Below are 109,680 nucleotides of genomic sequence, written 5' to 3'. Positions count from 1 at the left end.
CCCAACAGAGACACCCAGCTGTGCATGTCGCTTTCCGGGCGCCCCGGCAATTTTGGCCTGCGGTTTCACAATCATCTGTATGAGCAACTGGACTTGAATTTTTACTACAAGGCCTTCAGCAGCCAGGATCTGCCAGGCGCCGTTGGCGGCATTCGCGCCTTGGGGATTCGTGGTTGCGGCGTGTCGATGCCGTTCAAGGAGGCGTGCATTGCGCTGGTCGATGAACTGGACCCCTCCGCTGCGGCGATTCAATCGATCAACACCATCGTCAACACTGACGGCCATCTCAAGGCTTACAACACCGACTACATCGCGATCGCCCAGTTGCTTGACACCCACCAGGTGCCGAAGGAATCGACCTTTGCCCTGCGCGGCAGCGGCGGCATGGCCAAGGCTGTGGCCAGTGCCTTGCGCGATGGTGGCTACAAAAATGGCCTGATCGTTGCCCGTAACGAGCGTGCCGGACGTGCGCTGGCCGAATCGCTGGGCTATCAATGGCAAGCGGAGCTGGGCTCGAAGCGCACGCAGATGCTGATCAACGTCACACCGATTGGCATGTCCGGCGGCCCCGAGGTCGATCAGCTGGCGTTCGATGCTGAAACCATTGCTGCTGCCGAGACTGTCTTCGATGTAGTGGCAGTCCCCTCGGAAACGCCGTTGATTGTGCGCAGTCGTGCTGAAGGCAAGCGAGTGATCACCGGGCTGGAAGTGATCGCGATCCAGGCGCTGGAGCAGTTCGTGCTGTACACCGGCGTGCGGCCGACCGATGAGCAGTTTCACAACGCCGTGGAATTTGCCCGCAGTAGCCTTGGCTATCCTGCTGCCCAACAAGCGAAACCGTGACCGAGGTTATTCATGCATCCTGCCATTCTTAATCTGGATCAAGCCGAACTTGAGGCGCTGCCCGAAGCGTTTGCCCCTACGGGAAACACCGCCGACCGCTATCAGCAGCGGCAGGCGCGCATCGGCCAGCAACTCGGCGCGCAGAAATTGGGTTATCGCCTGTACGCGCTGGAACCGGGGATGCGTGGCAGCCCGTTTCACAGTCATAGGGTCAACGAGGAGATGTTTTACATCGTGGCCGGGGAAGGGGAGATTCGCTTGGGCACAGAACGCTTTCCCGTTCGCGCCGGGGATGTCATTGCCTGCCCGCCGGGCGGCCCTGAAACCGCACACCAGATCATCAACACCAGCAACGGTGAGCTGCGCTACCTGGCGGTCAGCACCCAGCAATCACCCGAGATTTGCGAGTACCCGGATTCCGGCAAGTACGTGGTGATGGACGACTTCAAGGTCGACGCCGAAGGCAATGCCTCGGGCTTCGTCGCCGTCGCCAGGCCGGCTGACGGTGTGGATTATTGGGACGGCGAGTAGCGCAGGGTTATTCGAGGCGGGCCAGGCGCTCTTCCAGCGCCGCAATCCGCGCCTCAAGTTCTTCGACCCGCTCAACCGATACGCCGCCCGTGCCACGTTCGACCGGGTTCTGCCGTGCCGCCAGAATCACTTCGATGTCCGCCGGGTCACCCAAGGCGTGCATGTAGCGGTCTTCCCGCTGACCGGCCTGGCGCGCAATCAACAGCGCCAGACCTCGAGCAATCAAGCGTTCCAGCTGGTGCACGACCTGTTCGGCGTCTTCGAAGTCATGCATTCGGCCGCTGCGGGTCAGCAGTTCATTGACCGTTTGCGGACCGCGCAGGAACAGCAGCCCAGCAAGAATGACCTGCGCCGGCACCAGTTCCAGCGCCTTGTCGACCTTATGTTCCCAGCGATCGGCACGACTGCCCATCACCAGTTTGGTAAAACCGCGTCCTTCGAGGGCGCGCAGACTCTGGCCGACCTGACCCTGGGTAAGGTTCATCACCGGCTCGCGGCTGGTTTTCTGGTTGCAGGCAATCACCAGCGCATTGAGGGTCAGTGGATAAGTTTCCGGGCTGGTGGCCTGTTTTTCGATCAACGAACCCAGAATGCGGATTTCCGTGCTGTTGAGTCGCGGCTCGTTGAAGGTCGTTTCTTGCTCAGTGCTCATCGCGCTTTTCCCTATGCAGTCGAAGCATGCAGTCGAAGCCGCCTAGCCTAATCCTTGCAGGATAAAAGACAAGCCGCAGGAGGGGCGGGGATGGCTATAATCGCCTCACGTTTCCCTCCTGTCACAACACGAGACTGCCATGACTATTTCTCTGTACGCCGCTTCCGTTCCGGTTTTCAAACAAATGCTCAACGCCCTGAGCGATGTTTTGAACAAGGCCGAAGCCCACGCCACCGCCAAGAACATCGACCCAAACGCTTTCTTGCAGGCCCGTCTGTACCCGGACATGTTCCCGCTGGTACGTCAGGTGCAGATCGCCGTTGATTTCGCCAAGGGCGTTTCGGCGCGTCTGGCCGAAGTAGAACTGCCGAAATACGACGACACCGAAACCACCTTCGCCGAGCTGCAAGCGTTGATCGCCAAGGTGCTGGCCTTCATCGGCGAGATCAAACCAGAACAGATCGACGGCAAGGAAGGCATCGAGATCATCACCCGTCAGGGCACTCCGAAAGAGAAGCGCTTCACCGGCCAGGCTTACCTGCTGAGCTACGGCCTGCCGCAATTCTTCTTCCACGTCACCACCACCTACGCACTGCTGCGTCACAACGGTGTGGAAGTGGGCAAGCGCGATTACATGGGCGCGTTCTAAACCGCCCAGGTACAAAAAAGCCCGCCAAGGTGTGAACCTTGGCGGGCTTTTTAGTGCGCGAGTTTTACGCCAATCGCTGGGCTTTCTCGTCTTCACCCAGGCACGCCGCCGCCGTGAACAATACGTCGGTGGAGGAGTTCAGCGCGGTTTCCGCCGAGTCCTGCAACACACCGATGATGAAACCGACCGCCACCACTTGCATGGCGATTTCACTGGGAATGCCAAACAGGCTGCACGCCAGTGGAATCAGCAGTAACGAGCCGCCAGCGACACCCGAAGCACCACAGGCACAAATCGCTGCGACGATGCTGAGCAGAATGGCCGTCGGAATGTCCACGGCGATGCCCAAAGTATGTACGGCCGCCAGGGTCAGCACAGTAATGGTGATCGCCGCGCCGGCCATGTTGATGGTCGCGCCCAATGGGATCGACACCGAATAAGTGTCTTCGTGCAGGCCCAGGCGCTTGCTCAATTCCAGATTGACCGGAATGTTCGCCGCCGAACTGCGGGTGAAAAACGCGGTGATGCCACTTTCCCGCAGGCACATCAGCACCAGCGGATAAGGGTTGCGACGCAGTTTCCAGAACACGATCACCGGGTTCATCACCAGCGCCACAAAGAGCATGCAGCCCAGCAGCACCGCCAGCAGATGCACGTAGCCGATCAAGGCGCCGAAACCGGATGTGGCGAGGGTCGAAGCGACGAGGCCAAAGATCCCCAGCGGCGCGAAACAAATCACCAAACGCACGATCAAGGTCACGCCATTGGACAGGTCGCCCAGCACTTCGCGCGTCGTGTCACCCGCATGACGAATGGCAACGCCCATGCCAATCGCCCACGCCAGAATGCCGATGAAGTTGGCATTCATCAGCGCGCTGACCGGGTTGTCGACCACGCTCAGCAACAGGCTTTGCAACACTTCACTGATACCACCCGGCGCGGTGACTGCAACGTCGTGAGTCGCCAATACCAGGCTCGAGGGGAACAACGTACTGGCGACAACGGCCACCACCGCCGCCGCAAAAGTCCCCAGCAGATACAGAAACAGAATCGGCCGGATGTGGGTTTCCTGGCCGTGCTTATGGTTGGCGATCGAGGCCATGACCAGCACGAACACCAGAATCGGCGCGACTGCTTTCAGTGCCGATACGAAGACTTTGCCGATGAACGCAGTGGACTTCGCCACCTCCGGCGCGAACAACGCCAGGGCAATCCCGGCGATCAGGCCGATGATGATTTGGGTGACCAGGCGGGTGCGTTTCAGGCGTAACCATAGCGAAGGGGATGAAGCGGTCATAAAACGGCATCTCTGATTTTTTTAGGTGCGGGGGTATCGCGACATCAATGCCAATCAATGGCCGATGAATAGGGTGTACATATCGCAGGGCGCGGACTTTATCACAGCGTGGCCTTTATCCTTCAAACCTGTGACGATCTGCCGCCCGAGGGGTCAACGAGATCGGCAGCTTCGTGCAACCCTGATTGGAAACACTCTGTTAAGATTCGCCATCCTCATTTTCAAGTCATGCCAGTGGGCCTTCGGGTTATCGCTGGTGTCGTCGTTTTCTGGAGTTCTGCATGTTGTTGCCCATCCTTCTGTTGTCTGCTGCCGGTTTCACGGTGCTGACCACGGAATTCATCATCGTCGGCCTGTTGCCGGCCATCGCTCGAGACCTTGACGTCAGCGTCCCCCAAGCGGGTTTGCTGGTGACCTTGTTCGCCTTCACGGTCGCCGCATTCGGGCCGTTCCTGACCGCGTATTTCGCCCGGTTCGAGCGCCGCAAGTTGTTCATCTCGGTGCTGATCATGTTCGGCCTGGCCAACACTCTCGCGGCGTTTGCGCCGAACATTTGGGTAATGGCCATTGCCCGGTTGATTCCGGCGCTGGGCTTGCCGGTGTTCTGGGCGCTGGCCAGTGAGACGGCGGTGGGCATTGTCGGCCCGGACTATGCCGGCCGCGCCATCGCCAAGATCGGCTTCGGCATTGTCTGCGCCACGGTGTTCGGCATCCCGGTGGGCACACTGATCTCCGATGCATTCGGTTGGCGCAGTGCCTTTGGCATTCTGGCGGTGATCGCGTTTGCCAAGGCGTTGCTGCTGTTTATCTACCTGCCGAAAACCAATCTGCATCAGCATCAAGTGAGTTTCCGCTCGCAGTTAAAGATCTTGCGCAGCCCGCTGATGGTGGGGCATGTGCTGCTGTCGATCCTGGTGTTCAGCGGCATGTTCACCGCTTACACCTATCTGGCGGACATTCTTGAGCGACTGGCCGGTTTTAACGGCACGGTGGTCGGCTGGTGCCTCATGGGCTTCGGCGCGGTCGGGTTGATCGGCAACTCACTGGGCGGCCGCGCGGTGGATCGTCATCCGTTGATCGCCTCGATGATGTTCTGCGCGTTCATGATCGCCGGCATGGTGGCATTGGTGCCAAACATTCATTCGCCGCTGGGCTTGGCAGCGGCGATGGGGATTTGGGGCGTGACTCAGGCGGCGTTGTTCCTGGTCAGCCACGTGCGCCTGATGAAGGTTGCGCCTGAGGCGCCAGCCTTTGCCGCATCGCTGAATATTGCGGGCGCTAACCTCGGGATCGGCTTGGGCGCGATGGTGGGCGGGCGAGTGATCGACAGCGTTGGCCTGGGTGGCCTAGGTTTCGCGGCCGCCGGTTTTATCCTGGTCTCGATCCTTGTGGCGATGGCGCTGATGACCTTCAAGCCCCGCGAAGTCTGCGCCTGACGCTTCAAAGCTCGGTGAACAGTTCGCGTCGGGCACCTTCGGTAATGGCCACAATGCCGGGGTGCTTGACCTTGCGTTCCACCGAAATGGCGTAGAACGATTCGGTGACCGCGTCGGTCTGGCCAATCAACTCCACGCCGTATTGGCGCATCACTTCATCGGCAATCACGCTTGGGCCGATGAAAATCCCGCTGCCGGATTGACCAAAAGCCTGCATCAAGGCGCTGTCATCGAACTCGCCGACGATGCGCGGCTGGATCTGCTGCTCGGCAAACCAGCGCTGCAAGCGACTGCGCACCACGGTCTCTGGGCCGGGAATCAATAGTGGTGCGCCGTGCAGGCTGCGGGGGAAGTCCTGACCGTAGCGCGCCGCCAATTCAGCGGTGGCAAAGAAGCTGATCCCGCATTCCCCGAGTTTCTGGCTGTAGCCCTTGATGTCCAGGTGCGATGGCATCGGGCTGTCGGAGATGACCAGGTCCAGGCGCTGGATCGCCAGGTCGGCGAGCAGGCGTTCGAGTTTGTCTTCGCGACAGGTGATGCGTAGCGGCTCACTCAATTCCATGGTCGGCGCAATCAGTCGATAGACGATGGATTTGGGCACCACATCGGCTACACCTACCCGAAACAGAATCTGTTGTTCGTTGGGCTGAGCTCGCAGCATCAGCTCCAGTTCGCCGCCCAACTGAAACATTTGCTCGGCGTAGGGCAGGGTCTGACGCCCGGCTTCGGTGAGCTCCAGCTGCCGGCCAACCCGGCGAAACAGCTCGATGCCATAGGTTTGTTCGAGCAGGGAAATCTGCCCGCTGATGGTCTGCGGCGTCAGGTTCAGCTGTTCGCAGGCGCGCACTATGCTGCCGGTCTTGGCCACCACCCAAAAGTAATGCAGCTGTCGATAGTTGAGCATGGCGACCTACAGTTCGTTAAAACCGAAGTATAACCGCTAAAAATACGAATTTTCCTGAAGTGTTTGCCTCCTTAGAATGCTCCGCTATCGACGGGTGGCCTTTTCGCCCTGTCTGTTCTATCGAGGAAAGCATCATGAAGCTTAAAACCACGGCACTGCTGATTACGTCTTTACTGGTATTGGCCGGTTGTGACCAGGCCGAGAAAAGCGCTCAGCAATTGATGGGCAAGGCTGCCGAAACCGCCAAGCAGGCGATCGATGACACCCACAAAGCCGCAGAGCAGGCAATCAGTGACGCCACTGGCGGGCTGATCAGCAAGAAAGAACAACCGGGCGAAGAGAAAACGAAAACCGAATCGTCGTCCCAGGAAATCTAAACCGTCTTAAAAGAGTCAGGACTGACCCATGGAATACCTTTTAGAACTTGCTGCAAGCCCCACCGCCTGGGTCGCCCTGGCCACGTTGATCGTCATGGAAATCGTGCTCGGCATCGATAACCTGATCTTCATTTCGATCCTGACCAACAAGCTGCCCGAGCAGCATCGGCAGAAGGCGCGGCGCATCGGCATCGGCATGGCGCTGATTCTGCGACTGGCGCTGTTGAGCACCATCGCGTTCATCGTCCAGTTGACTGAGCCTGTGATCGACATTCTCGGCCATGCGTTCTCCTGGAAAGACATGATCCTGATCGCCGGTGGCCTGTTCCTGTTGTGGAAGGCGACCACCGAGATCCATCACAGCATGGACCCGGCACCGGATGATCCGAAGTCGGCTACTTCGGCCGTGACGCTTGGCTTCGCTGCCGCCATCGGTCAGATCCTGATGCTGGACATGGTGTTCTCCATCGACAGCATCATTACCGCTGTCGGCATGACCGAGCATCTACCGATCATGATCATCGCAGTGGTGGTGTCTGTGCTGGTGATGTTGCTGGCGGCTGATCCTTTGGCCAAGTTCATCAACGACAACCCGACGGTGGTCATGCTGGCGCTGGGCTTCCTGATCATGATCGGCATGACGCTGATTGCCGAAGGCTTCGGCGCCCACGTACCGAAAGGCTACGTCTACGCGGCCATGGCGTTCTCGGCGACGATCGAGGGTTTGAACATGATGTCGCGGCGGTCAAAGCAAAAGCGTGTAGCTACTGAAGCTTAACGGGCGATAAACGAAACGGCCGCCTGCGCTCGAAAGAGGGCAGGCGGCCGTTTTTTTTGCTGTTAAAAAAGTGCCAGTCAGTGCGCGCTGGCGTGGTGTGCAGTGGTTTCATCCGTTTTCACCGCCGGCGTCGATTGAGCAGGGTGGTGATGGTGCCGACGGGTAATTCGCAGGACTCCCCATAACATGGCGGCGGCAACGGCCAGCCAGCCAGAAATCAACATCACAATGGTCATTGCCAGGCTCATCAGTGCCTCCTCTTCGCCCTGCTGCGGGCACACACTCTTTGCAAATGACAGTCTAGTCGCTGCTGTGTTTCAGGCTATTGACCAAAGGTCGGCTGTCACCAATCAGTTCGCTCTATCGAATCCAATCATCTGCCGGTTAAGGCTATACCGCCGCCGCTCGGCGTCCTATGATCGATGGCCAAGCCGGGAGCGCGAATGCCTGGCGTCCAAATCAAGAGAGTGATGATGGTGCGGGTATTTTCTCGAATTCGATCTTTGGTGCTGGTCGTTGGCTGCGTTGCAGGTCTGGCCGGCTGCGCGGGGAGTGTGGCGCCTGAAGTCAAGCGCCTGCCGGAGCGTGTGGAGCTCAGTGGCACGTTCTACCGTGGCGTGGCGAATCAAAGCGGGCCGCAAGTGCTGGCCAGCCTGTTGTCCCAGCAAGGCATTGTGATTACCCCAGGTTTGCTCGAAAAGCCTTTGCATTTGCCGGGGGCCGAAGCCCAGTTGCAGCAGAACATGCAGAACCTTGCCCGCGAGTACGGCATGGTCGTCTATCCCCTCGACAGCAATCTGCCAGCGTTGTTGACCCAGGTCGCGGCTGGATATCCGGTGATGGTGCGCTTTACTGAAGGCTCGGCGTTCTGGGCTGAACCCCGTTACGCCATTCTTGCCGGGTACAACCGCCAAAAGCGCACTGTGCTACTGCGCTCGGGCATGAATCGACGGGAGTCGATGGGCTTCGGTTCGTTTGAATCGGCGCTCAAGGATGCCGGTGGCTGGGCCGTGCTGATTCAGAAGCCGAATCAGCTGCCGGCTAATGTCGATCAGCAGCGATGGCTCAAGGCTGCGAGCGAGCTTGCCCAGGCAGGTCAGGAGCAAGCGGCAGCCAGGGCGAAGAAAGCGCTGAACGCGCAATAAGTCCGTTCGTCATCTGTCGGGCACCCCTGCACGTTGCCGACTTCTAAGGTATAGGGCCCGGATTTCTACGGGCTGTGACCAGGAGGCGCCCATGGCACATTCCAATACCCCCGTAGGCCCGCACTCGTCCGAGCATTCGTCGGGCGATGAGTTGGGGTTCGACCCCGATTCACCGGACCTCGCCGATCCTCAGGTCGACCCCATCGGACCCGCCAAGGCCCCCAGGGATGTGAAGCCGGGCGACAATCCCAAGGCGCCTGCGAAGCCTTACGATCCACTCGCCGATCTGAAACCCTGAGCCTTAGTGAGGTGCGTATGTCTACCGATTCGAGTTTCAACGACAAACGTCCGGACAGCGTTCCAACCACCCCTGAAAACGACATCGATCCCGTGTTGGATCCGGACAGTCCGTTAAGGGATCCTCTGGCCAGACCTGTGGTAGTGCCGACGGAGCATCCACAGGGCTGGAAAGACCCGAGTGCCGGGGACGGCATTCCGGGCGACGATCAGATGCCGCTGCCCAATGATTAACGCAAGACGAAAAAAAGCCCCGAATGATCGGGGCTTTCTTTTTCTGTCGCTTATTTACTTCGAGGCTTCAACTACGCCGCTCTGACGATGCTTGAGGTTCTTGTCGGATTTGTACTGCAAGGCTACAGACGGCACGTTCGTGCCCTTGCCGGTTTCCACCCAGTTGCGAATGCGGCTGGCATCGGCAAAGTGTGTGTACTTGCCAAAAGCATCAAGAATCACCAGCGCAACCTGGCGATTACCCATGCTGGTGACCAGCACCAGGCAGTGACCGGCCTCATTGGTGAATCCGGTTTTCGTCAGTTTGATGTCCCAGTTTGGCTTTCTGACCAGGTGGTCGGTATTACGGAAACCCAGGCTGTAGTTGGGTTTGCGGAACGAGACGGTTTTTTCCTTGGTCGTGCTCAGCTCAGTCAAAAGTGGATACTTGTGCGCGGCGATCAACAGTTTGCTCAGGTCGCGGGCGGTGGACACGTTGCGAGGGGAGAGCCCGGTTGGCTCGACGAAGTGGGTGCTGGTCATGCCCAGTGCCTTGGCTTTGGCATTCATCGCTGCAATGAACGCAACATAGCCGCCACGGTAGTGATGGGCAAGGCTCGCGGCAGCGCGGTTTTCCGAGGACATCAGGGCAATCAGCAGCATTTCCCGGCGCGGTAGTTCGCTTTTGAGTTTGACTCGGGAAAACACGCCTTTCATTTCCGGCGTGTCGCTGATGTTGATGGACAGGTATTCGTCCATGTTCTGATTGGCTTCGACCACGATCAGGCCAGCCATCAGTTTGCTGACGGAAGCGATCGGCACAACCACGTCAGGGTTGCTGGCATAGATGACTTTGTTGGTCTGCATATCCATCAGCAACGCGCTGCCGGAAGCGATCTTGAGTTGTGAGGTGTCGCGGGGCGCCGAGGTGGTTTCGGCGGCGTTGGCTATTGGCGTGATGAACGTCCCTGTAAATGCAAAAAATAGGCTCAGGATGGAAAGACGGATTTTCACGCTGGCAGACTCATTAGGTGTGGATTAGCCGTTCTGTAACGGGTTGTTTCTTCAAACCGACGCATTTTAGGAGTATGGCTGAAGAACTGTCGATGGTTGTTCGAAGATCAGGTGAAAGGCCTTGAAAACCTGCGCTAAACGGGGAATTTCCGGCGAGTGGTAGCGGTTTTTGGTCAGGCAAAAAGAACCCCGCCATTGGCGAGGTTCTTTTGTTTGCCGCGGCTGTAAAAACAGTGAATCAGCTGTGCAGGGTTTCGGCTGCATACAGCGTATTTTCAAGCAGGCAGGCACGAGTCATCGGACCAACGCCACCCGGGACTGGAGTGATCCAGCCGGCGCGGGGCAGGGCGGTTTCGTAGATCACGTCACCGACCAGTTTGCCGTCTTCCTGGCGGTTGATGCCGACGTCGATCACGATCGCGCCTTCCTTGATCCATTCCCCCTTGACCAGCCCCGGCTTGCCGGCGGCGACCACCACCAGGTCGGCACGGCCGACATGGCCCGCCAGATCCTTGGTGAAACGGTGGGTGACAGTCACGGTGCAGCCGGCCAGCAGCAATTCCATCGCCATCGGGCGGCCAACAATGTTGGAGGCCCCGACAACCACGGCGTTCATCCCGTAAAGATCGACACCGGTGCTTTCCAGCAACGTCATGATGCCTTTAGGGGTGCACGGACGCAGCAGCGGAATACGCTGGGCCAGGCGGCCGACGTTATAAGGGTGGAAACCGTCGACGTCTTTGTCTGGACGAATGCGCTCCAGCAATTTGGAGGCGTCCAGGTGTTCAGGTAAAGGAAGCTGAAGCAGAACGCCATCAATCGCCGGGTCATCGTTCAGGCGATCGATCAGATCGGTCAGCGCTTCTTGAGTGGTTTCGGAAGGCAGGTCGTAGGCTTGGGAAATGAAGCCGACCTCTTCACAGTCTTTACGCTTGTGCGAGACATAAACCTGAGAGGCGGGATCGCTGCCGACCAGGATCACCGCGAGGCCGGGCGTGCGCAGACCTTGCTGGCGACGCTCGTTGACGCGTTTGGCGATCTGCTGGCGCAGGCTGGCGGCGATCGATTTGCCGTCGATTAGTTGTGCAGTCATTGCGCGTGATTAACCATCGAGAGGGGAAAAAAAGAGAACGCATTCTCGCATGTCATGAGGTGAGGGCAAAGGCGCTTGGTCTGCAAATTCCCCTAACCCCTTTAATTAAATGAATTTTTTTTAAAAAAGTGTTGACGACCTTCAGGGTCACCTATAACATTCGTCGCACTTGTCGGGCACAGCCTAGCACTGGTTAAGAAGGTCGAGCAGGGTTGATGTTTAATTCGGTGAGACTGAAAGCACTTAGTTTGTAATCGTCCAAGAATACAGATTAACAAGGCGCCCGTAGCTCAGCTGGATAGAGCATCCGCCTTCTAAGCGGATGGTCGCAGGTTCGAGTCCTGCCGGGTGCGCCATTAGGCAGCTTTGGCACAAGTAACGCAACATGGCAATATGGTGGGCGTAGCTCAGTTGGTAGAGCACGGGATTGTGACTCCCGTTGTCGAGGGTTCGATCCCCTTCGTCCACCCCATATTTAGAAAGGCGCCAGATTAACAGTCTGGCGCCTTTGCTTTAAAAGCTTGATGCGGATGTGGTGGAATTGGTAGACACACTGGATTTAGGTTCCAGCGCCGCAAGGTGTGAGAGTTCGAGTCTCTCCGTCCGCACCATTACAAGTAGCTATTTAATAGCAGAAAACGGCGCAGCACCTGAAAAGGGCTGCGCCGTTTTTGTTTTAGAAATCTGAATTTTCAAAACGACCGCAGGTTCTGGGTTGAGAGGGCAGGTCGGGTCGTCGGATTTGTTTCTCGATGATGCTGATTCGTCCGTTGGTCCCCTCGGGGGTCGACTGTCAGGGATGGATTGCCGGTGTCTTCTATATTAAGAAGGATTGGTGCAGGGCCCTGGCATGATTGGTTGTATTTGCTAACAGGGCGAGGCACAACCGTTTGTCCCCGCCTATAAATTGCCTGCTGCTTTTTTACCCGTTTTCAGTAGGGTGACTTCTTGAGTTTGACCCACTAGAATGCATGCCCTTGATTCTGGGGTCGGAAACGGCCGGCTAACGTCTGTGCAACGAGGAATATCCATGCAAGTTTCTGTTGAAAATACTTCTGCTCTTGAGCGCCGCATGAGCATCACCGTGCCGGCTGAGCGCATCGAGACTCAGGTCAACAAGCGTCTGCAGCAGACTGCCCAAAAGGCCAAGATTGCTGGCTTCCGTCCAGGCAAAGTGCCAATGAGTGAAATCAAGCGCCGTTTTGGTGCTGATGCACGTCAGGAAGCGGTTGGCGACGTGATCCAGTCTTCTTTCTACGAAGCTGTTGTTGAACAAAAGCTGAACCCGGCTGGTGCTCCTTCGATCGAACCTAAGTCGATGGAAGCCGGCAAAGATCTGGAATACGTTGCAACCTTCGAAGTGTTCCCTGAGTTCACCGTTGCCGGTTTCGAAGGTATCACTGTCGAGCGCCTGAGCGCTGACGTGGCTGATGCCGATCTGGACAAAATGCTGGAAGTCCTGCGCAAGCAGAACACCCGTTTCGAAGCCGCCGATCGCGCTGCTCAAAACGAAGACCAACTGAACATCGATTTCGTTGGCAAGGTTGACGGCGAAGTGTTCGCTGGCGGTTCCGCCAAAGGTACTCAGTTGGTTCTGGGTTCCGGCCGCATGATCCCTGGTTTTGAAGATGGTCTGGTTGGCGCTAAAGCCGGTGAAGAGCGCGTTCTGAACCTGACCTTCCCAGAGGACTATCAGAACCTCGACCTGGCCGGCAAAACCGCTGAGTTCACCGTTACCGTGAACACTGTTTCCGAGCCAAAACTGCCAGAGCTGACCGAAGAATTCTTCGCTCAATTCGGTATCAAGGAAACGGGTCTGGAAGGCTTCCGCACCGAAGTTCGCAAGAACATGGAGCGTGAACTGCGTCAGGCGATCAAATCCAAGGTAAAGAATCAGGTAATGGACGGTCTGCTGGCCACCAACCCGATCGAAGTGCCTAAGGCTCTGCTGTCGAACGAAGTTGACCGTCTGCGCGTGCAGGCTGTTCAGCAGTTTGGCGGCAACATCAAGCCTGACCAGCTGCCGGCCGAGCTGTTCGAAGAACAAGCCAAGCGCCGCGTTGTCCTGGGTCTGATCGTGGCTGAAGTGGTCAAGCAATTCGACCTCAAGCCTGACGAAGCCCGCGTTCGTGAAATGATTCAGGAAATGGCTTCGGCTTACCAAGAGCCTGAGCAGGTTGTGTCTTGGTACTACAAGAACGACCAGCAACTGAACGAAGTTCGTTCGGTTGTGCTGGAAGAGCAAGTTGTGGATACTGTTCTGCAGAAAGCTAGCGTGACCGACAAATCGGTCTCTTACGAAGAAGCGGTCAAGCCGGTAGAAGCTCCACAAGCCGACTGATCGTTTTTGCGGTAAGAAGTACACACCATAAGCCAGCCTTCGTGCTGGCTTATGCGTATTCAAGACATAACTATTTGGGAGTGACTGCAGAGCATGTTCCGTAATTCGTATATTCAGCAGAACTCTGATATCCAGGCCGCAGGCGGCCTGGTCCCGATGGTTGTCGAGCAGTCCGCTCGTGGCGAGCGCGCCTACGACATTTACTCGCGCCTTCTCAAGGAGCGAGTGATCTTTCTGGTTGGTCCGGTAGAGGACTACATGGCCAACCTGATCTGTGCGCAGCTGCTGTTCCTTGAAGCGGAAAACCCGGACAAGGACATCCATCTCTATATCAACTCCCCGGGCGGTTCGGTGACAGCGGGCATGTCGATCTACGACACCATGCAGTTCATCAAACCCAACGTGTCGACCACCTGTATCGGTCAGGCGTGCAGCATGGGCGCTTTTCTACTGACAGCCGGTGCTCCTGGCAAGCGTTTCTGCTTGCCGAACTCACGCGTGATGATTCACCAGCCACTGGGCGGTTTCCAGGGCCAGGCTTCGGATATCGAAATCCATGCCAAGGAAATCCTCTTCATTCGTGAGCGTCTCAACACGCTGATGGCCAAGCATAGTGGGCACACTCTTGAAGAGATCGAGCGTGATACCAACCGCGATAACTTCATGAGTGCAGAAGCCGCACGCGAGTACGGGTTGATCGATGAAGTGATCACCCAGCGCCCCGCTTAAAATAAGCAGCTCAAAATAGGGGTGGTCGGCTGCTCCGATCACCAGCGGGCTTGAAAAAGCCCGCAATAGCCTTCATCTTGTGTTGCAAGCCTATCGGATTTGGATCGAACGAATGACTGACACCCGCAACGGCGAGGACAACGGCAAGCTGCTCTATTGCTCCTTCTGTGGCAAAAGCCAGCATGAAGTGCGTAAGTTGATTGCCGGCCCCTCGGTCTTTATTTGCGACGAGTGCGTCGACCTGTGCAATGACATCATCCGTGAGGAGGTGCAGGAAGCCCAGGCCGAAAGCAGCGCGCATAAATTGCCTTCGCCTAAAGAAATCAGCGGCATCCTTGATCAGTATGTGATTGGTCAGGAGCGTGCGAAAAAGGTTCTGGCCGTAGCGGTATACAACCACTACAAGCGTCTGAACCAGCGCGACAAGAAAAGTGACGACGTCGAACTCGGCAAGAGCAACATCCTGCTGATCGGCCCGACAGGCTCGGGTAAAACCCTGCTTGCCGAAACACTGGCCCGCTTGCTGAACGTTCCGTTCACCATCGCCGACGCAACCACCCTCACCGAGGCGGGTTACGTGGGTGAAGATGTCGAGAACATCATTCAGAAGCTGCTGCAGAAGTGCGATTACGACGTAGAAAAAGCCCAGATGGGCATTGTCTACATCGATGAGATCGACAAGATCTCGCGCAAGTCTGACAACCCGTCGATCACTCGGGACGTTTCCGGTGAAGGCGTGCAGCAGGCCTTGCTCAAGTTGATCGAAGGCACGGTCGCTTCCGTTCCGCCTCAAGGTGGTCGCAAGCATCCGCAGCAGGAATTCCTTCAGGTTGACACCCGTAACATCCTGTTCATCTGCGGCGGCGCATTCTCCGGTCTGGAAAAGGTTATTCAAAACCGTTCCACCAAGGGCGGCATCGGTTTCAACGCGGAAGTACGCAGCAAGGAAGAAGGCAAGAAGGTGGGTGAGTCCCTGCGTGAAGTCGAGCCTGACGATCTGGTCAAGTTCGGTCTGATCCCGGAGTTCGTCGGTCGTCTGCCGGTACTTGCCACGCTGGACGAGCTTGATGAGGCTGCGTTGATGCAGATTCTCACCGAGCCGAAAAATGCTCTGACCAAACAGTATGCCAAGCTGTTCGAGATGGAAGGTGTGGACCTGGAATTCCGGGCCGACGCTTTGAAATCGGTCGCCAAACGTGCTCTGGAACGCAAAACCGGTGCTCGTGGACTGCGTTCGATTCTCGAAGGTGTATTGCTCGACACTATGTATGAAATCCCCTCGCAGTCCGAGGTGAGTAAAGTAGTGATCGACGAAAGCGTTATAGAAGGCAAGTCCAAGCCACTGTATATCTACGAAAACAGTGAGCCTGCTGCCAAGGCAGCGCCAGACGCTTAAGCGTCAGGCAGCTGGAACAAAGAAGGGGCCTTCGGGCCCCTTTTCTTTTAAAGCGTTTTTAACACCCTCTTTGCGCTTGTTTTTTTTCAAAGCAGCCCCCATCTTGGTTTCAAGCTTACTTCCATCTGTTTACGGCCTTATGGCCGCCGTAGAGGCGAAATCATGAAGACAACCATCGAATTGCCTCTCCTGCCATTGCGTGATGTCGTGGTTTATCCGCACATGGTTATCCCGCTGTTCGTGGGGCGCGAGAAATCCATCGAAGCCCTAGAGGCAGCGATGACGGGCGACAAGCAGATCCTTCTGCTGGCTCAGAGAAACCCTGCTGACGACGATCCCGGTGAAGACGCACTTTATCGCGTAGGTACCATTGCTACCGTTCTGCAGCTGCTCAAGCTGCCTGACGGCACGGTCAAGGTTTTGGTTGAAGGCGAGCAGCGAGGCGCCGTTGAGCGTTTCAGCGAAGTGGACGGCCACTGCCGTGCCGAAGTCTCATTGATCGACGAAGTCGACGCGCCGGAGCGCGAGTCGGAAGTGTTCGTCCGCAGCCTGCTGGCTCAGTTCGAACAATATGTGCAGCTGGGCAAGAAAGTCCCGGCTGAAGTCCTGTCGTCGCTCAACAGCATCGACGAACCAGGTCGCCTGGTCGACACCATGGCCGCGCACATGGCCCTGAAGATCGAGCAGAAGCAGGAAATCCTCGAAATTATCGATTTGTCGGCCCGGGTCGAGCACGTTCTGGCGTTGCTGGATGCTGAGATCGACCTGCTGCAAGTCGAAAAACGCATTCGCGGTCGCGTTAAGAAACAAATGGAGCGCAGTCAGCGCGAGTACTACCTGAATGAGCAGATGAAGGCCATTCAGAAAGAGCTCGGCGACAGCGACGAAGGCCATAACGAAATCGAAGAGCTGAAAAAGCGCATCGATGCCGCCGGACTGCCGAAAGATGCCTTGGCCAAAGCCCAGGGTGAACTGAACAAATTAAAACAAATGTCGCCAATGTCTGCGGAAGCGACCGTGGTCCGCTCGTATATTGACTGGCTGGTTCAGGTGCCGTGGAAAGCGCAGAGCAAAGTGCGCCTGGATCTCGCGCGCGCAGAAGACATTCTCGATGCAGACCACTATGGTCTGGAAGAAGTCAAAGAACGGATTCTCGAATACCTCGCCGTGCAAAAACGCGTGAAGAAAATTCGTGGCCCAGTGTTGTGCCTGGTCGGTCCTCCGGGTGTGGGTAAAACTTCGCTGGCGGAGTCGATCGCTCACGCCACCAACCGAAAATTCGTGCGTATGGCCCTCGGCGGCGTACGCGATGAAGCGGAAATTCGGGGTCATCGCCGTACTTATATCGGTTCGATGCCAGGAAGATTGATTCAAAAGATGACAAAAGTGGGCGTCCGCAACCCGCTGTTCCTGCTCGATGAAATCGACAAAATGGGCAGTGACATGCGTGGCGATCCGGCGTCGGCGTTGCTGGAAGTGCTCGACCCTGAGCAGAACCACAACTTCAACGATCACTATCTGGAAGTCGACTACGACCTGTCCGATGTGATGTTCCTTTGCACCTCGAACTCCATGAACATTCCACCAGCCTTGCTGGACCGGATGGAAGTGATTCGTCTGCCGGGTTACACCGAAGACGAGAAGATCAACATTGCTGTCAAATACCTTTCGCCAAAGCAGATTACGGCTAACGGCTTGAAAAAAGGTGAGCTGGAATTCGACGCCGAAGCGATCCGCGACATCATCCGCTACTACACCCGTGAAGCCGGGGTACGGGGGCTGGAGCGCCAGATTGCCAAGGTTTGCCGCAAGACGGTCAAAGAGCATGCAATGGAAAAACGCTTCTCGGTGAAGGTCACTGCCGAGATGCTGGAACACTTCCTGGGCGTGCGCAAATTCCGCTACGGTCTGGCCGAATCGCAGGATCAGATCGGTCAGGTCACCGGGCTGGCGTGGACTCAGGTGGGTGGTGAGTTGCTGACCATCGAAGCTGCCGTCGTGCCGGGTAAAGGCCAGTTGATCAAAACCGGTTCTTTGGGTGACGTGATGGTCGAATCGATCACTGCGGCCCTGACCGTTGTCCGCAGTCGCGCGAAGAGCCTGGGGATTCCCCTGGACTTCCACGAGAAGCGCGACACGCATATCCATATGCCGGAAGGGGCGACCCCGAAGGACGGCCCTAGCGCCGGTGTAGGCATGTGCACGGCTCTGGTGTCGGCTTTGACCGGGATTCCTGTACGCGCGGACGTCGCCATGACTGGCGAAATTACGCTACGTGGTCAGGTACTGGCGATTGGTGGTCTGAAAGAAAAACTGCTCGCTGCTCACCGTGGCGGAATCAAGACCGTGATCATTCCTGAAGAGAATGTACGCGATCTGAAGGAAATTCCTGACAATATCAAGCAAGATCTACAGATTAAACCGGTTAAATGGATTGACGAGGTCCTGCAAATTGCGCTGCAATACGCGCCGGAGCCGCTGCCCGATGTGGTTCCAGAGATAGTTGCAAAGGATGAGAAACGCGAGTCTGACTCTAAGGAAAGAATTAGCACGCATTAGTACGCATTTGCCTGGGGGGCTTCCTTGACAGCTTTTTAGAGCCCTTGTTATAAAGCGGCTCTTAAGTGTCTGTAGGCCATTCAGCACTCGTTTTTGCTTTCACCAAAAAACTTAGAATCATACTCAAATAGATATAAGGGGACTTAGAGTGAACAAGTCGGAACTGATTGATGCTATCGCTGCATCCGCTGATATCCCGAAAGCTGCTGCTGGCCGTGCGCTGGACGCTGTAATCGAATCCGTCACTGGCGCTCTCAAGGCTGGCGACTCTGTTGTTCTGGTTGGTTTCGGTACTTTCTCCGTCACCGATCGTCCAGCTCGCATTGGTCGTAACCCACAGACCGGTAAGACGCTGGAAATCGCAGCCGCTAAAAAACCAGGTTTCAAAGCCGGTAAAGCACTGAAAGAAGCTGTTAACTAAGTTCGATTCAGGTTTTTGCCTATCCGGGTCGGGGTCATGCCTGACCTGGCAGCGGAGCGGTAGTCCGGTCGGCGAGTCGCCGATCCGAGACGCCGAGGCTCGCAAGTTCGAGTCATCGGTCCGCTCCGCCAGTTACGAGAAGGCGCATCCTCGGATGCGCCTTTCTTCTATCCGGATTCTACCCACGCTCCACGGTTGCCTAATTTTGAAGTTCAACCGTTTCTGGGGGACGCATGCTGCAGAATATCAGGGACAATTCACAAGGCTGGATTGCCAAGACCATTATCGGGATCATCGTTGTATTGATGGCGTTCACCGGTATCGAGGCCATTTTCCAGGCGACGACCAACAGCCAGGACGCGGCCAAGGTCAATGGTGAAGAAATCAGCCAGAACGAGCTGAGCCAGGCGGTCGATATGCAACGCCGTCAGCTCATGCAACAGCTGGGCAAGGATTTCGATGCTTCCTTGCTCGACGAAAAAATGCTGCGCGAATCCGCCCTCAAAGGCTTGATCGATCGCAAGCTGCTGCTGCAAGGTGCAGAAGATTCGAAATTCGCCTTTTCCGAAGCTGCTTTGGACCAAGTGATCCTGCAAACGCCTGAATTCCAGGTCGATGGCAAGTTCAGCGCCGAGCGTTTCGACCAGGTGATTCGTCAACTCGGCTACAGCCGCATGCAATTCCGCCAGATGCTGGCTCAGGAAATGCTGATCGGTCAGCTGCGCGCGGGTCTGGCGGGTAGCGGTTTCGTCACCGATGCACAGGTTCTGGCATTCGCCCGTCTGGAAAAACAGACCCGCGATTTCGCTTCCTTGAACGTCAAGGTTGACCCGGCGGCTGTGAAGCTGACCGACGATGAAGTCAAAGCCTACTACGACGAACACGCCAAGGAATTCATGACGCCGGATCAGGTGGTCATCGATTACCTCGAGTTGAAGAAGGCTTCCTTCTTTGATCAGGTCAGCGTCAAGGACGAAGACCTGCAAGCGGCGTATCAGAAAGAAACCGCGAACCTGTCCGAACAACGCCGGGCCGCGCACATTCTGATCGAAGTGAACGACAAGGTGACCGAAGCGCAAGCCAAGGCCAAGATCGACGAGATCCAGGCACGTCTGGCAAAAGGCGAGAAGTTCGAGGCTTTGGCCAAGGAGTTCTCGCAGGATCCTGGTTCGGCAAACATCGGTGGTGACCTCGGCTATGCAGGTCCTGGTGTCTACGATCCAGCCTTCGAAGCAGCGCTGTATGCGTTGGCCAAGGATCAGGTTTCGGCGCCGGTTCGCACCGACTTCGGCTTTCACCTGATCAAGCTGTTGGGCGTGGAAGCACCTGAAGTGCCGACGTTAGCCAGTTTGAAAGACAAGCTGACCCGTGAGCTGAAAGCCCAGCAGGTCGAGCAGCGTTTCGTCGAGGCGACCAAGCAACTGGAAGACTCGTCGTTTGAAGCCTCCGATCTGGCTCAGCCGGCGCAGGACCTGAAGCTGACCGTTCACACGTCCAAGCCGTTCGGCCGTGAAGGTGGCGAAGGTGTTGCGGCCAACCGTGCCGTGGTCACTGCTGCGTTTAGCCCTGAAGTGCTGGATGAGGGTGCCAACAGCACCGCCATCGAGCTCGATCCGGAAACCGTGATCGTGCTACGCGCCAAGGAGCACCTGAAACCTGCGCAACTGCCGCTCGAAAGCGTTGCTGCCGGCATTCGCGTGCAATTGGCCAAGGAGCACGCCAGTGCTGCCGCCAAGACCAAGGCTGAAGAGCTGATTGTCAGCCTGCGCGATGGCAAGACACCGCTGGACAAGGCGATCGACGGCCAGAACTGGAAAGCAATCCAGGCAGCCACTCGTGGCCAGGAAGGGGTTGACCCAACCGTGTTGCAAGCGCTGTTCCGCATGCCTAAGCCGGCAGCCAAGGACAAGCCGACCTTCAGTAGCGTGACCCTGGCCGATGGTAGCCTGGTGATCGTGCGTCTGAACGGCGTCAACGAAGCCGCTGCACCGACCGAAGAAGAGAAGGCTCAATACCGTCGCTTCCTCGCCTCGCGTATCGGCCAGCAAGATTTTGCTGCTTACCGCAAACTGCTTGAAAGCGAGGCTGAGATCAAGCGCTTCTGATGCCTGACTGAGCTTGTCGCGACACAAAGACCCCAGCCGAAAGGCTGGGGTCTTTTGTTTCAGCGCGCGGAAGGGAAGCCTGCGTCCCGGGCATTCGTGGTCGCCAGCAACGTCAGTACCAACAAGCCGCCGACCACCCACGGGAACGACATTACTCCCAGGCTATCGAGCAACAATCCCCCCGCCAAACCACCGCCGGCAATCCCGATGTTCCACATCGTCACCAGCATCGACTGAGCCGTGTCCGCCGCATCTCCGGCCGTCTTCGCCGAAGCGGTCTGCAACAGCGAAGGCATCGCGCCAAACGCAAGGCCCCAGATAGCCACCGCGCCATACACCATCAGCGCGGACTCGCCCCAAAAGCCCAGCGTCAGTGCGGACACTATGAACAGCGCACTGCTGATCAACACCAACTCGCGCAACCAGCGGTCGATCAGGCTGCCGACGATCCAGATGCTCAGCACTGCCGCAAGTCCAAACACCAGCAGCACGCGATCGATTTCTGCGGCAAGCCCGGACGGTTGCAGGAAAGGCGCGATGTAGGTGTAGAGAATGTTGTGCGCAAGTACATAGGAAACGGTCACGAACAGAACCGAACGCAGTCCCGGCAGGGCGAACACTTTGCGCAGCGGCAGGCGTTGTTCGGCACGTTGTCCGGGAAAGTCCGGAAGCTGCCAGTGCACCCAGACGATCAGCAAAAGGGTCAGCGCCGTCATGATCGCAAAACTCAGGCGCCAGCCCACGACCGTACCGAGCAATGTGCCGGCCGGCACGCCGAGAGACAGGGCTAACGGCGCACCGAGCATCGCCACGGCAATGGCCCGCCCTTGCAGGTGCGGTGCGACCATGCGGCTGGCATAACCGGCCACCAACGCCCAGAGCAGGCCCGCGAAGATGCCGGCGAACAATCTGGCGACGAGAGTCAGCGCATAGTCAGTGGAAAGGGCAGTGATGCTGTTGACGATGGCAAAGCCGCCAATCGCCGTCAGCAACAATGGCCGACGGCGCCATCCGCGAGTGGCGATGGTCAGCGGGATCGCCGCCAGCAGGGAGCCGATGGCATACAGCGTCACCAATTGCCCGACCAGGGCTTGCGACACATTCAAGTCGGCGCTCATCTGTGGCAACAGGCCCGCGGGCATGGCTTCCGTCAGCACGGTTATGAAACCGGCGGTGGCCAGGGCGAGCAAGCCACTGAGGGGTAGACGTTCGCCGGTTTCTGCCTCGGTGCGCAGTGATTGCACGGTCAATTCGGGGTCGTTCATGCGTTCAGGTCCATGTCTGGTGAGGAATCACGGACAGAGAGTAGGGCGCTGCGCGTCCCGGAAAAACAGGTTAAGGTTCCGAACATATCGGACATGGATGTCGTCAATTGCGAGGGTAACGGATTGGACAGTCTGGGCAGTATTTCGGTGTTTGTGCAGGTTGCGGAGGTGCGCAGCTTCACGCAAGCCGCGCGTTTGCTGGGCGTGTCGTCATCGGCGATCGGCAAGAGTATCGCTCGCACCGAGACGCGGTTGGGCGTGCGCCTGTTTCATCGCAGCACCCGCAGCATTACCCTGACATCGGAAGGTGCGCTGTTCCTGGAGCGCTGTCGCAAGATCCTGGCCGAGGTCGAGGCCGCCGAATTCGAAATGTGCAACGCGGCCTCCGCGCCCCACGGCAAACTGCGGATCAGCCTGCCCCAAGTCTGCGGGTTGGTGATGCCGGTGCTCACGGAGTTTATGACGCTGTATCCGCAGATCGAGTTGGACATTGATCTGTCCGACCGAATGGTTGACGTGGTCGAGGAAGGCTTCGACGCGGTGGTGCGAACCGGCAAACCCAAGGATTCCCGGTTGATGGCCCGGCCGCTCGGCGGATTTCGAATGGTGCTGGTCGGCACACCCGCGTATTTCAATGCGCAGGGTGTACCGCAAACCCCGTCCGACCTTGCGCATCACGCCTGCCTGCGACATACCTTCCATGCCACCGGCAAGCTGGAACCATGGCCTCTGCGTCGCGAAAATGGCGATCCAGAGCCGTTGCTGCCGACGCGGATGGTCAGCACCTCGATCGAAGCCGTGAGTTTTGTGGCCCTTCAAGGGCTGGGCATCGCCTGTCTGCCGGACTTCATGGTCCATGAGCACGTGAGACAGGGCAGATTGCAGCGGGTGCTCGACGATCACCTGGAGCACGCCGGCACATTCTGGATCCTTTGGCCCTCCAGTCGGCACGCAGCCGCCAAGCTGCGGGTGTTCATCGATCATTTATTCGCGCGACTTTTTCCTGCAAACGATGGTCAGTAACTCTGTAACTGTTTCAAGACACTAATCGATACTCCGCTAAGCATCGATCTGTTGCACAATACGCCCCGGACCGTTTTCCTCAGGATGTTCAATGTTTAAATCATTTCCCATGCGTGTTGCCGGGCTGGCGTTGTTGCTGGCCGTTGCTGCCGGCTGCTCGTCGAAGAAAGCCCCTATCTATGAGCATGAGAACTTCGATGACTCCGGAACGTTTTCGCGCAGCTACCCGGTGACTGATGCGCAGACGTGTGAAGCCGCCCGTCGGGCGTTGCTCAGTCAGGGCTACATCATCACCAGCGCCGACCCGAAACTGGTCAGCGGACACAAAAGCTTCCAGCAGACCGGCGAGACCCACATGGAGATCAGCTTCAGTGTGGTCTGTGCCGATGATGGCAGTGAGGGGCTTCACGCGACCATGTTCGCCAACGCCCTGCAGGACCGTTATGCACTGAAGAAGACCAACAACTCCGCCAGCGTGGGTGTGGGCGTGCTGGGTTCAGTGTCGATGCCGATTGGCTCGTCTGACGACTCGATGGTCAAGGTTGCCAGCGAAACCGTATCGTCGCCCAAGTTCTACGAGCGTTTCTTCACCCTGGTCGAGTTGTTCCTGCCGCCGGAAGCGAAAAAGGCCGCGCACATCAAGGAGAAGCCGAAACCTGATCTCGGCGTGCCTGAAGCCAAGGCCGCACCGGCTCCATTGGCGCCGCCTGCGGCAGAATCTGCGCCGGCACCTGCCGAAGCTGCTCCAGCAGCCTCTGAGCCGGTTGCACCGCCGCCCGAAACCGCTCCGATCGCTCCGGCCGAGAACTCCGAACCGGCACCGGCCACCGAAACAGTCACTCCGCCGCCCCAATCAAGCCTGCCTCCACCCACCGAGCCTATTTCGGCCATTCCTGTATCTGGCCAGTAATCGTGCTCTGAAGCTGCGGGATCGAGTCCGTCGACACCGATCCCGCAGCGGCTTTTAAATTGATCCGCGTCAACCCAGGCCGTTGTCCTACGGTCTGTATCGAAAAATCCTGTGATAAATTCCTGACGGCCTGCTACGTTTCATCAAGTAGCTGCTGAGCGGCGTGCCTGCGTCATTTTTCTTTCACGTGGGCACTTTATGCTCGGGGGCGCTGGTCATTTATTCAGGCGTTTTTTTCAACGAGTTGTTTTGGGGGATTAAAAATGGACGATTATCAAGAAGAACTGCTCGAGTATCAGGCGTTTGAACTGGATCCGCTGGAACCGGCCGAAGACGCTACCGAGCTGTAAGCGTCAAGCGGATTGGCGATGACTGCGGCGAAACTCGCCGGGTGTCTGGCCGCTCCAGCGTTTGAAGGCCCGTTGAAACGCTTCGGCTGAGGCAAAGCCCAGCAGGTAGGCGATTTCTCCGAACGCCAGTTCGGTATCGCGGATGTAGGTCATGGCCAGGTCGCGACGTGTGTCGTTGAGAATCGCGCGAAATTGCGTGCCTTCCTCGGCAAGTTTGCGGCGCAAGGTCCAGGTTGGCAGCTTCAGGCGTGCCGCCACTTCTTCCAGGTCGGGTTCCCGGCCACCATTGAGTAACGGCCCCAGCAACTGAGTGATACGTTCACGCAGGCTGCGGGTGCGTGTCAGTTGCTCCAGTTCCCGTTCACACAGTTGCAGCAGGTGTCGCCAAGTGCTTGGGCAATGTTCCGGGTTACGCTGTGCGAGGCTGGCAAGGCTCAAGCGCAGTTGATTGTGCTCGCCGCCAAACTGGATCGGGCAGTCACCCAGCACCTCATAAGCCGTGCGGTAATGCGGTTCATCAAACTCGATTTCGATGCGTTCGGCGCGCAACGGTGCAGGGCTTATGCTGGACAATTGCTGCAACCAGCCAGCGAGGATCGAATCCACCACGAAGCGGTTGTAGGCGTTGTAAGGGCTGATGGAATAGAACCGCAGCCAGGCGCCTTGGGCGTCTTCGTGAAAGCTCGATTGACCGCGATAGTTGGAGCCATATAAGGCTTCGAAGCGAATCAGGCAGCGCGCGGCTTCTCGCACTGTTGGCGCCTGAGCGGCGGTGACCCCGGCCAGGCCGGCTTGGCTCAGGCGACTGAGCTGGCCCATGCGCAAACCCAGTGCCGGGTTGTCGGTCAGTTGAATGGCGCTGTGGCCCAGGCGCATGTAGCGCGGAATCGAGAGCCGGGCGCCTGCTTCGCTCAGGCGAGCCGCGTCGAGGCCGTATTGTTCGAGCAGCGTCTGAGGGTCTACACCGTGGCTGCGCACGGCGTCGGCCAGGCTATGAACAAAGCCCACCGACAGATCGCCGAGCCGCATCGGCAACGGTTTCATTGGTTACAACCAGAGGTTCAGCAAACGCGCGCCACGGGCATTGCCGTCGGCGAACTGCTGCCCGTTGCTGCTGAGAAAACTTTGACCGGCGCTGCCCTGATCCCAGAATTGACCGCGCAGGAACACGCTCATGCCGGCGATTGCCTGGCTGCTGGGTGGTTGAGTGGTGAGTGTCAGACGATGCCACGCCTGGCCTTCGCTGAGCTCCCCGGCCTTGAGACTGACGGAGCCAGGCGTCAACAGCCCCTTGTAGCCACGCCACGGTTTGTCCCAGGTGCCGCGCCCGATCACAAACGCCGGGACCGCGACGAACTGCGCACCCTGGCTGTCGAGCTTGCGGTAATTGTCCGGGTACCAGCTGTCGCTGCCGATCAGAACGCCCAAGCGTCCGGCCGGCGTGTCGACGACGTTGAGCGTATGCTCGCCATTGGCCGCGATGACTTCATGCTCATCGAAAATCGGATGCATCTGACGCTGGGGCTGGCCGATCGGCCGGCCATCGGCGCCGAACACCACGGTACTGTTGTACAGCGCGCCGCGGCCGATTTTCAGGGTGCCGTCGATGACGCTTGGCTCGGGCAGCACGATGGAGCCCGCCACCAGGGTCACGTGGAATTCTTTCGCCAGACCGCCAAATAGCGCCTGGTAGTCCTTGGCCATGCCTTTGGCCTTCATGCGCAGGTGTGCGTCGTCCAGACGGCTGTCGCCCTTGGCGCTGATTAGCGCGCGGAGGAACTTCAAGGGATTGCTCACCGCCAGCCAGTTCATGGCTTCCTTGAGCGTGGTGGCTTGGTACAGCTCATCTTTCTCGCCGCTGACCATCAACCAGGTGCCGACATGTTCGGGCAGTACAACGATGGTTTTTTCATTCAGCAGGCCCTGGTCCTGGGCCTTCTGCAAATAGGCCGCCAGCTTGCGGTGCAAGCGCTCGGGGCTTTGGTAGTCGGTGGGAAACAGCTCGGGCTGGATGCCCAGCAAGTTGCCGCGATCAGCAGGTGTGCCTTGGTCGACCGCAAGATTGATCCGCAGATCCGACAGGTAATGACCCACCGGACGGTCCGCGGCCCACATGGCGTAGGTCGTAAGGGCGGCAATGAATGCCATGGAAAAGGTCAGGTACAGAAGTTTGCGCATGGGGAAACAGTCAACGGCCGTGTGCAGGGTTCGCGACTAGGGTAGGGCGCATGCCGGCACTTGCCAAGGGGCGCTGCACATTTGGATCAATAAGTTGTCAGTTTGGGTCATTGAGCGACAGTGCTGCGACTCTTAGTCTGTCCAACATGACTGACGGGGGCCGTAGAGCTCCTGCACTTTTTCCGTGATCGCTCGATGTGGAGTTACCGATGGCCGCCGCTCATTACCCGCACCTGTTGGCCCCGCTGGACCTGGGTTTTACCACGCTGCGCAACCGTACCTTGATGGGTTCGATGCACACCGGTCTTGAGGAAAAGCCCGGCGGTTTCGAGCGCATGGCGGCGTACTTCGCCGAACGTGCCCGTGGCGGCGTTGGCCTGATGGTCACCGGTGGTATTGGCCCGAACGATGAGGGCGGGGTGTATTCCGGCGCGGCCAAACTGACCACTGAGGCGGAAGCGCTCAAGCACCAGATCGTCACCCGCGCGGTGCACGAGGCGGGCGGCAAGATCTGCATGCAGATTCTTCACGCCGGTCGTTATGCCTATAGCCCGAAACAAGTCGCGCCGAGCGCCATTCAGGCGCCGATCAACCCGTTCAAGCCAAAAGAGTTGGACGAAGAAGGCATCGAGAAACAGATCAGCGATTTCGTCACCTGTTCGACCCTGGCGCAACAGGCCGAGTACGACGGCGTCGAGATCATGGGCTCCGAAGGTTATTTCATTAACCAGTTCCTCGCCGCCCACACCAACCACCGTACTGACCGCTGGGGCGGAAGCTATGAAAACCGTATGCGCCTGCCGGTGGAAATCGTCCGTCGGGTGCGTGAAGCGGTAGGCCCGAACTTCATTATTATCTTCCGCCTGTCGATGCTCGATTTGGTAGAAGGCGGCAGCAGTTGGGAAGAAATCGTCCAGTTGGCCAAGGCCGTCGAACAGGCCGGTGCAACGATCATCAATACCGGCATCGGCTGGCACGAAGCACGGATCCCGACCATCGCCACCAAAGTGCCGCGCGGCGCGTTCAGCAAAGTCACGGCCAAGCTGCGTGGCTCGGTGAGCATTCCGCTGATCACCACCAACCGCATCAACACCCCGGAAGTCGCCGAGCAGATTCTGGCCGAAGGCGATGCCGACATGGTCTCCATGGCGCGGCCGTTCCTCGCCGACCCGGACTTCGTCAACAAGGCAGCGGCCGGCCGTGGCGATGAAATCAACACCTGCATCGGTTGCAACCAGGCGTGCCTGGATCACACCTTCGGCGGCAAGTTGACCAGTTGTCTGGTGAACCCACGCGCCTGTCACGAAACCGAACTCAATTACCTGCCGGTGCAGCAGATCAAAAAAATCGCTGTGGTCGGTGCCGGTCCTGCGGGGCTGTCCGCGGCTACCGTGGCCGCCGAGCGCGGGCATCAGGTGACGCTGTTTGATTCGGCCAGCGAAATCGGCGGCCAGTTCAACATCGCCAAGCGGGTGCCGGGCAAGGAAGAGTTCTTTGAAACCCTGCGCTACTTCAGCCGCAAACTGCAGACCACACACGTTGAGGTGTGCCTGAACACCCGCGTCGACGTGGCGAAACTGGTTGAGGGCGGTTACGACGAGATCATTCTCGCCACCGGCATTGCTCCAAGAACCCCAGCGATTCCGGGCGTCGAGAACGCCAAGGTGCTGAGCTACCTGGACGTGATCCTTGAGCGCAAACCGGTGGGCAAGCGCGTCGCGGTGATCGGCGCCGGTGGTATCGGATTTGATGTGTCGGAGTTCCTGGTTCACCAGGGCGTGGCCACCAGCCAGGATCGCGAGGCGTTCTGGAAGGAGTGGGGCATCGATACGCATCTGCAAGCGCGCGGCGGTGTCGCCGGCATCAAGGCTGAACCTCACGCACCTGCTCGTGAAGTGTTCCTGCTGCAACGCAAGAAATCCAAGGTCGGCGATGGTCTGGGTAAAACCACCGGCTGGATTCACCGCACCGGTCTGAAGAACAAGCAGGTGCAGATGCTCAACAGCGTCGAGTACCTGAAGATTGACGACGAAGGTTTGCACATCCGCATCGGCGAAACCGGCGAGCCGCAAGTGCTGCCGGTGGACAACATCGTGATCTGCGCCGGGCAGGATCCGCTGCGTGAATTGCACGAGGGTCTGGTGGCGGCCGGGCAGAACGTGCATTTGATTGGCGGCGCGGATGTGGCGGCAGAGTTGGATGCCAAGCGGGCGATCAACCAGGGTTCGCGTCTGGCGGCTGAACTCTAACGTAGATCGTTCCCACTCTGCGTGGGAATGCCTCAACGGACGCTCCGCGTCCGCTTTAGGGACGCGGAGCGTCCCGGGCTGCATTCCCACGCAGAGCGTGGGAACGATCACTGTGGCTGTTAAGATGCCGGCTCTTCACCCAGAGCCGGCATCAATGCTTCTCCCTCCCAACGATTGGCTACCCAAGGCCCCCCTCGAACCCCTTCATCTTGATTGGCTCAGCCGATCAAGCATCGAAGTCGCGATCCTGCGCCTCGACCAGATCGACCCACTGATCAGCGGCAACAAGTGGTTCAAACTCATCGAGCACCTGAAAACCGCTGACCAGAACGGTGCCAAAGGCATCATCAGTCTCGGCGGTGCCCACTCCAATCATCTGCATGCACTGGCCGCGGCGGGCAAACGATTCAGTTTTCGCACCGTTGGCCTGCTGCGTGGTCATCCGCAAGAAACGCCAACGGTAAAAGACTTGCAGGCGTTCGGCATGCAGTTGCATTGGCTGGGTTATGGCGGTTATCGAGCGCGGCACGAGCCGGGTTTCTGGTTGCCATGGCACGCGCAGTATCCCGATCTGCATCCGGTGCCGGAAGGTGGCGGCGGTTTGCAGGGAGCAAAGGGATGCCTGCAGTTGAGGACAATGGTCAGCGAGCAACTGAACGGTCTTGGCTGGAACGACTACTACGGCTGGTGGCTGGCCTGCGGAACGGGCACCACCCTGGCCGGTCTGGTGCTGGCCGAAGCAGGTGAACACTCGGTGTATGGCGCGCTGGCGGTGCCCGACGATCATGGGGTGGCGCAGCAAGTCGAATCAATTGTGCAAGAGGCGGGTTTACACAATCGCGCTTATGAATTGTTCGACGCCAGCCGCGGTGGCTTCGCCAAAGTCGATCCGCTGTTGCTCGAATTCATCGATCAGACCGAACAGACCAGCGGCATTCCCCTCGAACCGCTGTACACCGGCAAAGCCCTGTTGGCGCTCAAGCAGCACGTCGAAGCGGGAAAGCTTGCTCGTGGGACACGCCTGATCTTCATCCACACCGGCGGTTTGCAGGGCCGCCGGGGTTTCCAGTGAGCGGCCGAATTTAGCCGCGCTTGGGCATCATCCGCAGCAAGGTGTTATCGCGCACCACATAGTGGTGATAAATCCCCGCCAAGGCATGCAGGCCGATCAGCCAATAGCCGATAGTGCCACCGAGTTCGTGCCAACCCTCAATCTGCTTGGCCAACGCCTTGTCCTCCGCGACCAGCAGCGGCAGGTCGAAGCCGTAGAACATCACTTGATGGCCTTTGGCGCTGGTGACCAGCCAGCCCAGAATCGGCATGGCGATCATGAAAATGTACAGCGCCCAGTGCATCAATTTGGCCAACACGGTCTGCCAGTGAGGCGAGGCCGGGAAGATTTGCGGTGCGGGGCCCAAGCTGCGAGCAAACAGCCGCAGCCAGACCAATACAAACACCGTCAAGCCCAGCATAAAGTGCGATTCGGTGATCAGCGTCCGGCCGCCACTGCCTTTTGGAAAGATCCCGCGAAATTCGATACAGGCGTAAACCAGCGCCAGCAGGACCAGCATCAACCAATGCAACGCGATCGATACGGTGCTGTAGCGTGAGTCGGAATTCTTCCAGGGCATGCGGTGTTCCTCATCATTCAGGCTTGAGCTGTCGTTCTTGTGCGACGTCATGTTCTAACTGTAATCCTGTTTTGCCGAGTCCGCCTGAGGCCGTTCCGTTTATTTCGGGGTGATCGTGTTTTTTTTGAAAGTCTGGTTTCTTCAGTAGTTGATAAACGATTAGTTGGTTTGGATGTAGAGGGGCGTGATCATGTCTTGCATTGGTTGTTGTTTTGCAATTTTCGTTGCTCTCTATATTCTGCTGTTACGTCCTTTCGTTGTTTAAGTTGAACAAGGGCGGATTTAATTTGAAGTTATTATTGAAAAGATCTTACTGGAGAAAGTTATGAAAGGATTCAATATTGCCAAGTCGCAACAGCGTGGCCTCGCCAAAAAAATGATGGCCGTTAAACCTCCTGCCCCGAAACCTAAGCCGACCCCTAAGCCGACCCCTAAACCGACACCCAAACCTGCACCGAAGCCGGTGCCAAAACCCGAGGCGCCGAAACCGGCTCCGAGGCCCACCCCGAAACCTACGCCCAAGCCGAACCCGCGGCCGCCAATGCCTTGGCCGACATTTAATGTCACCGTCGATCCGTTAGGTTGGTACAACTTGCTGGCTACGCCCGGTCGAATCCAGAACGCGGACGGCTCCAGCCTGCTGCCGGACGGCAGTCTGGTGAGTGCGGATGAGCAGTCGGTCAAACGCCCTGACGGCGTTGTGCAATATGCTGACGGCAGGGTGGGTCACCCGGATGGAAGTATTGAATGGCCGGACGGTACTGTTGAATACCTGGATGGACGTATTGTCTGGGCAGATGGCACTGAACGATTTGCGGATGGCAGTACCCGATATCCCGACGGCGTGATTATTGATGCCGACGGTAATCAAACTAACTAAGTGTTGTTGTGTTGGCTGAATGAATGGGGTTGTCATTGAACGCCTGAAAGAAGTTCGGTGCTTCCCATACTACCAATCATGCCGCGATGTCCAGGGACATCGCGGCATCTTATGTTCTAGAAGCTTTGTGGCATTTCACCATTGGCCAGGCGCTTATTGATATCGGCGATCACTTCCGGCAAATCGGTGATGGTGTCGATCATGTAGTGCGGCCGCGAGCCTTCGAACATCCCGTGGATGCGCTTGCGTTCGCTGGCCAGTTGGTCGCTGCCGAGGGCGCGGTAACCTTCGTAGTCCAGGCCCAGCGCGTTGCCCGAACAGATCAGCGCCACGGTCCACATGCCGGCACGGCGACCTTCAAGAATGCCCGGCACGGTGTCGTCGATCTTCACGCAGGCCGCGACATCATCGATGCCGAGGGCGATCACGTTGGCCAGCGCCTGGGCCGGCCATGGACGGCCGTTAGGCACTTCGTCGGTGGCGACCACGTGGTCGGCAACGTAACCGTTGGTGGCGGCCAGTTCGACCACCTTGTCCATGACCTGTTTCGGGTAGCCGGAGCAGGAACCGATCTTGATCCCTTGCTGGCGCAGATTGGCGATGGTGTCCAGCGCGCCGGGAATCAGCGCCGAGTGCTCGGCGATTTTATCGATTTGCAGTGGCATGAAGCGTTTGTAGATGGCCGTGACGTCATCGTCGGTCGGCGTGCGGCCGAACACGGCGCGATAACGTTCGGCCACTTGCGGCTGATCGCACAGGGTGCGGATGTGGTCCCACTTGCCCATGCCCATCGGGCCGCGGGCTTCTTCGATGGACACCTGGACGTCGAACTCGGCGAAGGCTTCGACAAAAATCTGTGTCGGTGCGAAGGAGCCGAAGTCGACCACGGTGCCGGCCCAGTCGAGAATGGCAGCTTGCAGCTTGGTTGGGTTTGCGTAGTTCATGTGTTTGATCCTGTAGGAGCGAGCGATGCGGCGATCCGACTTGCCCGCGAACGAACGATGACGAGGTTTACCTGACAGACCGCGTCGCCTGTGTTCGCGGGCAAGCCTCGCTCCTACAGGGACGGTGTCGTCAGGCAATCAGATTTCCAGCACTTCCATCTCGCGCAGCACTTCGGCGATCGCCTCCACGGCCGCGTGCATCTCGGCTTGGTTGACGTGGCCGATGCAGCCGACGCGGAAGGTTTCGACCTGGGTCAATTTGCCGGGGTAGAGGACGAAGCCCTTGGCTTTGACGCGTTCGTAGAATTCCTTGAACTGGTAGCGCGGATCTTTCGGCGCGTGGAAGGTGACGATGATCGGCGCCTGAATGGCGGCGGGCAGGAAGCTGCGCAGTCCGAGCTTGGCCATGTCATCAAGCAGCACCTGGCAGTTGTTGGCGTAGCGTTGATGCCGGGCGGGTAAACCACCTTCTTCGTTGTATTGCAGCAGGGCTTCGTGCAGCGCGGCGACCACATGGGTCGGCGGGGTGAAGCGCCATTGACCGGTCTTTGCCATGTAGGTGTGCTGGTCAAAAAGGTCCATTGCTAGCGAATGCGAGTTGCCGGCGGCATTCGCCAGCGCTTCTTTGCGAGCGAAGACGAAACCCATTCCCGGCACGCCTTCCAGGCATTTGCCCGAGGCGGCGACCAGCGCGTCGAACGGCACCTGTTGCGCGTCGATCGGCAGGGCACCAAAGGAGCTCATGGCGTCGATGATCAGGCGTTTGCCGTGTTGCGCGATGACGTGGGCGATGTCCGGCAGTGGGTTGAGGATGCCGGTGCTGGTTTCGCAGTGAATCAGTGCGACGTGGGTGATGCTGGCATCGGCGCGCAGCAGGCGGTCGACGTCGGCGGCGGTAGTCGGTTCGTCTTCGGCAGTTTCAAAGGTGCTGAAGGAGCGGCCGAGCACTTCGCAGATTTTCGCCAGGCGTTTGCCGTAGGCGCCGTTGATCAGCACCAGGACGTTGCCATCGCGTGGCACCAGCGTGCCGATCGCCGCTTCGACCGCGAACGTGCCGCTGCCTTGCAGGGGCACGCAGTGGTGGCTGTCGCCGCCATTGATGATCGCCAGCAGTTGCTCGCAGAGGCTAGCGGTCAATTGATTGAAGCGGTCATCCCATGAACCCCAGTCGACCATCATCGCCTGACGGGTGCGGGACGATGTGGTCAATGGGCCGGGGGTGAGCAGGATGGGTTCGGCAGTACTCATTCTCGTGTCCTCGAAATCGATGGGATGAAGCTACGGGGCTTAAATTGCAATTTGCCGTGCTATCAATCAAATTGTTTGTTGTTATGCCAGCCATCAGTGAGAGTTATTCATGAATCTGTTCCAGCTCCGCGCATTCGACGCCGTGGCCCGTGAGGGCAGCTTCACCCGGGCCGCTGCGCGATTGTTCATCAGCCAACCGGCGGTCACCGGCCACATCAAGGCGCTGGAGGAGCACTACCAGATCACCTTGTTGCGGCGCACGGCACGACGAGTGGAATTGACGGAGGAGGGCACCAAACTGGCCGCGATCACCCGGGCGATGTTCGGTCTGGCCGAAGAAGCGCAGGCGATGCTGGAAGCGAACCGGCAGTTGCTGACCGGGCGTTTGGAGGTGGCGGCGGACGGGCCGCACATGGTCATGCCGATGCTCGCCAGTTTGCGGGCGCGGTATCCCGGCATTACCGTGAACTTGCGGCTGGGCAATGCTCAGGAAACCCTGGCGGCGTTGCTGTCGGAGCATGCCGACGTGGCGGTGCTGACCGAGGTCGAACCGCGCAAGGGTTTGCATCTGCAAGGCTTAAGCGAGTCACGAATGTGTGCGTTGGTGCCTGAGGGGCATCCGTGGGCGCAGATGTCGAAGGGCGTGCCGCTCAAGGCGCTGGATCAAGTGATCATGGTGTTGCGCGAGCCGAGTTCGATCACCCGGCGCACTTTCGACGAAGCCTGCGCGATGGCGTTGGTCAATCCACGGGTGTTGCTGGAGCTGGACAGTCGCGAGGCGGTGACCGAAGCCGTCGCCGCAGAATTGGGGGTTGGCGTGGTGTCGTCGGTGGAAGTCAGCCACGACCCGAGGGTGGTGGCGGTGCCGATTATTGGCGAAGGGTTGGTCAATCGGCACATGATTGGCTGCATGGAACGGCGCCGGGATTTGCGCTTGATACAGGCGTTTTTCGAGTTGGCGCCCGCCTTGTAACCGAGGTGCGCCCATCGCGAGCAAGCTCGCTCCCACATTATTGGATCTCCAGCGGTCACAAAATCCCTATGGGAGTGAGCTTGGTCCGGGCGGCGTTCCGACGATGGGGCCGGGACTGCCTATGCCAAGCTCTCGCGAACCATCTCCAGAAACGTCGCCACCACCCGCCGCGAACTCTGCTCGCGCAAGCACACCAGTGTCTCGGTCAGCCGTCGTTTGCAATCGGTAATCGGCAACGCGCAAACCCTCGAATCCGCACCGAACTCGGCAGCCGATACCACGCCGACACCAATCCCCACGACCACCGCTTCACGCGCTGCTTCCCGACCTTCAACCTGAATCGCCGGGCGGATACGAAACCCGGCCCGGGCCATTTCTTCTTCCAGCGTCTGGCGCGTCACCGAGCCGATTTCCCGCAGCACCAAAGGCGTGTCGTCCAGGTCCGCGAGGCAAATCGATTCACGGTCGGCCCACGGATGATGGCGGGAAACGAACGCCACCATCGGGTCATTGCGCAGCGGCAACGAGATCAGACGTTCGTCACTCACCTCCCGGCCCAGCAACGCCAGGTCGGCCTGGTAATTGAACAACCGAAACAGCGATTCATCGGTGTTACCGGTTTCGATTTTTACGCTGATGCCGGGGTAGCGCTCACAAAAGCGAGCAATCTGCGGCAACACATGCACTGGCGCATCCACCGCGAGAATCAGGCTGCCGGTCTGCAAGGCCCTGGAGTCATGCAAGAGTTCCTGCGCCTCGGCCTCGATAACGAACAATCGCTGGGTAATGCTCAGCAAACGCTCGCCCAGATCCGTCAGGCGCACCGAGCGCTTGTTGCGGTGAAACAGCAGAACACCGAAACGCTCTTCGAGTTTGCGCACTTGGTCGGAAATCGCCGGTTGGGTGAGAAATAGCCGCTCGGCGGCTTTGGTAAAGCTTCCGTGGACGGCCACGGCGTGGAAGGCTTTGAGCTGGGCGTGGGAAACCGACATCGAAACCTCCATTAACAAGCTGAGCTTATATTTGAAATACGATAAATCGATTTCACTTATTAATCAGTAATTGTTTTTATCGACCCGAGCCAACGGTGACTGGTTAGTCAAACAGCGTCGGCGGCCATGAGCCTGTGCGTGCAACAGCAGGACTCATCTGACCGATATCGCCTCAGGGAAGCAGCGATATCGAAGTGCTCAACAATAAAAAAACAGGCGTTATTTCTCAATTTCTGCCGGCACACTCACACCCTGAGGTCAGAACCACAATGAACAAGCACATCGGCACCATCAAACGTTGGCGCGTGCAGATCTTCGCCATCACCTGGCTCGCTTACGCTGCGTTCTATTTCACCCGCAAAGCTTTTTCCGTGGCAAAACTGGGGATCGCCGAAGACCCCACCTTCATGCTCGACAAAATGGCCATGGCCAACCTCGATGCCATCTACCTGACCGCTTACGCCATCGGGCAATTCACTTGGGGCATCCTTGCCGACCGCTTTGGCCCGAGGGTCGTGGTGTTTGGCGGGTTGCTGATTTCAGCGGCGGCAGCCTTGGTGATGGGCAGTTTCGCGACGTTGCCAATCTTCGCCACCTGCATGCTGATTCAAGGGTTCGCGCAGTCCACCGGCTGGTCCGGGCTGTGCAAGAACCTCGGCAGTTTCTTTCCCGCCGAGCAGCGCGGGCGGGTGCTGGGCTTGTGGAGTTCCTGCTACGCCTTTGGTGGTCTGGTGGCATCACCGTTTGCTGGCTGGTGGGCGTACACGCTGATAGGCACTTGGCATGCGGCGTTCATTTCCAGTGCGGCGGTGGTTGGGCTGGTCGCCGTGCTGTTTTTTATTTTTCAGCGCAACAAACCCGAAGACGTTGGCTTGCCGGCGGTGGAACCAGAGCCGCAACTGACGGCGGAAGAGGCCGAGGCGCAAAGCAAGATCAGCGTGTTGGAACCATTGAAAGAAATTCTGCGCAACCGGACCGTGCTGGTTCTGGGCCTCGCGTACTTTCTGCTGAAACCGGCGCGCTACGCGATTCTGCTCTGGGGGCCGGTGATCGTCTTCGAGCAGATGCCCTCGGTGGGCAAGGTCGGCGCGGCAATCATTCCGACCGCGTTTGAACTGGCCGGGTTGCTCGGGCCGATTCTGCTGGGTCTGGCCTCGGACAAACTGTTCGGCGCCCGACGCATGCCGGCGTGTGTGCTCAGCCTGTTGGCGCTGACCGTGACCCTGGCATTGTTCATGGGCGCCCTGCATACCGGCAGCGTGATGCTGGTGGTGGCGCTGCTGTTCGTCATGGGCCTGACCCTGTACGGACCGGACTCGATGATCAGCGGCGCGGCAGCCATCGATTTCGGCACCGCCAAGGCCGGCGCAACCTCGGCCGGCTTCGTCAACGGCTGCGGCTCGGTCGGGGCGATTCTCGGCGGGTTGCTGCCGGGCTACTTCGACTCGGTCACGGTGTTCATTATCTTCGCCGGCTGCGCCTTGTTTTCAGCGCTGGTGCTGATCCCCTATTGGAACAGTCGCCCGGCGGGCCTGCGTGCAGAAAGTGCATTCGTGCCTAACCGGCCGATGAGCGTCAAACCCCTGCGTACCTGAGGAAATACCGATGAGACCTTTCTGGCTGGAACAGGCGCTGGCGGCCGAGTCCTGCGCGCCGTGCGAACCCCTGGCGGGCGACACCCGCGCCGACGTCTGCATTGTCGGTGGTGGTTACACCGGGCTGTGGACCGCGATCATGCTCAAGGAGCAGAACCCCGAACTGGATGTGCTGCTGATCGAGGCCGATATCTGCGGCGCCGGTGCCAGTGGCCGCAACGGTGGTTGTGCACTGTCGTGGTCGGCCAAGTACTTCACCCTTGAACGGCTGTTCGGCGTCGAAGAAGCGGTGCGACTGGTCAAGGAATCGGAGCGCAGCATCCATGCCATCGGCGCCTTTTGCGAGCAGTACGCGGTGGACGCCGATTACCGCCTCGACGGCACGCTCTACACCGCCACCAACCGCGCCCAATGCGGCTCGACCGACGCCGTGATCGCGGCGCTGGAGCGCAATGGCATCAACTCCTTCACCCAGCGACCGGTAGCGGATGTGCAACGCATGGCCGGTTCCAGCAAGCATCTGGAAGGCTGGTTTTCCCCGGCGGCGGCCAGTGTGCAGCCGGGCAAACTGGTGCGCGGCTTGCGCCGGGTTGCCTTGCAACTCGGCGTGAGGATTCACGAGCACACCGCCATGACCGGGTTGCAGGAGGGCAAGCCTGCGGGGATTCAAACCCCCAATGGCACCGTCCGCGCGGATCGCGTGGTACTGGCGATGAACGCCTGGATGGCCCGGGCGTTTCCACAGTTCGAGCGCAGTGTGGCGATTGTTTCCAGCGACATGCTGATCACCGAACCGCGACCCGATCTGCTCAACGAAATCGGTTTGACCAGCGGCGTCACCGTGCTCGATTCGCGGATTTTCGTGCACTACTACCACAACACCCCGGACGGCCGAATCATGCTCGGCAAGGGCGGCAACACCTTTGCTTACGGCGGGCGAATGTTGCCGGTGTTCGATCAGCCATCGCCCTATGCCGGTTTGCTGCAGCACAGCCTGAGCGAGTTCTTTCCGGCGTTTGCCCAGGTCAAGGTCGAGGCGACCTGGAACGGTCCGTCTGATCGCTCCGTCACCGGTTTGCCGTTCTTCGGTCAGATGAGCGCCAGTGGCAACGTGTTTTATGGTTTCGGATACTCCGGCAGCGGGGTTGGCCCGTGTCATATGGGCGGGCAGATTCTCGCCTCGATGGTCCAGGGGCTGGACAGCGCCTGGACCCGTTCGCCTCTGGTCAACGGCCCGTTGGGCTTGTTTCCGCCGGAACCGATTCGTTATCTCGGCTCCCTGATGGTGCGCAACGCCATCCGCCGCAAGGAGCGTGCCGAGGATCACGGGCACCGGCCACGGCACCTGGATGTGCGTCTGGCGAAGTTCGCGGCGGCGGCAGGCAAGGCCGACAAGGGTTGAGTGTCAGGGGGCGAGGTCCGAGCGATTGACCAGCCAATCGAGCAGCAAGTGGCTATCGCCGCGTGGCTCGGGGGCAGGCCGAGTGCGCGGGTGATGGCCCATACCGACGCACAGCACCGGCCGGTCCGGGTCGCTGTCGAGAAAACTGATGAGTACATCACTGCCGGCCCTTGGCAGTCTGGACGGGTCAATCCGACCGTCCGGCGCTGCGAGGGCCACGGGTAGCCAGATACCGGCGGATTCATCCGGATCCGGTTCCGTTGTTGGCCACAGCCTGATCTGCACTCGCCCTCGCTCATCCAGCGCAGCTGGCTGTCCGGCAGGACCAAGCACACGGGCGGGCTGATAACCCGGGATGCTCGGCCTCGTCTGTTTGAGTGCCGGCCTGAAGACCGTTGACCAGGGAATGGCGATGAACTGATTGCGGTAATGGCGGACAGTCACGGGTTTGTCGGCGGCGAGAATCGAAGGCTGTTGCCCCTGATGTCGGGTTTCGGTGAGCAGCCATTGATCGTTGAAACTCGCCAGTGGATGCGCTGACACTTGGACAATCCGTGCGCTGCGCAACGCGCTGTGGTTGCTTTGGCCGTGGATTTGCACGTGCTGGCAACGCAGACGCTCCAGTTGTCGTCGGCTCAGATGATCGCGATGGCGGTGCTCGGGAGCGGGAAGGGCCATCACCGGCAAGGATCTGGTGAAAGCGTGGTTGGCCGCTCCCTCGTCGGCGATCTGCGAGCCACGGTTTCTGGCCTCCAGTCGCGAGGGCGAGGGCGGCGAGTCATGGCGCTGGAACAACTCACTGATCACCGGTAAGTCACTTTCGTCGGGCGCGTTGCCCTGGAAAGGCGTAAGGACCGGTTCCTGGGGGAAACTCAGGCTGTCATCGGCGAGGACCAGCACATGCCCGTCGCGCTGATGTTCGAAGTGATAGTGAATGCCTTCTTCTTCGCACAGCCGTTGCAACAATGCCAGATCGCTCTCTTCGTACTGAATGCAAAAAGGCCGGACGGGATAGTGTCCGTTGGATAATTCGAAGCGATAGCTCCCCTCGGGCACAGCATGTTCCTCCAGCAGTTGGCGCAGGATCATCGGTACGCTGAGGCGATGAAAGACGCGCCGTGAACGCTGTCGATCGAGCCTCTGAAGGTAGGGCACCAGCACCAGTTTGTAGCCGATCCGGTGTGGTCCCCGATGCTCGCGACTGGCACTGTGAAGGACGCCGTGAATACCCTGACCATCCTTCAGGCTGAGGAAAACCGGTTGTTGCAGCAATCGGTCGAGGTTCATGGCCGGTGCCAGGCCGATCACTTCGATGTCGAATCGATAGGGCTGGTTGAGGGCTTCTCGGCCACTGAACTGCAACACCTGCAAACTCAAATCGCCGTCGAGGAGTGTCAGGGTGAAGGGACTTTCCTTGTCGTTTTGCATCGAACGCGCTTCTGCCATGGGATAAGGGCGCAGAGGGTACGAAACCACAGCCCTTTATGGTCACCGCAAATCGAAGTTTCAGAATCGCCCTACAACTGTCGGTGAAGATGTCGATTGGTCATGCGGGTGAACAGGGTGGATTTTTTGGTCGATTGCCAACTTTAGGGCGTATAAACTTGCGCCATGCGTCGGCCAATAGATGTCTCGGCGCCACAGATCAAGAGAGTGAGTAATGGGCGCACAGTGGAAGGTTAAACACAAAGAAGCGGCATCTAACGCCAAGGGCAAGATCTTCGGCAAACTGGTGAAGGAAATCACCATTGCTGCCCGTAACGGTGCCGATGTCGCTACCAACGCGCACCTGCGTCTGGTGGTCGAGCAGGCCAAGAAAGCCTCGATGCCCAAGGAAACCCTGGATCGCGCCATCAAAAAAGGCGCGGGCCTGTTGGGCGAAACCGTGCAATACCATCGCGTGACCTATGAAGGCTTCGCACCGCATCAGGTGCCGCTGATCGTCGAATGCGTGACCGACAACATCAACCGCACCGTTGCTGAAATCCGCGTTGCGTTCCGCAAGGGCCAGTTGGGCGCTTCCGGTTCGGTGGCGTGGGACTTCAACCATGTCGGCATGATCGAGGCCTCGCCGGACAGCCCTGATGCCGATCCGGAAATGGCCGCCATCGAAGCCGGCGCCCAGGATTTCGAGCCGGGCGAAGAAGAGGGCACGACCCTGTTCCTGACCGAGCCAGCGGACCTGGACTCGGTACAGAAAGCCCTGCCCGAGCAAGGTTTCACCGTGCTGTCGGCCAAGTTGGGTTACCAGCCGAAAAACCCGGTCAGCGGTCTGAGCGATGAGCAGATGGCTGAAGTCGAAGCCTTCCTCGAAGGCCTCGATAACCACGATGACGTGCAGGACATGTTTGTCGGGTTGGCGGGTTAATATTTTTCGCCAGTGACACCGTCATCGCGAGCAAGCTCGCTCCCACATTGGTTTTGTGTCGTACACGTGATGTGTTGCTAACACAGACCCCCTGTGGGAGCGAGCTTGCTCCGGGCGGCGATCCGACGATTGACCGCGAAGCGGTCACTGGAATCAAGTAATCGCACAATCTCGCTGAACCCAGGTCGCGCCACCACCTGCGGCTGACAGCAGCGCTGCTGCAATTGCTCCAGCTGCACACGACCTTCATCGCTCAACCCCGAGTCGATCCGCTCCAACAATTCCCCCAGCAAAACGCCAAACGCTCGCACCTCGATCCGTTGCAGCGCACGGCTTTCAAGGCTGTCCGAGGTGGCATGGAAAGACGCCGCGCCAAAATCCCCCAGCAGGCAATCACCGTGCTCGTTCCACAAAATATTGTGGCCGTAGAGGTCGCCGTGGGTGATGCCATGTTGGTGCAAATGTTCGGCCGCCGAGGCGATGCCAGAGGCGATGCGCAATGCCACGCCGACGCTGAACCGGGTGTCGTTGGCGTAAACGTCGCGGGTGCATGACGCCAGGCTCGGCAGCCCGGACAGATTGCGATAGCTCGGATCGATCAGTTGCATCACCAGCCCGGCCTGGGCTTCTGGATGCCCGACGACGCGCCCTTCAACCCGGATCAGGTGGGGGTGACTACCGGCGGTGATGCAGGCGTTCATTTCGTGCAACGGCGAGCCATCGCTGGTCATTTCGCCTTTGTAGAGTTTGACCGCGACCTGTGTGGCCAGTTGGCCCGGTCGATCCCACATTGCCCGATGAATCACCCCCGACGCGCCTTCGCCCAGTTGCTGCCCCAGACGCAGTTCAGGCCAGGGAATGTGGGGCGTGGCTTCGAGGGCGGCCGCATCGGCTTCGGTCTCCAGCGGGTTACCGGCGTACGCCAGCCAGGTCAGGCTCGGCAGGGACAGCAGCCACTCGGGCAACTCGGTCAACCGATTGGCGGCGATGCGGATCAGTTCGAGTCGATGGCAATGACGCAAGTTCTCCGGCAAACGTTGCAAGCGGTTGCCAGCAAGCATGAGTTTTTGCAGGTGCGGGCGTTCACCCAGCTCGGCGGGCAACTCAGTGATGCAGTTATCGGTGAGGATCAACCAGCGCAGTAACGGTGGCAGGGCTGCGCCTGACACGCGTTCGATGCGGTTGGCCTTGAAGCCGATCATCGTCAGTGCGGCGCATTGGCCCAGGCAGTCGGGCAGTTCGGTAAACAGATTGTCCGAGCAAAACAGCACGCGCAAACGGGTCAGGCGGTGCAAGTCGTCCGGCAGGCTGCTCAAGGCATTGCCACTGAGGTCGAGGACTTCCAGCGAGTCCGCCAGGTCGAAGATTTCTCGCGGAAACTCCGTCAGGCCGCCGGTGAGGTCCAGGCGTGTGATGCCCGACAGTTGGCCGGCGCGCAGTTGGGCAAGGGTATCCATGAACAGATTCACTATTGATCGAGAGGAGGCGCGGGGGCCATAGAAAGGGCGACATGATAACGGCAAAGGCAGGGGGTGTGTCAGGCCGGATCCCTGACTTCCACCAACTGCCCCAACCGGCTGCGCGGCTTCCAGGTCCTCCCTCGATGATCAGTCGAGAACTATCGCTCCTGACGGAGCGATAGTCGAGATACAAGCAGCTGCCGAGCCAGCGAGGCTGCGTTCGGTTCGGGCCGCGTTCGGACGAAGCAGTCGTAAAACCAAACACCGCGCTCATTCAGGTAAACCGCAGGGAATGGATTGGCGACTGCTGTGCAGCCGAACGCAACCTCGCAGGCTCGGCAGCTACATCGATTGCGTTCCTGCTGAAAATTATGGGGCGTTTGTCAGTTACCGTTCGATACTACGATTCCACCGTGCATTCCACGCCGGGCGCTGTTCGTTGACTTGATCCCAATCGATCGCAATGGCCGTGGTCAGGTACTGCTTCATCGCCTCGACCTGACCGCGCGTCTTGTCGGTGGTCGGGGTAGTGGGGTTGGACGGGATCTGGTCGCCGTCTTCAAGCGCGGCGGCCTGCGCTTGCGGTGTCAGCAAGAAGGCGGCGAGTTTCTGCGCCAGTTCCGGCTGAGTGTTGTTGGCGATGGCACATTCGGCCACGTTGAGCACCACGGCGCCTTCCTTCGGCTGCGCATACTCCACCGGCATGCCCTTGAGTTTCAGAGCGGTGACCTGGGTCGGCGTGAGCGGGAACAGCGCCGCTTCGTCGGTCTGAAGCATTTCGGAAATCTTCGCCGAGCTCGGGATGTACTCCAGCACGTTACGCCCGACAGTATTCGGCCAGGCTTTGAACCCCGGCTCAACGTCGGTTTCGCTGCCGCCCTGAATCCGGTTGAACATCAGGAAACCGTGCAGGCCGAAGGTCGAGGAGGCCATCGACTGGAACACCAGTTTGTCCTTGAAGCGCGGGTCGGCCATGTCCATCCACGAGGTCGGCGCGGTCCAGCCTTTCTCCTTGAACAACCGTGTGTTGTACGCCAGCCCGGTCACGCCGAGGCTGACCGCCACCGCTTGATCCTTGATGCGGCCCTTGGCCGGAATCTGCGCCAGCGGTGCGCTGTCTTCGAGTTTGTCGCACAGCCCCATGGCGATGGCGCGGTACATGATGCCGTCGTCCAGGAACATCACGTGCATCTGCGGGTTGCCTTTGCTGGCCTGGACCTTGGCCAGAATATCGGCAGAAGTGCCGGGCACAATCACCACTTTGACGTTGTTGGCCTTCTCGAAAACCGGCAGCACCTTGTCGGCGTAGAGCCGCTCCATGGTCCCGCCGTTCATGCCCAGGTAAAGCGTCGGTTCGGCCTGGGCCTGGGTGACCGTGAGCAGGGCGCTCATGCAGGAGATACCGAGCAGTGCACTGCGTTTGACGTTATTCATTGGCGCGACCTTCCTCTATCAAGCTACGGAGATGGAGTGAAACCGGGTGATGGAAAACGCATCCAGCGACGTTTTTGCGGCGCCGCTGCAGATGATGTCGGTGAGCGCCTGGCCCACCGCAGGCCCGATCTGAAAGCCCGCACCGGCAAAGCCGAATGCGTGCAACAGACCGGGCCGAGTACCACTGTGGCCGATCACCGGTTGGCGATCGGGCAGATAACCTTCGGTGCCGCTCCAAGTGCGAATCGCCTGGGCGCCTTCGAGAAACGGGTAGAGTTCGACAGCCTGACGCAGGATCTCGATCACCGCGTGCTGACCGGGCCGGGCGCGGGCGTCGTCGAGGGCAAAACCCTGGCCACCGCCCAACACGCAATTACCGCGCGCGACCTGACGGGCATAGATACCGCCGCCCTCGACCCCGGTGCTGGCATTCATTACCAACGGCAACGGCTCGGTGACCAGCATCGCCGGGTGTCCGGCGTGCATCGGCACCGGTTCGCCGAATTGTGCTGCCAGGCTGCCAGCCCACGCACCGGCGCAATTCAGCAGCCAGGGCGCCTGTAACTCCAGACCGGTTTGCGTGCTGACGCGAAAGCGTTGCCCGTCGTGTTCCACCGCCGTCACCGGGCATTGTTCATGGATCTGCGCGCCATGTCGCCGCGCCGCCCGGGCAAACGCCGGGGAGACCAGTCGCGGGTTGGCATGACCGTCATCGGGACAAAACGAGGCACCGACCGCCACTTCGCCGACCCACGGAAAACGGGCACGCAATTCACTGCGCTCGAGTACCTGCAAGTCGAGGCCAAAGCCCCGACTGCTGGCGGCATAGTCTTGCAAGGCGTGCAGGTCGTTGAGGCTGCGGGCCAGTTTCAGATGACCGCTGCGCTGATACTCACCGTCAATGCCAATCAGCTGCGGCAGTTGCCCCCAGATGTCGTGGGCCCGCTGCGAAAGCGGCAGTTGCGACAACGGTCGCCCCTGACGCCGTACGCCGCCGTAGTTCACTCCGCTGGAATGCGAGCCACAGAAGTCCCGCTCCAGCAGCGCCACGCGACGCCCGACCTTGCTCAGAAAAAGCGCGGCGGAGGCACCGACAATACCGCCGCCAATGATGACGGCATCAACCTCGATCATGATTCGACCTCCAGGCCAAACGGCAGGGGTTTGATGGGGGCCTGAGCCCGTAGTCGACCGATTTCGGACACGGATCGCTGGCTTTCGCAGGCAATGATTTCCGCGGTGGCGGCGCCACACATCCGGCCCTGACAGCGGCCCATGCCGACCCGGCAATGGGCCTTGACCCGGTTGATCTCCCAATGGCCCTCGCGCACGACTTGGCGGATGTCACCGGCCCGCACTTCTTCGCAGCGGCAGATCATCAAATCATTCGGGGCATCGGCGGCCCAGTGCTCGGGAAAGATGAAGGCCCGTTCCAGGCCTTGGCGGAAGGTATCGATCCGTCCCAGCGCCTGCTCCAATTGCGCACCACGCTGCGGCGGGATCAGGCAACCGGTGTCTTCGAGCAACGCCAGAGCCGCGCGTTCGCCGGCCATTTCCGCAGCATCGGCGCCCATGATGCCGGCGCCGTCACCGGCCAGGTAAACCTCGGCGACACTGCTGCGACCGGCGCTGTCACGTTGCGGCAGCCAGGCGCGGTTGATCGGGTTCCAGGTGAATTCACAGCCGAGCAAATCGGCGAGTTGGGTTTCACTGCGCAGGCCGTGGGCGAAGGCGACGGCGTCGCACTCCAGACGCTGATTGCCCTTGGCGTTGCGCCAGGTCAGCGATTGCACACGCTGTTCGCCGTTGATGCCTGTGAGGCTGGCACCCTGATGCACCGGGATGTCATGAGCAGTCAACCAACTGCGGTAATAGATGCCTTTTGCCAGCGTGGACGGTTGCGAGAGCAGGCCGGGCAGGGCGCGGGCCTGGGCGCTGAATGGCGAGCTGTCGAGCACCGCGACCACCTTGGCGCCGGCCTTGGCGTATTGATACGCCACCAGGTACAGCAGCGGTCCACTGCCGGCGAACACCACGCGTTCACCGATGGCGCAGCCTTGAAACTTGAGGGCGATCTGCGCCGCGCCGAGGCTGTAAACCCCCGGAAGGGTCCAGCCCGGTACCGGCAAAATCCGGTCGGTTGCGCCCGTGGCGACGATCACTCGGGAGAACGCCAGCCGTGCGGCGCGACCCTCATGCAAAGTGTCGAGCGCGCCGTCCTCGGCGTTCCATACCAGGGTTTCAGGACGGTAATCGAGTTGCTCGCGCAGCTCATCAATTGTCTGATGCAGCGCGTGGGCCTTGCCGGTTTCGAAGCCATACAGCTTGACCGGTGAGCGCTTGAAGTTTGCCGGTTGGCGTCGATAAATCTGCCCGCCACCGCGTGCTGCTTCGTCCAGTAGGACAGGTCGAATGCCATGGGCAACCAGTGTCTGCGCTGCACGAATACCGGCCGGACCGGCACCGATGATGAGCACGGAATTCATACCCACCTCATGTGTGAACGCCGCTGAACCCTTGTGGGAGTGAGCTTGCTCGCGATGACGGTGGCACAGTCAACAGATGTAGCGGCCGACAGACCGCTATCGCGAGCAAGCTCGCTCCCACAGTTGATGGGGGTTGCGCCCGGGTTTCGTGACCGCCGCCGAACCCCTGTAGGAGCGAGCTTGCTCGCGATGACGGCGGAACAGTCAACAGATGTGTTGGCCGACAGACCGCTATCGCGAGCAAGCTCGCTCCCACAGTTGATGGGGGTTGCGCCCGGGTTTCGTGAACGCCGCTGAACCCCTGTGGGAGCGAGCTTGCTCGCGATGACGGCGGAACAGTCAGCAGATGTGTTGGCAGACAGACCGCTATCGCGAGCAAGCTCGCTCCCACCGTTGATGGAGGTTGCGCCCGGGTTTCGTGACCGCCGCTGAACCCCTGTGGGAGCGAGCTTGCTCGCGATGACGGCGGAACATTCAACAGATGTGTTGGCAGACAGATCGCTATCGCGAGCAAGCTCGCTCCCACCGTTGATGGGGGTTGCGCCCGGGTTTCGTGACCGCCGCTGAACCCCTGTGGGAGTGAGCTTGCTCGCGATGACGGCGGAACATTCAACAGATGTGTTGGCAGACAGACCGCTATCGCGAGCAAGCTCGCTCCCACAGGGGATACGGTTTCTGCGGGTAGAAAAGGTGTTCATAGGGACCGCCCCGGTTCGCGGCTGATCTGCTGGCCGGCTTCGAGCAACGTCGAGCAGGCGCGCACCCGCCGGCCATCGCCCAGTCGAACCCAGCAGTCCTGACAGGCACCCATCATGCAAAACCCGGCGCGGGGTTCGGCGCTGAAGTCGCTGCCGCGCAAGTGGTCGCTGCAGGTCAGCACCGCCGTCAGCAAGGTGTCGCCGAGCAGGCCGGTGGCCGGTTGGCCGTCGAGGGTAAAGTCCAGGGCCGGGCGGTCGCCTTCGGCCAGTCGTTTCAGCAGAGCCATGGCGCCCTCATTGTTTGCCCACCAGAACCCGATCGAGGCCGTAGACCCGGTCGAGCAAAATCATCGTCAGCGCGGTCAGCCCAATCACCAGTGCCGACACCGCCGCCATCATCGGATCGATGGATTCGGTGGCGTACACGTACATGCGCACCGGCAAGGTTTGCGTGGCCGGCGAGGTGACGAAAATCGACAGCGTGACCTCGTCAAAACTGTTGATGAATGCCAGCAGCCAGCCACCGGCCACTCCTGGCAGAATCATCGGCAAGGTGATTTCCCTGAACAGCGTGAAGCGCCCGGCACCGAGCGATTGCGCGGCGTGTTCGGCGCTGCGATCCAGGCCGATGGCCGACGCCAGCACCAGTCGCAACACGTACGGTGTAATCACCAGCACGTGGGCGAAGATCAGCCAGGCAAAGCTGCCGTTGACGCCCATCAGCGCAAACAACCGCAGCAGTGCCACGCCGAGCACCAGGTGCGGAATGATGATCGGCGACAGGAACAGACCGTTGAAAAAGTCCCGGCCGGGGAACTCGAAACGCGTTATCGCCAGCGCCGCCGGCACCGCAATCAGCGTCGCCAGACTGGCGGCGCAGAACGCCAGGATCAGACTGTTGTAGAACGCATCGACAAAGTCTGCACGCTCGAACACCGCGCGAAACCAGCGCAGGGAAAACTCCGTGGTTGGCAGGCTCAGGGTGTTTTCCGGGGTGAAGGCCACGAGGCAGACCACCACCAGCGGCGCCAACATAAACAGCACCACCAGGGTATGGAACAGCAGGGCGAAAGGACCGTTCTTGGACATGACGAGTTATCCCAATGACTTCTTGTAGCGGCCTTCGATCATCCGGTTCCACGACAGCATGATCAGCAGGTTGAGCAACAGCAGGGCCACGGCGATGGCCGCGCCCATCGGCCAGTTGAGCTCTGACAGGTATTGGTCGTAGATCAGCGTGGCGACCATTTTCAGTCGGCGTCCGCCGAGCAGGCCGGGGATGGCAAACGAACTGGCGGCGAGACCGAACACGATCAACGTGCCCGACAGCACGCCGGGCATGATCTGGGGCAACACCACTTGGCGCATCACGGTGAAGTGGCTGGCGCCGAGGGACATCGCGGCCTGCTCGGCGGCCGGGTCGAGTTTTTGCAACGAGGTCCAGACCGGAATAATCATGAACGGCAGCATCACGTGGACCAGCGCGATCACCACCGCAAACGGTGTGTAGAGCAATTTCATCGGCGAGCCACCGAAGGCCTGCAGGGTCTGGTTGACCAGGCCGTCGGCACCCAGCAACAGGCTCCAGCCGAAAGCGCGCACCACCACCGAAATCAGCAACGGGGTGAGGATCAGAATCAGGAAAATCGAGCGCCACGGTGCGCCCATGCGGCTGAGGATGTAGGCCTCGGGTACGCCGATCACCACGCAGAGCAGGGTGGTCAGGGCGCTGATCCACATCGTGCGCAGAAAGACTTCGTAGAAGTACGGGTCGCCCAGCAGGCTGCTGTAGTGGTCGAGGGTGTAGGCGTCGCCGTTGATCCCCGAGCTGTAGTCGAAAACGTTGAATGACAACACCAAAGTCAGCAGCAGCGGGATAACCAGCAACCCAAAGTACAAGGTCAGGGCCGGAGTCGACAGCCAATAACCTTGGCGTCCTTGGCGAATGGCGGCAAGCGTACTCATGCCGGCACCTCGTCGACACTCAGCACCCGCAACAACGTCGCGTCCCAATCGAGTCCGACCGCCGTGCCTTCGGTCAGCGGTGCCGAACCGTCGTTGCGGCGCACCACGCTGAGTTCGCCCAGGGTCGTCGATACGCCGTACAGCCATTGGCTGCCGAGAAAGAAGCGACTGACGATATTGCCTTGCAGCCGGCCATGGCCTGCGTCGCGCAAATCGATTTTTTCCGGGCGCAGACTCAGGGTCAGTTCGCCGTCGCCGCGACTGCACACCTGAACGCCACCGGCGCTGTCCCGCTCGCCGGGCAGCAGATTGGCCTTGCCGACGAAACCGGAAATGAATTCGGTGCGCGGGTGTTCGTAGAGGGTGTAGGGCGCGTCGATCTGGGTGATACGCCCAGCCTGCATCACCACCACCCGGTCGCTGATAGACAGCGCTTCGGACTGGTCATGGGTGACCATCAGCGTGGTGATCCCGACTTCGCGCTGGATGCGGCGGATTTCGAACTGCATCTCTTCGCGCAGGTTGGCGTCGAGGTTGGACAGCGGCTCATCAAGCAGCAGCACTGGTGGTTCGATCACCAGGGCCCGAGCCAATGCAACACGTTGACGCTGGCCGCCGGAGAGCTCCCTGGGATAACGCTCGGCGTGCTGGTTGAGGCGCACCAGTTTCAACACCCGGTCCACCCGCTGCTGCAACTCGGCACCGGGCACTTTGCGCATCCGCAGGCCGAAGGCGACGTTGTCTTTCACGGTCATGTGCGGGAACAGCGCGTAACTCTGGAACACCACGCCCAGGCCACGGCTGGCGGGTTTGGCGTGGGTGATGTCGCGACCGTCCAGCAGAATGCGTCCGCTACTGACTTCAACGAAGCCGGCGATCATTTGCAGGGTGGTGGTTTTGCCGCATCCGGAGGGGCCGAGCAGCGAGACGAACTCGCCTTTCTCGACCGAGAGGTTGGTAGCAACGACGGCGTCGATCTCACCGTAACGTTTGCCGAGTCCTTCAAGTTGCACAAAAGCCATAACTGCGCTCCACCTGAGATTGTTATGCGTCGCCCGAAGGCGCGCTTTTTTTGTATGGGCAGATACGAAAAGGTCTTGCTGGGTGCGTTGGCGCTCGACTTCAGTCGGCTGCCGCTGTTGTTCGAATCGCCCCTGTCTGGACGCAGAGTAGGACGAAGAATAGGATGGGCTCAATGGCCTATTTCACTGAAGCGATGACTATTTTCAGTTTCATTCGGTGAGTAAATTAATACTCGAGAAAACCCATGACAGATTCCATTGAGCGGAATGAAAGCAAAAGTGATGTCGGTGTTGGCGCGGTCTCCAGACTGTTTGCCGTGCTGCGCAGTCTGGGTGACACCGTCGAGGGCGGAGAACGCGTGACGCAACTGGCCCAGCGCATTGGCCTGTCGCAACCGACCACGCACCGATTGCTGCGCAGCCTGATGGATGAGGGCATGGTCGAGCAGGATGCGCGCAGCAAACGCTATCGCTTGAGTCTGGAGTTCTTTGCGCTGGCGGCCCGCGCCGGGAACACCGGAAACCTGCGCGAACTGGTGCGTCCGGCGTTGCTGCGGCTGTCGGCGTCCTTGGGGGATTCGTTGTTCTTGCTGGCGCGCAGTGGTTTTGATGCGATCTGCCTGGATCGCAGTGAAGGGCCGTTTCCGATCCGTACGTTTACCGGTGATATTGGCGGGCGGGTGGCGCTGGGTGTGGGACAGGGCAGCCTGGCGATTCTGGCGTTCCTGCCGGAAGAAGAGCGCGACACGGTGATTCACTACAACTTGCCGAGGCTCAAGGATTTCCACCTGTACGACGAGGTGTTCCTGCGCTCGGAGGTCGAGAACGTGCGCAAGCTCGGTTATGCCGGGCGCAACACCGGCGTGTTGCAGGGCATGGCCGGGGTGGCGGTGCCGATTCTGGATCGTGAAGGTCGGGCGGTCGCGGCGTTGAGTGTGGCCACCGTGAGTGATCGGCTGGGGCCGGATCGCTTGCCGACGGTGGTCGAAATGCTCAAGCGCGAAGCGGCGCTGATCGGGCCGCGGATCAATCCGTTCGACCCGTTGCTGCGTCGGCCTTCGCAAGTGTTCGGACAGGGCTGATTCCCCCAGTTGATCGTTCCCACGCAGAGTGGGGGAACGATCAGTATCGGGAGTCAGAACTGGACGGTTTGTTTGAGCAACTGCGCCGCCGGCGTATCGCTTGGGCTGACCATCGCATAGTTGTACCCACCCCCCGACCAGTACTCGGCCTGCAATTCGCCATCGCTGCGACTGCCCCTCGGTAACAGGTAGTTTTTCGGTCCCGGTGGGCGGACGTAGAAGCTGACTTTATGGCCGCTTTGATCTTCATAGACCACCATCGCCGCCGGCCCTTGCTCGGTACTGAGCAAGCGCCCACTGACCGGTTTGAAACCTGCATCCGAGAGGTCAGGCAAGCGATTGGCCTGAGTGAAATAGCGGTCGAGCCAACCCTGCATGTCACCGTCCTCGCTGACTGTGTAGTCGGCCGGCAGGATGCCTTGCTGGGCAATCAAACGATAGGCCTGCAGGGCATCGGTCATTGGCAGTGGGGCACTGACGAGCGTCATCTCTCGCGCCTGCCAACCGCTGACCCCGCCGACGCTGACCGCGATCAGCAACACGGCGGCGCTGGCCAGATGACGGCGCGATTGTCGTTTGAGGCGTTGGCGAATCAGCGCCGGGTCGAGGTCCGGGTTGGCCGGTTGCTGCAGGGCACCGCTCAATGCCGCGCGCAGTTGCTGGGCGTCCTGCTGCCAGGCACGCACTTGGGCAGCCACTTCCGCGTTGCTGGCCAGAAAAGCCTCCACCAGACGTCGGTCGGCATCGCTGAGTTGCTGGTCGACGTAGGCGTGCAGGTCACGCTCGCTTGGGGGCAGGCTGATCATTTGAGTCTCCGCAGAGAAGGGCGGGTGATTTCGCCGTCGCTCAACTGGCGCAAGGCTTGGCGGGCACGGGACAGGCGGGACATCACGGTGCCGGTGGGGACGTCGAGAATCTCGGCGACCTCTTTGTAACTCAAGCCTTCGACCGAGACCCAGAGCAGCAGGGCGCGTTGTTCGGTGGTGAGCTGGTCGAACGCTTGCAGCGTCGATTGGGCGATCACGGTGCGTTCCACCGACGGCTGTGAATCGTCACGCCCGGTAAAGAATTCGAGCATTCGCGCATAACGCCGGGAGCGCCGGTGAGCATCGAGAAACTGGCGATACAGAATCGAAAACAACCAGGCGCGCAAGTCGCCCTCGGGGCGTTTGTCGCCCCAACTCGACAGCGCGCGTTCAAGGCAAGACTGCACCAGGTCGTCGGCGCTGTTGGGGTTGCGCGTCAACGAAACGGCAAACCGGCGCAATCTGGGAATGATTTCTCTCAGTTGTTCGTCGATATCGTTCATGAAGTTCTGACTAGTCACTACGCTTGAGTGTCTAGGAAGACGCCCGGCAGTCGAGGTTATTCCACGCCTGAAAAAATAAACACCGCGCGATGGAATAAACCGCCGTGGGGTTCGTCTGCTTGATCCTTCTCATATGTGGCCGATGGCCCTGGAGTCTTTCATGGTAGATCGCTCATCACCGCCAACCCAGCCACCCTTGAGTGCCGCGAGCCTGATATTCCGTCTGGCTGGCATTGCCGTGGTGGTCGCTGCAGTGGCCGCGGCATTTGCCTACGTCAACGGCACCTTTGACCCACAGCGTCTGACCCCGAAAAAGCTGATCAATGTGCTGGAGACCAACAACGGCGTGCACCCGGGTTTCCGGCGTAATCATTCCAAAGGCGTGTGCGTCATCGGGCATTTCGAGAGCAGCGGCGAGGCGCGAAGCTATTCCAGTGCTCAGGTGTTCAACGAAGCGCGGACCCCGGTGGTCGGGCGTTTCGCATTACCGGCCGGCAATCCCTATGCGCCGGACAACAGCGTTCCGATCCGTAGCCTGGCGCTGCGTTTCACCCAGGCCAACGGCCAACAATGGCGCACCGGGATGAACAGCATGCCGGTATTTCCGGTGGGCACGCCCGAGGCGTTCTACCAGTTGCAACAAGCCCAGTCGCCGGACCCGGCCACCGGCAAGCCGAACCCGGCTGCCGTGCCAGCGTTCTTCGGTTCGCATCCGGAAGCTGGACCGTTCCTGGCCTGGATCAAAACCGCCAAGCCGTCGGCCAGTTACGTGACGGAGACCTACAACAGCGTCAATGCGTTTTACCTGGTGAACGCTGCGGGACAGCGGCAGGCGGTGCGCTGGAGCATGGTGTCAGTCGCTCAGGATGCAGCGGGTGCTACGGCGCCTGAGGGTGGTGATTTCCTGGAAAAAGACCTGGTTCAGCGTATTTCCGCAGGGCCGCTGCGTTGGCAGTTGAACATCACGCTGGCCGACCCCGGTGATCCGGTCAACGACGCGAGCAAGGCCTGGCCCGACGGTCGCAAAGTGTTGAACGCCGGCACCTTGGTGCTCGAAAGCACTCAGCCGCAACTCAATGGCGAATGCCGTGACATCAACTACGACCCGCTGGTGCTGCCCGCCGGTATCGAAGGTTCCGACGACCCGTTGCTCGCCGCTCGTTCCGCCGGTTACGCCAGTTCCTACTTGCGCCGCACCAGCGAAGTCAGCCAGTTGCCCTCTGCCAATAAACAGGAGACTCGTCAATGAGCGCTCAACCGAACCACTTCGCGCCTTTAGCGCGATTGCTGCACTGGCTGATGGCGCTGATGATCATTGCGATGCTGTTTATCGGCGCGGGCATGGCCGCTTCGGTGTCCGAGCGTCATGAGTGGCTGATTCATCTGCACAAACCCTTGGGCGTTGCGATTCTGCTGCTGGTGATCGTGCGTCTGGGCGTGCGTTTTTCCACTCAGCAGCCACCGCTGCCGGCGGATCTGTCGGGTTGGCAAGTGCTGGCGGCCAAGGCTTCACATGTTTTGTTGTACGTCTTGATGCTGGTCCTGCCGCTGCTGGGCTGGGCGATGATTTCGGCGGCGGGGGATCCGGTCATGCTCAGCAGCTCGTTGCAGTTGCCATCGATCCTGCCCGCGAATGCACAGGTGTTTGCGTTCCTGCGCAAGGCTCACGGGTATCTGGCGTATCTGCTGTTCTTGACGGTGCTGCTGCATTTGGCGGCGGCGTTGTTTCACGGCTGGGTGCGTCGCGATGAGGTGCTGGACAGCATGTTGCGGGGGAAGGATCGCGGATGACCTAAAGGCTGGCGAGGCACTGTGGCGAGGGGGCTTTTATGGACAGCGTTCGCCACCAATAGATCAACGCCACAGCATTGATGCCTGCGCCCAGCAGGCATACGCCGAGCCACCCGGCCCATGCGTACATCGCCGTCGAACCGATCGACCCCAAGGCGCTGCCAACCGAATAGAACAGCATGTAGCCGGCGGTGAGTCGGCTTTGGGCTTCGGGACGCACGCTGTAGATCATGCTCTGGCTGGTGACATGCACGGCCTGCAAACCCAGATCCAAGGTAATCACGCCAAGCAGCAATGCCCACAATGAGGACTGGGTGAAGACGATCGGCAGCCAGGAAACCAGCATCAACAAGAGTGACAACCCGCTGGTCCATTGCCCCAAGCCACGATCAGCCAGATGCCCGGCGCGAGCGGCGGCCAGTGCCCCGGCGGCACCTGCCAGTCCGAATAATCCGATTTGTGTGTGGGACAACGACAGCGGCGGGGCGCTCAGCGGCAGCACCATGGGCGTCCACAACACCATGGCGCTGGCGAAGGTCAGTAGCGCGAGCACCGCCCGCTGGCGTAGCACTGGTTCTTCCTTGAACAGCGTGAATACCGAGCCCAGTAAGGCGCCGTAGGAACGGGCGGGTTGCGCATCCTCATGTTTGGGCAACACACGAAACAGCAGCAGCGCCATCACCAGCGTCAAACCTGCTGACAACAGATAAATCGAACGCCAACCGGCGAGGTCAGCCATGCCGCCGGCCACTGTCCGAGCGAGTAGAATGCCGACGACGATGCCGCTGGTGACCACACCGACCACACGCCCTCGCTGCTCTGGGATGGCCAATGTCGCGGCGTAGGCCACCAATACTTGGGTCACGACAGCCAATAACCCGGTCAATGTCATGCCGATCAGCAGCCAGATGTTGTTAGGCGCCAGAGCGATCGTGAGCAAGGCCAGCGCCGACAGCACCGTTTGCGTAACGATCAGGTGCCGACGATTGAGCAAATCACCCAGCGGCACCAGCAACACCAAGCCTGCACCGTAACCGACTTGAGTCAGCGTGACGACGATGCCGATGGTGGCGGGGTCCATGGCGAAGGCCTCGGCCATGGCATCGAGCAGCGGTTGTGCGTAGTAAACATTGCCGACGGCCAAGCCGCAGGCGATGGCAAACAGCAGCACCACGGCGCCGCTCAATGGATGATCAGATTTCATGACAGGCTTCCTTGTTCGGTTTCAAATTGAAACCAGTTGTACGGTAAGGAAACTGGTTTTATATTGCAACTACATTTGATGGAGGTGAGTGCGCTCATGGCTAAACGTACAAGCATGGAAAACGCCGAATGCCCGGTTGCCCGTTCATTGGATGCTATTGGCGATTGGTGGTCGTTGCTGATCGTGCGTGATGCATTTGACGGCATTCGCCGGTTCGGGGAGTTTCAGCGCAGTTTGGGCATGGCCAAGAATATTTTGTCTGCGCGGCTGCGTACCCTGGTGACCCACGGCATTTTCGACCTGGTGCCGGCGTCGGACGGCAGTGCGTATCAGGAATATGTGCTGACCGAAAAGGGCAAAGGCTTGTTCCCGTTGATCATCGGATTGCGCCAATGGGGCGAGGCGTTTTTCTATGAGGCAGGGGAGGCACACTCGCGGGTCGTTGACCGAGAGAACGGCCGACCGGTGCAGACGCTGGAGTTACGTGCCGAAGATGGGCGCTTGCTTGGACCTGAGGATTGCGTGCGGATCGCTGCCGAGTGAGGCAAGGCTGCATGCCGGGCATACAGCCATTACGCGTGATCAGCGCAGGGTATTGACCATGTCCGCGACGGTGGTCAGCACATCCTTGCCCAACTGCTTCGAGCGCTTGCCGGACCAGCCGGTTTCAGTGTTCGGATGGTCGTCGTGGTCTTTGAACGGCATTTCCAGGGTCAGCGACAGGCAGTCGAATTTCTCGCCGACGCTATTGCACGCCAGGGTCATGTTGGCTTTGCCCGGCTCGTCGCGGGTGTAGCCGTGCTTGGTCTGGAAGTCCTTGGTCAGGTGCTTCAGATGGCTGCGGAAATGCTCTTCGAGTTTTTCGATCCGCGGCGTGTAGCCCGGGTTGCCTTCGCAACCGGCGGTGAACACGTAGGGGATTTCTTCATCGCCGTGGATGTCGAGGAACAGGTCCACACCGTACTTTTCCATTTGCTGTTGAACGAACAGCACTTCCGGGCTGACTTCCTGGCTGGCGCTCTGCCAGGCGCGGTTCAGGTCCTGGCCCATGGCGTTGGTGCGCAGATGACCGTGGAAAGCGCCGTCCGGGTTCATGTTCGGCACCAGGTACAGGTCGGCGCTGGCCAGCAATTTGCTCAGTACAGGATCGTCGTGCTTTTCCAGACGTTCAATCACGCCTTCCATGAACCACTCGGCCATGTGCTCGCCGGGGTGTTGCTGGGCGATGATCCAGACCTTGCGTTGACCTTCGGCACCCGTGCCTTTACGCAGCAGCTGGATGTCCCGACCTTCGACGCTCTTGCCGGTGGCCAGCAGTTCGGTGCCGGCCTTGGCCAGCGCCTGCTCGATCAACCAGTCATGGCGACCGCGGCTGTAGGGTTCGAAGTAAGCAAACCAGGCGTGGGTGGCGGTGGCTTCAAGGCTGAAGCGCAGGCAGTCACCTTCGAATATGGTCGGCACCCGGAACCAGTTGACGTGGTCGTAGGACGCCACCGCCTGATAACCGTCCCAGGCTTTGTTGTACGAGGACTTGCTGGCATTGTTCAGACGAAACCAGTGCTCCTGACCGACGTGCAGACCGCTGGCCTTGAAGTGGAACCACTGAAAGTGCTGGCTACGGGTGTCTGGCTTGATGGCCAGCAGGGCTTGCAACGGATTGCTGATATCCAGCACTTCAATGTTGCCACTGTCGAAGTTGGCACTGATGTCGAAAGAGGATTTAGCCACGGCCATAGTCAATTCCTGAATATGATTTTCATGGCTGCTACTTTACACGCTGGGAAGGGAAAAACCGGGGGAAATTCTGAGGTGAAGCGGGGGGCGTCCTCCTTGACGCCGACGAAGCTTAGAGACTGCGCGATTGATTCTCAAGCGCTATTTTTTAATTAGTTTGGGCCAATGATGCCGGGCTTCTCTTATTAACGGATATTCTTTTGATATCATCCGCGCCATCGAATTTGTAGCACCTAAAGACTTCATTAGCCTGAAGGTAAAGCCAGAATAGCTGGAAAAAAAAAGACCCGGCAAAAAGCCGGGTCAAAAACCGTGATTAGCCTGATGAGGAGAGAGTCCAGGAGACCGACCTAAGGTCACATGGACAATCGACTGATCTCGCGACCAGCTGCATGCAATAATAATCATTCTCGTTTGCAAGTCAAATGTTTTTATCTGCGCGATTGGAAAATTCTTTCCCGTCCTCCTCGACAGTACCCTCGTCTCACTCGTTCTGATCGCCCTCCAGGGATCGATCCACCATTGCCTTGGCCATGTCGATCATGTGTACCGTCGAAAACGCCAGGTCGCGGTTTGCGCCGTGCAGATTGTTGGCTGATTCGTACGCGGTGGCGGCGGCACAACGCAACAGATCCGAAGCATGGACCAGCGCCTCTTCGCAGCTGATGTTGCGGTTCACGTCAAAGAAACGTTCTTCGATCACTTCCTCTGAAACAGTTGGTTTCAAGTAATAGTCCAACGCGCGTTGCGCGGCGGCAGAGCCTTTGGGCGAGGTGAGGCTGGTATCGATTTGCATGTCTGGCAAGTCGTTGCAGGGGATGGACATGGCGATGGCGAGCTCCGTGATAGATTCAGATCCGTGAACCAATCCTAGTACGAACTGTATTTATGACGAGAGTTTAAATACTACAATTTGTGTTTTGATGGTCGGAGTCCCCCACGTATCGTGCCGCACATGGATAAATGGATTGAATTGGTCAAGGCCAAGATGAGTGAACTCAAAGTCACTCAAGAAGAACTCGCAGATCGCCTCGGGATGTCCCAGGGCGGCGTTGGCCACTGGCTGAACAAACGCCGCGACCCTGGCGTCGTCAACATGAACCGTGTGTTGAAGGCGCTGGGCATGGACTTTCTCGAAGTGGCGCTGGTGATCCGCGAACCACTCATCCTGGAAGAGGAGGAGATGCCTCTGGCGCTGAAGTACAACCCGTACTTCCGCTACCCGGTCAGTGACTGGAAGGAGCCGGCGCAGCTGCGCGATGGTGAGCTGACGGTGTATCGCAAGGAGGAACGCTTCGAGCTGACCGACTACCACGCCCAGGGCCCGGCCTTCTGGCTGAGTGTGGTGGGCGATGCGATGACCGCGCCCACGGGTATCAGCATTGCCGAGGGCATGATGATCCTGGTGGACCCGGCCATCGTGCCGGAACCCGGAAAACTGGTGATCGCCCAGTGGCCGGACAGCGCCGAGGCGACCTTTCGCAAGCTGATCGAAGAGGGCGGGCAGCGTTACCTGGTCCCGCTCAATCCGACCTATCCGAAGGCTATCTTCACCGACGAGTGCCGAATTATCGGCGTAGTGGTTCAGGCAACCGCCAAATTCTAATCAGATCGGTCCTCGCAAAACGTAGGACCGATCTTCATTTCACGCTTCTTCCAACTCGACCAGCGCACTGCCTTCACTGACCATCTCGCCTTCCTGGCAATACAGCGCCTTGATCATCCCGGCGTGTGGCGCACGAATGCTGTGCTCCATCTTCATCGCTTCCAGCACCACCAGTTGTGCCCCGGCTTCGACCGTTTGTCCGGCTTCCACCAGTACCCGCACGATGCTGCCATTCATGGGCGCGATCAGCCCGCCCTGATGGCTGTGACTGGCCTCGACGGCACTGATCGGGTCGTAGGACTCGATGCGGCGCAGTTCACTTTCCCATTGCAGATACAGGACATCGCCACGGCGGATTGCCCGATGCTGGCGGCGCAGGCCGTTGTGCTCGGTCAACAGTTGCTCGCCCTTGAGTTGAGCGGTGTGGGCATCAGCGTCGCCCAACGTCAGCGCGCGATCCTGGCCTTCACAACTCAAGTGCAGGGTGATTTCTGTCGGAAGCCCGGCACGGAAACCATTGCTGTTGGCCCAAGGCGAAACCGGGTCATCGGCTCGTGGAGAACTCGGCTGGCTTTGGGCAAACGCCTGGGCGGCGGCTTGCCAGAACTCGTCACTGAGGTCCGAGGCCGCTGGCAGCAGTTCTTCCTGATAACGCGGAATGAACCCGGTATCCAGTTCGGCCGCAGCAAACGCTGGATGGCCGACGATCCGGCGCAGGAAGTTGATGTTGGTCTTGAGCCCGCCAATGGCAAACTCATCGAGCATGCTCAGCAGCCGCAGTCGCGCCTGTTCACGATCCTCGCCCCAGGCAATCAGTTTGCCGAGCATCGGGTCGTAGAACGGCGAGATTTCGTCGCCTTCTTCGACACCACTGTCCACCCGCCGTCCCGGACCTTGCGCGGATTCGCGATACAGCTCCAGTCGGCCGGTAGCCGGCAAGAAGTCATTGCCCGGGTCTTCGGCATACAAGCGCACTTCGATGGCATGACCGATCAGCGGAACCTCGGCTTGAGTCATCGGCAGCGCTTCGCCGCGGGCCACACGAATCTGCCAGGCCACCAGATCGAGGCCGGTGATGGCTTCGGTGACCGGGTGTTCGACCTGCAGGCGCGTGTTCATTTCCATAAAGAAGAACTCACCGCGCGCATCCAGCAAAAACTCCACGGTGCCAGCGCCGACATAGCCGATGGCTTGTGCCGAACGCACGGCCGCTTCGCCCATGGCGCGACGCAGTTCCGGGCTCAAACCTGGAGCGGGTGCTTCTTCAACGACTTTTTGGTGCCGACGCTGAATTGAGCAGTCACGTTCGTTGAGGTACAGGCAGTTTCCATGCTGGTCGGCGAAGACCTGGATTTCCACGTGACGCGGTTTGAGCAGGTACTTCTCCACCAGCATCCGCGAATCGCCGAACGACGATTGCGCTTCACGCTGGGCCGAGGCCAGGGCTTCGGCCAATTGACTGACGTCCTCGACCACTTTCATGCCTTTTCCGCCGCCACCGGCAGTCGCCTTGAGCAGCACCGGATAACCGATGTGTTCGCAAGCGTCGCGGAAGGTGTCGAGGTCCTGCGCCTCGCCGTGATAACCGGGCACCAGCGGCACACCGGCGGTTTCCATCAAGGCTTTGGCGGCGGATTTGCTGCCCATCGCGTCGATGGCCGAGGCGGGCGGGCCGAGGAAGATCAGGCCCGCTTCTTCGATGGCGCGGGCGAACCCGGCGTTCTCGGAAAGAAAGCCATAACCCGGATGAATCGCCTGAGCGCCACTGGCCTTGGCCGCGGCGATCAGTTTGTCGATTTGCAGGTAACTGTCAGCGGCTTTGCTGCCACCGAGGTCGACGCGGATATCCGCTTCGCGGCTGTGTCGGGCTTCACGGTCAGTGGCGCTGTGCACGGCTACGGTGGTTAGGCCCAGGGCTTTGGCGGTGCGCATCACCCGACAAGCGATTTCGCCGCGGTTGGCCACCAGCAGGGTGGTGAGAACAGGTGCGCTCATCAACGCGGCTCCTTGGTGGTGGTTTCGGCTTGCCAGCTCGGCGGACGTTTTTGCAGAAAGGCCCGCAGGCCTTCCTGACCTTCGGGGCTGACGCGGATGCGGGCGATGGCGTTTTCGGTGTAACGGCGCAGTGCCGGGGTCAGTGCGCCGTGGCCGACTTCGCGCAGCAATTCCTTGCTGGAGCGCATGGCGGCCGGGCTGTTGAGCAACAGGTTGTCGATCCACTGTTCGACTTTCTGTTCCAGTTCTGCGATCGGATAACTCTCCGACAACAAGCCGATTTCCCGCGCTCGTTGTCCACCGAAACGCTCGGCGGTCAGCGCGTAGCGACGTGCCGCGCGTTCGCCGATGGCTTGCACCACGAACGGACTGATCACCGCCGGGGCCAGGCCGATGCGCACTTCCGACAGGCAGAACAGCGCGTCATCGGCGCCAATCGCCATGTCGCAGCAACTGATCAGGCCCAACGCACCGCCGAATGCCGCGCCTTGCACCACCGCCAGCGTTGGGACTTTGAGCTTGGAGAGGTTGTACATCAACTCCGCCAGTTCCCGGGCGTCGTCGAGGTTGGTGTGGTAATCGAGTTCGGCCGATTGCTGCATCCAGGCCAAGTCTGCGCCGGCGCTGAAATGCTTGCCGCGTCCGCGCACTAACAGGAAACGCAGACTGGCATCGCTCGACACTTTGTCCAGCGCGAGAATCAGTTCGCGGATCATTTCGGCGTTGAAGGCGTTGTTCTTTTCTTCACGGCTGAGCCACAGGGTGGCAAAACCACGCGGGTCGGTCAGCAGTTCGAGGGTGTTGAAGTCGCTCATGATTTTCTCCCGATCACATCCTGAACACGCCGAAGCGGCTCTGTTCGACAGGCGCATTCAGCGACGCCGACAAGGCCAGGGCCAATACATCGCGGGTTTGCGCCGGGTCGATGACACCGTCGTCCCACAGTCGAGCGCTGGAATAATAGGGATGCCCCTGTTCTTCGTACTGATCGAGGATCGGTTGCTTGATTTCGGCTTCCTGCTCGGCACTGAAACTGTGGCCACTGCGTTCGGCCTGCTCGCGCTTAACCTGCACCAAAACACCTGCGGCTTGCTCGGCGCCCATCACGCCGATGCGTGCGTTCGGCCACATCCACAGGAAACGTGGATCGTAAGCCCGGCCGCACATGCCGTAGTTACCGGCACCGAAGCTACCGCCAATGATCACGGTGAATTTCGGCACCTTGGCGCATGCCACGGCGGTCACCAGTTTCGCGCCGTGCTTGGCGATGCCGCCGGCCTCGTACTTCTGGCCGACCATGAAACCGGTGATGTTTTGCAGGAACAGCAGTGGAATGCCGCGCTGGCAGGCCAGCTCGATGAAGTGCGCGCCTTTCTGCGCGGCTTCGGCGAACAGAATGCCGTTGTTGGCGAGGATCGCGACCGGGTAACCGTGCAAGTAGGCAAAACCGCACACCAGCGTCGTCCCGAACAGCGCCTTGAACTCGTCGAACACCGAACCGTCCACCAACCGCGCGATCACTTCGCGCACGTCGAACGGCTGCTTGGCGTCTGCCGACACCACGCCGTACAACTCGTCGCTGTTGTAGAGCGGAGCGATTGGCGTGCGCTGTTGCACTTCGCCGAGTTTGCGCCAGTTGAGGTTGGCGATGCTGCGCCGTGCAATGGCCAAGGCGTGTTCGTCGCTCTCGGCGTAATGGTCGGCCACCCCGGAAATCTTGCAGTGCACATCGGCCCCGCCGAGGTCTTCGGCGCTGACCACTTCACCGGTCGCGGCTTTCACCAGCGGTGGGCCGGCGAGGAAAATGGTTGCCTGTTCGCGGACCATGATCGCTTCGTCGGCCATGGCCGGCACGTACGCGCCACCAGCGGTGCAGGAACCCATGACCACCGCGATTTGCGGAATGCCCATGGCGCTCATGTTCGCCTGATTGAAGAAGATTCTTCCGAAGTGCTCGCGGTCCGGGAATACTTCATCCTGACGCGGCAGGTTGGCGCCGCCGGAGTCCACCAGGTAGATGCACGGCAAACGGTTCTGCTGAGCGATGGTCTGCGCGCGCAGGTGTTTTTTCACGGTCAGCGGGTAATACGAACCGCCTTTCACGGTGGCATCGTTGGCGACGATCATGCATTCGACGCCTTCCACACGGCCGATCCCGGCAATCACGCCAGCGGCCGGCACGTCTTCGCCATACACCTCGTAGGCCGCCAATTGACTGATCTCAAGAAACGGCGAACCCGGATCGAGCAAGCGATTGATCCGCTCACGGGGCAGCAGTTTGCCCCGCGAGGTGTGGCGTTCTTGAGCCTTCGGGCCGCCACCTTGCTGCACTTGCGCGAGCAGGGTGTGCAGGGCGTCGACCTGTTTGAGCATTGCCGCGCTGTTGGCCGCGAACTCCGCCGAACGGGGGTTGAGCTGGGTATGCAGAATAGCCATGGACAGCTCCGTTTAGCGGGTTTCGTTGAACAGTTCGCGACCGATCAGCATGCGACGGATCTCACTGGTACCGGCGCCGATTTCGTACAGCTTGGCGTCACGCAGCAGACGACCGGCCGGAAATTCGTTGATGTAGCCGTTGCCACCGAGAATCTGAATCGCGTCGAGGGCCATTTGTGTGGCGCGTTCGGCGCTGTAAAGGATCACACCGGCGGCATCCTTGCGGGTGGTTTCGCCGCGTTCGCACGCCTGGGCCACCGCATACAGGTAGGCGCGGCTGGCGTTGAGTTGGGTGTACATGTCGGCGACCTTGCCCTGGATCAGCTGGAATTCGCCGATGCTTTGGCCGAACTGCTTGCGGTCGTGGATGTACGGAACGATGAGGTCCATGCAGGCCTGCATAATCCCGGTCGGGCCGCCGGACAGAACAACGCGTTCGTAATCGAGGCCGCTCATCAGCACCTTCACGCCGCCATTGAGCACGCCGAGGATGTTTTCTTCCGGCACTTCGACGTCATCGAAGAACAGCTCGCAGGTGTTTGAACCGCGCATGCCGAGTTTGTCGAACTTGTTACTGCGGCTGAAGCCTTTGGAATCACGTTCTACGATGAACGCAGTGATGCCGTGGGGGCCTTTTTCCAGGTCAGTCTTGGCGTAGATCACGTAGGTATTGGCGTCCGGGCCGTTGGTGATCCAGGTCTTGCTGCCGTTGAGGACGTAGTGATCGCCGCGTTTGTCGGCGCGCAGTTTCATCGACACCACGTCAGAACCGGCATTCGGTTCGCTCATGGCCAGGGCGCCGATGTGCTCGCCGCTGATCAGTTTCGGCAGGTACTTGGTTTTCTGTTCGTGATTGCCGTTGCGGTTGATCTGGTTGACGCAAAGGTTGGAGTGCGCGCCGTAGGACAGGGCGACCGAGGCCGAACCGCGGCTGATTTCTTCCATGATAACCACGTGCGCCAGGTAACCCAGGCCAGCGCCGCCGTACTCTTCCGGGACGGTCACGCCCAGCAGGCCCATGTCGCCGAATTTACGCCACAGGTCGGCGGGGAACAGGTTGTCGATGTCGATCTGAGCGGCGCGTGGTGCGATCTCTTTGGCGACGAAGGACTGAACCTGATCGCGCAGCATGTCGATGGTTTCACCGAGGGCAAAGTTCAGGGATGGGTAGCTCATGGGTCACCTTTTGGCTTTTTTGTAGGGTAGGGAGGGCCGTGATTTGGTTCTCACCTTTACGTTAACGTAAGCCTGTGACGAATGGCTGTCAATCACCCTTTACGTTAACGTCAACTTGAGCGACTCTGTAGGAGCAAAGCTTGCTCGCGAAGAACGATAACGCGGTCGTATAGTTACACCGCAGTGCTCCCATCGCGGGCAAGCCTCGCTCCTACAATAAAGACAATAGGGGTCGTCATGGATCAACCCAGTGCAAGCTCGCAGCGCAGTTATACCCGTGGTTCCCAGGACAAAGCCTTGCTGGCGATGACCATCGGCCAGGCGTTCGATAACACCGTCGCGCAGTACCCGACCGGGGAGGCGCTGGTCGTGCGCCATCAACAGCTGCGCTACACCTGGCAGCAACTGGCCGACGCCGTGGATCTGCATGCCAAAGCGCTGTTGGCGCTGGGTTTGCAGACCGGTGATCGTCTGGGTATCTGGGCACCGAACTGCGCCCAGTGGTGTATCAGCCAGTTCGCCAGCGCGAAAATTGGCGTGATTCTGGTCAACATCAACCCGGCTTATCGCAGCTCCGAACTTGAATACGTGTTGAAGCAATCCGGTTGCCAATGGCTGGCCTGCGCCGGCGCCTTCAAGACCTCCGACTATCACGGGATGCTGCAGGGTTTGGTGCCTGAGTTGGCGGAGCAATCCATCGGGAAATTGCAATGCGAACGCCTGCCGGATCTGCGCGGGGTGATCAGCCTCGATGCCCAGCCGCCATCGGGTTTCCTGCCTTGGTCACAATTGATCGATCTGGCGGGCAGCGTGTCGGCCGAGCAGTTGAGCGAACGGCAGGACAGCCTGCATTTCGACCAAGCGGTAAACATCCAGTACACCTCCGGTACCACCGGTTTTCCCAAGGGCGCGACCCTCAGTCACTACAACATTCTCAACAACGGTTACATGGTCGGCGAAAGCCTCGGGTTGACCGCGAGTGACCGTCTGGTCATCCCGGTGCCGTTGTATCACTGCTTTGGCATGGTCATGGGGAACCTCGGTTGCATGACCCACGGCAGCACCATGATTTACCCCAACGATGCCTTCGATCCACTGCTGACCCTGACCACTGTCGCCGAAGAAAAGGCCACTGCACTCTACGGTGTGCCGACCATGTTTATCGCCATGCTCGATCAGCCCCAACGTGCCGAATTCGATCTGTCGAGCCTGCGCACCGGGATCATGGCCGGGGCAACTTGTCCGATCGAGGTGATGCGCCGGGTCATCAGTGACATGCACATGAGCGAAGTGCAGATTGCCTACGGCATGACGGAAACAAGTCCGGTGTCGTTGCAGACCGGTCCGTCAGACGAATTGGAGTTGCGCGTCACCACCGTCGGCCGCACCCAGCCACAACTGGAAAGCAAGATCATCGACGAGGCGGGCAACCTGGTGTCGCGGGGCACTATCGGTGAACTGTGCACGCGCGGTTACAGCGTGATGCTCGGTTACTGGAACAATCCGCAAGGCACCGCGGAAGCGATCGACCAGGCCGGCTGGATGCACACCGGTGATCTGGCGAGCATGAACGACGAAGGCTACGTGTGCATTGCCGGACGTAACAAGGACATGATCATCCGCGGCGGTGAGAACATTTACCCACGGGAACTGGAAGAATTCTTCTTTACCCATCCGGCGGTAGCCGATGTGCAGGTGATCGGGATTCCGTGCTCGCGTTATGGCGAAGAGATTGTCGCCTGGATCAAATTCCATCCGGGCCACAGCGCCACCGAGCAGGAGCTGCAAGCCTGGTGCAAGGAACGCATCGCGCACTTCAAGACACCGCGTTACTTTAAGTTCGTGGAAGAGTTTCCGATGACGGTGACGGGGAAAGTTCAGAAGTTTCGAATGCGCGAGATCAGTATCGAGGAGCTGAAAACCAATACCATCTGACGATAATCCCCTGTGAGAAGCGAGCTCGCTCCCACAGGGGATGGCGCTGGAAATTACAAACGCCAAAAAGCACAAAAGGGAGCCGAAGCTCCCCTTTAATTTTGTCGTTGCGCGTGCTCTTTTTTTATTATTGAGGGGCGGTCTGTTGTTGTTTTTAGAAACCGTGACCCTTACCGCTGTTTTTGTCGATCCCCATCCGGGATCAAGAGCAAACGTATTTTTTTGAGCGCTGATCTACTTTTTCGCTAAGCGATCCAACCAGTTCGGGAGCTACCTGAAGGTAGTTTTATTGTTCTCTGCCCGGTTGCGGGTTACTCCGAAAAGCACCCTGAAAAGCACATCCTCTCCAAAAAAATCTGTTAGCTGCGTCTCTGCCGTGTTGTTTTTGTTATGTCAGAGTCGTTACGTCTTATTTTTATTAGGTTTGCCGCTTTTTTTGTTCTTGTTATGCAATAGAGATAGCAGAAGCCGTGCCAACTTTTAAAAAGTCTTTAAAATCAACGGCTTGAAATTATGTAGGATTTTTCATTCAGTCAAAGCACGACAATTTGTTTCCGTGTTACTCGCTTTCGCCCACGTTCCAGAGGCGGCGGTAACACCCTGAGGCCTCACTGTGCGCTGCGAGCCTTGGCCACGCGCGAACCGGTCGGACGCCCCAGCACCGTGCAAATCTGCTGGCCGGCCAGAATCAAGGCGTCCAGGTCGATACCGGTCTCGATACCCAGGCCGTTAAGCAGGTAAACCACGTCTTCGGTGGCAACGTTACCGCTGGCGCCCTTGGCGTATGGGCAGCCGCCGAGGCCGGCGATGGAGCTGTCGAATACCGAGATGCCTTCCAGCAGACTGGCGTAAATGTTGGCCATGGCCTGGCCATAAGTGTCGTGGAAGTGCCCGGCCAATTTTTCACGGGGTACGTCGGCCGACACCACCTCGAACATCTTTCGGGTTGCGCCAGCGGTGCCGGTGCCGATGGTGTCGCCCAGGGAAACTTCATAGCAGCCCATCGCGTAGAGCTCGCGGGCGACCCACGCGACTTGCGCAGGCGCGACGTTACCTTCGTAGGGGCAGCCCAGCACACAGGACACGTAACCGCGCACGCTGACACCCTCTTGCCTGGCGGCGTCCATGATCGGCACGAAGCGCTCCAGACTTTCGCTGATCGAGCAATTGATGTTGCGCTGGGAAAACGCTTCCGACGCCGCAGCGAACACCGCGACTTCCTTGACCCCGGCCGCAATGGCGTCTTCAAACCCGCGCAGGTTGGGGGCAAGTGCACCATAGGTCACGCCAGGCTTGCGCTGGATTTGCGCGAAGACCTCAGCAGAGCCGGCCATCTGCGGTACCCATTTGGGCGAGACGAAACTGCCGACTTCTATGTAGCCGAGACCGGCGGCGGTCAGCGCGTCGACCAGTTGCACCTTGTCCGCAACGCTGATGGGTTGAGCTTCGTTTTGCAGACCGTCGCGTGGGCCGACTTCGACCAGGCGTACGTGGGCGGGAAGGGACATAAGCAATTCACCTGTGGGTTAAGGGCTACTGAACGGTTTGCTGGCTCTTGATGGTCTGTTCCAGCGCCTGGGTGCAACGCTCCTGCGCGGTGTCCAGTTCCAGCTTCATCTGTTCGATGTCGAGCATCTGCTGCTCCAGCTGTTCACGACGTTCGGCGATTTTGGTCAGCATGGTTTGCAGCTGTTTCTGATTGCCACCGGTGGGGTCGTAGAGTTCGATCAGCTCGCGGCATTCGGCCAGAGAGAAACCAATGCGCTTGCCCCGCAGGATCAGCTTCAGGCTGACCTTGTCGCGGGGCGAGTAGATGCGTTCCTGACCGCGTCGCTCGGGGCTGAGCAGGCCTTGCTCTTCATAAAAGCGGATGGCCCGGGTGGTGATGTCGAGCTCGCGGGCGAGGTCGGAAATGCTATAGGTCTGGCTGCTCATGGACGCGCTCGAAAAAGGTCATGGCGCTAAGCTAATGGCAGGTTGACGTTTACGTCAAGCAGCATGCATCTTCAGTGTGTTTGTGGGCCTCATCGCGAGCAAGCTCGCTCCCACAGGGATTTCTGCAATACACAGAATTTGTGTTCACTGAAGATCACTGTGGGAGCGAGCTTGCTCGCGATGGGGGCGACGCGGTGCACGTCCTACACTTTGTCGAGTTTCTTCTCATGTGCCGTCACCTGCTGGCACAACTCGATCATCTGCTCGCGCATCCAGCGGTTGGCCGGGTCCTGATCAGTGCTTTCGTGCCAATAGAGGTGGGTTTCCACCGGCGGCACATCCTTGACCGGCAGGTTCACCGAGTACAGGTCATGGCGACGGGCGAAGCGTTCCGGCACGGTCATGACCATGTCGGTTTGCTGCAGCACTTGGGACGCCATCAGGTAGTGCTGGGAACGCAGGGCGATTTTGCGCTGAATGCCCATTTTGCCCAAGGCCAGGTCGACATGGCCCAGACCACTACGGCGGCTGGAAATGTGAATGTGAGTCAGCGACAGATAATCATCGAGGGTGAACTTCTCTTTGCCCGCCAGCGGATGGCCTTTGCGCATGGCGCACACGTATCGGTCTTCCATCAATTTGACGTGGCGCACTTGCGGGTCAGTGTTCAGCGGCGCATCCACCGCGAAATCGAGACGCCCGGCCGCCAGTTCCTTGGTGGTTTCGCGGCGCTTGGACAGAAAGCTTTCGATGATCACCGTCGGCGCCAGGCGCCGCAGGCGCTGGAACAGTGGCGGCAGGATCACCGCCTCGGTGAGGTCGGTCATGCTGATGCGGTAGGTCTTGACCGCCTGCAACGGGTTGAAAATACGGCTTTCCTGCACCGACACCCGCAGCAAGGAGAGGGCGTTACGCACCGGCCCGATAATGTTCTGGGCCATCGGCGTCGGTACCATGCCCTGAGCGGTACGCACGAACAACGGGTCATTGAAGGTCTCGCGCAGACGGGCCAGAGCGTTCGAGACCGCCGGTTGAGTAATGCCGACAATCTGCCCGGCGCGGGTCAGGTTGGCTTCGGTGTAGATCGCGTCGAAGACGATGAAAAGGTTGAGGTCGACCTTGCTCAGATTCATTGCGCTGCACTCTTATTGTTGGGCTCTCGATCAGCCGATCATATATCGGTGATGAATGTTAATACACGCCGAGAATAGGCTAGGTAAATTTTCGTAGCTGTTCTAGCATCGATTGCATGACCTGAACAACTCATCAAAACCCTCAGTTAAAAGGTAGAGCTGCCCATGGATTTCGCTTATTCGCCCAAGGTGCAAGAACTGCGTGAGCGCGTGACCGCGTTCATGGACACCTACGTTTATCCCGCCGAAGCGGTGTTCGAGCGCCAGGTCGCCGAGGGCGATCGCTGGCAGCCGACCGCAATCATGGAGGAGCTCAAACTCAAGGCCAAGGCTGAAGGCCTGTGGAATTTGTTTCTCCCTGAGTCCGAACTCGGCGCCGGCCTGACCAACCTCGAATACGCGCCGTTGGCGGAAATCATGGGCCGCTCGCTGCTAGGCCCTGAACCGTTCAACTGCTCCGCGCCAGACACGGGCAACATGGAAGTGTTGGTGCGCTACGCCAACGAAGAACAGAAGCAACGCTGGCTCGAACCGCTGCTGCGCGGCGAGATCCGCTCGGCGTTCGCCATGACTGAACCGGACGTGGCCTCGTCCGACGCCACCAACATGGCCGCCCGCGCCGTGCGTGATGGCGACGAATGGGTGATCAACGGCAAAAAATGGTGGACCTCAGGCGCCTGCGATCCACGCTGCAAGATTCTGATCTTCATGGGCCTGAGCGATCCTGACGCGCCGCGTCATGCCCAGCACTCGATGATTCTGGTACCGGTGGATGCACCGGGCGTGAAGATCGTTCGTCCGCTGCCCGTGTTTGGTTACGACGATGCACCTCACGGCCACGCTGAAGTGCTGTTCGAAAACGTCCGGGTGCCGTACGAAAATGTCCTGTTGGGCGAAGGACGCGGCTTCGAAATCGCTCAGGGTCGCCTTGGCCCGGGCCGGATTCACCACTGCATGCGTTCGATCGGCATGGCCGAGCGTGCGCTGGAACTGATGTGCAAACGTTCCGTGAGCCGTACCGCGTTTGGTAAACCCTTGGCACGTCTGGGCGGCAACATCGACAAGATCGCCGACTCGCGGATGGAGATCGACATGGCGCGCCTGCTGACCTTGAAAGCGGCGTACATGATGGACACCGTCGGCAACAAGGTGGCGAAGAGCGAAATCGCTCAGATCAAGGTTGTCGCACCGAACGTGGCCTTGCGGGTTATCGACCGGGCGATCCAGATCCATGGCGGGGCAGGGGTTTCCAACGATTTCCCGCTGGCCTATATGTACGCGATGCAACGCACCCTGCGCCTGGCCGACGGCCCGGACGAAGTGCACCGCGCGGCGATCGGCAAGTTCGAGATCGGCAAGTACGTGCCTAAAGAGATGATGCGCAGCAGTCACTAAACCCCGGCTTGTATCGCGGGCCTGGATCAGGCTCGTGATAACGTCGAGGCTGCATCAATCAACAGAAGGCAACCCGTAGAATGCTCGCGCACACGCCGTGCTGTGAGCGGCCAGATCTTCCTCGCTCTCCCCACGATGCAACGCCACTTCACGCAACACTTCGGTCAGATACGCCGGTTCGTTGCGACCATTCTTCGGCTTGGGGCGCAAGCTGCGCGGCAACAGATACGGCGCATCGCTTTCCAGCATTAACCGTCCCCGTTTGATCTCTTTCACCAACGGATGCAGATGCGTGCCCCGGCGCTCGTCGCAAATCCAGCCGGTGATGCCGATGTGTAAATCCAGATCAAGGTAGCTGAACAGCGCCTTCTTTTCACCGGTGAAACAATGCACCACGGCGGCCGGCAACTGATCACGGTAATCACGCAGGATTTCCAGCAAGCGGTGACTGGCGTCGCGCTCGTGGAGGAACACCGGCAATTGCAGCTCGACCGCCATCGCCAGGTGCTCTTCGAGGACTTTTTCCTGCTGCGGGCGCGGCGAGAAATCACGATTGAAATCCAGCCCGCATTCACCCACCGCCACGACGTTCGGCTCCTTGAGCAAACTGCGCAGACGCTGGGCGCTGTCGGCGTTCCAGTCGCTGGCGCAGTGAGGGTGAATGCCGGCGGTGGCGAACAGCCGTTTAGCCGTTTCGTCCAGTTGCTGGCACAGCTCCAAAGCCTGCTCGCTGCCCTCGACACTGGTGCCGGTGAGCACCAATTGGCAGATCCCGGCAGCGTAGGCGCGGTCGAGTACAGCCTGGTGTTTGTCGGCAAAACTTGGGTTGGTCAGGTTGACGCCGATATCGATGAGTTGCATGGTGCTACCTCGGACCAAAGGCCGGAAAGCATATCAGAGCTGTAGATTTATAAGAAAAGCCAAGAACTACAATGAGTTGTAGCTGTCTCTTGATGCCGCGAGACAGGTCGGGATGGTTAGAGTGCCATCGCTGTGCCAGTCTTTCGCACTTTGCCAGCGCTCAAGGCGCTCTGTTTCTGTCGTTCGATTTCATGAAAATTCTTGAGATCGGCCCAGTATTCTTTCTGGAGAGTGGATGACACGTCCCTCGATTTTGCTACTGCTGTGTTGTTCGTTGCTGCTGCCGATGCCGGCGGTTGCGCGTCTGGCCGGGCCGCTGCAAGCCGTGCCTTCTAGCAAAGTGCGCGACTTGGCGGAAATCCGCAGCAGTCGTGTGCTTCGGGTGTTGGTCAACCAGAGCCGTAACAGCTCCGGCGAAGTTCAGGGCCAGGCCATCGGTGTTGAATACCACCGTTTGCGCGCTTTCGAGCAATACCTCAACGGTCACGCCCGTGACGGTCAGGAAATTACCCTTAAGATCATTCCCAAAGCCAAGGATCAACTGATTGGCGCTTTGCAGCGCGGCGAGGGTGATCTGGTCGCACCGGGGGAGCTGCTCGACCTGCAACCGGGTCACGCGGTCCGCACCAGTCAACCGATTGCCAGCAACATCCCGTTGGTCCTGGTGGGGATCAAAGGCGAGCGACGTTACACCCGTCTCGAACAACTCTCTGGCAAAACCCTGGCGTTGCCCACCGGCAGTGCCGCCGGGGACGCAGTCAGTCAGATCAATCAAAAGCTCGCGCTGCACAAGCTGCCACCGGTCAAAATCGAGTGGGTCGATCCCAGTCTGGCGGTCGAGGACGTGCTGGAGATGGTCCAGGGCGGAATCTTTCACCTGACTATCGTCGAACAACCCATTGCCGAGCGCTGGGGCAAGATCCTGCCCAAGTTGCGTTTCGATCGGCAGGTGCTCATCAGTGAGCCGGGCGAAGAGTTCTGGTTCGTGCGCCGCGACGCCTCAATGTTGCGGGCGAGCATTGATCGTTTCCTGCCTGGTTACAAAAAGCCATCGGATCAGGACGCAGCGTTCCTGCGAATTTATCGACGCCTGTATCAAGTGCACTATCCATTGGCCAAAGCTGATCGGCAGCGCCTCGAAAAACTTCGACCGGTGCTGCAGAAGCACGCCGAAGCCCAAGGCATGGACTGGCTGAACCTGGCGGCACTGGCGTTCAAGGAATCGGCCCTGCAACCCAATGCTCGCAGTGGCAGCGGCCCTACCGGCCTGATGCAGATCACCCCGTCCGCAGCCGAGCGGGTGGGGGTCAACAACATTCAGAATCTGGACGCCAATGTGCAGGCCGGTGCCAAGTACCTGGCGATGATCCGTCGCAAGTTCTTTGCCAGCCCCAAACTCAACGAGCGCGAGCGCATGGCGTTCGTGCTGGCGGCCTACAACATGGGGCCGGAGCGGGTGCAGGGCATGCGCGCCGAGGCTCGTCGGCGCGGTTTGAATCCCAATCAGTGGTTCTTCCAGGTCGAACGCATCGCCATGGAGCAGGTGGGAATGGGGGCTGTCAGCTATGTTAATAGCGTGAACAAGTATTACCTGGCGTTCGATCGGGAGCGGGAGTCGTTGGAGCCCGAGGGGCAGAAAGTTGCCTCACGTAAATGATCGAATAAACTGATTGTAATGGCGAATTTATTGCGCTTTTAACATGAGATTTGCTGATTAATATAGCGGCCAACCACCACACACTGACAATGGATGACACAGCATGAGCTCACTGATCAACAAGGTACTGTTTACCCGCGCTGGCTACGGCCTGACCGTTCTGAGGATTTTCGTCGGCATCATCTTCGCTGCCCACGGCTCGCAGAAACTTTTCGGGGCGTTCGGTGGTTACGGTCTGGCCGGCACCGCGCAGTACATGGAGAGCATCGGTCTGGCACCGGGCTACCTGATGGCGACGCTGGCGGGCGGTACCGAGTTCTTCGGTGGTCTGGCCCTGATCATCGGGCTGCTGGCACGCCCGGCAGCACTGGGTCTGACCTTCCTCTCGCTGGTCGCCATTTTTACAGTGCACATCAGCAACGGTCTGTTCATGGCCAACAACGGTTATGAATTCGCCCTGGCCCTGCTCGGCGGCAGCATCGCGGTGCTGATCGAAGGCGCCGGCAAGCTCTCAGCTGACCGCGCCATCGCCGGCTAATCGCTCTGTCTCAACAAAAAGGCTCGCATTGCGCGAGCCTTTTTTGTTGTGCGTCATTCTTGACACTGTCCGGTCAGCTTCTCTAGGATGCTGCCCATGCGCCGATTTAAACAGCTACTTGCGGGGCGCCAGGTGACTCGTTCAGTTGCCGATAGAAGCTTGATTCAGGCTTCGAAATACCGCTAAAGCGCTGGTTCGGTGTTGCCTCTCACCTGCCATGCAGACTTTTGAGGCAGAGACACGACACGATGAATGCATTAAGCCCCGTTGTACGCCCCGCGCCGATCACGGCACATCTCACCCAGCGCAATCCAAAAATCCTGCTTGGCGGCAAACATCAGCCGACACTCTTGCGTTATCTCGATGGCTGGCCACGTCGCACCGGTGGGCCTGCGGCCTTCCTGATCCAGTTTGTCGAAGACGGTGAATCGCTGGCTCGATTTACCAGCGACAGTTTCGATCTGGCGGTGATTCAATCGCCCAGTCTCGAGGACGCCTCCGAAGTGATCAAACAACTGACTCGCGTGGCCCGGCAAGGGCTGATTACCCGCCGTTGAGGCTTAGAGCGCTGCGGCTCAAAGATAGTCGATCGCCACGATATACACGCACTGCTCGCCGGTCGGTGTCTGGACCCGAACTTCCGCGTCCAGCGCCTTGCCGATCAGGGCGCGAGCCAGCGGTGAGTCGATGCTGATCAGGCCCTGTTTCAAATCCAGTTCATCCGGCCCGACGATGCGGTAGCGCGACTCTTTGCCGTCCTCGTCTTCGATCGTCACCCAGGCGCCGAAATAGACCTTGTTCGGATCGCTGGGCTTCTCACTGACGACCTTGAGCGCTTCCAGCCGTTTAGTGAGAAAGCGCACGCGGCTGTCGATCTCGCGCAGCATCTTTTTGCCGTAGGTGTATTCGGCGTTTTCCGAGCGATCGCCCTGTGCCGCGGCCTCGCTGACCGACTGTGTGACCTGCGGCCGCCGAACATGCCAGAGCTCATGAAACTCGGCCCGCATCCGCGCTTCACCTTCGGGGGTGATCAGCGCGGTGCCAGCGGTGCGGGGAGGGCGATAACGGCTCATGGCAACTTCTTTTGGTAGAGAGAGCTTGAGTCTATCAACCCTCGCGCAAGACTGTCAGGGGGCTGGCGTTCAGCGCACGGCGCGTACCAAACACACCGGCTCCCCCGATCAGCACCGCACCGATCAGTGGCAGTACCAACAACCACGGATGCGGGTGCCACGGCAGGTCGAAGGCGTAGCGGTAGAGCACCATACTCACCAGTTCCGAACCCAGCGCTGCCAACAATCCGCTGACCGCCCCAAGCAAACCGAACTCGATTCGCCGGGCCTTGACCAACAATTGCCGCTCGGCCCCCAGCGCTCGCAACAAGGCGCCTTGGCGAATGCGTTCATCGAGCGTCGCCTGCAAGCCTGAAAACAACACCGCCATCCCCGCCGCCAACACGAACAACAGCACGTACTCCACCGCCAGGGTGACTTGGGCGAGGATGCTGCGCAGCTGTTCGAGCAAGGCTTCGACTTGCAAGATGGTCACCGCGGGGAAGGCTCGCGACAGATCCACGATTTGCTGATCATGACCGGCCGCCAGATAAAAACTGGTCAGGTAGGTCGCCGGCAGATCCTTCAGCGTGCCGGGCTGGAAGATCATGAAGAAGTTAGGCTGGAAGTTGTCCCAGTTGACCTCCCGCAGGCTGGTGACTTTTGCTTCGCGATTGACGCCGCCCACGGTAAACACCATGTGATCGCCCAGCTTGAGCTTCAGGCTTTCGGCGACTTTGCCTTCCACCGATACGCCGGGAATTTCGTCCGGTGTCTGTTCGGTCCACCAGTTGCCCGCCGTGAGTTTGTTGCCCGCCGGCAAATCCGCCGCCCAGGTCAGGCTCAGGTCGCGCTGGATCGCTCGATCACCGGCCGATTCCTTGCTGACGATTTCCTGCACCGGCTCGCCGTTGACGCTGATCAGCCGTCCAGGTACCACCGGGTATAGCGGCGCCGATTGCGCCGACAGTTTGATCAGGCGATCGATGAATGCCTGTTTGTCCGCCGGCAGGATGTTCAGCGCGAAATAGTTGGGCGCGTTTTTCGGTAGCTGGTTTTGCCAGGTGTCCAGCAACTCACCGCGCAGCAGTGCGATCAGCGCCATGGACAGCAGAATCAATCCGAAGGCCAGGGATTGCCCCGCGGCCGCCAGTGGGTGACGCAGCAATTGGCCCAGCCCGAGGCGCCACGGCAAAGAGGCGCGCGCCAGCATTCGACGCAGGCTCTTCAGAAGCAGCAACAGCAAGCCGCCAAGCACCAACGCCGCGATCACACCGCCACCGAGCAGGGCGAAGGTCAACACCAGGTCCAGGCTCAGACGCCACATGATCAGCCCAAGGGCGCCCAATGCCGCACCGTAAACCATCCAGGTGCTGGACGGAATCGGCAGCATGTCCCGACGCAATACCCGCAATGGCGGAACCCGGCCCAGTGCCGCCAGTGGCGGCAAGGCAAAACCGGCCAACGCCACCAATCCGGTGCCGATCCCGGCGATGGCTGGAAACAGACCGCCCGGCGGAACGTCGGTCGGCAATAAATCATGCAACAGCGCGAACAGACCCAACTGCGCGAACCAGCCGATGAGGGCGCCGCTGATACTGGCGAGCAGTCCAAGCACCGTCAGCTGCAAACTGAACAGCACCATGGTTTCCCGCCGGGACAGCCCCAGGCAACGCAGCAATGCACTGGCATCGAATCGGCGCGTGGCGAAGCGTGTCGCCGACAGCGCCACCGCCACACCGGACAGCAAAACGGCGACCAGACTGGCCATGTTCAAGTAGCGCTCGGCCTTGCCCAGCGCACCACCGATCTGTCGGTTGCCATCGCGGGCATCCTGCAAACGCTGGTTGGCGGCGAGGCCGGGTTTGATCAATTGACGATAGGTTTCCAGCGCCTCGGCTTTACCGCGCCAGAGTTCGCGGTAACTGACCCGGCTGCCGGGTTGCACCACACCCGTCGCCTCGAGGTCGCTGAGGTTGATCAGCACTCGCGGCGTGAGGCTGTAGAAGTTGCCGGCGCGGTCCGGTTCGTACGTCAGCACTCGCGCCAGCTTCAGGGTTTGCATGCCGACATCGATGCTGTCGCCGATCTTCAAATTTAGCGCTGTCAGCAGTCGCGCTTCGACCCAGGCTTCACCGGGTTTCGGTCCGCCGCCAGGCTCTTCCGGGGCGAAGGGCGCCGGGGCACTTTTCAGTTCACCGCGCAGTGGGTAGACCTCATCGGCGGCTTTGATACTGGACAGCTGAATGCCGTTGTCAGTGGCGATGACGCTGGAGAATTCCACCACTTGAGCGTGTTCGAGGCCCAGCTCCGTGCCGCTTCCGATCTGTTCGGGCCGTGCCGGCGAACTGCCTTCCAACAACAGGTCAGCGCCGAGAAATTCGGTGGCGCGCAGCATCATGGCGCCGTTCAGGCGGGCACCGAAGTAGCCGATGGCGGTACTCGCGGCGACGGCGACCAGCAAGGCGAAAAACAATACCCGCAACTCGCCGGCGCGGGCGTCGCGCCGCAGTTGGCGGATGGCAAGACTGAACAGGCGCAACAGCGGCAGGCGTGCCATCAAGGCTCCAGAGGGGCGACCAGCAGGCCGGCTTCAAGGCGGATCAGGCGCCGGCAGCGATGTGCCAGGCGTTCGTCGTGGGTCACCAGCACCAGGGTTGTGCCGCGTTCCTGGTTGAGCTCGAACAGCAGATCGCTGATGCGCTCGCCGGTGTGGCTGTCGAGGTTACCGGTGGGTTCGTCGGCAAACAGCACATCGGGTTCGGCGGCAAACGCACGGGCAATCGCCACGCGTTGCTGCTCGCCACCGGAAAGTTGGCGTGGCGAATGGGTCAGCCGCTGGCCCAGGCCGACCCGTTGCAGCAGCTCGGTGGCGCGTTCACGGGCGTCTTTGCGTCCGTCGAGTTCCAGCGGCAGCATGACGTTTTCCAGGGCGTTGAGGCTGTCGAGCAGATGAAAGGACTGGAACACAAAACCGACATGCTCGGCCCGGATGCGCGCGCGCTGGTCTTCGTCGAGGTTGCTCAGGGCTTGCCCTGCGAGGGTGACGTCGCCGCTGCTTGGCAGATCGAGGCCGGCGAGCAGGCCCAGGAGGGTGGATTTGCCGGAACCGGAGGCGCCGACAATCGCCAGGCTGTCGCCCTTGTTCAGTTCCAGGCTGAGTTCGTGCAGGATAGTCAGTTCACCTTCCGCGCTGGGAACCACTTTGCTGAGGTTCTTCGCGGTGAGAATGCTTGCGCCCATGGAGAATCCGATGCGTGTGTGGTTTTTGAGTGCTGGCCTGGCCTTGATGTGCATGGCCCAGAATGCAGCGGCGGGTACAGTCCTGATCGTTGGCGATAGTATCAGCGCCGGTTTCGGGCTGGATACCCAGTTGGGATGGGTATCCCTGCTCGAGCAACGGCTCAAGCGCGAAGGTTTCGACGACAAGGTGGTCAATGCGTCCATCAGCGGCGACACCAGCGCCGGAGGCCAGGCGCGCCTGCCCGCGCTGCTTGCAGAGCATAAGCCTGAGTTGGTTATCCTCGAGTTGGGCGGCAACGACGGGTTGCGCGGAATGCCCCCAGCTAATTTGCAACAAAACCTTGCATCGATGATCGACAGCTCCAGGAACAGTGGTGCCAAGGTGCTTTTGCTCGGCATGCAGTTGCCACCCAACTACGGCGTTCGTTATACCGAGGCCTTCGCGAAGGTCTACAGCACCCTGGCCGAGGAAAAAAAGATCCCGCTGGTGCCGTTTTTTCTCGACGGCGTGGGCGGTCATCCGGACTTGATGCAGGCCGATGGCTTGCACCCGACTGTCGGGGCTCAGGACAAGTTGCTGGAAAATGTCTGGCCGACACTGAAACCGCTGCTTTGACGCTTTTCTAGCGGCGGTGTTTCGGCTAAGGTGGCGCCCCCGATTTGGAGCCCCCGATGCCACGTCCTGCCTGGTCCCTTTTTGCCTACCAACTGATCGAGCCTGACGAACAGCTGGATCTGTTCGCCTGCCAGGAAGTGCGGGTACATCTGGTGACCCGTCAGCTGGAGCTGGGCGGCTCGGCGGACCGGACCTTGTGCGGTAGCCTGCTGCCAGCACAACCGCGCTGGTCGAGCGTCGAACGCCGAGTGTTCCAGGACCAGCGCCTGTGCTCGCTGTGCCGGGCCATTCTGGAATCGCAAAAACGCGGCACATCGCCGATCTGGCCAGAGCTGCGTTTCGAGCTTTAGAACCCGATAGATTGCTTGCTATCGGTCAACTCCCCGATTTTCCAGGCGCCGGTGTACAATCCCATTTTTACACCCTTGTCGATCATGCGAAGGATTTTCCGGATGTTGCCGCGCTTTCCTGCCGTCACCCGCTACCTGTCTCTCGCCGCCCTCTGTGTGGCGGGTCCCGTAGCAGCATTGGAGCTGCCCCTGCCACCGCCCGGTGAAGACATCATCGGCCAGGTCCAGGTGATCAAGGCCAAGTACGAAGACACCTTCGCCGACCTTGGCACCACCTACGATCTGGGCTATTCGGAAATGGTCGCGGCCAACCCTGGCGTCGATCCATGGTTGCCGGGCGCTGGCACCGAAGTGGTGCTGCCGACGCGCTTCATCCTGCCGCCGGGCCCGCGTGAAGGCATCGTCATCAACCTGGCTGAATACCGCCTCTATTACTTCCCGAAAGGCCGGAACGTGGTGTACACCTTCCCGCTGGGTATCGGCCGTGAAGGCTGGGGCTCGCCGATTGCCCATACCAGCATTATCGCCAAGACGCCGAACCCGACCTGGACCCCTCCAGCGTCGATCAAGGCCGAGCACCTTGCCGATGGCGATCCGCTGCCGAACGTGGTGCCGGCAGGCCCGGACAATCCGTTGGGGCCGTTCAAATTCACGCTGGGCACGCCGGGCTACCTGATTCACGGTTCGAACAAGAAGTTCGGCATCGGCATGCGCACCAGCCACGGTTGCTTCCGCATGTTCAACAACAACGTGCTGGAAATGGCGGGCATGGTGCCGGTAGGTACGTCGGTACGCATCGTCAGCGATCCGTACAAATTCGGCGTCAGTGGCGGCAAAGTGTATCTGGAAGCGCACACACCGCTGGACGACAAGGGCAACCCCTCTGTAGTCGACAAGCACACCGCGGTGATCAATGCGATGCTCAAGCGTGAGGACATCACCAACAACCTGCGCATGAACTGGGATGTAGTGCGCGACGTGGTTGCCGCTGAAGATGGCCTGCCGGTGGAAATCGGAGTGCCGAATAGTGCTTCCGCGCCGATGGTGACGAGTGCACCGATCGACCCGCTGCAGTAATGCTTGAACAGAACCCGCCGACGCTGACTGCGCCGGCGGGTTTTTTATGGCCTGCACAAAACGCCGGGCAATAAAAAAGCCGACCCAAAAAATGGGTCGGCTTGATAACAATCCCGAAGGATTATTACTTGCGGCTAGCTTTGTCCAGCATGCGCAGAGCACGCTCGTTAGCTTCGTCAGCAGTCTGTTGTGCTTTTTGAGCAGCAGCCAGAGCTTCATCAGCTTTACGGTAAGCTTCGTCTGCACGAGCCTGGGAGCGAGCAGCTGCGTCTTCAGTAGCTGTCAGACGTGCTTCGGTTTCTTTCGATACGCTGCTGCAACCGGTAGCCAGAACTGCGGCCAGAGCCAGAGCAGAGAATTTCAGAACGTTGTTCATCGTGTTCCCCTTCAAGGACTTTCTATTAAGTAGCTGTCTCCTCAGAGTGAGGGAATAGCCGGCGTACATACTACCCATTACTTGTCGTAAGTAAACTGACGTAAAGCAAGAAGCAAAAAAAATTGTAGGCGTTGATTCTTTTTCGAGCAACTTTTAACTGCATTGTTTAAAAAATATCCAGCTGGGAGGCCCGAGTTGAGCGAGCCGCCGAAGAAAGGTTCCGTGCGCTCACAGCTCTTTTCCGAGTCTTGGCTAAAGTCTGTCTAGATGGATTCGTCTACACTTTTGTTCGGGTTTTGCGTGGCGCCTCTCATATCTTTCTCCATGTAGAGGTGACTTTAACAAAGGGCGCTCGTCTTAAGTCTCAATATCCGGCAATGTTCAGGCTATCGACCTTTCAGGATCTTCGGTCGAGCCGTCTCTGCGTAACCCGGAGCAGCACCCGCCAACCCGCGTGATGACGAGCGTATCTTGAGCATTTCTGCCAATGGCGCCTACTATTTGATACGTGCTCGGTTGCGCGAGATTGGTGCGGCTCTTCTCGGTGTCCATTCAGGCACGGGGTGGCGTAGATGTTCCTTCGCCGGAAAAACATCGGTAAGGTAGGGGTCAGAATTCCAGACCCGCGAGGAGTAGTGATGAGCGAGGCGTTGTCCATCCACCATGACCAGGCTGGTCATCAGTTCGAGACCAATGTGGACGGTCATCGTGCCTACCTGACCTATATGGATCTGGGGAAACAGACCCTGGATATCTATCGCACCTTTGTGCCCAACGCACTGCGTGGTCGCGGCATTGCGGCAGCCTTGACCGAGAAGGCGCTGGAGTACGCTGAGGAAATGGGCTACACCGTCATTCCATCGTGTTCCTACGTGGAGCGCTACATGGAACGTCACCAGCGGCATGCGGCCAAGCTGAGCCAGTAAACCGTACACATAAAAAAACGCCGGGTTAAGCCCGGCGTTTTTTTGTGCGCAAAAAACGGTGATCAGCTGCGATCACGTTTTGGCAGCACATCCTTGAGCTTGGCATGCATGCTGCGCAACGACTTTTCGGTGGCGGTCCAGTCGATGCAGGCATCGGTGATCGACACGCCGTATTGCAGGTCGGTGAGGTCTTTCGGGATCGACTGGCAGCCCCAGTTCAGATGACTTTCGACCATCAGGCCGATGATTGACTGGTTGCCTTCGAGGATCTGGTTGGCGACGTTCTCCATCACCAGCGGTTGCAGGGCCGGGTCCTTGTTGGAGTTGGCGTGGCTGCAATCGACCATGATGTTCGGCTTAATCTTCGCCTTGTTCAGCGCTTGTTCGCACAGTGCGACGCTGACCGAATCGTAGTTCGGTTTGCCGTTGCCACCCCGTAGCACCACGTGGCCGTAGGCATTGCCCTTGGTGGTGACGATCGACACGCCACCTTCCTGGTTGATACCGAGGAAACGATGCGGGCTGGAAACCGATTGCAGGGCGTTGATCGCTACGGTCAGGCCGCCGTCGGTGCCATTTTTGAAGCCGACTGCCGAGGACAGGCCGGAAGCCATTTCACGGTGAGTCTGGGATTCGGTGGTGCGCGCACCGATGGCCGACCAGCTGATCAGGTCCTGCAAGTATTGCGGGGAGATCGGGTCGAGGGCTTCGGTTGCGGTCGGCAGGCCCATTTCGGCCAGGTCCAGCAGCAACTGGCGGCCGATGTGCAAACCGTCCTGAATCTTGAAGGAGTCGTCCAGGTACGGATCGTTGATCAAACCTTTCCAGCCGACGGTGGTGCGTGGCTTCTCGAAATACACGCGCATGACCAGATACAGGGTATCGGACACTTCGGCCGCAAGCACCTTCAGGCGTTCGGCGTATTCATGGGCCGCCTTGATGTCGTGGATCGAGCAAGGCCCGATGACAACAAAGAGGCGGTGGTCGGTGCCATCAAGAATGTTGCGAATGACTTCGCGTCCCTTGGTGACGGTGCGCAGGGCAGCGTCGCTCAGTGGGATATCACGCTTGAGCTGATCGGGAGTGATCAGGGTCTCGTTGGAGGCGACGTTTAGGTCGTTGATCGGTAAATCAGCCATCGTTTACTCGTCAGGTCACGGGTGCCGGCCGCCAGCGAACCCGCGCGGCGGAGCACAGCAAATTAAGCGCGTCGGGGAGCAGAACCTTAGCGCGTTACACCGTGGCTCGACAATGGGCAGACGCCGGTTTAATCCAGCACAGCCTGTGCAAATACCCTGTGAACCGTGTCGTGAGAGAACTCATCGGCGTGCTCCTGGACCCATTCGAGGGCCAGGGCTTGAGTTTCCTGCAGGTCGTCGTGCGCGTCATGCAGGCGGCAGTAACGCTCGATCTGGCACACTTGCTCGCCCATTCGGGCACTAAACATCATCTGCTCGTCAACAAAAGCGATGCCTACCAGATAGCCGCGCTTGCGCCGCAGGCACCAGGCCACATAACCCAGAAAACGCATGTCGGGGTTTAAGGTGGGCATGCGCACTTCCAGCGCCGTACCGTGGCGCCACGCCCGGTGATAATTGCAAGCCATGCCCCCGAGGCTGATAGTGTGCAGCTGTTGCCGAGAAATACACTCAGGTTTGAGCAACGTTAATTCGACGGGCACATCGTCAGGATGAGGAATAAAACGTCCCATGAGCACGGACTCCATGTGTCGGCCATCTGACATTGTTTCACCCAGTATAGTGGTCGAATTGGAAATAACCGATTTCGACGCCGACCAACGGCTGCTGGCGATGAGCGGTGTGTCGCTGGTTATTTTCACCAGTGTCGGCTGCGCCAGTTGCCGTTTTGCCCGTGAGCAATTGCCACGACTCGATCTGGACGTCGATCGGCTGTGCTGGATTGATGCCGGGAACAATGGCGGGGTGGTCGAGCGTTATCAGGTCTTTTACTTGCCGGCGCTGTTTGTGGTGCGCGACGGTGAATTCTTCGGGGCGCTAAAATCGCGCCTGACCCGCACCGAGCTCAATGAAGCCGTGGGTCAGGCGTTGAGTCGAATTGCAGAGGAGTTGCCATGATGGGGGCAGTCACCAAACCGACAATCGGTATTATCGGCACCGGTGCGATCGGCGGGTTCTACGGGTTGATGCTGGCGCGTGCAGGTTTCGATGTGCATTTTCTATTGCGCAGTGAGTTTTCGGCGGTGGCCGAGCGCGGGTTGAAGCTCGACAGTGCGGTGCACGGCGCGCTGACGTTGAATCCGGTTCAGGCCTATTCTGCGGCCGAAGACATGCCACCCTGCGACTGGTTGCTGGTCGGCGCAAAAACTACCAGCAACACGGACCTGGTGCCGGCCATCGTTAAAGCGGCGGCACCGAATGCCAAGGTGTTGCTGTTGCAAAACGGTCTGGAAGTCGAAGACAGCTTGCGGGCGTTGCTCCCCGATTCGCTGCACGTGCTCGGTGGGCTCTGCTATATCTGCGTTCATCGCGACGGCCCCGGCGTCATCACCCATCAGGCGCTCGGCGCGGTGAATGTTGGCTATCACAGCGGCCCCGTAGCCGACGAGCAGGCGCGCATGGCAATTGTCGAGGAAGGCTCCGGGCTGTTCCGCGCCGCCGGCATCGATTCTCAGGCCATGGCGAACCTGCATCAGGCGCGCTGGCAAAAACTGGTATGGAACATCCCTTACAACGGTCTGTCGGTGCTGCTTGGGGCGAGCACTACGCCGTTGATGGCCGATGCCGACAGCCGTGAATTGATCAAGGCTCTGATGGCTGAAGTGGTTCAAGGCGCAATCGCCTGCGGTCACGACGTACCCGCCGGATATGCCGACCATCTGTTCATGATGACCGAGAAAATGCCCGACTACTGGCCGAGCATGTACCACGATTTTCTGCACAAGCGACCGCTGGAGCTGGAGGCGATTTACGCCCGGCCCCTGGCGGTGGCTAAAGCGGCAGGATGCGAAATGCCGCGAATCGAAGCCTTGTATCGCAGTTTGAGTTTTATCGATCGACGTAACATTTGAGTCGATCAACCTTGGGGAGAAGGGCATGGCAAAAACGATCGACGACAAACTGGTGCTGGCGATTTCTTCGCGTGCTCTGTTCGACCTGAGCGAAAGCCACAAGGTCTATCTGTCGAGTGGTGTCGAGGCCTATCGGCAATATCAGATCGAACACGAAGATGAAATCCTCGAGCCCGGCGATGCATTTCCGTTGGTGCAAAAACTCCTCAACTTGAACACCAGCCTCGGCCGCGCTCGGGTCGAGGTGATCCTGGTGTCGCGCAACAGTGCGGACACCGGTTTGCGGGTGTTCAATTCGATCCACCACTATGGCCTGGCGATTTCCCGCGCGGCGTTTGTCGGCGGGCGCAGTCCTTATCCGTACCTCAAGGCGTTTGGCTGTGACCTGTTTCTCTCGACGCATGCCGAAGACGTGCGCAGTGCACTGGATGCCGGGTTCGCCGCGGCGACCATTCTGTCGGGTGGCGCCAGCCGTGCGGCCAGCGATGAATTGCGCATTGCCTTCGATGGTGATGCGGTGCTGTTTTCCGACGAGTCGGAGCGCGTCTATCAGTCCGGTGGTCTGGAAGCGTTTCAGGCCAGCGAGCGTGAAGCCGCCCGCGAGCCTTTGCGCGGTGGGCCGTTCAAGGGCTTCCTCGCAGCCCTCAATCTGTTGCAGCGTGAGTTCCCGGATGACGCCTGTCCGATCCGCACCGCGCTGGTGACTGCGCGATCGGCGCCGGCCCATGAACGAGTGATTCGTACCTTGCGCGAATGGGACATTCGTTTGGACGAGTCGCTGTTTCTCGGCGGCCTGACCAAGTCGGCGTTTCTCGAAGCCTTTGCCGCTGACGTGTTTTTCGACGATCAGGCCGGTCATTGCGAGTTGGCCCGTGAAGTGGTCGCCACCGGCCACGTGCCGCATGGCATAAGCAACGAGCAAAAGGTTTAAGCCCACGGTTCAACGCGTTACGCGAGACGTCGTACTCGCCAAGGCACTGCTAAGCTGAATCAATCTCCGCCATGTTGGACGCGAGGAGTTCATATGATTCGGTCGATGCTGTATGCCACTGACCTTGGCCTGTATGCGCCGTTGGTGATGCAACATGCCTTGGCACTGGCTCGAACATTCAATGCCGACCTCTACGTGGTGCACGCCGTTGAACCGATGGGATTGTTCGCCGAATCGGTGCTTCAGAGTTACCTCGATGAGCAGGCGTTGAACGAGTTTCACAGCCAGGGCCTGAACACGGTGATTGCCAATATCGAGCAGCGGGTACTCGACAGCTTTCGTGAGGAACTGGGGGACGAAGGGGAACAGGACCTGAAACGAATTCAAGCGGTGCGGGTGCTTCAGGGCGACCCGTCACAGGTGATTCTCGACCAGGCGCAGAAACTCTCCGTGGATTTGTTGATCGTAGGTAGTCATAGCCATGGTGCTGGCGCGGAAACGCCTTTGGGGCGGACTGCAGCGCGGGTGTTGCAACTGTCTCGGGTACCGGTCTACCTGGTGCCGCTGGTGGAACGTCGTCGCCAAGGGGATCGTTAGTGTCCTGCCTCGCGTATTCACGAGGCAGGACACCAGAACACGAATAGTGGCAGTTTGATAAAAAAGTTCTAGATTTATTCTTCAAACCATTAATATAGTTATATACCGTCGCTGATGCCCGTGGCGTCTACCTGCTTTGAGGGATTCATATGAAGCTTCAACAATTGCGCTACATCTGGGAAGTGGCGCACCACGACCTCAACGTTTCCGCTACAGCCCAAAGCCTTTACACGTCGCAACCGGGCATCAGTAAGCAGATCCGTCTGCTGGAAGACGAATTGGGGGTCGAGGTATTCGCTCGCAGCGGCAAGCACCTGACCCGCGTCACTCCGGCCGGCGAGCGAATTATCACCACCGCCGGCGAGATCCTGCGCAAGGTTGAAAGCATCAAGCAGATCGCCCAGGAATTCTCCAACGAGAAGAAAGGCACCCTGTCGATCGCCACCACTCACACCCAGGCGCGTTATGCGTTGCCACCGGTGATCAGCAATTTCATCAAGCAATACCCGGACGTTGCCCTGCACATGCACCAGGGTTCGCCGATGCAGATCGCCGAAATGGCCGCTGACGGCACCGTGGATTTCGCCATTGCCACCGAAGCGCTGGAGCTGTTCGGTGATCTGGTGATGATGCCGTGCTATCGCTGGAACCGCTGCGTGGTCGTGCCTCAGGGCCACCCGCTGACCAAGCTGTCGAAGTTGACCCTCGAAGCGCTGGCCGAATACCCGATCGTAACTTATGTGTTTGGTTTTACCGGCCGTTCGAAACTCGACGAAGCGTTCAGCCATCGCGGCCTGACACCCAAAGTGGTGTTTACCGCCGCCGATGCCGACGTGATCAAGACTTACGTTCGTCTGGGCCTGGGCGTGGGCATCGTGGCAAAAATGGCGGTCGATGCCAAACTCGATAGCGACCTGGTCATGCTTGATGCCAGCGATTTGTTCGAATCCAGCATTACTAAAATCGGTTTCCGTCGCGGCACCTTCCTGCGTGGCTTCATGTGCGACTTCATCGAGAAGTTCGCCCCGCACCTGACTCGCGAAGTCATGGCCAAGGCCATCCAGTGCCACAACAAGCAGGAATTGGAAGAGCTGTTCGACGGCGTCGAACTGCCGGTCCATTAATCTCTTTAAATTACCTCCGTAACAGCAAACTGTTGCCGAGCGCCCGCCACCAGAATCTCCACCTCGTCCCCTTCGAACTTGCCCAGCAGGCTTTTGCCCAGTGGCGAGCGAGGGGTGATGACGGTGATCAATTGCCCCACCAGATCGACCTTCAAGCCCGCCGCGTCGGGGGCCAGGAACAGCCATTGTTCACGTCCCTTTTCGTCTTCGAGACCGAGCAGGGCGCCGACTTCGATACCGCGCTGATCGTCATACGGGCGCAACGTCAGGTTCTGGCAAAGCGTCAGTGAATGACGGATCTCCTCGACCCGCTTCGCCTGCCCGGCCGCGAGGTATGACGCCTCCAGACCCAGTGTGTCGTATTTGTTTTCGGCGATGTTTTCTTCGTGGGTCGCGGTTTCGTAAGCGGTTTGCGCGGCACGCTCGGCGATGTCGAGATCGATCCGCAGCTTGTCGATAATCAGTTGGTGGACGGTAGGCTTGTGCATGGTCAGCTTCATGATCAATCGCAGAATTGCTGGACGTTGGCGCGGCTTTTTTCGCTCGGTGCGGTCTGATCCTGTTGCAACCAGAACTGGCATTTGGGGTTCGACAGGTTGCGGTTGCTGCTGCGCGCTTGATCCAGCCGTTGCTGCTGCTCGTTTTTGCGCAGGTTCTCTTCGTATTGTTCGAACAGCGGGCTCTGCGGAGGACTATCCGGCACCGGTTGCACCACCATCGGCGGTTTGGCCAGTTGTTCTATCGCCGCAGCCACGGGCGCCAATGGCTCGTTGAACAGCAGGCGAGAGGCGAGCCAGCACGTCAGCGCGATCGCGATAAACCCCAGCCACACCCCCAGGGCAATGCTGCCGGTCAGTTTCAAGGCGCTGAGCTGGATCGGCAACGGGCGGCGCGGGTTTGGACGGTAGGGCATGGCTGCCTCCTGGCGGGTGGTCGCGGGCGAGTGGCGATTGTCGCATGAAGATTAATCGCCGTCGGCTCTTCTGCACGGGGTAATTTATGAGGACAATCGGCGCCTTTGCCAACGGGAGCCTGGAATGCCTGAAATGAAAGCCCGCTGGGATATTTTCTGCACGGTGGTCGACAACTTTGGCGACATCGGCGTGACCTGGCGCCTGGCGCGACAGCTGGTGGCCGAACATTCGGTGACGGTGCGCTTGTGGGTCGATGATCTGCGGGCCTTCGAACGCTTGTGCCCGGAAATCGACATCAACGCCTCACAGCAATGGCAGCAGGGTGTCGAAGTGCGGCAGTGGACGGCCGAATGGCAGCCCACTGAAGCTGCTGATGTGGTGATCGCCGCGTTCGCCTGCCAATTGCCGGGTGCTTACATGGACGCCATGGCCGAGAGGGAAAAACCGCCGCTGTGGATGAATCTCGACTATCTGAGTGCCGAGGACTGGATCGTCGGTTGCCACGGTTTGCCGTCGGTGAAGTACAAAAGCGTACAAAAAATCTTTTTCTTCCCAGGATTCCAGAAGGGCACGGGCGGCTTGTTGCGTGAAAGCGGATTGCTTGAGCGTCGTCAGCAGTTTCAGCAAAACCCCGAGGCTCAGCGAGAATTCCTTCAAGGTTTAGGGATTGATCGCGCGCAAGGTGCGCAGCTGGTCTCGCTGTTTGCCTACGAAAATAAAGGGCTGGCCAGTTGGTTTGATGCAATGGCGGCCGACTCGACGCCCACTCATCTGCTGGTGCCCGAAGGTCGGATTCTTGGGGATGTCGAGCGTTGGCTCGGTGTGGACGGTCTGGTGGCCGGTGCCGTGCATGTGCGCGATGCCTTGACCGTGCAAGTGCTGCCGTTCGTCAGACAGGACCAATATGACCAGTTGCTGTGGTGCTGCGATTTCAACGCCGTGCGCGGTGAAGATTCCTTTGTCCGCGCTCAATGGGCGGGCCGGCCGCTGCTCTGGCACATCTATCAGCAGGACGAAGACATCCATCTGGACAAGCTCGAGGCCTTCCTCGCTCTGTACAGCAAAGGACTGTCGGCGCCTGCCCGCGAGGCGATCAGCGGTCTTTGGCATTCGTGGAATGCCGGTGAGACAATGTCCGACCACTGGCTGGCGACCCGCAAACACTGGCCAGAACTGCAAAAACACGCCGAAGCGTGGTGTCTGGAACAGGCCTTGCAGGATGATCTTGCCGCAGCGCTGGTACAGTTTTATGTAAATTGGATATGATACGCGGCCTAGATTTTTGTAAATCCCATCCAAATTCGGATATTCGCAATGAAAACTGGTAAAGAACTGAAACCCGGTACCGTGATCCGTCTCGAAAACGATCCTTGGCTGGTTCAGAAAGCTGAATTCACCAAGTCTGGTCGTAACAGCGCGATCATGAAGACCAAGCTGAAAAACCTGCTGACCGGTTACAAGACCGAGATCGTTTACAGCGCTGACGACAAACTGGACGACGTAATCCTCGACCGCAAAGAAGCGACCCTGTCCTTCATCAGCGGCGACACCTACACGTTCATGGACACCACCGACTACACCATGTACGAGCTGAACGCTGAAGACATCGAAGCCGTTCTGCCTTTCGTTGAAGAAGGCATGACCGATGTTTGCGAAGCGATCTTCTTCGAAGAGCGTCTGGTTTCCGTAGAACTGCCGACCACCATCGTGCGCGTAGTTGACTACACCGAAGGTTCGGCTCGCGGCGACACTTCCGGCAAGGTGATGAAGCCTGCCAAGCTGAGCAACGGTACTGAGCTGCAAGTTGCTGACTTCATCGAAATCGGTGACAAGATCGAGATCGATACCCGCGAAGGCGGTTCCTACAAAGGCCGTGCTAAATAAGCACTGCTTCAGGAATGAAAAAGCCCGACCATTGAGTCGGGCTTTTTTGTGTCTGCGATTTACCGCTTACTTGAGGTGTTGCTTGAGCTCTTCGGACGCCTGCAACATCGCCGAGCGCACCGCTGGCACCTGGCTCACCACGTTAAGCAAACCATAGTCGTGGATCATGCCGTTGTAGCGAACTGCAGTGACCGGCACGCCAGCCTCGTCGAGTTTGCGGGCGTAGGCTTCGCCTTCATCGCGCAACACGTCGGCGCCGGCGGTCTGCACCAGGGCAGGTGGCAGGCCCTTGAGTTGCGCGGTGGTCGCCCGCAGCGGCGAGGCGTAGATCTCGTTACGCTGTTTGGTATCGGTGGTGTAGTTGTCCCAGAACCACTTCATCATGTTTTTGGTAAGGAAGTGCCCCTCGGCAAACTGGTTGTAGGACGCTGTCTCGAAACTGGCGTCAGTCACCGGCCACAGCAGCACCTGGAATTTGATCGCCGGCGTGCCCTTGTCTTTGGCCATCAGCGCAACCACTGCCGCCATGTTGCCACCGACGCTGTTACCGGCCACGGCCAAGCGTTTGCCGTCGACGTTGATCTCTTTACCGTGCTCGGCCACCCACCGGGTCGCGGCGTAAGCCTGGTTGATCGCTACCGGGTAATGCGCTTCCGGCGACGGGGTGTAATTGACAAAAACCGCCGCCGCCCCCGAACCCGTTACCAAGTCTCGAACCAGACGTTCGTGGGTCGGAAAATCCCCCAGCACCCAGCCACCGCCGTGGAAGAACATGAACACTGGCAGCGGGCCTTTGACCCCGGCTGGCCGGACGATGGTCAAGTTGAGTGGTTGGCCGTCGACTTGAATGGTCTTCTCGCTGACATCAGCTTTTGGCAGCGTCAGTTTCACCCCGGCCTGCGCACCGACCAGCACGGCGCGGGCATCGGCAGGGGTGAGTTGTTCCATCGGTTTGCCGGTGCCGGCATTCAGAACGTCGAGGAACGCCTGGGTGTTGTGTTCAACACCCTCACCTGCGAACGCGCTGTTAATGGACAAGGCGAGAAGGGTACCGGTCAAGACTTTACTGAAAGTACTCATGTTCGTTTCCTGGTTCGGGCCTGGGAATCAGCGGTTAGACGGTCACGTGCAGGCGCACATCGACGTTGCCACGGGTGGCGTTGGAGTACGGGCAGACCTGGTGTGCAGCGTCTACCAGGCTTTGCGCATCGGCGTGTTCAAGACCCGGCAAGCTGACGTGCAGGTCGATGTCCAGACCGAAGCCACCAGGGATCTGGCCGATGCCGACATGAGCGGTGATCGAAGCGTCGTTCGGGATGGTGCGTTTGGTTTGGCTGGCAACGAATTTCAGCGCGCCGATGAAGCAGGCGGAGTAACCGGCTGCGAACAGTTGCTCAGGGTTGGTCGCTGCACCGCCAGCACCACCCAGTTCTTTGGGTGTGGCGAGTTTGACGTCGAGGATGTTGTCGCTGGAAACCGCACGGCCGTCACGGCCACCAGTGGAGGTTGCGATTGCGGTGTAGAGAGTTTGCATGATGTGAGCCTCATTCTGGTTTTGGTGTTTGCGCTAAATGTTTGCGCGCTAAGTAGTTGCGAAATAAATGTAGCTCGCGAATATTTAGCACGCAAGATAAATTTTGAAAAAAGTTTTGGCGACAGAAATTGATCGGGACGGTGAGGCTCGAGATAGAGGCGTTTGTGCGGGATTTACAGGCAGGAAAATTTTTTGCGATTTCGAGGAAGCTTTCGCGGGCAAGCCTCGCTCCTTGTAGGAGCGAGGCTTGCCCGCGAAGAACGATAACGCGGTAGATGCTTTACAGGCTGTCTTGCAGATTGCTACGCAGCACTTGCAGTTCCGCTTGCAGTTTCTGCAGCCTCTCCAGCGTCATCCCGCTGGCGCCGAGGATGCACTGGGGAATACCGCGCGCCCGCTCCCGCAATGCACGACCCTGTTCAGTGAGTTCGACAATCACCACTCGCTCGTCTTCACGGCTGCGGGTGCGGCTGAGTAAACCTTCGACTTCCAGGCGTTTGAGCAACGGCGTCAGAGAGCCAGGATCGGTCAGCAGGCGCGTGCTGATTTCGCCTACGGTCAAACCGTCCTGTTCCCACAACACCATCATCGCCAGGTATTGCGGATAGGTCAGGCCCAGTGCCTGCAACAGCGGCTTGTACACCTTGGTCATCAGCAGCGAGGTGGAGTGCAGGGCGAAGCAGGCCTGATTATCCAGCAGCAGGTCGTCGCAGTTATCCGGGGTGTTGCGCTCGGTGGTCATTTCGAAGCCTTGATCAGTGATCGTCATAAATCTAGCGGGCGAATCTTTAATGCACCAGATAATTCTAGCCTAATGCCGGTCGAGGGTGCTTTGCAGTGCCAGATCCCACGGCGGGATCGGGCTGAAGCGGGTTTTCAGGTATTCCAGCAACAAGCGACTGCGCGGATTGGGTTGTTGCTCAAGGCGCAAGGCATAAATACCGGTCGTTTCCGGTGGTGGCAGGCCGTGTTCGCAGAACAGCGGAAGCAGTTCACCGCGTAACAGGTATTCGCTGGTCAACCAGGTTGGCAAGTGCGCGATACCCAGCCCGGCCAATGCGCCGCAGACCAAAGCCTCGGCGTTGTTGGCACTCATGCGGATGCGCGCAGGGCGGTGCAAGTGCATCTGCCCGTCCCGCTCGAAACGCCAGGCGAACGGCGGGGCCAGACCCTCCCAGTCGAGGCCGTCGTGCTCAATCAGCTGCGCCGGATCGGTCGGCACGCCACGCCGTTGCACATACTCGGGGCTGGCGCAGGCAATGCGCACCATGCTCGCCAGCGGCGTGGCCACCAGCCGGGTATCGGCCATTTGCCCGGCGCGCAGCACCAGATCGACCTTGCCCAGATTCAAACCCTGCATGTCGACGAAACTGTCGATCAAGTGCAACTGCACGTCGAGGCCGGGGTAGAGCATCAGAAAGTCTGCAATCACCGGCGCCAGATGTCGCCGCCCGAACGCTGCCGGTGCATCGATCCGAATCAAGCCTTCCGGTGCACTGCTCAAGGATACCGCCTCAGCCCTGGCCAGCCGCAGTTCAGCCACGATACGCCGTGCGCGTTCGGCAAAAGCCAGACCTGCCGGGGTTGCGCGCACCGCGTGGGTGCTGCGAATGAACAACTGGCTGCCGACGGCGTTTTCCAGGCTGTCGATGCGCCGGGCCACTGCCGAAGGGGTCAGTGGATGACGGCGTGACGCGGCGGAAAAACTGCCGGTTTCCAGCACGTCGAGAAACAGGCCCAGTTGTTCGGTCAATTGATTGGGGTTCATGGTTTGTCAGTGCTTGTGCGAAGTTGGCACAGCCATTGTGCGTTGCTGTGCGTTTCCCCGCCAGCGCCGACTGCGTAGGATGAATAGCCTGACGTGAAGGGAAAATCGCCTGTGATTGAGTTTTTGATGTACCTGGTATTCGGCGCCGCCCTCGGAACCCTCGGTGGGTTGTTCGGCATTGGCGGTGGTTTGATCGCGATCCCGCTGCTGGGCGTGTTGTTCGGCCTCGATCAGCAGGTTGCCCAAGGCACGGCGCTGGTAATGGTGGTGCCCAACGTGATGCTGGCGCTGTGGCGTTATCACCAGCGTAATCGCATTGAATTGCGTCATGCGCTGCCATTGGCTTCGATGGGTTTCTGTTTCGCCTGGATCGGTTCGATCTGGGCGGTCGGCATAGATGCGCAAACCATGCGCGTCGGATTTGTTGCGTTCCTGATTGCCCTGTCGGCCTACAACCTGGTGCGAATGTTCTGCGCCAACGCGCCGGCGTCTGCGCAGATGAATTATTCATGGCCATGGCTGGGCGTACTCGGCGCCGCCTCCGGCACCATGGGTGGGTTATTTGGCGTGGGCGGGGCGGTGGTGGCAACGCCGGTTCTGACCAGTCTGTTCGGCACCAGTCAGGTAGTCGCGCAGGGTTTGTCGCTGGCGCTGGCGTTGCCGAGCACGGGTGTCACGCTGGTGACTTACGCGGTGCATCATCAGGTGGACTGGATGATCGGCCTGCCCTTGGCAGTGGGTGGTCTGCTGAGCATTAGCTGGGGCGTGAGGATCGCCCACGCACTGCCGGAGCGACTGCTGCGCGGGTTGTTCTGTGGGTTCCTGGTGTTCTGCGCGGTGATGCTCGCCCTTAAAGTTTGAAGCCTTCGACGATGTGTTCGGCCAGGCACTCAGTGATCGGCGACGGGTTGTGCAGGTTGCGCACCAGCATGATGCTGGCCTCTGGCAGAATCGGCAGGTCCTCGGCCTCACCGAGTATGCGCATGTCGGGCGTGATCAGGCTTTCGAGTTGCGCGGTGACGGCCAGTCCGGCGCTGACCACCGCCATGATCGCCGACAGGCTGTCGCTGTTGTACGCCACGCGGTAATCGCGCCCCATGGCGTCCAGCGCATTGCAGGCCCATAAGCGACAGAAACAATCACTGTTGAACATCGCCAGTGGCAGCGGTGTTTGCTCATGGGCGCTGAAACATTGCGCCTCGGCCCAGACAAAATGCTCCTTGCGCAATAATTGGCCGATCTCGTTGCCCGGCTCGCGAGTGACGATGGTCAAGTCCAGGTCCTGGCGCAGCAGCAATTGTTTTGATGATTCGCAGTGCACCTCGATCTGGATCAGCGGATACGACTGCGCAAATCGCCGCAGAATCCCCGGCAAAAAACGCATCACGTAATCGTCCGGCGTGCCGATGCGCACCATGCCAACCATGTGCGGCTCGCGCAGCGTATTGAACACTTCACTGTGCAGCTTGAGGATGCGCCGGGCATAGCCGAGCAACACCTGCCCCTCAGCCGTCAGCCGCACCTGCCGCCCGTCGCGCTGGAATAACTGACGCTGCAACACATCCTCTTCCAGCCGCTTCATCTGCATGCTCACGGCGGATTGGGTGCGGTTGACCAATTCACCGGCGCGGGTAAAACCGCCTTGGTCGGCGATGGCGACAAAGGTACGCAGCACTTCGGTGTCGATACTCGGGTAGGCAGACATTCATCAATCTCCGAGATGTGTTACATCAGAAACATTCGTTGGATTGATCTTAGCCCCGGCGCGACACTTGAGCCATCCCAAACGGAGGGCGACAAGATGAAAGGTCAAAAAGGTTATGCAGACGTAGAAAAACACTCCATCCACCTGATATCCGATTTGCTGCATAAAGTTAACCGCTGGTACGAACTGCACCGTGAACGAGAAATGTTGGCGGGCATGAGTGATGAAGCGTTGAAGGACATCGGGCTCAGTCGTGCGGATGTCGAGCACGAAGCCATCCGCCCATTCTGGGATGACCCGATGCACAAATGAGTCATACACAACTACACAAACCGTCTCCCGGTGAGGTAGGTTGCGAGCAGACAAGGAGATGCTCATGCCCGCAACACTGTCCTTTTCCATCAAACAGGCTCGGCGTCTGGCGCTGGCTGCCCAAGGGTTCAACGGGCGCCAACCGCCGGCGGCGATCAAACCGGTTCAGCTCAATCGCCTGATAGAACGGCTGGGCATTCTGCAGATCGATTCGGTCAATGCGTTGGTGCGTTCGCACTACCTTCCCTTGTTTTCCCGCCTCGGCAATTACTCATCCGACTTGCTCGACCAGGCTGCCTGGAGTTCGGGCCGGCGGCGCACGCTATTCGAGTATTGGGGCCATGAAGCCTCGTTGCTGCCCTTGTCGATGTACCCGTTGATGCGCTGGCGCATGCTGCGCGCGACCCGTGGCGAAGATATTTACCAGCAACTGGCACGTTTCGGTCGTGAGCAGCAGGACACGATTCGTCGGGTGCTGGCCTCGGTTCAGGAGCTGGGCGCGCTGGGTGCCGGAAGCCTGTCGACCCGTCAGGAACGGGCAGGGCCCTGGTGGGACTGGAGCGCGGAAAAGCATGCGCTGGAGTGGTTGTTCGCCGCCGGTGAAGTGACCGTGGCCGGGCGGCGTGGGTTCGAACGGCTTTATGATCTGCCGGAGCGGGTGATTCCTTCGGCGATACTCCAGCAACCGTTGCTCTCGGAAGCTGAGGCCCAGCGTGGTCTGTTGCGACATGCGGCGAATGCCTTGGGTGTGGCGAGTGAAAAGGACCTGCGCGATTATTTTCGCCTGAGTCCCGGTGATGCCCGTCCGCGCTTGGCGGAACTGGTGGAGGCGGGTGAATTGCTGTGCTGTGAAGTCCAGGGCTGGCGGCAACCGGCTTATTGCCTGCCCCAGCCGAAAGTGCCGCGCAAGATTGAGGCCAGCGCCTTGCTTTCACCGTTTGATTCGCTGGTCTGGGAGCGCAGCCGCACTGAGCGCCTGTTCGATTTTCGTTATCGGCTGGAGATTTATACGCCGCAGGACAAGCGGGTCTATGGCTATTACGTGTTGCCGTTTTTGCATAATGAACGGATTGCCGCGCGGGTAGACCTGCGCGCCGAGCGGGCGTTGGGCAGGCTGGCGGTGCACGCTGTGCATGAGGAGGAGCCGGGGCTGGATGACGAGGGGATGCTGGCGTTGGCGGTTAATCTGCGGCGGATGGCGGAGTGGCTGGGGCTTGAGCGGGTTCAGTTGAATTGTCCGCGGGCGAGTGCAGGGCGGTTGCGGGTGGCATTGGCGCAGCTCAGTGGTGATTGAGCTGACGCCATCGCGAGCAAGCTCGCTCCCACATTAGACCGAGTTGTCCAAACGGACGCGGTCTAATAATGTGGGAGCGAGCTTGCTCGCGAAGGGGGCGCTGCGATTCAGCGCCGAACCTGCTTCAGGGTTTCAGCAATAAGAAACGCCAACTCCAGCGACTGATCAGCATTCATCCGCGGATCGCAATGGGTGTGATACCGGTCCGACAACCCGTCTTCGGTAATCGGCCGCGCGCCACCAATGCACTCGGTGACGTTCTGCCCGGTCATCTCGATGTGGATGCCGCCGGCATAAGTGCCTTCCGCTTCGTGAACCTGGAAGAACTGCTTCACCTCGCCAAGAATCTGCGCAAAGTCGCGGGTCTTGTAGCCGCTGCTGGCCTTGATGGTGTTGCCGTGCATCGGGTCGGAACTCCAGAGCACCTGCTTGCCTTCACGCTGCACCGCGCGGATCAACGCCGGCAAATGATCGCCAACCTTGTTCGCGCCCATCCGCGCAATCAGGTTCAGACGCCCCGGATCGTTGTCCGGGTTGAGTACATCGATCAGGCGAATCAGGTCTTCGGGGTTCATGCTCGGGCCGACTTTGACCCCGATCGGGTTGTTCACCCCGCGCAGGAACTCGACGTGAGCGCCGTCGAGCTGACGGGTACGGTCGCCGATCCACAGCATGTGCGCCGAGCAATCGTAGTAATCGTTGGTCAGGCTGTCGCGACGCACGAAGGCTTCTTCGTAGTTCAGCAGCAGCGCTTCGTGGGCGGTGAAGAAACTGGTTTCGCGCAGTTGCGGCGAGCTGTCCATGCCGCAGGCGCGCATGAACGCCAGGGTTTCATCGATGCGATCGGCCAGGTGGCTGTACTTCTCGGCCAGCGCCGAGTTGGCGATGAAGTCCAGGTTCCACTTGTGCACTTGATGCAGGTCGGCGAAACCGCCCTGAGCGAAGGCACGCAGCAGGTTCAGGGTCGCGGTGGACTGGTGGTAGGACTGGAGCAAGCGCTCCGGGTCTGGCACGCGGCTTTTTTCATCGAAACCGATGCCGTTGACGATGTCGCCACGGTAGGCCGGCAGGGTTACGCCGTCGATGGTTTCGTCGTTGGCCGAACGCGGTTTGGCGAACTGCCCGGCCATGCGCCCGACCTTGACCACCGGGCAACCGGCGGCGAAGGTCATGACGATCGCCATTTGGAGCAGGACTTTAAAGGTGTCGCGGATTTTCGCGGCGGAGAACTCGGCGAAGCTTTCAGCGCAGTCGCCGCCCTGCAGCAGAAACGCGCGGCCCTGGGTCACTTCGGCAAACTGACGGCGCAACTCCCGGGCTTCACCGGCAAACACCAGCGGCGGATAACTGGCCAGCGTTTGCTCGACGTGCAGCAAATGCGCTGCGTCGGGGTAGTGGGGTTGTTGCTGGATCGGCAGGGCGCGCCAGCTGTCAGGGCTCCAGGGTTGGCTCATCACGGTCTCTAGTGTTTTACGCTCGGACGGTCATGTTATCAGCAATTAGTGCGTGACCTGTTCCCGTCGCTTCGCGGACAATCGCGCTTTTGCCGCTGTCTGCAGCGGTTTTATTGCGCTGCTGCTTACATTGCAGGCCCGGTAACGATCAGGAGACGAAATGACTGAGGAGCGCGTCGAGCATCTGCTCGCCGAGGTGCAGGATGAGTTCGGCGTGATTCGCGTGCTGGAAGTGGCTGATTACCGTTTTCTCGAGTTCGGTGATGCCATCGAGCAGAGCTGCGTGTTCACGGCTGATCCGAGCTGGCTCGAATACGATTACACCCGGGCGATGCTGATTGGCGCGTTGTGCCACGAGCAGCCGGAAAGCGCGCTGTTCCTCGGTCTCGGTGCCGGCACCCTGACCCAGGCCTGCCTCAAGTTTCTGCCGCTGGAAGACGTCGAAGCCATCGAACTGCGCCCCGACGTGCCGCGTCTGGCCATTGAATACCTTGGGCTGGATGACGATCCGCGGCTGTATATCCGGGTGGGCGATGCGCTGGAGTTGCTCGATACCGCTGAGCCGGCGGATCTGATTTTCGTCGACCTCTATACCGATGTCGGGCCGGGTGTCGGGCATCTGGCCTGGAATTTCCTGGAAAACTGTCAGAAACGCCTGAACCCGGGTGGCTGGCTGGTGATCAATCAGTGGGCCACCGATGATGGCAAGCCGTTGGGCGCCGCATTGTTTCGCGGGCTCTATCACCGGCATTACTGGGAACTGCCGGTGAAGGAGGGCAATGTGATTCTGATCGTGCCTTCGGAGCTGGATCAGGAACTGGACATGGATGGCTTGAACACCCGGGCCGAAGGGCTGGCGCCGCGTTTGGGGTATTCGTTGCAGTCGTTGATCAAGGCAATCCGCCCGGCGACATAGGTGTTGTTTGTTAGGGCCTCATCGCGAGCAAGCTCGCTCCCACAGGGGAATGCATTTCAATGTGGGAGCGAGCTTGCTCGCGATGGCCATCTTCCAGTCAACACATCCCTCAAAGCCCTTTGAAAACACCGGGTCGCTTCTCGATCATCGACCGCACACCTTCCTGCGCATCCTCACTCGCCAACAACTTCTTCACCAGCGCCGGCAATCCCTGCGCCGCCGCTGTTTCCCCTTCATAACGTGCCTGCCTCGCAGACATCAACGTCGCCTGAACCGCAAGCGGCGCTTGTCGGGCAATCCGCTCAGCCAACTCAATCGCCCGTGGCAGCAAATCCTCGCTGGCCATGACTTCCTGGACCAATCCCAGGTGCAAAGCGTCATGGGCATCGAACTCATCGCCGGTCAGCAGCCAGCGCATGGCGTTGCCCCAGCCAGCGACCTGATGCAGGCGCAACGTGGCACCGCCGAACGGGAAAAGCCCGCGTTGCACTTCTTTCTGGGCGAAGCGGGTGTTGCTGGCGCACAGGTTGATATCAGCGGCCAGCATCAATTCGATACCGATGGTCAGGCAGTAGCCTTGCGCGGCGACAATCACCGGTTTGCTGACTCTGGGGCCAGCGAATACACCCCACGGATCGCAGCCGCCGGGCGGTGCTTGCCAGCCTTCGGCCAAGGCCGCGCTGGCACTGACCAGATCCAGCCCTGCGGTGAAATGCTCACCATGGCCGAACACCACCGCCACTCGCGCCTCGCTGTCGGCCTCGAACTCGCCATAGGCCAGGCTCAGTTTGTTGAGCAGATCGAGGTCGAAGGCGTTGCATTTGGCCACCCGATCCAGGCCAATCATCAGGACATGACCGTGCCGTTCACGGCTCACACGACTGGAGCAGGGCTGATTCATGGTGCATTTCCTCGGGCGGGAAGGGGTACGTGAGACCGCAGGTCTGCGTCACAAGGGTGAACCGTTTTAGCGCGATCGCCAGCAGGGCTGGGCCTTTGCAAAATAGACCGTTGCACGATGATCCGCAAAGCGTGTGACAGAACGCTGTACGCGGCAGTTTTCCGACAAATAAAGCTCCCTTTTTGGGCTAATTCCGGTATAGTGCGCGCCGGCCTTTAACCGAGCCGCGTTTAGGTAGCGCAATTTCCCGAAGTCAGCTTCGGCTGCACGTCCGCACAGCGGACTCTCCCTTGACGAATCTTTTTCATTCATTCGTTTTCGCAAATCCCCGCCGACAAAGCAGCCAGGGCGACTCTTGAGTCTTACACGGCATGCGCAGCTTTGGAGCATGGGTCTTTGCGGATGCACTTAGAGGCAGACCCATGACCCAGGAAACCGGCGGCTTCGCCGCTTTTAATCTTAATCCGAATATTCTTGCAGCCGTCATCGCGACTGGCTACGAAGAGCCTTCGGCTATTCAGCATCAATCGATCCCGATCATCATGGCCGGTCACGACATGATTGGTCAGGCGCAAACCGGTACGGGTAAAACCGCTGCGTTCGCCCTGCCGATCCTGCATCGCATCGATCCTGCTAAGCGCGAGCCGCAAGCCCTGATCCTGGCGCCAACCCGTGAGTTGGCGCTGCAAGTAGCAACCGCTTTCGAAACCTACGCCAAGCAAATGCCGGGCGTTACCGTTGTGGCCGTTTACGGCGGCGCCCCTATGGGTCCACAACTGAAAGCAATCCGTAATGGCGCACAGATCGTTGTCGCCACTCCGGGCCGTCTGTGCGACCACCTGCGTCGTGACGAAAAAGTCCTGTCGACCGTGAACCACCTGGTTCTCGACGAAGCGGACGAAATGCTCAAACTGGGTTTCATGGACGACCTCGAAGTTATCTTCAAGGCTCTGCCACCAACCCGTCAGACCGTATTGTTCTCGGCTACCTTGCCGCAGTCGATCCGTGCCATTGCCGAACGCCATCTGCGCGATCCGCAACACGTGAAGATCCAGACCAAGACTCAGACCGTTACCGCGATCGAACAGGCTCACCTGTTGGTTCACGCTGACCAGAAGACCTCGGCTGTATTGAGCCTGCTGGAAGTTGAAGATTTCGATGCCCTGATCATGTTCGTGCGCACCAAGCAAGCGACCCTGGACCTGGCCAGTGCCCTGGAAGCCAAAGGCTACAAAGCCGCTGCGCTGAACGGTGACATTGCTCAGAACCAACGCGAGCGCGTGATCGAATCCCTCAAGGATGGCCGTCTGGACATCGTTGTGGCGACCGACGTTGCTGCTCGTGGTCTGGACGTTCCGCGTATCACTCACGTGTTCAACGTTGACATGCCGTACGACCCAGAGTCCTACGTTCACCGTATCGGCCGTACTGGCCGTGCCGGTCGCGAAGGTCGTGCGCTGTTGCTGGTGACTCCGCGTGAGCGCCGCATGCTGCAAGTGATCGAGCGTGTAACCGGTCAGAAAGTTGCTGAGGTTCGCCTGCCGGACGCTCAGGCCGTTCTCGATGCCCGCATCAAGAAACTGACCAACAGCCTGTCGCCGCTGGTGGCTGATGCCGAATCGACTCACGGTGATCTGCTGGATCGCCTGACTGCCGACATCGGTTGCACCCCGCGTGCACTGGCCGCTGCTCTGCTGCGCAAGGCGACCAACGCTCAGGCGCTGACCCTGGCTGCGATCGAAAAAGAACGTCCGCTGGTGCCGAACAACGCACCACGTGGCGATCGTCCAGAGCGTACCGGTGATCGTCCGGACCGTGGTGATCGCGAGCGTCGTGCTCCGGTTCCATTGGCCGAAGGTCGTGCTCGTTGCCGTACCGCGCTGGGTGCGCGTGATGGTATCGCTGCCAAGAACCTGCTGGGCGCTATCCTCAACGAGGGTGGTCTGGCTCGCGAAGCAATCGGTCGCATCCAGGTGCGTGACAGCTTCAGCCTCGTTGAGCTGCCGGAAGATGGTCTGGAGCGTCTGCTGACCAAGCTGAAGGACACTCGCGTTGCTGGTAAGCAGTTGAAGCTGCGTCGCTATCGCGAAGATTGATCCGCTCTCGGGCTGATTGATCGAACATAAAAAATCCCCGACTGGTTCGGGGATTTTTTTGCCTGCGTTTTGTAGCAGCTGTCGAGCCTGCGAGGCTGCGTTCGGTTCGGGCCGCGTTCGGACGGAGCAGTCGCCTATCAAGTCGCCGCGGTTTGTCTTAAAGACCGAAGGCGCCTGATTTCACGAAGGCTTCGGCCAGGTGGCGCTTGAGTGACAGGTTGAAGGCTCGGGAAACTTCCCACTGCCACCCGGAAGATCGCGTAGCCGAATTCCCGGGAGTAGTTCTTGATGCTTTTGATTTCGCTGAACGGAAAGGTGTGGACGATGCCATCAATGGCCAGGGGTGAGGATTTACTCGTTGAGTTTGGCGAGGATCTTGAAGATCACGGTGGCGAGGATCATCAACATGCCGATCCACATCGCGAACACGCCAGCGTTCTTGTCGCGAAAATTGAAACCGGTTGCCAGCATGATCATCCCGGCGAGAATCGGGATCAGCATGGTGTGAAACGAAGACATCGAGATCATGAGCGACTGCCTTGTCGGAAGGGGTAGTTAAAGTCTAGGTGGCTTTTGGGTGGTCTGTGGTGAACACCTTTAGGAGCATGGCTTGCCAGAGATGGCGTCCTTAAGATCGCCATCGCTGGCAAGCCATGCTCCTACACGGATTACGGCAACTCGCGGCAGGCGTAAAACGCGCTCAACACTTTGACCAGGTGCGCCAGGTCATGGCTGCCGCACAGTTCACGGATCGAGTGCATGGCGAAGGTCGGCAGGCCGATGTCCACGGTGCGCACGCCCAGGTGGCTGGCGGTGATTGGGCCGATGGTCGAGCCACAGCCCATGTCGCTGCGCACCACGAAGCTCTGCACCGGCACTTCTTCGGCCATGCACAGATGGCGGAAGAACCCGGCGGTTTCGCTGGTGGTGGCGTAGCGCTGGTTGCTGTTGACCTTGATCACCGGGCCAGCGTTGAGTTTCGGGCCGTGGTTGGCATCGTGCTTGTCGGCGTAGTTGGGATGTACGCCGTGGGCGTTGTCGGCCGAGACCAGCAGGGATTTCTGAATGGTCCGTACGAACTCATCACCTTCGGGCAACAGACGACGCAGCGTTTGCTCGAGCATCGGGCCGTCGGCACCGCAGGCTGAACAGGAGCCGACTTCTTCGTGATCGTTGCAGACCAGTACACAGGTTTCGTCGGTTTCGGTGGTCAGCAAGGCTTGCAGACCGGCATAACACGACAGCAAATTGTCCAGGCGTGCGCCAGCGATAAAGTCGCCATGCAGGCCGATGACCGCAGCACTTTGGCTGTCGTAGAAGCTCAGCTCATAGTCGAGCACCACGTCGGCGTTCAAGCCGTGTTCGCGGGCGAGTTGATCGGTCAGCACGGCACGGAAGTCCACACGCTCGTCACCGGCAAATTGCGCGAGGATCGGCGGCAGTTCGGTCTGGGCGTTGATCGCCCAGCCCATGTTGGCTTCACGGTTAAGGTGAATGGCCAGGTTCGGGATGGTGGCGATCGGCGCCTTGAAGTCGATCAACTGGCTCTCGACCTTGCCATCACGACGGAAGGTCACGCGGCCGGCCAATGACAGGTCGCGGTCGAACCATGGCGCCAACAGTGCGCCGCCATAGACTTCGACGCCCAGCTGCCAGAAACCCTGGCGTTGCAATTCCGGCTGGGGTTTGACCCGCAGGCACGGGCTGTCGGTGTGGGCGCCGACCAAGCGGATGCCGCCATGCAGGGGTGAATGACGGCCCATCTTGAACGCGACAATCGAAGAGTCGTTACGGGTGACGTAGTAGCGACCGTTGGCTTCGGTGGTCCATGGCTCGCGCTCGTCGAGGCGTTGATAGCCCGCCGCTTCCAGGCGCTGAACAAGGCTGGCGGTGGCATGGAATGGGGTAGGGGAGGCCTTGAGAAAATCGATCAGGCCTTGGTTCAACTCTTCGCGCATAAGTAGCTCCAGACAGCAATGGCGCAAGTTTAACGTATTGGCTCACGGCATTGCAGAGGCAATGCCGTTCGGTGTGCGTCGGCTGCTGGTTGGCGAGTAGGATGAGTCAGCCGGTGATCAGATTGCCATTGAGGAATACTTCGCGACGTTGCTTGCGGCCTACATATTCATGTTTGCTCGCGAGGTACACCTCGTTGAATTTTTCCATCGAGATACCGGGGATCTCCCGAACATAGTCGTCCACAAGGCGGTCATAGGCGGCTTCGGTGATGAGCTTGTAGATGTCCCGGCGATAGAAGAAGCCCAGCTGAAAACCCAGGGTTTCGCTTGGATGGTTTGTCTGGCCGGCAAAGCAGTTTTCAAAGTCGATGGCTTTGAGCGGGGTTTGCGGCGTTTGCGGGATCATGATGTTGCCGGCCCAGAAATCCATGTGCGTGATGTTCTTGCGCGACAGGGAACCCAGCAATTGGAAGGCATCGAGAATGAAAGTTTCGACGTTATCCGGGTTGCGTTTAAGCCATTGCACACCGTCGATATGATCGTCGAGCAGGCGCGTGATAATGAAATACTCCTGGGTCAGCCCCAGTCGGTCTTTGGTGTAACCGAACCCTTGCAACGAAGGCATTTGTACGCCACGGCGCTGCGCTTCGAGCGTGTTGATCAGCTCTTCCAGCGGCCAGTCGAATCGGCCATTGCGCTGTGGTTTGCCAAAGGTTACGCGCACTTTTGCCTTTAACGAATCCAGCGGCTGGACTTTGGCAAACAGCGGGGTGTCTCCGGAGGTGAGCGGCGCACTCGCACGGGTGAGTTTGCGGGCACGTCGTTTGTGAACAAGTTGCTCAAGTGCCTGCTGCGCTTCGGCTGAGGGTTGTTCGCTAAGGTGCAGCGTGGTGCTGAAGAGGCAGAAGGTGAAAGGATAATCGTCTTGGACGGTCTTGTTGCTGAGCACGAGGGCTTCCTGCCTGCTATCAAAGTGCCGGCATTTTACGTTTCATTACAGATTTATGACAATATTTTCACGCCATTTTCACGTCGTTTTGAACAAGAAATAAAAACGCCCTTCAATGGAAGGGCGTTTTTTTGGTTCAGCGCTGCTTAGAAAGGAGCAGGACACTCGAAGCGCAAGCGTTCGCCGCTTTGCGGGTGAGTGAAGCTCAGCATGCTCGCGTGCAGACACAGCCGTGGCCAGGCTGCTAATGCTTGCTCGTGGGCGTAGAGCCCGTCACCCAGCAGCGGGTGACCGATGGAGAGCATGTGCACGCGCAACTGATGGGATCGGCCGGTGATCGGCGTCAATTCGACACGACACCAATCGCCGCAACGCTCCAATACGCGCCAGAAGGTCAGGGCATGTTTGCCGAATTCATGGTCCACCACATGGCGTGGCTTGGTCGGCGGGTCGTAGCGCAAGGGCAGATCGATGCTGCCACTGTCCAGTTCCGGCTGGCCCCAGCACAGGGCGGTGTAGGCCTTTTCGGTTTCGCGGTCATGAAATTGCCGAGACAGCTCGCGATGCGTGTCCGGGTCACGGGCCAACAGAATAATGCCGGAGGTTTCCCAATCCAGGCGATGGACGATTCGCGCTTCCGGGTAGCCGTTTTCTTGCAGGCGGGTAATCAGGCAGTCCTTGTTGTCATCGGCCCGGCCAGGGACGGAGAGCAGCAGGGTCGGTTTGTTCACCACCAGTACGGCGGCGTCTTGATGGATGATGCGGATGTTGGACAGCGGCATTAAAACAGCCTCGTAACAAACGCCAACGGCGGCTCAGGTCCCTTCCAGTTGCAGAAGGGACCTGAGCCGCCGTGACTCCTGTCTGATCGACTAGCGGTCAGGCAGGGTGATATTGAGTTCCAGAATCGAGCAGCTGCCCTGGTTTTCCAGTGCGACGTGCACGTCATCGGACCCGATATTGACGTACTTGCGGATCACCTCGACCAATTCCTTCTGCAAGGCTGGCAGGTAGTCCGGTGTACTGCGCTGGCCGCGTTCGTGCGCCACGATGATCTGTAGACGCTCTTTCGCTACCGACGCGGTGCTGACCTTTTTGCTGGCACGAAAGAAGTCAAAAAGATTCATTATCTACCTCCAAACAGGCGCTCGAAGAATCCCTTCTTCGTTACATCGAGAAAACGATGCTCCACGGTTTTGCCCAGCAGACGATCGACCGCATCGCTGTATGCCTGACCGGCATCGCTCTGGTCGTCGAGAATCACCGGCACGCCCGAGTTGGAAGCTTTGAGTACCGCTTGGGATTCCGGAATGACACCCAGCAGGGTGACGGCCAGAATCTCTTTGACGTCTTCGACGCCGAGCATTTCGCCGTCACTGACCCGTTGCGGGTTGTAGCGAGTCAGCAGCAAGTGCTCCTTGATCGGCTCTTCGCCCTTTTCGGCGCGGCGGGACTTGCTGGCCAGCAGGCCGAGCATGCGGTCCGAGTCACGTACCGAGGACACTTCCGGGTTGGTCACGACGATCGCTTCATCAGCGAAGTACATGGCCAGGTGGGCGCCTTTCTCGATGCCGGCCGGGGAGTCGCAGACCACGAATTCGAAGTCTTCTTTCAGCGCCATCAACACCTTTTCCACGCCTTCCACGGTCAGCGCGTCTTTATCGCGGGTCTGACTGGCGGCCAGTACGTAGAGATTTTCCAGGCGTTTGTCTTTGATCAGGGCTTGTTGCAGGTTGGCTTCGCCGTTCACCACGTTGACGAAGTCGTACACCACGCGGCGCTCGCAACCCATGATCAGGTCGAGGTTACGCAGACCGACGTCGAAGTCGACGATGACTGTTTTGTGGCCGCGCAGTGCGAGGCCGGTACCGATAGCAGCACTGGTGGTGGTCTTACCCACACCACCCTTGCCGGATGTAACCACGAGAATCTTGGCCAAGGTGTTTCACCCCTAAGGAAAAAGGACATTTAGCCCCTGAAAAACATCTCTAGAAAAACTACTGCAGTCGGACAGCCTTGGCTGGAATCCGGCCCAGAACGGTGCTTACCTCGGGTAAACACTGCTTATGGCCTTTTTCCTACTTCGTTTGAGCCGTTTTCGCTACGTTTTAGAGATGTTTGGAAAATGCGGCAGTATCCGTTAAAGCCGAATGATGTTCAACACATCGCCCGACAGGCTGATCTGTACACCCGCGCCCCACATAGGGTCGCGACGCAGATCCTCCGAAACCTTGTAGTGGCCTGCGATGGAAACCAGTTCAGCGCTCATTTGCTGACAGAAAATCCTGGCTTTCGTGTCGCCTTTGACGCCGGCCAACACACGACCGCGCATCGGGCCGTATACATGGATGTTGCCATCGGCGAGAAGTTCCGCCCCCGGGCTGACCGACGAGATCACGACCAGATCGCAACCCTGAGCATAAATCTGCTGGCCACCGCGTACGGGCGACGTGATGATCTTCGTTGGTTTGATGGTCGGTTCCGGCGGTTTTTCCGGTTTTTTCGCAACGACGCCTTCGTGCGGGTCAAGCGCACGTTCCCGGGCGCCGGACGGTGGCAGCACCGGCAGGTCGACTGCGATGGCCGCGGCGATGTCTTCTATGCGGCTGGCACGGATCGCCAGGGTGCGCAGGCCATGCTGGCGGCAGACGCGCATCAGGCCCGGCAGATCTACTGCGCCTTCGCTGGCCGGAAGTTTGTCCAGGGCCAGCACCAGTGGCGCGTTGCTGAAGAAGTTAGGCGCCTGGGCAACCTTGGCGGCCAGTTGACGATCAAGGTTATCGAGGTCGTTACGGGCCAGTTCCAGCACCGTAATGGCGAGCATGCTGCCCTTCAGCTGGAACACGGGATCTTGGTCTAGCGGTTCGGTTTGGCTCATGGTCGGCATACAACGACTTGTCACTAAAAGTGCCGAGACTTATAACGAGAACGCCCGCGGGCCGCAAGCCGGGTCGAACGATGTAGAATGCGCGGCCATTGTCTTTCCGGAACCTTTAATGGATCGCCCGCGTTTTCGAACAGCATTTCTTTCTCCACGTTTCTGGCCGCTGTGGTGTGGCTTGGGGCTGTTGTGGCTGATTGTCCAGTTACCGTATCCGGCGTTGCTGTCGATCGGTCGCGCCCTGGGTGCATTGATGTATCGAGTAGCGGGCGACAGACGGCGCATTGCCAAGCGCAATCTCGAACTGTGCTTCCCTGAAAAAACCGCTGCCGAGCGCAAGCGCCTGCTCAAGGAAAACTTCGCCTCCACGGGCATCGCGTTTTTGGAGATGGCGATGAGCTGGTGGTGGTCGCGTGAGCGTCTGGCGAAACTGGCCCATGTCGAAGGGTTGGAGCATTTGAAAAAGGCTCAGCGCGATGGCAAAGGCGTGATCCTGATGGCCGTTCATTTCACCACGCTGGAAATCGGCGCGGCGTTGCTCGGCCAGCAACACACCATCGATGGCATGTACCGCGAGCACAAGAATCCGTTGTTCGACTACGTCCAGCGCCTGGGCCGCGAGCGGCACAACGTCGACTCGCTGGCGGTGGAGCGCGACGACGTTCGCGGCATGCTGAAACTGCTGCGGGCCGGCCGGGCAATCTGGTACGCACCGGATCAGGACTATGGCGCCAAGCAAAGTATCTTCGTGCCGTTGTTCGGGATTCAGGCCGCGACCGTCACCGCCACCAGCAAGTTTGCGCGGTTGGGCAAGGCGCTGGTGGTGCCGTTCACTCAGGAACGTCTGGCTGACGGCAGCGGTTATCGACTGATGATTCATGCACCGCTCGAGGATTTCCCCGGCGAGACCGAAGAGGCCGATTGCATCCGCATCAATCAGTGGGTTGAAGGCGCGTTGCGCGAATGTCCAGAGCAATACCTCTGGGCTCATCGTCGCTTCAAGAGCCGCCCACCGGGCGAACCCAAGTTGTACGCAAAACGCGGTTGAACCACCGCTTCCAATAAGCACCATGGAGTGTTGCGATGAGTCCTGCTGAACCGGTTACAGGGTTGATTCTTTCCGGCGGCGGGGCTCGGGCGGCTTATCAGGTCGGCGTGCTGGCGGCGATTGCCGAGCTGCTGCCGGTGGGCGCGGCGAATCCGTTTCCGGTGATCGTCGGCACCTCGGCCGGCGCGATCAACGCGGTCAGTCTCGCCAGTGGGGCGATGGACTTCCGTGGTGCGATTCAACGTCTGACAGCCTTCTGGCAGGGCTTTCGCAGTCATCTGGTGCTGCGCAGCGACTGGCCGGGCGTGATCCATCAGGCCAGTCGCTTTGTCAGCCACAGTTTGCTGGGGATTGGCGCTCAGGTGCCGGTGGCCTTGCTCAACAGTTCGCCGCTGCGCGGATTGCTCGACGCCAAACTGCAGATGAGCGGGATTGCCGAGGCCATTGCACAGAAGCAGTTGCAGGCGGTTGCGGTGACCGCGTTCGGCTACGAGTCCGGTCAGGCGGTGACCTTTTATCAGGGCGGCGGCACCATCAATGCCTGGTTGCGCCATCGGCGAATCGGCGTTCCCACGCAATTGACCGTCGATCACTTGCTGGCCAGTTCAGCGATTCCGCTGCTGTTCGCGCCAGTGAAAATCGGTGAAGAGTATTTCGGCGACGGCGCGGTACGCCAGTCGGCGCCGATCAGCCCGGCGCTGCACCTGGGCGCCAGCCGAGTGCTGGTGGTGGGCGTCAGCGGCAACCCCCGCGGCGTCGATCCGGAACAACCGCTGAAGCGCGCCTACACCGGTCAGCAGCCGAGCCTGGCGCAGATCGGCGGGCACATGCTCAACAGCACGTTCATTGACAGCCTGGAAAGTGACATCGAGTTGCTGCAGCGACTCAATCAGTTCGGTCATCTGCTGCCCGATGGCACGCCGACGCGCGCGCTGGGTGTGGCGCCGGTAGATGTGCTGGTGATTTCGCCGAGTCAGCCAATCGATGAGATTGCGGCGCGGCATCGGCAGGAGTTGCCGGCGGCGCTGCGTCTGTTTCTGCGCGGACCGGGGGCGACCAAGACGAGCGGGGCGGGGGTGCTGAGT

General features: G+C 59.4%; 108 protein-coding genes, 3 tRNA genes and 2 pseudogenes (2 of these 113 only partly in view). 55 read left to right on the top strand and 58 right to left on the bottom strand.

Features of this window, described 5'->3' with window-relative positions:
- Positions 1-843, top strand: partial view of a shikimate 5-dehydrogenase gene (locus tag ACYZT7_RS22565; RefSeq protein WP_462038280.1) — the 3' portion only. The gene continues 12 nt to the left of window position 1, outside the view; the window shows 843 of its 855 coding nt (coding positions 13-855); the start codon falls outside the window, past its left edge; its stop codon occupies positions 841-843.
- 12 nt (positions 844-855) lie between these two features.
- Positions 856-1,374: a cupin domain-containing protein gene (locus ACYZT7_RS22560; protein WP_462038279.1), complete on the top strand. Its 519-nt coding sequence runs from the start codon at positions 856-858 to the stop codon at positions 1,372-1,374.
- Positions 1,375-1,381: 7 nt separating this feature from the next.
- Here the strand turns inward: ACYZT7_RS22560 and ACYZT7_RS22555 are convergent, their stop codons facing one another.
- The gene (locus ACYZT7_RS22555) at positions 1,382-2,026 is read right to left on the bottom strand and encodes a YceH family protein (protein ID WP_462038278.1); all 645 of its coding nucleotides are present in this window, start codon (positions 2,024-2,026) and stop codon (positions 1,382-1,384) included.
- Between the two features lie 139 nt (positions 2,027-2,165).
- On the opposite strand from ACYZT7_RS22555, the gene ACYZT7_RS22550 reads away from it, so the two are divergent.
- Positions 2,166-2,675 (top strand): DUF1993 domain-containing protein, encoded by a 510-nt coding sequence (locus tag ACYZT7_RS22550; protein WP_008148402.1) that lies wholly within the window; start codon positions 2,166-2,168, stop codon positions 2,673-2,675.
- 64 nt (positions 2,676-2,739) lie between these two features.
- Here ACYZT7_RS22550 and sstT read toward each other — a convergent pair whose 3' ends face one another.
- Entirely contained in the window at positions 2,740-3,972 is a 1,233-nt protein-coding gene (gene sstT / locus ACYZT7_RS22545; RefSeq protein WP_462038277.1) for a serine/threonine transporter SstT, read from the bottom strand.
- 281 nt (positions 3,973-4,253) lie between these two features.
- On the opposite strand from sstT, the gene ACYZT7_RS22540 reads away from it, so the two are divergent.
- On the top strand, positions 4,254-5,408 hold the full coding sequence (locus ACYZT7_RS22540) for an MFS transporter (RefSeq protein WP_462038276.1): 1,155 nt from the start codon (positions 4,254-4,256) through the stop codon (positions 5,406-5,408).
- Positions 5,409-5,412: 4 nt separating this feature from the next.
- Here the strand turns inward: ACYZT7_RS22540 and nhaR are convergent, their stop codons facing one another.
- The gene (gene nhaR, locus ACYZT7_RS22535; RefSeq protein WP_462038275.1) at positions 5,413-6,312 is read right to left on the bottom strand and encodes a transcriptional activator NhaR; all 900 of its coding nucleotides are present in this window, start codon (positions 6,310-6,312) and stop codon (positions 5,413-5,415) included.
- Positions 6,313-6,446: 134 nt separating this feature from the next.
- On the opposite strand from nhaR, the gene ACYZT7_RS22530 reads away from it, so the two are divergent.
- Both ACYZT7_RS22530 and ACYZT7_RS22525 read left to right on the top strand, forming a co-directional pair.
- The gene (locus ACYZT7_RS22530) at positions 6,447-6,689 is read left to right on the top strand and encodes a hypothetical protein (protein ID WP_462038274.1); all 243 of its coding nucleotides are present in this window, start codon (positions 6,447-6,449) and stop codon (positions 6,687-6,689) included.
- A gap of 28 nt (positions 6,690-6,717) precedes the next feature.
- The gene (locus ACYZT7_RS22525) at positions 6,718-7,467 is read left to right on the top strand and encodes a TerC family protein (protein ID WP_347805677.1); all 750 of its coding nucleotides are present in this window, start codon (positions 6,718-6,720) and stop codon (positions 7,465-7,467) included.
- 77 nt (positions 7,468-7,544) lie between these two features.
- Here ACYZT7_RS22525 and ACYZT7_RS22520 read toward each other — a convergent pair whose 3' ends face one another.
- A complete protein-coding gene (locus ACYZT7_RS22520; protein ID WP_462038273.1) occupies positions 7,545-7,715 on the bottom strand; it encodes a hypothetical protein in 171 nt (56 codons plus the stop codon).
- A gap of 167 nt (positions 7,716-7,882) precedes the next feature.
- On the opposite strand from ACYZT7_RS22520, the pseudogene ACYZT7_RS22515 reads away from it, so the two are divergent.
- The 3 genes and pseudogenes from ACYZT7_RS22515 to ACYZT7_RS22505 all read left to right on the top strand — a co-directional run bounded on the left by ACYZT7_RS22515 (position 7,883) and on the right by ACYZT7_RS22505 (position 9,143).
- Positions 7,883-8,612, top strand: a pseudogene (locus ACYZT7_RS22515) (peptidase C39 family protein).
- Between the two features lie 91 nt (positions 8,613-8,703).
- Positions 8,704-8,910, top strand: a complete 207-nt coding sequence (locus ACYZT7_RS22510; protein WP_449643993.1) for a DUF6021 family protein — start codon at positions 8,704-8,706, stop codon at positions 8,908-8,910.
- Positions 8,911-8,927: 17 nt separating this feature from the next.
- Positions 8,928-9,143, top strand: a complete 216-nt coding sequence (locus ACYZT7_RS22505) for a hypothetical protein (protein ID WP_462038272.1) — start codon at positions 8,928-8,930, stop codon at positions 9,141-9,143.
- Positions 9,144-9,197: 54 nt separating this feature from the next.
- Here the strand turns inward: ACYZT7_RS22505 and pbpG are convergent, their stop codons facing one another.
- Both pbpG and folD read right to left on the bottom strand, forming a co-directional pair.
- Positions 9,198-10,136 (bottom strand): D-alanyl-D-alanine endopeptidase, encoded by a 939-nt coding sequence (gene pbpG / locus ACYZT7_RS22500; protein ID WP_462035721.1) that lies wholly within the window; start codon positions 10,134-10,136, stop codon positions 9,198-9,200.
- Positions 10,137-10,374: 238 nt separating this feature from the next.
- Positions 10,375-11,229 (bottom strand): bifunctional methylenetetrahydrofolate dehydrogenase/methenyltetrahydrofolate cyclohydrolase FolD, encoded by an 855-nt coding sequence (gene folD, locus ACYZT7_RS22495; protein ID WP_462038271.1) that lies wholly within the window; start codon positions 11,227-11,229, stop codon positions 10,375-10,377.
- Positions 11,230-11,508: 279 nt separating this feature from the next.
- Here folD and ACYZT7_RS22490 point away from each other — a divergent pair.
- The 9 genes from ACYZT7_RS22490 to ACYZT7_RS22450 all read left to right on the top strand — a co-directional run bounded on the left by ACYZT7_RS22490 (position 11,509) and on the right by ACYZT7_RS22450 (position 20,780).
- Positions 11,509-11,585: transfer RNA gene (locus tag ACYZT7_RS22490), tRNA-Arg, on the top strand.
- A gap of 40 nt (positions 11,586-11,625) precedes the next feature.
- Positions 11,626-11,701: transfer RNA gene (locus ACYZT7_RS22485), tRNA-His, on the top strand.
- Between the two features lie 54 nt (positions 11,702-11,755).
- Positions 11,756-11,840: transfer RNA gene (locus ACYZT7_RS22480), tRNA-Leu, on the top strand.
- A 419-nt stretch (positions 11,841-12,259) separates the two neighbouring features.
- Positions 12,260-13,570 carry a trigger factor gene (gene tig, locus ACYZT7_RS22475; RefSeq protein WP_462038270.1) on the top strand — a complete coding sequence of 437 codons (1,311 nt, stop codon included), beginning with the start codon at positions 12,260-12,262 and terminating at the stop codon, positions 13,568-13,570.
- A 93-nt stretch (positions 13,571-13,663) separates the two neighbouring features.
- Entirely contained in the window at positions 13,664-14,299 is a 636-nt protein-coding gene (gene clpP / locus ACYZT7_RS22470; protein WP_461969943.1) for an ATP-dependent Clp endopeptidase proteolytic subunit ClpP, read from the top strand.
- Positions 14,300-14,411: 112 nt separating this feature from the next.
- Positions 14,412-15,695 carry an ATP-dependent Clp protease ATP-binding subunit ClpX gene (clpX, locus tag ACYZT7_RS22465; RefSeq protein ID WP_149417943.1) on the top strand — a complete coding sequence of 428 codons (1,284 nt, stop codon included), beginning with the start codon at positions 14,412-14,414 and terminating at the stop codon, positions 15,693-15,695.
- A gap of 162 nt (positions 15,696-15,857) precedes the next feature.
- Positions 15,858-18,254: an endopeptidase La gene (gene lon, locus ACYZT7_RS22460; RefSeq protein ID WP_462038269.1), complete on the top strand. Its 2,397-nt coding sequence runs from the start codon at positions 15,858-15,860 to the stop codon at positions 18,252-18,254.
- A gap of 148 nt (positions 18,255-18,402) precedes the next feature.
- Complete coding sequence (locus tag ACYZT7_RS22455) at positions 18,403-18,675, top strand: HU family DNA-binding protein (RefSeq protein WP_002552737.1); 273 nt, start codon at positions 18,403-18,405, stop codon at positions 18,673-18,675.
- A 233-nt stretch (positions 18,676-18,908) separates the two neighbouring features.
- Entirely contained in the window at positions 18,909-20,780 is a 1,872-nt protein-coding gene (locus ACYZT7_RS22450; protein ID WP_462038268.1) for a SurA N-terminal domain-containing protein, read from the top strand.
- 59 nt (positions 20,781-20,839) lie between these two features.
- On the opposite strand, the gene ACYZT7_RS22445 is transcribed toward ACYZT7_RS22450, so the two are convergent.
- On the bottom strand, positions 20,840-22,045 hold the full coding sequence (locus tag ACYZT7_RS22445; protein WP_462038267.1) for an MFS transporter: 1,206 nt from the start codon (positions 22,043-22,045) through the stop codon (positions 20,840-20,842).
- Positions 22,046-22,168: 123 nt separating this feature from the next.
- Between ACYZT7_RS22445 and ACYZT7_RS22440 the strand changes: the two genes are divergently transcribed.
- Positions 22,169-23,068 (top strand): LysR family transcriptional regulator, encoded by a 900-nt coding sequence (locus ACYZT7_RS22440; protein WP_462041847.1) that lies wholly within the window; start codon positions 22,169-22,171, stop codon positions 23,066-23,068.
- A 91-nt stretch (positions 23,069-23,159) separates the two neighbouring features.
- On the top strand, positions 23,160-23,978 hold the full coding sequence (locus ACYZT7_RS22435) for a DUF2242 domain-containing protein (protein WP_462038266.1): 819 nt from the start codon (positions 23,160-23,162) through the stop codon (positions 23,976-23,978).
- Between the two features lie 353 nt (positions 23,979-24,331).
- Here ACYZT7_RS22435 and ACYZT7_RS22430 read toward each other — a convergent pair whose 3' ends face one another.
- Together ACYZT7_RS22430 and ACYZT7_RS22425 are read right to left on the bottom strand one after the other, a co-directional pair.
- Complete coding sequence (locus ACYZT7_RS22430) at positions 24,332-25,372, bottom strand: AraC family transcriptional regulator (RefSeq protein ID WP_462038265.1); 1,041 nt, start codon at positions 25,370-25,372, stop codon at positions 24,332-24,334.
- A 3-nt stretch (positions 25,373-25,375) separates the two neighbouring features.
- The gene (locus tag ACYZT7_RS22425) at positions 25,376-26,506 is read right to left on the bottom strand and encodes a carbon-nitrogen hydrolase family protein (RefSeq protein WP_462038264.1); all 1,131 of its coding nucleotides are present in this window, start codon (positions 26,504-26,506) and stop codon (positions 25,376-25,378) included.
- Between the two features lie 209 nt (positions 26,507-26,715).
- Between ACYZT7_RS22425 and ACYZT7_RS22420 the strand changes: the two genes are divergently transcribed.
- Together ACYZT7_RS22420 and ACYZT7_RS22415 are read left to right on the top strand one after the other, a co-directional pair.
- Positions 26,716-28,755 (top strand): oxidoreductase, encoded by a 2,040-nt coding sequence (locus ACYZT7_RS22420; RefSeq protein WP_462038263.1) that lies wholly within the window; start codon positions 26,716-26,718, stop codon positions 28,753-28,755.
- 154 nt (positions 28,756-28,909) lie between these two features.
- A complete protein-coding gene (locus tag ACYZT7_RS22415) occupies positions 28,910-29,827 on the top strand; it encodes a 1-aminocyclopropane-1-carboxylate deaminase/D-cysteine desulfhydrase (RefSeq protein ID WP_462038262.1) in 918 nt (305 codons plus the stop codon).
- 10 nt (positions 29,828-29,837) lie between these two features.
- Here the strand turns inward: ACYZT7_RS22415 and ACYZT7_RS22410 are convergent, their stop codons facing one another.
- The gene (locus ACYZT7_RS22410; RefSeq protein WP_462041846.1) at positions 29,838-30,386 is read right to left on the bottom strand and encodes a cytochrome b; all 549 of its coding nucleotides are present in this window, start codon (positions 30,384-30,386) and stop codon (positions 29,838-29,840) included.
- A gap of 325 nt (positions 30,387-30,711) precedes the next feature.
- On the opposite strand from ACYZT7_RS22410, the gene ACYZT7_RS22405 reads away from it, so the two are divergent.
- Positions 30,712-31,266 carry a hypothetical protein gene (locus ACYZT7_RS22405; RefSeq protein WP_462038261.1) on the top strand — a complete coding sequence of 185 codons (555 nt, stop codon included), beginning with the start codon at positions 30,712-30,714 and terminating at the stop codon, positions 31,264-31,266.
- Positions 31,267-31,382: 116 nt separating this feature from the next.
- On the opposite strand, the gene phnX is transcribed toward ACYZT7_RS22405, so the two are convergent.
- Positions 31,383-32,210 (bottom strand): phosphonoacetaldehyde hydrolase, encoded by an 828-nt coding sequence (gene phnX, locus ACYZT7_RS22400; protein ID WP_462038260.1) that lies wholly within the window; start codon positions 32,208-32,210, stop codon positions 31,383-31,385.
- A gap of 138 nt (positions 32,211-32,348) precedes the next feature.
- The gene (locus ACYZT7_RS22395; protein ID WP_462038259.1) at positions 32,349-33,458 is read right to left on the bottom strand and encodes a 2-aminoethylphosphonate--pyruvate transaminase; all 1,110 of its coding nucleotides are present in this window, start codon (positions 33,456-33,458) and stop codon (positions 32,349-32,351) included.
- A gap of 109 nt (positions 33,459-33,567) precedes the next feature.
- On the opposite strand from ACYZT7_RS22395, the gene ACYZT7_RS22390 reads away from it, so the two are divergent.
- Positions 33,568-34,431: a LysR substrate-binding domain-containing protein gene (locus tag ACYZT7_RS22390; RefSeq protein WP_462038258.1), complete on the top strand. Its 864-nt coding sequence runs from the start codon at positions 33,568-33,570 to the stop codon at positions 34,429-34,431.
- Positions 34,432-34,550: 119 nt separating this feature from the next.
- On the opposite strand, the gene ACYZT7_RS22385 is transcribed toward ACYZT7_RS22390, so the two are convergent.
- On the bottom strand, positions 34,551-35,423 hold the full coding sequence (locus tag ACYZT7_RS22385; protein ID WP_462038257.1) for a LysR family transcriptional regulator: 873 nt from the start codon (positions 35,421-35,423) through the stop codon (positions 34,551-34,553).
- Positions 35,424-35,692: 269 nt separating this feature from the next.
- On the opposite strand from ACYZT7_RS22385, the gene ACYZT7_RS22380 reads away from it, so the two are divergent.
- Both ACYZT7_RS22380 and ACYZT7_RS22375 read left to right on the top strand, forming a co-directional pair.
- On the top strand, positions 35,693-37,018 hold the full coding sequence (locus tag ACYZT7_RS22380; RefSeq protein WP_462038256.1) for an MFS transporter: 1,326 nt from the start codon (positions 35,693-35,695) through the stop codon (positions 37,016-37,018).
- A 4-nt stretch (positions 37,019-37,022) separates the two neighbouring features.
- The gene (locus tag ACYZT7_RS22375; protein ID WP_462041845.1) at positions 37,023-38,420 is read left to right on the top strand and encodes an FAD-dependent oxidoreductase; all 1,398 of its coding nucleotides are present in this window, start codon (positions 37,023-37,025) and stop codon (positions 38,418-38,420) included.
- A 3-nt stretch (positions 38,421-38,423) separates the two neighbouring features.
- Here ACYZT7_RS22375 and ACYZT7_RS22370 read toward each other — a convergent pair whose 3' ends face one another.
- Positions 38,424-39,848, bottom strand: coding sequence for a type VI secretion system Vgr family protein (locus ACYZT7_RS22370; protein ID WP_462038255.1), 1,425 nt, complete (start codon positions 39,846-39,848; stop codon positions 38,424-38,426).
- A 232-nt stretch (positions 39,849-40,080) separates the two neighbouring features.
- Between ACYZT7_RS22370 and ACYZT7_RS22365 the strand changes: the two genes are divergently transcribed.
- The gene (locus tag ACYZT7_RS22365) at positions 40,081-40,788 is read left to right on the top strand and encodes a YebC/PmpR family DNA-binding transcriptional regulator (RefSeq protein WP_462038254.1); all 708 of its coding nucleotides are present in this window, start codon (positions 40,081-40,083) and stop codon (positions 40,786-40,788) included.
- A gap of 77 nt (positions 40,789-40,865) precedes the next feature.
- Here ACYZT7_RS22365 and ACYZT7_RS22360 read toward each other — a convergent pair whose 3' ends face one another.
- From ACYZT7_RS22360 to ACYZT7_RS22325, 8 genes are all read right to left on the bottom strand, one after another.
- Entirely contained in the window at positions 40,866-42,245 is a 1,380-nt protein-coding gene (locus tag ACYZT7_RS22360; protein ID WP_462038253.1) for a leucine-rich repeat-containing protein kinase family protein, read from the bottom strand.
- Between the two features lie 390 nt (positions 42,246-42,635).
- Positions 42,636-43,682 (bottom strand): ABC transporter substrate-binding protein, encoded by a 1,047-nt coding sequence (locus tag ACYZT7_RS22355; RefSeq protein WP_462038252.1) that lies wholly within the window; start codon positions 43,680-43,682, stop codon positions 42,636-42,638.
- 18 nt (positions 43,683-43,700) lie between these two features.
- Positions 43,701-44,816, bottom strand: a complete 1,116-nt coding sequence (locus ACYZT7_RS22350) for an NAD(P)/FAD-dependent oxidoreductase (RefSeq protein ID WP_462038251.1) — start codon at positions 44,814-44,816, stop codon at positions 43,701-43,703.
- A complete protein-coding gene (locus tag ACYZT7_RS22345) occupies positions 44,813-46,168 on the bottom strand; it encodes an FAD/NAD(P)-dependent oxidoreductase (protein ID WP_462038250.1) in 1,356 nt (451 codons plus the stop codon). The genes ACYZT7_RS22350 and ACYZT7_RS22345 overlap by 4 nt, the downstream gene beginning before the upstream one ends.
- A gap of 694 nt (positions 46,169-46,862) precedes the next feature.
- Positions 46,863-47,153, bottom strand: coding sequence for a (2Fe-2S)-binding protein (locus tag ACYZT7_RS22340; protein ID WP_462038249.1), 291 nt, complete (start codon positions 47,151-47,153; stop codon positions 46,863-46,865).
- Between the two features lie 7 nt (positions 47,154-47,160).
- Positions 47,161-47,955: an ABC transporter permease gene (locus tag ACYZT7_RS22335; protein ID WP_033057243.1), complete on the bottom strand. Its 795-nt coding sequence runs from the start codon at positions 47,953-47,955 to the stop codon at positions 47,161-47,163.
- Between the two features lie 6 nt (positions 47,956-47,961).
- Positions 47,962-48,831, bottom strand: coding sequence for an ABC transporter permease (locus tag ACYZT7_RS22330; protein WP_462038248.1), 870 nt, complete (start codon positions 48,829-48,831; stop codon positions 47,962-47,964).
- Positions 48,828-49,853, bottom strand: a complete 1,026-nt coding sequence (locus ACYZT7_RS22325) for an ABC transporter ATP-binding protein (protein ID WP_462038247.1) — start codon at positions 49,851-49,853, stop codon at positions 48,828-48,830. Before ACYZT7_RS22325 ends, ACYZT7_RS22330 begins: the two co-directional genes overlap by 4 nt.
- A gap of 245 nt (positions 49,854-50,098) precedes the next feature.
- Here ACYZT7_RS22325 and ACYZT7_RS22320 point away from each other — a divergent pair, with 245 nt between their 5' ends.
- Positions 50,099-50,935, top strand: coding sequence for an IclR family transcriptional regulator (locus ACYZT7_RS22320; protein WP_008148459.1), 837 nt, complete (start codon positions 50,099-50,101; stop codon positions 50,933-50,935).
- A gap of 53 nt (positions 50,936-50,988) precedes the next feature.
- Here ACYZT7_RS22320 and ACYZT7_RS22315 read toward each other — a convergent pair whose 3' ends face one another.
- Together ACYZT7_RS22315 and ACYZT7_RS22310 are read right to left on the bottom strand one after the other, a co-directional pair.
- The gene (locus ACYZT7_RS22315) at positions 50,989-51,741 is read right to left on the bottom strand and encodes an anti-sigma factor family protein (RefSeq protein WP_462038246.1); all 753 of its coding nucleotides are present in this window, start codon (positions 51,739-51,741) and stop codon (positions 50,989-50,991) included.
- Positions 51,738-52,244 carry an RNA polymerase sigma factor gene (locus ACYZT7_RS22310; RefSeq protein ID WP_462038245.1) on the bottom strand — a complete coding sequence of 169 codons (507 nt, stop codon included), beginning with the start codon at positions 52,242-52,244 and terminating at the stop codon, positions 51,738-51,740. Before ACYZT7_RS22310 ends, ACYZT7_RS22315 begins: the two co-directional genes overlap by 4 nt.
- A 160-nt stretch (positions 52,245-52,404) precedes the next feature.
- Here ACYZT7_RS22310 and ACYZT7_RS22305 point away from each other — a divergent pair, with 160 nt between their 5' ends.
- Together ACYZT7_RS22305 and ACYZT7_RS22300 are read left to right on the top strand one after the other, a co-directional pair.
- Positions 52,405-53,493 (top strand): catalase family peroxidase, encoded by a 1,089-nt coding sequence (locus ACYZT7_RS22305; protein ID WP_462038244.1) that lies wholly within the window; start codon positions 52,405-52,407, stop codon positions 53,491-53,493.
- Positions 53,490-54,035 carry a cytochrome b gene (locus ACYZT7_RS22300; RefSeq protein WP_462038243.1) on the top strand — a complete coding sequence of 182 codons (546 nt, stop codon included), beginning with the start codon at positions 53,490-53,492 and terminating at the stop codon, positions 54,033-54,035. The genes ACYZT7_RS22305 and ACYZT7_RS22300 overlap by 4 nt, the downstream gene beginning before the upstream one ends.
- A 1-nt stretch (position 54,036) precedes the next feature.
- Here ACYZT7_RS22300 and ACYZT7_RS22295 read toward each other — a convergent pair whose 3' ends face one another.
- Positions 54,037-55,239 carry an MFS transporter gene (locus ACYZT7_RS22295; RefSeq protein WP_462038242.1) on the bottom strand — a complete coding sequence of 401 codons (1,203 nt, stop codon included), beginning with the start codon at positions 55,237-55,239 and terminating at the stop codon, positions 54,037-54,039.
- A 96-nt stretch (positions 55,240-55,335) separates the two neighbouring features.
- Here ACYZT7_RS22295 and ACYZT7_RS22290 point away from each other — a divergent pair, with 96 nt between their 5' ends.
- Positions 55,336-55,782 (top strand): winged helix-turn-helix transcriptional regulator, encoded by a 447-nt coding sequence (locus ACYZT7_RS22290; RefSeq protein WP_462038241.1) that lies wholly within the window; start codon positions 55,336-55,338, stop codon positions 55,780-55,782.
- A 39-nt stretch (positions 55,783-55,821) separates the two neighbouring features.
- On the opposite strand, the gene ACYZT7_RS22285 is transcribed toward ACYZT7_RS22290, so the two are convergent.
- Together ACYZT7_RS22285 and ACYZT7_RS22280 are read right to left on the bottom strand one after the other, a co-directional pair.
- Positions 55,822-56,973: a M14 family metallopeptidase gene (locus tag ACYZT7_RS22285; RefSeq protein WP_449645406.1), complete on the bottom strand. Its 1,152-nt coding sequence runs from the start codon at positions 56,971-56,973 to the stop codon at positions 55,822-55,824.
- Between the two features lie 484 nt (positions 56,974-57,457).
- On the bottom strand, positions 57,458-57,799 hold the full coding sequence (locus tag ACYZT7_RS22280) for a DUF6124 family protein (RefSeq protein WP_462038240.1): 342 nt from the start codon (positions 57,797-57,799) through the stop codon (positions 57,458-57,460).
- 129 nt (positions 57,800-57,928) lie between these two features.
- On the opposite strand from ACYZT7_RS22280, the gene ACYZT7_RS22275 reads away from it, so the two are divergent.
- Positions 57,929-58,579, top strand: a complete 651-nt coding sequence (locus ACYZT7_RS22275; RefSeq protein ID WP_149629367.1) for a LexA family protein — start codon at positions 57,929-57,931, stop codon at positions 58,577-58,579.
- 39 nt (positions 58,580-58,618) lie between these two features.
- Here ACYZT7_RS22275 and ACYZT7_RS22270 read toward each other — a convergent pair whose 3' ends face one another.
- Genes ACYZT7_RS22270 through ACYZT7_RS22255 form a run of 4 tightly spaced genes read right to left on the bottom strand, consistent with a single transcriptional unit; the run spans position 58,619 to position 64,186 of the window.
- Positions 58,619-60,574, bottom strand: a complete 1,956-nt coding sequence (locus tag ACYZT7_RS22270; RefSeq protein WP_462038239.1) for an acetyl/propionyl/methylcrotonyl-CoA carboxylase subunit alpha — start codon at positions 60,572-60,574, stop codon at positions 58,619-58,621.
- On the bottom strand, positions 60,574-61,389 hold the full coding sequence (locus ACYZT7_RS22265) for a gamma-carboxygeranoyl-CoA hydratase (RefSeq protein ID WP_462038238.1): 816 nt from the start codon (positions 61,387-61,389) through the stop codon (positions 60,574-60,576). Before ACYZT7_RS22265 ends, ACYZT7_RS22270 begins: the two co-directional genes overlap by 1 nt.
- A gap of 13 nt (positions 61,390-61,402) precedes the next feature.
- The gene (locus ACYZT7_RS22260; RefSeq protein ID WP_462038237.1) at positions 61,403-63,010 is read right to left on the bottom strand and encodes a carboxyl transferase domain-containing protein; all 1,608 of its coding nucleotides are present in this window, start codon (positions 63,008-63,010) and stop codon (positions 61,403-61,405) included.
- A 12-nt stretch (positions 63,011-63,022) separates the two neighbouring features.
- Positions 63,023-64,186, bottom strand: a complete 1,164-nt coding sequence (locus ACYZT7_RS22255) for an isovaleryl-CoA dehydrogenase (RefSeq protein ID WP_129436997.1) — start codon at positions 64,184-64,186, stop codon at positions 63,023-63,025.
- A 237-nt stretch (positions 64,187-64,423) separates the two neighbouring features.
- Between ACYZT7_RS22255 and ACYZT7_RS22250 the strand changes: the two genes are divergently transcribed.
- Complete coding sequence (locus ACYZT7_RS22250; RefSeq protein ID WP_462038236.1) at positions 64,424-66,121, top strand: AMP-binding protein; 1,698 nt, start codon at positions 64,424-64,426, stop codon at positions 66,119-66,121.
- A gap of 608 nt (positions 66,122-66,729) precedes the next feature.
- Here ACYZT7_RS22250 and ACYZT7_RS22245 read toward each other — a convergent pair.
- From ACYZT7_RS22245 to ACYZT7_RS22235, 3 genes are all read right to left on the bottom strand, one after another.
- Positions 66,730-67,629, bottom strand: coding sequence for a hydroxymethylglutaryl-CoA lyase (locus ACYZT7_RS22245; protein WP_462038235.1), 900 nt, complete (start codon positions 67,627-67,629; stop codon positions 66,730-66,732).
- Between the two features lie 25 nt (positions 67,630-67,654).
- Positions 67,655-68,056 (bottom strand): MerR family transcriptional regulator, encoded by a 402-nt coding sequence (locus ACYZT7_RS22240; protein WP_046047542.1) that lies wholly within the window; start codon positions 68,054-68,056, stop codon positions 67,655-67,657.
- A 203-nt stretch (positions 68,057-68,259) separates the two neighbouring features.
- Entirely contained in the window at positions 68,260-69,189 is a 930-nt protein-coding gene (locus ACYZT7_RS22235; protein WP_449645414.1) for a LysR family transcriptional regulator, read from the bottom strand.
- Positions 69,190-69,354: 165 nt separating this feature from the next.
- Between ACYZT7_RS22235 and ACYZT7_RS22230 the strand changes: the two genes are divergently transcribed.
- Complete coding sequence (locus ACYZT7_RS22230; protein WP_449645415.1) at positions 69,355-70,584, top strand: acyl-CoA dehydrogenase; 1,230 nt, start codon at positions 69,355-69,357, stop codon at positions 70,582-70,584.
- 54 nt (positions 70,585-70,638) lie between these two features.
- Here the strand turns inward: ACYZT7_RS22230 and ACYZT7_RS22225 are convergent, their stop codons facing one another.
- On the bottom strand, positions 70,639-71,445 hold the full coding sequence (locus ACYZT7_RS22225) for a TatD family hydrolase (protein WP_462038234.1): 807 nt from the start codon (positions 71,443-71,445) through the stop codon (positions 70,639-70,641).
- A gap of 235 nt (positions 71,446-71,680) precedes the next feature.
- Here ACYZT7_RS22225 and ACYZT7_RS22220 point away from each other — a divergent pair, with 235 nt between their 5' ends.
- The 3 genes from ACYZT7_RS22220 (at position 71,681) to ACYZT7_RS22210 (ending at position 74,197) form a co-directional block, all read left to right on the top strand.
- On the top strand, positions 71,681-73,102 hold the full coding sequence (locus tag ACYZT7_RS22220; protein WP_462038233.1) for an MltF family protein: 1,422 nt from the start codon (positions 71,681-71,683) through the stop codon (positions 73,100-73,102).
- Between the two features lie 103 nt (positions 73,103-73,205).
- On the top strand, positions 73,206-73,640 hold the full coding sequence (locus tag ACYZT7_RS22215; protein WP_462038232.1) for a DoxX family protein: 435 nt from the start codon (positions 73,206-73,208) through the stop codon (positions 73,638-73,640).
- 248 nt (positions 73,641-73,888) lie between these two features.
- Positions 73,889-74,197 (top strand): class I SAM-dependent methyltransferase, encoded by a 309-nt coding sequence (locus ACYZT7_RS22210; protein ID WP_462038231.1) that lies wholly within the window; start codon positions 73,889-73,891, stop codon positions 74,195-74,197.
- Positions 74,198-74,215: 18 nt separating this feature from the next.
- Here the strand turns inward: ACYZT7_RS22210 and greB are convergent, their stop codons facing one another.
- From greB to ACYZT7_RS22195, 3 genes are read right to left on the bottom strand one after another with little or no spacing between them, the layout of a single operon-like run.
- Positions 74,216-74,713, bottom strand: a complete 498-nt coding sequence (greB, locus tag ACYZT7_RS22205) for a transcription elongation factor GreB (RefSeq protein WP_008148506.1) — start codon at positions 74,711-74,713, stop codon at positions 74,216-74,218.
- A gap of 34 nt (positions 74,714-74,747) precedes the next feature.
- Positions 74,748-77,252 (bottom strand): ABC transporter permease, encoded by a 2,505-nt coding sequence (locus ACYZT7_RS22200; RefSeq protein WP_462038230.1) that lies wholly within the window; start codon positions 77,250-77,252, stop codon positions 74,748-74,750.
- Positions 77,252-77,935, bottom strand: coding sequence for an ABC transporter ATP-binding protein (locus tag ACYZT7_RS22195; protein WP_462038229.1), 684 nt, complete (start codon positions 77,933-77,935; stop codon positions 77,252-77,254). Before ACYZT7_RS22195 ends, ACYZT7_RS22200 begins: the two co-directional genes overlap by 1 nt.
- Before the next feature lie 10 nt (positions 77,936-77,945).
- Here ACYZT7_RS22195 and ACYZT7_RS22190 point away from each other — a divergent pair, with 10 nt between their 5' ends.
- The 3 genes from ACYZT7_RS22190 to ACYZT7_RS22180 all read left to right on the top strand — a co-directional run bounded on the left by ACYZT7_RS22190 (position 77,946) and on the right by ACYZT7_RS22180 (position 79,978).
- Positions 77,946-78,551, top strand: coding sequence for an arylesterase (locus ACYZT7_RS22190; protein WP_462038228.1), 606 nt, complete (start codon positions 77,946-77,948; stop codon positions 78,549-78,551).
- Positions 78,552-78,607: 56 nt separating this feature from the next.
- Entirely contained in the window at positions 78,608-78,901 is a 294-nt protein-coding gene (locus ACYZT7_RS22185; RefSeq protein WP_123432651.1) for a hypothetical protein, read from the top strand.
- A 102-nt stretch (positions 78,902-79,003) separates the two neighbouring features.
- Positions 79,004-79,978, top strand: a complete 975-nt coding sequence (locus ACYZT7_RS22180; protein ID WP_403141492.1) for a L,D-transpeptidase family protein — start codon at positions 79,004-79,006, stop codon at positions 79,976-79,978.
- A gap of 124 nt (positions 79,979-80,102) precedes the next feature.
- Here ACYZT7_RS22180 and oprI read toward each other — a convergent pair whose 3' ends face one another.
- A complete protein-coding gene (gene oprI, locus ACYZT7_RS22175) occupies positions 80,103-80,354 on the bottom strand; it encodes an outer membrane lipoprotei OprI (protein ID WP_002553018.1) in 252 nt (83 codons plus the stop codon).
- Positions 80,355-80,992: 638 nt separating this feature from the next.
- On the opposite strand from oprI, the gene ACYZT7_RS22170 reads away from it, so the two are divergent.
- Positions 80,993-81,280 (top strand): GNAT family N-acetyltransferase, encoded by a 288-nt coding sequence (locus ACYZT7_RS22170; RefSeq protein WP_008057026.1) that lies wholly within the window; start codon positions 80,993-80,995, stop codon positions 81,278-81,280.
- Positions 81,281-81,342: 62 nt separating this feature from the next.
- On the opposite strand, the gene ACYZT7_RS22165 is transcribed toward ACYZT7_RS22170, so the two are convergent.
- Positions 81,343-82,419 carry a 3-deoxy-7-phosphoheptulonate synthase gene (locus tag ACYZT7_RS22165; RefSeq protein WP_462038227.1) on the bottom strand — a complete coding sequence of 359 codons (1,077 nt, stop codon included), beginning with the start codon at positions 82,417-82,419 and terminating at the stop codon, positions 81,343-81,345.
- A 128-nt stretch (positions 82,420-82,547) separates the two neighbouring features.
- Complete coding sequence (locus ACYZT7_RS22160) at positions 82,548-82,991, bottom strand: PilZ domain-containing protein (protein ID WP_449645423.1); 444 nt, start codon at positions 82,989-82,991, stop codon at positions 82,548-82,550.
- Between ACYZT7_RS22160 and ACYZT7_RS22155 the strand changes: the two genes are divergently transcribed.
- From ACYZT7_RS22155 to cysB, 5 genes are all read left to right on the top strand, one after another.
- On the top strand, positions 82,990-83,376 hold the full coding sequence (locus ACYZT7_RS22155) for a thioredoxin family protein (RefSeq protein ID WP_462038226.1): 387 nt from the start codon (positions 82,990-82,992) through the stop codon (positions 83,374-83,376). The genes ACYZT7_RS22160 and ACYZT7_RS22155 overlap by 2 nt on opposite strands.
- Positions 83,373-84,329 (top strand): putative 2-dehydropantoate 2-reductase, encoded by a 957-nt coding sequence (locus tag ACYZT7_RS22150; RefSeq protein ID WP_462038225.1) that lies wholly within the window; start codon positions 83,373-83,375, stop codon positions 84,327-84,329. Before ACYZT7_RS22155 ends, ACYZT7_RS22150 begins: the two co-directional genes overlap by 4 nt.
- Positions 84,330-84,354: 25 nt before the next feature.
- Positions 84,355-85,260 carry a 5'-nucleotidase gene (locus ACYZT7_RS22145; RefSeq protein ID WP_449645426.1) on the top strand — a complete coding sequence of 302 codons (906 nt, stop codon included), beginning with the start codon at positions 84,355-84,357 and terminating at the stop codon, positions 85,258-85,260.
- A 93-nt stretch (positions 85,261-85,353) separates the two neighbouring features.
- Positions 85,354-85,857, top strand: a complete 504-nt coding sequence (locus ACYZT7_RS22140; protein ID WP_449645427.1) for a universal stress protein — start codon at positions 85,354-85,356, stop codon at positions 85,855-85,857.
- A 149-nt stretch (positions 85,858-86,006) separates the two neighbouring features.
- Positions 86,007-86,981: an HTH-type transcriptional regulator CysB gene (gene cysB / locus ACYZT7_RS22135; RefSeq protein WP_008148549.1), complete on the top strand. Its 975-nt coding sequence runs from the start codon at positions 86,007-86,009 to the stop codon at positions 86,979-86,981.
- A gap of 5 nt (positions 86,982-86,986) precedes the next feature.
- Here cysB and ACYZT7_RS22130 read toward each other — a convergent pair whose 3' ends face one another.
- Complete coding sequence (locus ACYZT7_RS22130) at positions 86,987-87,469, bottom strand: GreA/GreB family elongation factor (RefSeq protein WP_462038224.1); 483 nt, start codon at positions 87,467-87,469, stop codon at positions 86,987-86,989.
- 14 nt (positions 87,470-87,483) lie between these two features.
- Positions 87,484-87,894: a hypothetical protein gene (locus ACYZT7_RS22125; RefSeq protein WP_462038223.1), complete on the bottom strand. Its 411-nt coding sequence runs from the start codon at positions 87,892-87,894 to the stop codon at positions 87,484-87,486.
- A 124-nt stretch (positions 87,895-88,018) separates the two neighbouring features.
- Between ACYZT7_RS22125 and earP the strand changes: the two genes are divergently transcribed.
- Positions 88,019-89,161 carry an elongation factor P maturation arginine rhamnosyltransferase EarP gene (earP, locus tag ACYZT7_RS22120; RefSeq protein ID WP_462038222.1) on the top strand — a complete coding sequence of 381 codons (1,143 nt, stop codon included), beginning with the start codon at positions 88,019-88,021 and terminating at the stop codon, positions 89,159-89,161.
- 48 nt (positions 89,162-89,209) lie between these two features.
- On the top strand, positions 89,210-89,779 hold the full coding sequence (locus ACYZT7_RS22115; RefSeq protein ID WP_028619992.1) for an elongation factor P: 570 nt from the start codon (positions 89,210-89,212) through the stop codon (positions 89,777-89,779).
- Between the two features lie 66 nt (positions 89,780-89,845).
- On the opposite strand, the gene ACYZT7_RS22110 is transcribed toward ACYZT7_RS22115, so the two are convergent.
- The 4 genes from ACYZT7_RS22110 to ACYZT7_RS22095 form a co-directional block, all read right to left on the bottom strand.
- On the bottom strand, positions 89,846-90,859 hold the full coding sequence (locus tag ACYZT7_RS22110; RefSeq protein ID WP_462038221.1) for an alpha/beta hydrolase: 1,014 nt from the start codon (positions 90,857-90,859) through the stop codon (positions 89,846-89,848).
- Positions 90,860-90,893: 34 nt separating this feature from the next.
- Positions 90,894-91,313, bottom strand: a complete 420-nt coding sequence (locus tag ACYZT7_RS22105; RefSeq protein WP_462038220.1) for an organic hydroperoxide resistance protein — start codon at positions 91,311-91,313, stop codon at positions 90,894-90,896.
- A 280-nt stretch (positions 91,314-91,593) separates the two neighbouring features.
- On the bottom strand, positions 91,594-92,055 hold the full coding sequence (locus tag ACYZT7_RS22100; protein ID WP_129436974.1) for a MarR family winged helix-turn-helix transcriptional regulator: 462 nt from the start codon (positions 92,053-92,055) through the stop codon (positions 91,594-91,596).
- A gap of 69 nt (positions 92,056-92,124) precedes the next feature.
- Positions 92,125-93,081, bottom strand: a complete 957-nt coding sequence (locus ACYZT7_RS22095; RefSeq protein WP_462038219.1) for a LysR family transcriptional regulator — start codon at positions 93,079-93,081, stop codon at positions 92,125-92,127.
- A 111-nt stretch (positions 93,082-93,192) separates the two neighbouring features.
- On the opposite strand from ACYZT7_RS22095, the gene ACYZT7_RS22090 reads away from it, so the two are divergent.
- The gene (locus ACYZT7_RS22090) at positions 93,193-93,942 is read left to right on the top strand and encodes a sulfite exporter TauE/SafE family protein (RefSeq protein ID WP_462038218.1); all 750 of its coding nucleotides are present in this window, start codon (positions 93,193-93,195) and stop codon (positions 93,940-93,942) included.
- Here ACYZT7_RS22090 and ACYZT7_RS22085 read toward each other — a convergent pair.
- Positions 93,932-94,786 (bottom strand): LysR substrate-binding domain-containing protein, encoded by an 855-nt coding sequence (locus ACYZT7_RS22085; protein WP_462038217.1) that lies wholly within the window; start codon positions 94,784-94,786, stop codon positions 93,932-93,934. The two genes, ACYZT7_RS22090 and ACYZT7_RS22085, sit on opposite strands and share 11 nt — an antisense overlap.
- 96 nt (positions 94,787-94,882) lie before the next feature.
- On the opposite strand from ACYZT7_RS22085, the gene ACYZT7_RS22080 reads away from it, so the two are divergent.
- The gene (locus ACYZT7_RS22080; protein WP_282376540.1) at positions 94,883-95,098 is read left to right on the top strand and encodes a DUF1127 domain-containing protein; all 216 of its coding nucleotides are present in this window, start codon (positions 94,883-94,885) and stop codon (positions 95,096-95,098) included.
- Between the two features lie 64 nt (positions 95,099-95,162).
- A complete protein-coding gene (locus ACYZT7_RS22075; RefSeq protein WP_462038216.1) occupies positions 95,163-96,392 on the top strand; it encodes a winged helix-turn-helix domain-containing protein in 1,230 nt (409 codons plus the stop codon).
- A 107-nt stretch (positions 96,393-96,499) separates the two neighbouring features.
- Here the strand turns inward: ACYZT7_RS22075 and ACYZT7_RS22070 are convergent, their stop codons facing one another.
- Complete coding sequence (locus ACYZT7_RS22070; RefSeq protein WP_461954042.1) at positions 96,500-97,846, bottom strand: class II 3-deoxy-7-phosphoheptulonate synthase; 1,347 nt, start codon at positions 97,844-97,846, stop codon at positions 96,500-96,502.
- A 160-nt stretch (positions 97,847-98,006) separates the two neighbouring features.
- Between ACYZT7_RS22070 and ACYZT7_RS22065 the strand changes: the two genes are divergently transcribed.
- On the top strand, positions 98,007-98,762 hold the full coding sequence (locus ACYZT7_RS22065) for a spermidine synthase (RefSeq protein WP_462038215.1): 756 nt from the start codon (positions 98,007-98,009) through the stop codon (positions 98,760-98,762).
- Between the two features lie 109 nt (positions 98,763-98,871).
- Here the strand turns inward: ACYZT7_RS22065 and ACYZT7_RS22060 are convergent, their stop codons facing one another.
- Positions 98,872-99,663 (bottom strand): crotonase/enoyl-CoA hydratase family protein, encoded by a 792-nt coding sequence (locus tag ACYZT7_RS22060; protein ID WP_462038214.1) that lies wholly within the window; start codon positions 99,661-99,663, stop codon positions 98,872-98,874.
- Between the two features lie 422 nt (positions 99,664-100,085).
- On the opposite strand from ACYZT7_RS22060, the gene ACYZT7_RS22055 reads away from it, so the two are divergent.
- Positions 100,086-101,759, top strand: coding sequence for a DEAD/DEAH box helicase (locus ACYZT7_RS22055; protein WP_129436966.1), 1,674 nt, complete (start codon positions 100,086-100,088; stop codon positions 101,757-101,759).
- A gap of 239 nt (positions 101,760-101,998) precedes the next feature.
- On the opposite strand, the pseudogene ACYZT7_RS22050 reads toward ACYZT7_RS22055, so the two are convergent.
- The 8 genes and pseudogenes from ACYZT7_RS22050 to minC form a co-directional block, all read right to left on the bottom strand.
- Positions 101,999-102,094: pseudogene (locus ACYZT7_RS22050) on the bottom strand (hypothetical protein); the annotation flags it as partial.
- 16 nt (positions 102,095-102,110) lie between these two features.
- A complete protein-coding gene (locus ACYZT7_RS22045) occupies positions 102,111-102,287 on the bottom strand; it encodes a hypothetical protein (RefSeq protein WP_462038213.1) in 177 nt (58 codons plus the stop codon).
- Positions 102,288-102,427: 140 nt separating this feature from the next.
- On the bottom strand, positions 102,428-103,717 hold the full coding sequence (locus ACYZT7_RS22040) for a M18 family aminopeptidase (RefSeq protein WP_449645439.1): 1,290 nt from the start codon (positions 103,715-103,717) through the stop codon (positions 102,428-102,430).
- Positions 103,718-103,823: 106 nt separating this feature from the next.
- On the bottom strand, positions 103,824-104,666 hold the full coding sequence (locus ACYZT7_RS22035; protein WP_462038212.1) for a hypothetical protein: 843 nt from the start codon (positions 104,664-104,666) through the stop codon (positions 103,824-103,826).
- A gap of 146 nt (positions 104,667-104,812) precedes the next feature.
- Positions 104,813-105,448, bottom strand: a complete 636-nt coding sequence (locus ACYZT7_RS22030; protein WP_008146175.1) for an RluA family pseudouridine synthase — start codon at positions 105,446-105,448, stop codon at positions 104,813-104,815.
- A 90-nt stretch (positions 105,449-105,538) separates the two neighbouring features.
- A complete protein-coding gene (minE, locus tag ACYZT7_RS22025) occupies positions 105,539-105,793 on the bottom strand; it encodes a cell division topological specificity factor MinE (protein WP_007898843.1) in 255 nt (84 codons plus the stop codon).
- On the bottom strand, positions 105,793-106,605 hold the full coding sequence (gene minD / locus ACYZT7_RS22020) for a septum site-determining protein MinD (RefSeq protein WP_201112779.1): 813 nt from the start codon (positions 106,603-106,605) through the stop codon (positions 105,793-105,795). Before minD ends, minE begins: the two co-directional genes overlap by 1 nt.
- 201 nt (positions 106,606-106,806) lie before the next feature.
- Positions 106,807-107,544 carry a septum site-determining protein MinC gene (gene minC / locus ACYZT7_RS22015; protein WP_462038211.1) on the bottom strand — a complete coding sequence of 246 codons (738 nt, stop codon included), beginning with the start codon at positions 107,542-107,544 and terminating at the stop codon, positions 106,807-106,809.
- A gap of 118 nt (positions 107,545-107,662) precedes the next feature.
- Between minC and ACYZT7_RS22010 the strand changes: the two genes are divergently transcribed.
- On the top strand, positions 107,663-108,595 hold the full coding sequence (locus ACYZT7_RS22010) for a lipid A biosynthesis lauroyl acyltransferase (protein ID WP_462038210.1): 933 nt from the start codon (positions 107,663-107,665) through the stop codon (positions 108,593-108,595).
- 35 nt (positions 108,596-108,630) lie between these two features.
- Positions 108,631-109,680: the 5' portion of a patatin-like phospholipase family protein gene (locus tag ACYZT7_RS22005; RefSeq protein WP_462038209.1), read on the top strand. 105 nt of this gene lie beyond the right edge of the window; the window shows 1,050 of its 1,155 coding nt (coding positions 1-1,050); it begins with the start codon at positions 108,631-108,633; its stop codon lies beyond the right edge, outside the window.

It is taken from the genome of Pseudomonas sp. RT4P38 (genome assembly GCF_054897765.1).
Note: the sequence above shows the minus strand (reverse complement) of the source record. Positions and strands in the feature narration are given on the sequence as shown.

What these genes read in the sequence shown, in the direction of transcription:
- ACYZT7_RS22560 (WP_462038279.1), top strand. Translation starts at nt 856, where the DNA reads ATGCATCCTGCCATTCTTAATCTGGATCAAGCCGAACTTGAGGCGCTG.
- ACYZT7_RS22555 (WP_462038278.1), bottom strand. Translation starts at nt 2,026, where the DNA reads ATGAGCACTGAGCAAGAAACGACCTTCAACGAGCCGCGACTCAACAGC.
- ACYZT7_RS22550 (WP_008148402.1), top strand. Translation starts at nt 2,166, where the DNA reads ATGACTATTTCTCTGTACGCCGCTTCCGTTCCGGTTTTCAAACAAATG.
- sstT (WP_462038277.1), bottom strand. Translation starts at nt 3,972, where the DNA reads ATGACCGCTTCATCCCCTTCGCTATGGTTACGCCTGAAACGCACCCGC.
- ACYZT7_RS22540 (WP_462038276.1), top strand. Translation starts at nt 4,254, where the DNA reads ATGTTGTTGCCCATCCTTCTGTTGTCTGCTGCCGGTTTCACGGTGCTG.
- nhaR (WP_462038275.1), bottom strand. Translation starts at nt 6,312, where the DNA reads ATGCTCAACTATCGACAGCTGCATTACTTTTGGGTGGTGGCCAAGACC.
- ACYZT7_RS22530 (WP_462038274.1), top strand. Translation starts at nt 6,447, where the DNA reads ATGAAGCTTAAAACCACGGCACTGCTGATTACGTCTTTACTGGTATTG.
- ACYZT7_RS22525 (WP_347805677.1), top strand. Translation starts at nt 6,718, where the DNA reads ATGGAATACCTTTTAGAACTTGCTGCAAGCCCCACCGCCTGGGTCGCC.
- ACYZT7_RS22520 (WP_462038273.1), bottom strand. Translation starts at nt 7,715, where the DNA reads ATGAGCCTGGCAATGACCATTGTGATGTTGATTTCTGGCTGGCTGGCC.
- ACYZT7_RS22510 (WP_449643993.1), top strand. Translation starts at nt 8,704, where the DNA reads ATGGCACATTCCAATACCCCCGTAGGCCCGCACTCGTCCGAGCATTCG.
- ACYZT7_RS22505 (WP_462038272.1), top strand. Translation starts at nt 8,928, where the DNA reads ATGTCTACCGATTCGAGTTTCAACGACAAACGTCCGGACAGCGTTCCA.
- folD (WP_462038271.1), bottom strand. Translation starts at nt 11,229, where the DNA reads ATGACTGCACAACTAATCGACGGCAAATCGATCGCCGCCAGCCTGCGC.
- tig (WP_462038270.1), top strand. Translation starts at nt 12,260, where the DNA reads ATGCAAGTTTCTGTTGAAAATACTTCTGCTCTTGAGCGCCGCATGAGC.
- clpP (WP_461969943.1), top strand. Translation starts at nt 13,664, where the DNA reads ATGTTCCGTAATTCGTATATTCAGCAGAACTCTGATATCCAGGCCGCA.
- clpX (WP_149417943.1), top strand. Translation starts at nt 14,412, where the DNA reads ATGACTGACACCCGCAACGGCGAGGACAACGGCAAGCTGCTCTATTGC.
- lon (WP_462038269.1), top strand. Translation starts at nt 15,858, where the DNA reads ATGAAGACAACCATCGAATTGCCTCTCCTGCCATTGCGTGATGTCGTG.
- ACYZT7_RS22450 (WP_462038268.1), top strand. Translation starts at nt 18,909, where the DNA reads ATGCTGCAGAATATCAGGGACAATTCACAAGGCTGGATTGCCAAGACC.
- ACYZT7_RS22445 (WP_462038267.1), bottom strand. Translation starts at nt 22,045, where the DNA reads ATGAACGACCCCGAATTGACCGTGCAATCACTGCGCACCGAGGCAGAA.
- ACYZT7_RS22435 (WP_462038266.1), top strand. Translation starts at nt 23,160, where the DNA reads ATGTTTAAATCATTTCCCATGCGTGTTGCCGGGCTGGCGTTGTTGCTG.
- ACYZT7_RS22430 (WP_462038265.1), bottom strand. Translation starts at nt 25,372, where the DNA reads ATGAAACCGTTGCCGATGCGGCTCGGCGATCTGTCGGTGGGCTTTGTT.
- ACYZT7_RS22425 (WP_462038264.1), bottom strand. Translation starts at nt 26,506, where the DNA reads ATGCGCAAACTTCTGTACCTGACCTTTTCCATGGCATTCATTGCCGCC.
- ACYZT7_RS22420 (WP_462038263.1), top strand. Translation starts at nt 26,716, where the DNA reads ATGGCCGCCGCTCATTACCCGCACCTGTTGGCCCCGCTGGACCTGGGT.
- ACYZT7_RS22415 (WP_462038262.1), top strand. Translation starts at nt 28,910, where the DNA reads ATGCTTCTCCCTCCCAACGATTGGCTACCCAAGGCCCCCCTCGAACCC.
- ACYZT7_RS22410 (WP_462041846.1), bottom strand. Translation starts at nt 30,386, where the DNA reads ATGCCCTGGAAGAATTCCGACTCACGCTACAGCACCGTATCGATCGCG.
- ACYZT7_RS22405 (WP_462038261.1), top strand. Translation starts at nt 30,712, where the DNA reads ATGAAAGGATTCAATATTGCCAAGTCGCAACAGCGTGGCCTCGCCAAA.
- phnX (WP_462038260.1), bottom strand. Translation starts at nt 32,210, where the DNA reads ATGAACTACGCAAACCCAACCAAGCTGCAAGCTGCCATTCTCGACTGG.
- ACYZT7_RS22395 (WP_462038259.1), bottom strand. Translation starts at nt 33,458, where the DNA reads ATGAGTACTGCCGAACCCATCCTGCTCACCCCCGGCCCATTGACCACA.
- ACYZT7_RS22390 (WP_462038258.1), top strand. Translation starts at nt 33,568, where the DNA reads ATGAATCTGTTCCAGCTCCGCGCATTCGACGCCGTGGCCCGTGAGGGC.
- ACYZT7_RS22385 (WP_462038257.1), bottom strand. Translation starts at nt 35,423, where the DNA reads ATGTCGGTTTCCCACGCCCAGCTCAAAGCCTTCCACGCCGTGGCCGTC.
- ACYZT7_RS22380 (WP_462038256.1), top strand. Translation starts at nt 35,693, where the DNA reads ATGAACAAGCACATCGGCACCATCAAACGTTGGCGCGTGCAGATCTTC.
- ACYZT7_RS22370 (WP_462038255.1), bottom strand. Translation starts at nt 39,848, where the DNA reads ATGCAAAACGACAAGGAAAGTCCCTTCACCCTGACACTCCTCGACGGC.
- ACYZT7_RS22365 (WP_462038254.1), top strand. Translation starts at nt 40,081, where the DNA reads ATGGGCGCACAGTGGAAGGTTAAACACAAAGAAGCGGCATCTAACGCC.
- ACYZT7_RS22360 (WP_462038253.1), bottom strand. Translation starts at nt 42,245, where the DNA reads ATGGATACCCTTGCCCAACTGCGCGCCGGCCAACTGTCGGGCATCACA.
- ACYZT7_RS22355 (WP_462038252.1), bottom strand. Translation starts at nt 43,682, where the DNA reads ATGAATAACGTCAAACGCAGTGCACTGCTCGGTATCTCCTGCATGAGC.
- ACYZT7_RS22350 (WP_462038251.1), bottom strand. Translation starts at nt 44,816, where the DNA reads ATGATCGAGGTTGATGCCGTCATCATTGGCGGCGGTATTGTCGGTGCC.
- ACYZT7_RS22345 (WP_462038250.1), bottom strand. Translation starts at nt 46,168, where the DNA reads ATGAATTCCGTGCTCATCATCGGTGCCGGTCCGGCCGGTATTCGTGCA.
- ACYZT7_RS22340 (WP_462038249.1), bottom strand. Translation starts at nt 47,153, where the DNA reads ATGGCTCTGCTGAAACGACTGGCCGAAGGCGACCGCCCGGCCCTGGAC.
- ACYZT7_RS22335 (WP_033057243.1), bottom strand. Translation starts at nt 47,955, where the DNA reads ATGTCCAAGAACGGTCCTTTCGCCCTGCTGTTCCATACCCTGGTGGTG.
- ACYZT7_RS22330 (WP_462038248.1), bottom strand. Translation starts at nt 48,831, where the DNA reads ATGAGTACGCTTGCCGCCATTCGCCAAGGACGCCAAGGTTATTGGCTG.
- ACYZT7_RS22325 (WP_462038247.1), bottom strand. Translation starts at nt 49,853, where the DNA reads ATGGCTTTTGTGCAACTTGAAGGACTCGGCAAACGTTACGGTGAGATC.
- ACYZT7_RS22320 (WP_008148459.1), top strand. Translation starts at nt 50,099, where the DNA reads ATGACAGATTCCATTGAGCGGAATGAAAGCAAAAGTGATGTCGGTGTT.
- ACYZT7_RS22315 (WP_462038246.1), bottom strand. Translation starts at nt 51,741, where the DNA reads ATGATCAGCCTGCCCCCAAGCGAGCGTGACCTGCACGCCTACGTCGAC.
- ACYZT7_RS22310 (WP_462038245.1), bottom strand. Translation starts at nt 52,244, where the DNA reads ATGAACGATATCGACGAACAACTGAGAGAAATCATTCCCAGATTGCGC.
- ACYZT7_RS22305 (WP_462038244.1), top strand. Translation starts at nt 52,405, where the DNA reads ATGGTAGATCGCTCATCACCGCCAACCCAGCCACCCTTGAGTGCCGCG.
- ACYZT7_RS22300 (WP_462038243.1), top strand. Translation starts at nt 53,490, where the DNA reads ATGAGCGCTCAACCGAACCACTTCGCGCCTTTAGCGCGATTGCTGCAC.
- ACYZT7_RS22295 (WP_462038242.1), bottom strand. Translation starts at nt 55,239, where the DNA reads ATGAAATCTGATCATCCATTGAGCGGCGCCGTGGTGCTGCTGTTTGCC.
- ACYZT7_RS22290 (WP_462038241.1), top strand. Translation starts at nt 55,336, where the DNA reads ATGGCTAAACGTACAAGCATGGAAAACGCCGAATGCCCGGTTGCCCGT.
- ACYZT7_RS22285 (WP_449645406.1), bottom strand. Translation starts at nt 56,973, where the DNA reads ATGGCCGTGGCTAAATCCTCTTTCGACATCAGTGCCAACTTCGACAGT.
- ACYZT7_RS22280 (WP_462038240.1), bottom strand. Translation starts at nt 57,799, where the DNA reads ATGTCCATCCCCTGCAACGACTTGCCAGACATGCAAATCGATACCAGC.
- ACYZT7_RS22275 (WP_149629367.1), top strand. Translation starts at nt 57,929, where the DNA reads ATGGATAAATGGATTGAATTGGTCAAGGCCAAGATGAGTGAACTCAAA.
- ACYZT7_RS22270 (WP_462038239.1), bottom strand. Translation starts at nt 60,574, where the DNA reads ATGAGCGCACCTGTTCTCACCACCCTGCTGGTGGCCAACCGCGGCGAA.
- ACYZT7_RS22265 (WP_462038238.1), bottom strand. Translation starts at nt 61,389, where the DNA reads ATGAGCGACTTCAACACCCTCGAACTGCTGACCGACCCGCGTGGTTTT.
- ACYZT7_RS22260 (WP_462038237.1), bottom strand. Translation starts at nt 63,010, where the DNA reads ATGGCTATTCTGCATACCCAGCTCAACCCCCGTTCGGCGGAGTTCGCG.
- ACYZT7_RS22255 (WP_129436997.1), bottom strand. Translation starts at nt 64,186, where the DNA reads ATGAGCTACCCATCCCTGAACTTTGCCCTCGGTGAAACCATCGACATG.
- ACYZT7_RS22250 (WP_462038236.1), top strand. Translation starts at nt 64,424, where the DNA reads ATGGATCAACCCAGTGCAAGCTCGCAGCGCAGTTATACCCGTGGTTCC.
- ACYZT7_RS22245 (WP_462038235.1), bottom strand. Translation starts at nt 67,629, where the DNA reads ATGTCCCTTCCCGCCCACGTACGCCTGGTCGAAGTCGGCCCACGCGAC.
- ACYZT7_RS22240 (WP_046047542.1), bottom strand. Translation starts at nt 68,056, where the DNA reads ATGAGCAGCCAGACCTATAGCATTTCCGACCTCGCCCGCGAGCTCGAC.
- ACYZT7_RS22235 (WP_449645414.1), bottom strand. Translation starts at nt 69,189, where the DNA reads ATGAATCTGAGCAAGGTCGACCTCAACCTTTTCATCGTCTTCGACGCG.
- ACYZT7_RS22230 (WP_449645415.1), top strand. Translation starts at nt 69,355, where the DNA reads ATGGATTTCGCTTATTCGCCCAAGGTGCAAGAACTGCGTGAGCGCGTG.
- ACYZT7_RS22225 (WP_462038234.1), bottom strand. Translation starts at nt 71,445, where the DNA reads ATGCAACTCATCGATATCGGCGTCAACCTGACCAACCCAAGTTTTGCC.
- ACYZT7_RS22220 (WP_462038233.1), top strand. Translation starts at nt 71,681, where the DNA reads ATGACACGTCCCTCGATTTTGCTACTGCTGTGTTGTTCGTTGCTGCTG.
- ACYZT7_RS22215 (WP_462038232.1), top strand. Translation starts at nt 73,206, where the DNA reads ATGAGCTCACTGATCAACAAGGTACTGTTTACCCGCGCTGGCTACGGC.
- ACYZT7_RS22210 (WP_462038231.1), top strand. Translation starts at nt 73,889, where the DNA reads ATGAATGCATTAAGCCCCGTTGTACGCCCCGCGCCGATCACGGCACAT.
- greB (WP_008148506.1), bottom strand. Translation starts at nt 74,713, where the DNA reads ATGAGCCGTTATCGCCCTCCCCGCACCGCTGGCACCGCGCTGATCACC.
- ACYZT7_RS22200 (WP_462038230.1), bottom strand. Translation starts at nt 77,252, where the DNA reads ATGGCACGCCTGCCGCTGTTGCGCCTGTTCAGTCTTGCCATCCGCCAA.
- ACYZT7_RS22195 (WP_462038229.1), bottom strand. Translation starts at nt 77,935, where the DNA reads ATGGGCGCAAGCATTCTCACCGCGAAGAACCTCAGCAAAGTGGTTCCC.
- ACYZT7_RS22190 (WP_462038228.1), top strand. Translation starts at nt 77,946, where the DNA reads ATGCGTGTGTGGTTTTTGAGTGCTGGCCTGGCCTTGATGTGCATGGCC.
- ACYZT7_RS22185 (WP_123432651.1), top strand. Translation starts at nt 78,608, where the DNA reads ATGCCACGTCCTGCCTGGTCCCTTTTTGCCTACCAACTGATCGAGCCT.
- ACYZT7_RS22180 (WP_403141492.1), top strand. Translation starts at nt 79,004, where the DNA reads ATGTTGCCGCGCTTTCCTGCCGTCACCCGCTACCTGTCTCTCGCCGCC.
- oprI (WP_002553018.1), bottom strand. Translation starts at nt 80,354, where the DNA reads ATGAACAACGTTCTGAAATTCTCTGCTCTGGCTCTGGCCGCAGTTCTG.
- ACYZT7_RS22170 (WP_008057026.1), top strand. Translation starts at nt 80,993, where the DNA reads ATGAGCGAGGCGTTGTCCATCCACCATGACCAGGCTGGTCATCAGTTC.
- ACYZT7_RS22165 (WP_462038227.1), bottom strand. Translation starts at nt 82,419, where the DNA reads ATGGCTGATTTACCGATCAACGACCTAAACGTCGCCTCCAACGAGACC.
- ACYZT7_RS22155 (WP_462038226.1), top strand. Translation starts at nt 82,990, where the DNA reads ATGAGCACGGACTCCATGTGTCGGCCATCTGACATTGTTTCACCCAGT.
- ACYZT7_RS22160 (WP_449645423.1), bottom strand. Translation starts at nt 82,991, where the DNA reads ATGGGACGTTTTATTCCTCATCCTGACGATGTGCCCGTCGAATTAACG.
- ACYZT7_RS22150 (WP_462038225.1), top strand. Translation starts at nt 83,373, where the DNA reads ATGATGGGGGCAGTCACCAAACCGACAATCGGTATTATCGGCACCGGT.
- ACYZT7_RS22145 (WP_449645426.1), top strand. Translation starts at nt 84,355, where the DNA reads ATGGCAAAAACGATCGACGACAAACTGGTGCTGGCGATTTCTTCGCGT.
- ACYZT7_RS22140 (WP_449645427.1), top strand. Translation starts at nt 85,354, where the DNA reads ATGATTCGGTCGATGCTGTATGCCACTGACCTTGGCCTGTATGCGCCG.
- cysB (WP_008148549.1), top strand. Translation starts at nt 86,007, where the DNA reads ATGAAGCTTCAACAATTGCGCTACATCTGGGAAGTGGCGCACCACGAC.
- ACYZT7_RS22130 (WP_462038224.1), bottom strand. Translation starts at nt 87,469, where the DNA reads ATGCACAAGCCTACCGTCCACCAACTGATTATCGACAAGCTGCGGATC.
- ACYZT7_RS22125 (WP_462038223.1), bottom strand. Translation starts at nt 87,894, where the DNA reads ATGCCCTACCGTCCAAACCCGCGCCGCCCGTTGCCGATCCAGCTCAGC.
- earP (WP_462038222.1), top strand. Translation starts at nt 88,019, where the DNA reads ATGCCTGAAATGAAAGCCCGCTGGGATATTTTCTGCACGGTGGTCGAC.
- ACYZT7_RS22115 (WP_028619992.1), top strand. Translation starts at nt 89,210, where the DNA reads ATGAAAACTGGTAAAGAACTGAAACCCGGTACCGTGATCCGTCTCGAA.
- ACYZT7_RS22110 (WP_462038221.1), bottom strand. Translation starts at nt 90,859, where the DNA reads ATGAGTACTTTCAGTAAAGTCTTGACCGGTACCCTTCTCGCCTTGTCC.
- ACYZT7_RS22105 (WP_462038220.1), bottom strand. Translation starts at nt 91,313, where the DNA reads ATGCAAACTCTCTACACCGCAATCGCAACCTCCACTGGTGGCCGTGAC.
- ACYZT7_RS22100 (WP_129436974.1), bottom strand. Translation starts at nt 92,055, where the DNA reads ATGACCACCGAGCGCAACACCCCGGATAACTGCGACGACCTGCTGCTG.
- ACYZT7_RS22095 (WP_462038219.1), bottom strand. Translation starts at nt 93,081, where the DNA reads ATGAACCCCAATCAATTGACCGAACAACTGGGCCTGTTTCTCGACGTG.
- ACYZT7_RS22085 (WP_462038217.1), bottom strand. Translation starts at nt 94,786, where the DNA reads ATGTCTGCCTACCCGAGTATCGACACCGAAGTGCTGCGTACCTTTGTC.
- ACYZT7_RS22080 (WP_282376540.1), top strand. Translation starts at nt 94,883, where the DNA reads ATGAAAGGTCAAAAAGGTTATGCAGACGTAGAAAAACACTCCATCCAC.
- ACYZT7_RS22075 (WP_462038216.1), top strand. Translation starts at nt 95,163, where the DNA reads ATGCCCGCAACACTGTCCTTTTCCATCAAACAGGCTCGGCGTCTGGCG.
- ACYZT7_RS22070 (WP_461954042.1), bottom strand. Translation starts at nt 97,846, where the DNA reads ATGAGCCAACCCTGGAGCCCTGACAGCTGGCGCGCCCTGCCGATCCAG.
- ACYZT7_RS22065 (WP_462038215.1), top strand. Translation starts at nt 98,007, where the DNA reads ATGACTGAGGAGCGCGTCGAGCATCTGCTCGCCGAGGTGCAGGATGAG.
- ACYZT7_RS22060 (WP_462038214.1), bottom strand. Translation starts at nt 99,663, where the DNA reads ATGAATCAGCCCTGCTCCAGTCGTGTGAGCCGTGAACGGCACGGTCAT.
- ACYZT7_RS22055 (WP_129436966.1), top strand. Translation starts at nt 100,086, where the DNA reads ATGACCCAGGAAACCGGCGGCTTCGCCGCTTTTAATCTTAATCCGAAT.
- ACYZT7_RS22045 (WP_462038213.1), bottom strand. Translation starts at nt 102,287, where the DNA reads ATGATCTCGATGTCTTCGTTTCACACCATGCTGATCCCGATTCTCGCC.
- ACYZT7_RS22040 (WP_449645439.1), bottom strand. Translation starts at nt 103,717, where the DNA reads ATGCGCGAAGAGTTGAACCAAGGCCTGATCGATTTTCTCAAGGCCTCC.
- ACYZT7_RS22030 (WP_008146175.1), bottom strand. Translation starts at nt 105,448, where the DNA reads ATGCCGCTGTCCAACATCCGCATCATCCATCAAGACGCCGCCGTACTG.
- minE (WP_007898843.1), bottom strand. Translation starts at nt 105,793, where the DNA reads ATGAATCTTTTTGACTTCTTTCGTGCCAGCAAAAAGGTCAGCACCGCG.
- minC (WP_462038211.1), bottom strand. Translation starts at nt 107,544, where the DNA reads ATGAGCCAAACCGAACCGCTAGACCAAGATCCCGTGTTCCAGCTGAAG.
- ACYZT7_RS22010 (WP_462038210.1), top strand. Translation starts at nt 107,663, where the DNA reads ATGGATCGCCCGCGTTTTCGAACAGCATTTCTTTCTCCACGTTTCTGG.